Source organism: Pedobacter sp. Leaf176 (genome assembly GCF_001424305.1).
GTDB lineage: Bacteria > Bacteroidota > Bacteroidia > Sphingobacteriales > Sphingobacteriaceae > Pedobacter.
Genome location: NZ_LMPD01000001.1, coordinates 691,261 through 806,603 on the forward strand (window position 1 = coordinate 691,261; position 115,343 = coordinate 806,603).

Below are 115,343 nucleotides of genomic sequence, written 5' to 3' on the forward strand. Positions count from 1 at the left end.
CGACAACGCGGCCATGAAACCAGGTTTCATAGCCATATATTTTACCATAAAATACAGAATCGATGATGTTGCCCAATGCGCCTGCAAAGATTAAGGCAACATTTAAGATTAAACCACGATGGTATTTGTGTTTGATTAAATAATGCAAACCATAGCCGATACCTGCAACGGCGACAATACGGAATAATGATAAAGCTAATTTTCCAAACTCACCACCAAATTCCATCCCGAAGGCCATACCATTATTTTCAGTAAAATGAATGATAAACCATTGGCCAAGGATTTTGAATTCCTGGCCAAGGTACATATTGGTTTTAATCCAGGTTTTAAGTGCCTGATCAGCAAGTAAAACTAAAAAGATAACGATTAAAGGTTTTGTATAGCCTTTCATTAACTTTGTTTTAGTTTAGCTTCCATACTCAAAGTAGCGTGCGGAACCGCACGTAAACGTTCTTTCTGGATAAGTTTACCGGTTTCACGGCAAATGCCATAGGTTTTGTTTTCGATACGAACTAAAGCGTTTTCCAGGTTATCAATAAACTTCTTCTGACGGGCAGCTAACTGGTTAATCTGCTCTTTTTCCATGGTTGCGGAACCATCTTCTAATGTTTTGTACGCTCCTGAAGTATCTTCCGTACCATTAGCGTTAGGGTTACTTAATGATGATGTTAATGCATTAAGTTCCTCTTTCGCTATGCGTAATTTATCTTGAATTAATTCTTTAAATTCCTGAAGTTCACTGTCTGAGTAGCGTGTTTTGTTACTGTTTTCCATTTTTTTAATTTAGTTTTCTAAGATATGGATTTATATTTTAGTTACCGAAATGCTTAATTCAACATCGTCTATAGTGATTTTGTTTGAGCTAAACGCTTCATCTGTTAATTCTAATTCATCGGCTAAAATTTCTGCGCAAATGTAGGCCTTGTTTTTAGCAACTGCTGCGGTAACAAGGTTATCATTTTGTAAAGCTACTTTAATCCTATCAGTCACTTCAAAATTTAATTCTTTACGTAAATTTTGAATTCTGTTCACCAGTTCGCGGGAAATCCCCTCTTGTTTCAACTCTTCAGAAATGGTTACATCCAAAGCAACAGTCAAGCTGCCTAAATTGGTCACCTGCCATCCTGGGATATCTTCTGCAATGATTTCTACATCTAAGAGTTGTACATCGTATGAAATACTGTCGCCGAGTTTAGGATCAGTTGAGATAGTTATTTGTCCTTCTTTTTCTAAAGTAAAAATATCCTCCTGGCTGAAATTGTTAATTGCATCAGCAATGGCTTTCATGCTTTTACCGACCTTTGCACCTAAAACCTTAAAGTTTGGTTTAACTTTTTTCTTTACAATGCCATGCGTATCGGTAATGAATTCGATATTTTTAACATTTGTTTCTGAAAGGATGTAATCGGCTACTTTTGATATTTTTTGCTCGAATTCGCTACTTAAGGATGGGATTAAAATTTTTTCTAAAGGCTGACGGACATTGATGCTGGATTTTTTACGCAAGGATAAAACCATCGAAGAAATATCCTGGGCATATACCATGCGCTCATTCAAATCTGTGTCAATTAGGCTTTCGTCGGCAGCTGTCCATAATGTTAAGTGAACAGATTGTTCTGCATTTTTATCGTTAACGCTTAAATTTCTATACAACCAATCGGCAAAGAAAGGCGCAACAGGACTCATCAGCTGCGCTAAAGTTTCCAGACAGGTGTAAAGCGTTTCATATGCTGCACGTTTATCATCCGTCATTTCGCCTTTCCAGAAACGGCGGCGGCTTAACCTGATGTACCAGTTGCTTAAATGTTCATCAACAAAAGCCTGAATCGAACGCGTTGCTTTGGTTGGCTCGTATGCGTTGTAAGCTTCATCAACTTCGTTGATTAAATTTTGTAACAACGACAAAATCCAACGATCTAATTCTGTCCTGTCTTCAACTTTGCTTAAGTTATTTTTATCGATTTCGAACTTGTCGATATTTGCATATAAAGCAAAGAATGCATAGGTATTGTAAAGTGTTCCGAAGAATTTACGGCGAACTTCTGCAATGCCCTCGATGTCAAATTTCAGGTTATCCCATGGATTTGCATTTGAAATCATATACCAGCGCGTTGCATCGGCGCCATATTCATTAATGGTTTGGAACGGATCTGCTGCATTGCCTAAACGTTTCGACATTTTCTGCCCGTTTTTATCCAGCACTAATCCATTTGAAACTACATTTTTGTAGGCAACCTTATCGAAAACCAGTGTAGAAATGGCGTGAAGAGTATAAAACCAACCACGAGTTTGATCTACACCTTCAGCAATAAAATCTGCCGGGAAATCTTCGTTTCCATCAATACTTTCTTTGTTTTCAAAAGGATAATGCCACTGTGCATAAGGCATAGCGCCAGAATCGAACCAAACATCAATTAAATCACTTTCGCGAACCATTGGTTTACCAGATGGAGAAACTAAAGTAATTTTATCGACCACATTTTTATGTAAATCTATCAAACTATAGTTGTCTTCAGACATATTTCCGATTTCAAATCCTTTGAACGGATTTTCTTTCTGGAAACCCGCTGCTATAGATTTTTCAATAGCGTTATAAAGTTCTTCAACCGAACCGATTAAAACTTCCTCTTTTTTGTCTTCTGTTCTCCAGATTGGCAAAGGAATTCCCCAATATCTTGAACGAGATAGATTCCAGTCGTTGGCATTTTTTAACCAATTACCGAAACGGCCCTCGCCTGTAGACTTTGGTTTCCAGTTGATCGTTTCATTCAGGTCGAACATCCTGTCTTTAACATCCGTTACTTTGATAAACCACGAATCTAAAGGATAATATAAAAGTGGCTCATCAGTTCTCCAACTATGTGGGTAACTGTGAACATATTTTTCTACTTTAAAAGCTTTATTTTCTTCTTTTAATAAAATCGCGATTTCTACATCAACCGATTTTTCAGGTGCTTCGCCAGCAGTATAATATTCATTCTTGACATATTTGCCAGCAAAAGGACCAACATGTTTGGTAAATTTTCCTTGTAAATCTACCAGCGGAACTAGGATTTCGTTATCATCTAATACCAACATCGGCGGAATTTCCGGAACTGCTTCTTTAGCAACTTTAGCATCATCGGCACCGAAAGTAGGTGCCGTGTGTACAATTCCGGTCCCATCTTCTGTCGTTACGAAATCACCAGAAATTACCCGGAAGGCGTTTTCAGGATTGTTGTATGGTAAAGCGTAAGTTAAAAGTTGCTCATATTTAATTCCGACCAGGTCAGTTCCTTTGCATTCGGCAAGGATTTGATATGGTATTTTCTTGTCTCCAGTTTTGAAATTTGTAAAATCTTCAGCTTCGTTACTTTCAAAAAAACCTTTACTGAATTGTTTTCCAACTAGGCTTTTTGCCAAAATTACATTCGTTGGCAAGAAAGTATATTGGTTAAAAGTTTTAACTAAAACATAATCAATTTTTGGTCCAACAGTTAAAGCTGTGTTGGATGGTAAAGTCCAGGGGGTTGTTGTCCAGGCGAGGAAATAAAAATCCTCCCCTAATTCCTTCGAAGGGGGATAGGCAAGACGAAATGCTTTAGCCACACTATTAGCTCCCTCTCCTTCGGAGAGGGTTGGGGTGAGGCTTTTAAACTGTGCGACAATTGTGGTATCGGTAACATCGCGATAAGCACCGGGTTGGTTCACTTCGTGAGAACTTAAACCGGTTCCTGCTTTCGGCGAATAGGGCTGAATGGTGTAGCCTTTATAAATTAATCCTTTATCATAAATCTGTTTCAAAAGCCACCAAACCGACTCCATGTATTTCGATTTGTAGGTGATGTATGGGTCGTCCATATCTACCCAATAACCCATTTTTTCAGTCAAATCGTTCCACACATCGGTGTAACGCATTACTGTTTTCTTACAGGCTTCGTTATAGTCTTCAATAGAAATGGTTTTACCGATATCTTCCTTGGTTATACCCAATTCCTTTTCAGTGCCCAATTCAACGGGTAAGCCATGCGTATCCCAGCCAGCTTTTCTCTTAACCTGGTAGCCTTTAATTGTTTTGTAGCGGCAAAAAATATCTTTAATAGCACGAGCCATTACGTGGTGAATCCCTGGCATACCGTTGGCGGATGGTGGTCCCTCGTAAAAAGTAAACGGATTGGATTTTGAGCGGGAAGAAATGCTTTTTTCAAAGATGTTTTCTTCTTTCCAGAAATCCAGTATTTCTTGCCCTATTTTGGCAAGATCCAATTGTTTAAATTCGCTATACATCAATTAAGTACCTCAAAAAATTAAGGTTGCAAAGTTAAAGTTTTTCGCTCAAATTTTGGTAGTTTTGATGGAAATACTTTAATGTGAAATTATTTAATACCGGACTTTCTTTAATGGTTGTTGCTGTAATCGCACTGCCAATTGTCGCCGTTATTAATCAAGCAATCGCGATTTTTTGCGTTATGCATTTTATTCCTGTGGCCTGATTGAACTAATCGGGCTTATCTTTGTTTTAGTTCATATTATCAAATTAAAAAAAACGGTATGATTAAGCTCCTTAAATTACAAAAAGCCATTTTAATGCTTGTTCTTGGTGTACTCTCTTTTATCGCCTACCGTATTTTAGATGCTTACGAAATAAGTTGGGCCCGGTATATGCAAATACTGGCAGGCGTATTTGTAATAGTTGGCTCGCTTTGGATGTTATATCCGATTATTTTCGCGAAAAAAGATAATGATGGGAATGCAGAGATTATCACCGATCCAACGGTCGAGGTTCCTGTAGATGAAGAAGAAGAAAAGCCGGTTGCAGAGTAGGAGTTAAGCCTATAAGGTTTTGAAAACCTTATAAGTTTGGAAAGTCAAAATTTGAAAATTTTTCTTTTTTGTGAAATGCTATAAATTCTTCTATACCTCCAAACCAGTCGAAAACAGCATTTCTTTCTAATTTTGATTTTTTATTTATTGAGATAATTGAATTATAAGATGAGTAATCCCAATCCTCAGGCAACTTGCAAAACTGATGATGAACAGGGTTCTGATGAATGTAATTTATTAATTTCGAGAAATACGACTCATCTTTGATTTCAATTCTTCTGGTAAAATCTAAGAAAAGCGCTCCTTTCCTTTTATTTTGCTTATTAAAGGCCTTTGCATAACTATTTAGAAATTGCTGAACTTTGCAATACAAACTTGTGAAAGTCGAGACTTTCATCATTATTTTTTGCTAAAGTTCTTATTATATCTTCATCTCTAATTTGAACGAGTATATGAAAATGGTTGGGCATCAGGCAATAACAAAACGTTTTTGCTATTGGCGATACGTAATCATCAAATTTTGAAAGGAAGAAAATATAATTATCGTGGTAGTTGAATAGATTTTCTTTTCCAACTGCATGATTAAATATGTGGTAAAAATTGTCGGGATGAAATTTATCTAAATATTTCATGGCAATTTTTCCCTAAATATAGTGAAACCTTATAGGTTTTAAAAACCTATAAGGTTTGAGAGCTTCTAATGGTCAAACTCACCAGCATTTTTGGCCGATTCTTCATCAGAAATCATTTTCCTGACTTTCTTTTTATCCAGCCACAAAACCAGTGCTGGTAATAAGGTTAAGTTAAAAATCAAGGCTACAAACAAGGTTATGGAAAGTAGTAAGCCTAAAACTACTGTTCCGCCGAAAGTGGAGGCCGTAAATATTCCGAAACCGAAAAACAGAATTAAGGCAATGTGTGTCATGCTTACGCCCGTTTCCGTAATCGTGTCGGTCACGATTTTTGGCACGCCAAAATTTGTTAAATTCAATTCCTGCTGGTAGCGGGTTAAGAAATATATGGTTTGGTCAGATGCCAGTCCAAAAGCAATTGTAAAAATTAAAATAGTTGAGGGCTTTAGCGAAATTCCAAAATAACCCATAATTCCTGCTGTAATGATGAGCGGAACTATATTTGGCAATAAAGAAATAAGCATGATGCCAAGGCTTTTAAATTGTGCCAGGCGTAAGAGTGAAATTAGTACAATTGCCAAACCGATACTTTCAAATAGATGCTTCAGCATATAATCGGTTCCTTTTGAGAATATCACGCTCGATCCAGTCAATTCGACATCAAATTTATCGGGCGTTAAAATGCTGTCGATACGTGGCTTCAATTCTGCCATAATCGCATCCAAACGTTTGGAGCCGACATCCGCCATCTGAAAACTAATCCTGGTGCTCTGGTTATCTTTACTCACGAAATTAGTTAACAAGCTTGCGTTTCCTTTTCCGCCGCTGGCGATATAAGCCAGAATAAAGTTTTTCTCCATATTGTCCGGCAAACGGAAGAAAGTAGAATCATTGTTATAGAAAGCCTGGGTTGCATATTTTAAACCCATATTAACTGAAATGGAACGGGAAAATTCCGGATATTCGGAAATCATTTTTTCCATTTTTTCCATTCTTTTCAGATTGGTTAAGTTGAAAACACCGTTCTTTTTCCTGGTATTTACACTCACTTCCAGCGGCAAAATTCCCTCGAAATTTTTCTCGAAGAATTTCAAATCCGTTAAGATTTTAGAGTTTTTTGGTAAGTCATCAACCACATAACCATTTACATTAATCTTCATCACACCAATAAAAGCGACAATAGAAATTACCGCTGTGCCAATGTAAATCAAGCTGCTTTTTTGCTGGACAAGATTGTCGGTTTTAACCAATAGCTTATGTAAAAACCCTGCTTCGACATGGGTTTGTGCCTTTAATTTTGGCGCAGGTAAATAACTGAAAATTATCGGGATTAAGCATAAGCACATTAACCAGGTAATCATTACATTAATTGAAGCCACGCTACCAAATTGCATTAATAATTCACTGCCTGTAAAATATAAAACACCGAAGCCAATTGCAGCGGTGATGTTTGCGATTAAGGTAGTAACCGCAATTCTTTCTATTGTAACGCTTAGAGCCCGTTGTTTATCGCCATCTTTTCTTAATTCGTTCTGGTATTTATTCAGCAATAAAATGCTGTTTGGAATGCCGATAATTACAATAAGTGGTGGAATTAAACCCGTTAGAATTGTTAACTCGAATCCAAATAAAACCAAGGTTCCGACGCTCCAGACCACACCCATAACTACAACCAAAATCGGGAAGAAGACAGCGTAGAATTTCCTGAAGAAAATTAATAAAATAATGGCTGAAACCAGGATAGATAAACCCAGGAAGAGTACAAATTCATTACTCACCAATTTGCTTACAGCTGTCCGGATATAAGGCAAACCTGAAATATGGACCTGTATTTTCGTTTTGTCCTGAAAAGCTTTCGCTTTGTCTTCTATTTGTTTTAAGATTGGATTTCTTTCTGCGGTATTTAGGATCTTAGTATCGAAGGTTATTGCCATTAAAGTGGCATTTTGCTTATTGTAAACCAGCCCCTCGAAAAACGGAGTGTTATATAAAATGTTTTTAATAGAATCCATTTCGGCATCCGTTGTCACCGGGCTTCCTGGTATCGGCTTTAATACGAATTTTTGCCCAATGGTATCTTTCTCCAATTGAAAAATTTTGGCTGAAGATAAAACTGCTTTTATGCCCTTTAGCTTTTGAATTTCGTTGGAAAGCTGTGACCACCTGTTATAAATGTCTTTCTTAAAAATTTCTGGCGATTTTATGCCAATCACCATCACACTTCCGTCTTCACCAAATGTCTTTTTAAAATTGTTGTATTTAATGAAAGCACTGTCGGTGATGGGTAATATTTTACTTCCTGTATAAGATAATTTTACATTTTTGGCCTGAAAAGCCATGAAAACGGTACCAAGTAAAAAAAATACGATAATTGAAATGCGGTTCTGAAGAATAAACCTTGATAGCTTTACCCACATGTGTTAGTCTGGTTTTAATTATAATGATAAGGGCAAAACTAATCTTATTTATAAATCCGAATGATTTTTTGCGCAATTAAATTTGCACAAATAACATACTTTTGAAAAAAAGGTTTTAACTACATGTTGCACAAGGTCAGGGGGATTGTATTGAAAACAACTAATTACAGCGAAAGCAGTGTAATTGTGCAGGTGCTTACGGATAAATTCGGAATGCAATCTTATCTTATCAACGGTGTTAAAAAGCCGCGAGCTAAGGTTAAAATGAACATGCTTCAATCACTTCATTTACTGGATATGGTTGTTTATCATAAAATGAACACCAACATTCAGCGCGTTTCTGAAGTTCGTCAAACCCCTGTTTTTAAGCGCATCCCTTACGATATTGTAAAATCGAGTATCGTCATCTTTCTGAATGAAGTGTTGTATAAAAGCATCCGCCAACAATCTGCCGACGATGATTTGTTCGATTACATTTTTAATTCCATAGCCTGGTTTGATGAAAGTGAAGGCTTTAATCCAAATTTTCATCTAGCCTTTCTATTGAAGCTAACCCGTTTTTTAGGTTTTTCACCAAACGAACGAAGACGAACGGATCAAATATATTTCGATTTGCAGGAAGGTGAATTTGTTTCCAGGGTGCCTATTCATCTAAATTACCTTTCATTGGAGGATGCTTTTGATTTTATCTCCTTATTTAATACGCCTCTCGAGAAAATTTCGGAAATAAAAATAAGTAATTCGAAAAGGCGTTTTTTGCTTGATAAGATATTGGTTTTCTATACCTTACATACGGCTTCATTTGGTGAAGTGCAATCGCATCGAATATTAGAAACATTGTTAAGCTGAAAAAAAATAAAAAAGATTTGCGAAACAAGATTATAGCGCTATATTTGCATTCCCAAAAGGAAAGGGAAATTAGCTCAGCTGGTTCAGAGCACCTCGTTTACACCGAGGGGGTCGGGGGTTCGAACCCCTCATTTCCCACTAAGCCTTTTAGTTTAACTAAGAGGCTTTTTTAATAGAATAACCCATTAACCAAGGGGAAATTAGCTCAGCTGGTTCAGAGCACCTCGTTTACACCGAGGGGGTCGGGGGTTCGAACCCCTCATTTCCCACAATTAAAAGCCTTTCAATTTATTGAGAGGCTTTTTTGCTATTAGGGAATTAACTCAGCTGGTTTAGCGCACCTTGTTTACGCCGAGGGGGCGTCCCGATTTTCAATCGGGATCATTTCCCACGAAGCCTTTCAGGAAACTGAAAGGCTTTTTTTGTGTTAAATTATTTTGAAATTATTCAATTTTATATCCGAAATTGGGCAAATAGTCAGCCAATAACTAGTAGCCTGCAATGGGGAAAATAATCCGCTTTATTTTTTTTGGAAACTACTTTGTAGGTATTTTAGCTGTTGCGTTAACAATTGAGGCAACGCTTCAATTGCGATTACCCTTCAATTCGTTAAACTACTATCTATTGCTTTTTACAGCGCCGATAATTTATTATACCTATGCTTATAATAAGGTCTCTGCTAAGCCATTAGCCGCAAATCCAAGAAGCAAATGGTACTTTAAAAACAAAAATTTCATTAATTGGAGTCAGGGCATGCTCTTTGCTTTTTGCGTGGTACTGGCTATAAATCTTCTTTATCAGAATTTCAGCAATATATTCAATCTTCCTGTAATCTATTGGGTTGCAATTGTAATCATCGTAACAGCCGGAGGGTTGTATTATGGGTTATTGCCCAAATCATTTTTAAACTTTAATCTTCGTAATACCGGTTGGTTAAAGGCTTTTGTTATTGGTTTTGTGTGGGCCTGCTGTGCCAATGTGCTGCCGCTGATTATGCTTAAATTAGAAACTGGTATTGGTTACCATGATTCCGTATTGTGGACTTGGCTTTTTATTAAAAACTGGATGTTCTGCACCGTGAATGCCATCATTTTTGATATCAAAGATTATCCCACAGATGCCAACAAGCATTTGAGAACGTTCGTTGTGCGTTACGGTTTGCGAAAAACCATTTTCAGTATTCTAATTCCGTTACTGATAATTGGATTAATAGCTCTTGGGATATTCGCCGACTATAAAGGCTTTGGTTGGCCACAGGTGATTTGCAATGTGTTTCCATTTCTTTTAACCATCTATGTCGCATATTCTATGCATAGGCGGAAAAATATCTTATATTATTTAATGGTAATTGATGGACTTATTTTGTTTAAAGCCATATGTGGAATTATCGGAATGCAGTTTGTTAAATAGCACAAAGCGTAAAGTTAAGCGTGGTTAAGGCGCTCAAATCCTGAAAATCATTTAATCCTGAAAATGTTCAATAACTACGATAAAATAGCAAACCACTACGATGTTTTAAGTCGCCTGGTATTTGGGAAATCGCAGGTTAATGCTCAAATTAACCAGTTAAAATATATACCAGAAAATAGTTCAATACTGATTGTTGGTGGAGGTACAGGCTGGATTTTAGAGTATATATCCAAAATTTTCCCTATGGGTTTAAAAATAACTTATGTGGAGCTTTCGTCTAGAATGATTTCACTTTCAAAGGCTAGGAATCATCAGAACAATTCGATTAATTTTGTAAATATCGGTGTGGAAGACTTTTCAACAAACGACTCATTCGATGTTATATTGACCCCCTTTCTGTTCGATAATTTCAGTAAGCCAAAAGCAGAAAGTGTTTTTAAAAAGCTTGATAAATTACTTAACACACATGGACTTTGGTTTATGGTTGATTTTAGTTTGAATGTTAAAAATGGCAAGTGGTGGAAATGGTTGATGCTGAAATCGATGTACCTGTTTTTTAAACTCATCAGGATTGTGGAAGCCAGTAAGCTTATCGATATGAGTCCGTATTTTCTAAAGGATAACTATGGAGTTCTCAAAGAAAAATTTTATTATGGTTCTTTTATCAAGGCATCCATTTTCAAAAAGATGACATTTATTTAATGCAACATTGATGCATTTGTTAATTATTTTCGTTCTTTTGTTCAAAAGAACTAAATATGGATTTTGATGTAATTATAATTGGAGGCAGTTACGCTGGTTTATCGGCCGCATTGGCCCTCGGGCGGGGAAGAAGAAAAGTACTTATTATAGACAACGGTAAACCCTGCAACAGGCAAACGCCGAATTCTCATAATTTTTTAACGCACGATGGGGATAAGCCAGCTGATATTTCAGCAAAGGCGAAGGCCGAAGTCTTAAAATATTCCACGGTAAAATTTATTGAAGGAACTGTAGATTCAGCAGAACAATTAACTCCAGGTTTTGGTATCACCATAAACGGATTGACAAAATATTCATCAAGGAAATTACTTATTGCTACCGGCTTAAAAGATCTATTTCCTGATATTGAAGGCTTTGCCGAGTGTTGGGGAATTTCTGTAATTCACTGCCCATATTGCCATGGCTATGAAGTTAGGGATGAGAAAATTGCGTTATTAATGAACGGTGAGCATGCTTTTGAGATGGCCAAAACTTTAAACCACTGGAACAAAGATTTGACTATTTTAACCAATGGGAAATCACAATTAGCATCAGTGCAGACCGAAAAATTAAAATCTAAATCAATAGCAATAATAGAAGATGAAATTGTGGCTTTGGAGCATACAAACGGTCAGCTGGAAAATGTGGTATTTGCAAATGGAGAGCGATTAGCTTTGAAAGCCATGTATGCAAGAGCAGATGTGGCGCAGCATACAGATTTTGATGTTCAATTAGGCTTTGAGCTTACTGAGTTTAATACTATAAAAATAGATGAACAACAGAAAACCACCACAACAGGCATTTATGCTGCGGGAGATTGCACAACCTTAATGAGGTCTTTATCAATAATTACTGCACAGGGTACAGTTGCAGCTGTGATGATGAATAGGGAAATGATTTCAGAAGATTTTTGATAAATCATTTAAACTAAAATAAAATCGCACCCGCTATCGTAACAATGAACATAGCAGCCATTACAATTCTATCTGCGTTTATCCATTGGGTCCTGGTTAAAGGGCTAAAAATTTTTTCTTCGGTTTGTACTTTCTGTCTGGCAAGCTTGAAAACTGACGTGTCTAATTTAATAATCATGGCAAATGTTTTTATAGGTTATTTCCTATAAAACAAAAGCCAAGCCAAAAGAACAGAATTATGTTGAATTGTTAATAACTAATATTTTTTTGTTAACTAACTGATATTTATACGCTTGATAAAAAGAAGTCTTAATACATCACAGGAGCATTGTATTTAATAAGAAACACTTTAAAAAGCCTAGTTGTATATTAACCAATAGGTTAACCTAAATTTATTTATTCGCCGGATTTTAATTTACTGTTCTTTTTACCATACCAGAAATAGATGGCTAAACCGATAGCAAGCCAAACACCTAATCTCAACCAGGTTTCCCACGGTAAGAAAGCCATCATAATGAGGCACACCAAAATCCCCAATATGGGAATTACCGGAACGAATGGTACTTTAAACGGACGTTTCGCGTTGGGGTCTGTTTTTCTGAGGATTAAAATTCCTACACAAACCATTAGGAAAGCTAGCAAGGTTCCAATACTTGTCATTTCTCCAACAACATTCATAGGTACGAATGCGGCAAAAATGCCTATGAAAATGCAAAGCATGATATTTGATTTCCAGGGCGTTTTGAATTTTGGGTGGACGTCGGAGAATATTTTAGGCAACAAGCCATCCTTGCTAATTGAATAAAACATGCGAGATTGTGCCATCAGGTCGATTAAGATAACTGAAGTATATCCAATTAAGATAGCCAAAATAATCGCTTGACTTAACCAGCCATAAGGTGTTTTTTCTATCGCAATGGCAACTGGCGCGCCACTGTTAGCAAATTCTTTATAGTTCGCTAAACCCGTCATTACGTGACCAAATAAGCCAAACAGAACGGTGCAGACTAATAAGGATCCAATGATTCCGATTGGCAAATCTCTTGATGGATTTTTGGTTTCCTGAGCAGATGCTGCTACAGCATCGAACCCGATAAAAACGAAGAAAACCAAACCTGCACCGCGTAAAACGCCGCTCCAACCAAAGTGTCCGAATGTACCTGTATTTTCAGGAATGTACGGATGGTAATTTGCCGGGTCTATATATTGCCAGCCCAAGGCAATGAAAACCAAAACAACACCGACTTTTAAGAATACGATAATGCCATTAACGATGGCTGAACCTTTGGTGCCACGGATTAAAATGGCCGTCATTAAAACAACAACCAATGCTGCAGGTATGTTTACTATGCCATTAACAGTTGAACCATCGGCAAGTTTTGCGGTTTCGAAAGGGGATAGGGTAAGTTGCGGAGGTAAGTAAATGCCTAAACTTCCTAAAAAACGAGTCAAATACTGCGACCAGCTTATGGCAACGGTTGCGCAACCTACAGAATATTCCAACACCAAATCCCAACCGATTATCCAGGCAAAAAGCTCGCCCATTGTAGCATACGAATACGTGTAGGCGCTACCTGCAACGGGAATCATTGATGCAAATTCTGCATAACACAGTGCTGCAAAGCCACAACCTAAAGCTGCGATAACAAAGGATAATGTTACTGCCGGACCAGAATGGTTGGCTGCCGCTAGTCCTGTTATCGAAAATAATCCTGCGCCTAAAGTTAAGCCAACGCCAATCAGTATTAAATTTACAGGCCCTAAAGTTCTTTTCAGCGTTCCTTCTCCGCTTTGATTTGCCTCAGCAACAATGCTGGCGATCGATTTTTTCATGATTTTATTTTGTTTTCATAGGTATGAAAACTATCGAGCACTGAAAGGGCTTAATTGTATTCAGTAATGTGCTTGATGGTTTTCATGGACATGTTTTATGATGCCGTAAAATTATCAAAATATATTAAATCGACCTTGTTTGTATATTTTTTTGTTCCCCTGAGTTTTATTTAGAGTTTATGTCTTTTCCGAATCATGAGGCTGTCTCAAAAAGATTGACGCTGACTCAAAAGCAAATTATTTCAATACGTCGTCATTCCCAATTTAATTGGGAACCACGATTGCTTATGAATGCCTTTGAAGAAAGGAAAACCTATGAATAATCCTAATGCTATTGCTGGGCGCTTTAAGATTAGCTTCGCTGAGCAATCGTGGTTCCCGCCTGCGCGAGAATGACGGAGCAAACTAAATAAGATTCTTACCTATCGGTTGGTGTCTTACCGACCGAAAAAAATTCCTTTGTTTAACGTTGCTCGGTGAGACATCGACCAATAGAATAATAATGCTTTTTGTCAATTTAACATGGTGAATTCTTTGCGAAATCTTAACTAATCTAAGCCCGATAGAGCCAAATGGCGCCCGATTTCCATTCTTCAAATCGGGACTACAGGCGATATCGGAACTGCCAAAATAGAAAAGTTATTGCATCAGCTTTTCGAGAAATCTTAGAAAAAAGGTCAATACCTGGTTCGATAAAAAAATTAATAAAAAAATAAATCATTGATTATCAATATTTTATAATAAATATAAAATAAATTTTAGTACTATGTATTGCATAGTACATTATAAAACATATATCTTTGTATTATGATAGCAGAAAATACGCAAACACAAATGCGGAAAGGAATTCTGGAATACTGTGTTTTATCAATTATCGCAAGAGGAGAAATTTACGCCTCAGACATTATTGCCGAATTGAGGTCGGCAAAACTTTTGGTGGTTGAGGGCACATTATATCCATTATTAACCAGGCTTAAAAACAATGGTTTATTAAGTTACAACTGGGTAGAATCTACCTCAGGACCGCCCCGCAAATATTACACCTTGACCGAAGAAGGTAAAGGCATTTTATCTCAATTAGACCAAACCTGGCAGGAGCTGGCTTATGCTGTAGGTATTTCACAAAAAGGAGCCAATTCGTAAAAAATTTTTAACCGCAAAGAAATGGAAAAGACCATCATCATAAATATAGGCAACACCATAATCCACATTGAGGAAAGCGCCTACGAGCTACTGAAGGCTTACTTAAATGAAGTGAAGCACTATTTTGCCAATCATGCAGATGATTTGGAAATTGTTACAGATATAGAAAATCGTATCGCAGAATTGTTAACCGAACAATTGGAAGAGCAGAAAAAACAGGTTGTTGATGCCGGCAACGTCAATTCGGTTATTGGTCTGATGGGCCGCGTTCAGGATTTTGATAACGCTGAAGCGACTACAGAGGAAGAGCCAATGGTTCATGCGAGCTTTCAAGCGCAACCTACCGACAAGAAACTCTACCGGGATATGGACGAACGGGTTGTTGCAGGTGTTTGTGCCGGTATTGGGCATTACCTCGATTTTGATGTAAAATGGATTCGTCTGGCCGCGGTCCTGACTGTTTTTTTAGGAGGAACTGGTGTTCTTGTCTATGCGTTGCTTTGGATTATTATGCCAAAGGCGACATCGAGGATTGAAAAGATGGAGATGAAGGGCGAACCGGCAAATCTTCAGGGTTTTCAGAAGAATTTAGACGAAGAGCTACAGGCAGTCAGGGAACGCCTATCGGAAGCTAACAAGCATGCGCAGCCTGTTTTTGCCCGCTTAGGTAATTTTATAGGTGAGTTTTTTGAATGGCTGGGTCGTTTCATATCAGGAACCGGGAAGGTAATTTTTAAAATTATTGCAATCGTTATTGTCGTATTTGGAGTTCTATTTTTGTTAAGTTTAATTGTTGGCGTGGCTGCTTTTCAGGGATTTTGGGATGCCAGCATATATGAGTACTTCCCGTTTTCGATCGTTAATGAGGGCAACAGGGGTGTAATTTTGTTTAGCGCTTTTATTGTGTGTTTCATCCCTGTTTTAGCACTGGTTCTCTTTTCCATCCGGGTTGCTTTTAGCAAACAAGCAATAAACAAAACGCTTTCTTTTGCATTGCTGATCATCTGGCTGGCAGGTGCTGCAACCGTTGGTTATCAGGCAGCAAAAATTTCATCAGAATTTAAACAACATGCAGAACTGACACAGACTACAGAGTTAAAAACCTTGCCGACATACACCATTGATATTGATAAAAGCAAATATTTTAGTAAAGAGGATAGCATTGCTTATCATATTGATGCCAATCAAAGAAATCAGATTGTGGTAGATGATTTCGAAGACGGACCATTTGTTTCGCCAAACAACATTCGTATTAATATTAACAAAAGTGAAAATGGTGTAACACGCATCGTACAGAAATTCGAATCGCAGGGGAAAACCTTTCAAAGCGCCTTGCAAAATGCTCAGAATATAAGTTACAATTACAACTCAAAAGATGCATTGCTGATTTTTAATCCACGCTTTCAATTAAGAAAGGGTACCATATGGAGAAACCAGGAAGTATGGATAAACCTAGAGTTGCCTGTTGGAACGAAGCTGATTATTAAACACGATGCTTACCGTTACATTAACAATTACGGAACCTGGGATTGTGATGAAAAAGAGAACGATTCAGATAATTACAGTACCTGGATAATGACTGAAGATGGTTTGCGGTGTATCGCTCAATTAAAAGAAGAAGCTTTACATAAGAAAAAGTTGAAAAAGGAATTACTTGATTTAGAATCTTTGAGAAAAACGAAGCCGGTCGATTCTCTTTACCAGGATTCGATATCCAATAGAGTAAAAGAAGTTAAAGAGGAGCTGGGTATTAATGTTGAGGATAACACAGGCAATTAGTAAGAACGATTAATCGTCTTTCGACCAGGTTGGAGAAATCTTTTATAGCTAAACAAAGTTAGAAGACATCATAATTCTGCTAAGTATGGTTAACGCCAGGTTTGAATGACTTAAAAAAAACATCATGAAAACATTATTTATGCTAATTGCATGCCTTATGGTATGTGGGGTTTCCTTTGCCCAAAAAATCGTTAAACTTTCCGGAAAAGTTGTTGATGAAAAAGGCCAGGCTTTGCCCTTTGCAGTAGTTAAAGTTCTAAATTCTTCTGACACAACGGTAGTAAAAAGCGGTTCTACCAATGTCGATGGAGAATTTATTTTCGACCAGCTGAAGGTAGGAAAATACCAATTGTTGATTTCAATGGTGGGCTATAAAGCCAGGGGCACGGCGGCATTTGCGTTAAACGATGATTTAAAAATGGCGGATGTAAAAATGGAGAATGATGCAAAACAGCTTAAAGAAGTGAGTGTTCAGGGCCGCAAGCCTTACATTGAGCACCAGATGGACAAAACTGTCTTAAACGTTGAGAACAGCATCGTCGCTTCTGGAAGTACCGCACTGGAAGTTTTAGAAAAAGCGCCGGGAGTGCAAGTTGATCGCCAAAGTGAACAGATAAAACTGAACAATAAATCGGGTGTAACCATTATGATAGATGGAAAGACTAATTTTCTGTCGGGTGCTGATGTGACTACCTTATTGAGTAACATGAGCAGCGAACAGATTGCTACCATTGAGTTGATTACCAATCCGTCATCAAAATATGATGCTTCTGGAAATGCTGGTATCATCAACATAAAATTAAAAAGAAATAAAGCTTTCGGAACGAATGGAACGGTATCACTTAACGGCGGACAAGGTTTTATGCCAGATTCGCCGACGGATTTGGCTCGTGCGGGAGTAAACATCAGCTTAAATCACCGGGAGGGTAAATGGAATATTTTTGGCAATGGGACCGCGGCCAGAAAATCTAACTTCAATAACACTTTCCTAACCCGTACTACCTTTGCAAACGGTCTGTCGAGTGCTTTTACACAAGATTTTGATCGGAAAAATAAAGGCGTGGGTTTCCAGGGGAAGTTGGGAGCAGATTACTATGCATCGGAAAAAACCGTTTTTGGCATTATGGTTGACGCAAATACGGTAGATACTAAACTTGATAATTTCAGTAATACGTTTATCCGCGAGGTACAATCGAACGTGGCGAGCAATAATTCAGTGGTGCAAAATGCCTATTCAAAATCGCCTGCCAATAATTTAACGGCAAACTTTAACGTTAAGCATGATTTCGATAAAACAGGAAAGAACATCACTTTCGATGCTGATTATTCCAATTTCAATAATAAAAAAGACGAGCAATTCGATGCAAGATATTTAAATCAAAGCGGGCAGCAAACCAATTCAACCTTATTAAGGAATAATACAGATGCGAACATAGATATTGTTGCGGCCAAAACGGATTTAACGCTGCCAATTAATAAAACGATGAAGTTTGAAACGGGCCTGAAAAGCAGTTATGTGGTTACACACAACAATTTTCTTTCAGAACAGTTTCTGTCAGGCCTTTGGCAGAATGATTTAGGTAAGTCAAATAACTTTATCTACAAAGAAAACATCAACGCGGCTTATGTAAACTTTGGCAAAGAGTGGAAAGTTTGGAAAATTCAGTTAGGCCTAAGGGCAGAACATACGCATTCCAATGGAAATTCGGTTACCAGCAACAAAGAGGTAGATAGAAATTATCTTTCGTTATTCCCCACAGCTTTTGTGAATCAAAAACTAAACGAGAATAACAACATCAGGTATTCTTACAGTCGTCGTGTAGACAGGCCAAACTATCAACAACTAAATCCATTTGCTTTTTACATGGACCCTTACGCTGTTGATCAGGGAAATCCTTACCTGAAACCGCAATTCACTGATAATTTTGAAATCGGGTACAGTTATAAAGAAATTTCATTTTCAGTGAATTATTCGAATACCAAAGATTTAATAACACAAATCAGCCAGCAGGATGAGGTAACCCGAATTGTGAATGTAATAAGACAGAATTTAGGGCGGGCACAAAATTACTCAGCAAATTTATATTTCCCGATAAAAGTCGCGAAATGGTGGAATATGCAGAACAACGTAAGTTTATATTACAACAAATTCAGCGATGGAAACCTCCAAGGCGCAGCTTATAGCGCAGGTAAACTGGCTTATAATTTCAATACTTCCCAATCATTTATTTTACCAAATAATTTTACGGTTGAAGTAAGTTTCTGGTATAATTCGCCAAAAGTTTACGGAGTGGAGCAAACTACAATTCCACAGTACGCCTTAAATGCGGGTATCCAGAAAAGTATGCTGAATAAAAAGCTGAAATTGAGATTGAATATGGATGACATCCTCTTAACGAATTACTGGAAGGGCGCACTCGATTATCAAAATGTTAACCTGCGTGTAACCAACCATTATACCAGCAGACGGGCGAATTTCAGCATCAGCTACGGTTTTGGTAACCAGAATGTGAAATCGGCAAGGTCCAGAAATACCGCAACAGACGATATCAAGGGCAGGGCAGGGGGTTAATCAGAATAATAGCCAGTTTACAATACTTAGTTTGCATTAACAATTACCAGTTTGCAATGACCAATAACAATAACAATTAATATTCAATTAGCAATAAACAATTATCAATAACCAATTAACAATATTGGGTTACAGTTAACAATTACCAGTTTGCAATATCAATTGTCATTAAGTTATTCACCCAATGGACTAATCAACCAATCAACTACAAAAGAAATGAAAAAAATTACCTATGCCATCATGCTTTTAACGATTACGTTAGGCTTTGGCTGTAAAACAAATAACAGTAATCTAAGCATTCACGTTAAAGACACTGAAACTGCCTTTATCTATGATGCGGTTTATCCGGTAAGTAAAACAGGAAGGCTTAAAAATTACATCGTTAAGCAATTAAGGAATGATCTGCCTGTGGATCAAAAAGTAGATACAACTGTAAAATTGCCAGATGGTGAACGGGTAAAAATAAAAGCGACTGAAGGGGCACTAAGCATTTATTTTGACAAGCAACACAATTCGGCTGAAGGCTTTATAAAAATTAAGAAATTTACTGATGGGGTCAGTGAAGTTCTATCAGAGCGGTAGCTTAAGAAAGTGTACTGAATTGGATTGAGGTGTATTGAATTTGGTTTCAGCTTTGCATCTATTTAATAGACTTAATTACATTTTTTATGTCGATTAAATCATTCATCTCAAAACCCGGGGATTGATAATAAAATTTTTGATAGATAATCTTTTTGTCTTTACTGTCATAAATGCTGATGATTTTATCGTTAGATCGCTGTGTGTAAACCAGGTATTTAATATTTGCATCCTGAGTTAGTGTTAAGCTGTCTAATTCTTTAGAGGGTAAAAATTTCAGCTTGTAATTATATGGCTCCTGAACGCTATTTACTCTGGGTAATCTGGCAGATCGCGATGAAAATATTTCTCTCACATACTCTGGCACATACAACGTTTCTTTTGCCAATTCCGGAAGCCTTTTTTTATTATAGAACTGATAGTCTATTTGCCGGCTTTCTGCTAAAAGTAATCCATCATTTATTTGTTTAAGATAGCCTCCTAAAAATCCCGGCGACCAGTTAGCAAATCTAGAGTTGTTATAAAGCATATTTAACATATCTTTTTTAATACTTTTCCGGGAGCCAAGTTTATCAACGGTTTTTTTAACTGTTAATTCAGTATAAACATCTGGAAAAAGGGTTACGGTGGCGAATATGCTTTCATCTTTTTGCTTTGGTCTAACAGAGGGTGTAATCAGCTTAAGCAAGTAGACTACATTTGCCTTCGTTACTGTGTCTGTTTTTTCCGGATAAGCATCAAAATAGAAGAAAGAATAATTTGCCAGGGTATCGTATGCAGCAAGTTCCTCCGGCTTTATAATTTTAAATGGTGTAATTGTCCACGTTTTTCTGATGGCTTCCTCAAACTTTTCTAATTCAGCATAATCAGCATACTGAAATGTAAATAAAGTTGTCGTGTTTTTTAATACCTTCAATTTTTCAACGTTACTTGTCTCATTCCCAAAATAGGATACCTGTGCTCTAACAACCACACCTGCTAGGATGAATGCAATAAGTAGCAAGATTCTTTTCATTTGTAGCATGTTAATGTTTCATTTGTGTGATCTATTATAAGAATCTTTTGACAAATTTTTTGAATTTTCTGCTTGCATTAACAAAATACATTCGTTAGCTTTGCTATGCAAGCATAATAAATTAACCAAATGAAGCAACAACAAACATTAGATTACCACGTTAAGTTTGCCTGGCAAAATATGTTTAATAAGTATAATCAGATGGCATCTACATTTGGTATCACCCAGGCAATTGGTTATATGCTAATCAATATTAATGAGGAAGAAGGAACAGCTGTTTCTAATCTTGCGGCCTTACTTGGCGTTAAGGCAACAAGCTTATCCCGCATGTTAAATAACATGGAAGAGGCCAACCTGATTTATCGTGAAACGTCTGTTGGTGATAAACGTTCTGTAAAAGTTTTTTTAACTGATTTTGGGAAAGAAAAGAAACACTTGGCAAAGGGTGTTGTCCGCAAATTTAATGAATATCTTGATGAACATTTTACAAAAAAGGAAAAGGAAACATTCATTAATTTATTGATAAAACTAAATGATATTACAGTTGCATATACTGTTGATTAAATATTACGATAATGAAACGAAGCATTAATAAGGTTGCCGTTCTGGGTTCAGGTATTATGGGTTCGCGTATTGCTTGCCACTTTGCCAACATTGGCGTAGAGGTGTTGCTTTTAGATATCGCTCCAAAAGAACTTAGTCCGGAAGAGCAGGCAAAAGGATTAACCTTAGACAAGCCGATGGTAAAAAATCGAATTGTAAATGCAGCTTTGGAAACGGCTGTAAAAACAAATCCATCTCCGGTTTATTCTAAAAAAGTATTGAACAAGATTAAAACCGGAAACTTTGAGGATGATATGCCGAAAATTGCTGGTTTCGACTGGGTAATTGAAGTGGTTGTCGAAAATCTTGATATAAAGAAAAAAGTTTTCGAGCAGGTGGAGCAATTCCGCAAACCTGGAACTTTAATAACCTCAAACACTTCTGGCATTCCGATTCATTTAATGGCCGAGGGCAGAAGTGAAGATTTTAAAGCACATTTCTGCGGAACACACTTTTTCAATCCGCCGCGTTATTTAAAATTGTTGGAGGTGATTCCAACGCCGCATACCAAACCCGAAATCGTTGATTTCTTAATGCATTACGGGGATAAATTTTTAGGTAAAACCACGGTTTTGTGTAAAGATACGCCGGCTTTTATTGCCAATCGCGTGGGTGTTTATTCCATTATGGCTTTGCTGCATTTGGTTGAGAAACTGGATTTAACGGTAGAAGAAGTTGATAAATTTACCGGACCGGCTTTGGGTCGGCCGAAATCAGCTACTTTCCGTACTTCGGATGTGGTGGGTTTGGATACGATGATTAAAGTTGCCAAAGGCCTCTACGATAACTGCCCTGATGATAAAGCACACGGATTATTTGAACTTCCCGAGTATGTTAAGAAAATGGAAGAAAGTAAATGGCTGGGTGACAAAACCAAACAGGGTTTCTATAAAAAGACGAAGACCGCTGAAGGTAAAACCGAAATACTTGCGCTGGATTTAAAAACATTAGAATATAAACCGCAGCAGAAAGTGAAGTCAGCCACCTTGGAAATGACCAAGCCAGTGGAAAATCTTCGGGAGCGGATGAAGATCTTTGCAAAAGGAAAGGATAAAGCGGCAGAGTTATTCCGACACTCTTCTTTCGGCTTGTTTGAATATGTTTCAGACCGGATTCCTGAAATTTCTGAAGAGTTGTATCGAATAGACGATGCTATGCGCGCGGGTTTCGGCTGGGAATTGGGTCCTTTTGAACTTTGGGATGCTGTTGGCGTGAAAGAAGCGATCGAAGGAATGGAGCAATATGGAAACAAAGCTGCGGCCTGGGTTCAGGAGATGCTTGATGCCGGACATACTTCATTTTATAAAGTTGAGGGTGGTATTAAAAAGTACTATGATATTCCATCTAAAACTTACAAAGCTCTACCGGGTACAGATGAGTTTATCATTTTAGATAACATCCGTGAACATAAAACACTTTGGAAAAACTCAGGTGTCTCGATTATTGATTTGGGCGATGGCATTTTGAATGTTGAGTTCCATACCAAAATGAATACCATTGGCGGCGATGTAATCTCTGGAATAAACAAAGCCATTGATATGGCCGAGAAAGATTACCGTGGTTTGGTAATCGGTAATGATGGTGCGAATTTTTCTGCAGGTGCAAATGTGGGTATGATTTTCATGATGGCAGTTGAGCAGGAATGGGATGAGTTGAATATGGCCATCAGAATGTTCCAGAACACGTCGATGCGCATCCGTTATTCTTCTATTCCAGTTGTGGTTGCCCCGCATAATTTAACCCTGGGTGGAGGCTGCGAGTTTAGCTTACATGCCGACCATGTCCAGTTGTCCGCAGAAACGTATATGGGGCTGGTAGAATTTGGCGTTGGCGTTATTCCTGGTGGTGGTGGAACAAAAGAATTTGCTTTACGGGCATCTGACGAATATAAAGACGATCAGATTGTTCAAAATGCCTTGAAAGACCGTTTCTTAACGATCGGAATGGCCAAAGTTTCTACTTCCGGTTACGAAGCTTATGAGCTGGGTTATCTGCAAAAGGATAAATTCTCAATTTCGATGAACAGCAACCGTTTACTGGCTGATGCAAAAGCAAAGGCAATTGAGTTAGCAGATGCAGGTTACACCAAACCGGTTCAAAGAACTGATATAAAAGTTTTAGGTAAACAAGGTTTAGGAATTGTTTATGCCGGAGCAAACAGTATGTACGCAGGTCATTTCATCTCCGAACACGATAAAAAAATCTCCGAAAAATTAGGTTATGTCATGTGCGGCGGTGATTTATCGTCTCCAACAGAAGTAAGCGAACAATATTTGCTGGATTTGGAAAGAGAAGCCTTTTTGTCACTTGCAGGAGAAAGAAAATCATTGGAAAGAATTCAGTCGATAATAACAAAAGGGAAACCGTTGAGAAATTAAATGGGTATCAAGATAAAAGTATCAAGATATGAGTATCAAGTATCAAGATTCCAAAAAATTAAACAATAAAATTTGCGACTTCAATTGAGCCTTGTCTTGCTACTTGATACTCGCTACTAAATACTAATTAAAATATTGGCGATTTCCAGTTTCGAGCCCAGTCTTGATACTTGATACTCGCTACTAAATACTAATTAAAATATTGGCGATTTCCAGTTTCGAGCCCAGTCTTGATACTTGATACTCGCTACTCAATACTAAAAAAAATGGAAGCATACATAATAGCCGGATATCGTACAGCAGTGGGCAAAGCGCCCCGTGGCGTATTCCGTTTTACGAGAGCTGATGATTTGGCTGCAGAAGTGATTCGGGCTTTGGTGGCGTCAGTTCCGAATTTAGATAAAGAACAAATCGATGATGTGATTGTGGGCAATGCCACGCCAGAAGCCGAACAGGGCTTAAATATAGCCCGAATGATTTCGATGATGGGTCTGGATACCGAAAAAGTTCCGGGAGTTACCGTGAATCGGTATTGTGCATCAGGTTTAGATACCATTGCCACGGCAGTCGCAAAAATTAAAGCCGGAATGGCCGATTGCATTATAGCAGGTGGGGTAGAAGTGATGAGTGGAATGCCATTCGGTGGTTGGAAACTGGTGCCAAATGCGGAGGTTGCAAAAAACAATCCGGATTGGTATTGGGGAATGGGTTTAACTGCCGAAGCGGTTGCAAAGGAATACAATGTAAATCGCGAAGACCAGGATGCCTTTTCGTTAAAATCTCATGAGAAAGCGATTCATGCCATTAAAAATGGTCATTTGAAAGATGGTGTTCTGCCAATTACGGTAAATGAAAACTATCTCGATGAGAACCTAAAGAAGAAAACACGTTCTTACGTGGTCGATACAGATGAGGGTCCCCGAGCTGATACAACTTTAGAAAAGCTGGCGAAACTGAAGCCTGTTTTTGATGCCGTTGGAAGCGTAACTGCTGGTAACTCATCGCAGACTTCTGATGGAGCAGCATTTGTTTTAGTGGTTTCTGAGAAGAAAATGAAAGAACTAAATGTAGAGCCAATTGCCAGGCTCGTAAGTTATGGTATTGCTGGGGTTCCGCCAAGAATTATGGGAATCGGACCAATTGAGGCAATCCCAAAAGCATTAAAACAAGCGGGTTTAAAACAGGATGATATTGATTTAATCGAATTGAACGAGGCTTTTGCATCGCAATCGTTGGCGATTATCAGGACTTTGGATTTAAATCCTGATATCATCAATGTAAACGGCGGCGCAATTGCTTTAGGTCATCCGTTGGGTTGTACCGGAGCAAAACTATCCGTACAAATGATGAACGAGCTGAAAAGACAAAATAAAAAATATGGCATGGTGACAATGTGCGTAGGTACTGGACAGGGTGCAGCCGGTATTTTTGAGCTGTTGTAATTAGTCTCAAGATATGAGTATCAAGTATCAGGATTGAATAGCGAAAGGAAATAATCATCCCTTAAAAAAAATCATCCCAAATATTTACGCTAAATCTTAATGTTATTAAAACATGCACAATTTTAAAGATTTAAAGGTCTGGCAAAAATCGATTGAACTTGCTGTTGATGTCTACAAAGCGGCATCACTTTTACCAAAAGATGAAAAATATGGTTTGATTTCGCAAATGAAAAGGTGTTCCGTTTCGGTTTCTTCAAATATTGCAGAAGGTTCAGGAAGAGGAAGTAGTGCTCAATTCAAATATTTTTTGAACATAAGCCAAGGTTCAGCCTTTGAATTAGAAACGCAGCTAATTATTTCAAATCGACTAGAATTACTTGATGATAATTTATCAACAGGCTTGATTGAAAAAACAACTGAAATTCAGAAAATGATTTACGCTTTAGATAGGAGTATCAAGATTTGAATATTAAGTATCAAGATTTGAGTATCAAGTATCAAGATTCCAGTTTTGGAGTTCCGTCTTGATATTTGATACTCGCTACTAAATACTTAAACCTAGCGACATCCGGTTTTTAAGCCCAGTCTTGATACCTGATACCCGCTACTAAATACATAAACCCAGCGACATCCAGTTTTCAAACCCGGTCTTGATACTTGATACTCGCTACTAGATACTATTAAAATGGAAACAACTGAAAAAAAGACAATTAAAGGCGGCGAATTCTTAATTAAAGAAACAGCTTACCAGGATGTGTTTATTCCTGAAGAATTTGATGAAGAGCAACAAATGATTGCGCAAACCTGTCGTGATTTTCTAGAGGCGGAGGTTTATCCAAACTTAGACAAAATTGACAAACAGGAAGACCCTGAACTCATGCCAACGCTGTTAAGTAAGGCTGGCGAATTGGGCATTCTTGGTGTATCTGTTCCAGAAGAATTTGGCGGTTTCGGTAAAAACTTCAACACCTCGATGCTTGTTGCCGATGTAGTTGGTGCTGGTCACTCTTTTGCAGTGGCGCTTTCGGCACATACTGGCATTGGTACCTTGCCGATTCTTTACTATGGAAATGAAGAACAGAAAGCAAAATACATTCCGAAACTAGGTTCCGGAGAATGGAAAGCGGCTTATTGCTTAACTGAACCAAATTCTGGTTCGGATGCAAATTCTGGTAAAACAAAGGCGAAATTGACTGATGATGGAAAACATTACATCATCAATGGCCAGAAAATGTGGATTACCAATGGTGGTTTCGCCGACATTTTCATCGTTTTTGCCAAAATTGATGATGATAAAAACCTGACTGCATTCATTGTAGAAAAAGACTTTGGTGGTATTACCATGAACCCCGAAGAACACAAAATGGGCATCAAAGGTTCTTCAACCCGCCAGGTTTTCTTCAATGATTGCCCGGTTCCGGTAGAGAATATGTTGAGCGACAGAGAAAATGGTTTTAAAATCGCGGTGAATATCTTGAATATTGGCCGTATAAAATTATCTGCTGCAGCAATTGGCGCATCAAAGGCAACTTTAAGCACGGCAATTAATTATTCAAACGAGCGTAGCCAGTTCGGTCGCCCGATTTCAAAATATGGCGCCATCCGTTTTAAAATTGCAGAAATTGCATCGAAGCTTTATGCTGTTGATGCTGCAAATTACCGTGCCGGACAAAATATTGATGATACTTATGACCAGTTGGTTGCAGGTGGAATGGAGTCCGGTAAAGCGAGATTAAAATCTGTTGAACAATTTGCAGTTGAATGTGCAATATTAAAGGTTTGGGGTTCCGAAGCTTTGGATTATACGGTTGACGAAGGTGTTCAGATTTACGGTGGAATGGGCTTTAGTGCCGATGCGCCGATGGACAGAGCTTATCGCGATGCCCGTATCAACCGGATTTTCGAAGGAACTAACGAGATCAACCGTTTGCTTACGGTAGATATGATGTTGAAACGTGCCATGAAAGGAGAATTGGATTTAATGACTCCTGCGACTGCGGTTGCTGCTGAGTTAATGAGCATCCCAGATTTTGGCGAAGAAGACAGCACTTTATTTGCTGCGGAGAAGAAAGTTTTAGCAAATCTTAAAAAAGCGACGCTAATGGTTGCTGGTGCCGCTGTGCAAAAATTAATGATGACACTAAGCAAGGAACAGGAAATTTTGATGAATATCGCCGATATGGCCGGCTACGTATATGTCTTTGAGTCTGCTTTATTGAGAACTGAAAAACTGGTAGCAACAAAGGGCGAAGAGGCAACCAGCGGACAATTGGATTTATTAAGAATTTACATGGTAGAGGCTGTTGATGGTATTGCCAAAGCAGGTAAAGAGGCGCTATGGGCATTTGCCGAAGGCGATGAACAGCGTATGATGCTGGTTGGTTTACGCCGCTTTACCAAAGTGGAGCCATTTAATGTTAAAGATGCCCGCCAAAGAGTTGCACAACAATTAATTGAGGCTAACAAATATATATTTTAAGGCAAAAGGCAGAGGGTTTAAGGTTGAAGGTTTGGGCGCGCAGTTCAAACTTTCAACCTTTTTTGTTTCTGGTGAAACGGTTTTTTATTGCAATAAAAGCCTTCCGCCTTCAACCTTCCCGCCTTCAACCTTTCAAATGTGTTAAAATTGGTTAAAAATTGTAGCATCCATATTAAAAGCTTAATTTTGTGCACTATGCTTAAGATAAAACATATTTTATTGTTGGTGTGCATCGCCGGGTGCTTTGCTGCCTGTAAAAAGATGGATGTTGGAGATGTTTACGATCCTATTCCTCAATTTAAAGCGGACACAACCGCAATAAGGGCCTATGTTAAAGCGAATAACATACCGGTATTAAAGAATGAACAATATGGCGTTTTTTATCAAATAATATTGCCGGGTTCCGGAAATGTTCAATATACTTCAAATACAGCCATCTCAGTAGATTATGAAGGTAAGGTTATGAACGGTGGTGTTTTTGATTCTTCAAAAGGTGTTACCAAATCTTTTACACTTGGCAATTTAATACCAGGCTGGCAAATAGGTATCCCTTATATACAAAAAGGAGGTAAAATAAGGTTATTTGTACCTTCTTATTATGGTTATGGTGAAGTAGCGAGAAGCGCACCGGAATCTACAATTCCTGCAAACTCCGTTTTAGATTTTACCATTACATTAAATGATGTTATACAATAAATGAGCAATAACTTTTTAAAATTCACTGCTTTAAGTTTTTTACTGATTTCCGTTTTGTTTACATCTTGTAAGAAAGATGAAGATGCTGAAAAACAAATTGCCGAATTTATTCAGAAAAACAATATAACGGCAACCAAGCATCCATCGGGCTTATATTATCAAATCATTAAAGCTGGAACAGGTAATTCTACCTATCCACCAGGCACTAAAATTACCATAAAGTACGTTGGGAAATTGCTTAATGGAACAGTGATAGATGATGGGAATAATGTAGAAAATACTTTCCAGCTTGCTCAGTTAATCGAAGGCTGGAGAATTGGCATTCCTTTGATTCAAAAAGGTGGCGAAATAAGGTTAATCATCCCATCAGAACTGGCTTACGGAAGTCAGGCAACCGGCCCGGTACCGGCAAATTCCGTTTTAGACTTTACGATACAATTAATAAACGTACAATAAATTGATGAAGAACTTTACAAAAATTAGCCTGTTTTCGCTTTTGCTGGCTACCCTTTTAATTTCAGCCTGTAAAAAAGAATACGATTCGATAGAAGTTGTTGATGATGCAGCAATTCAGGCCTACCTGAAAAGCAATAATTTGAACATGACGAAGGCTTCGACGGGTTACTACTATAATGTAGTTACACCCGGTACAGGTGATGTTATCAAAAATTCTGATTCGGTTTACTACTCTTATACTTTTAAACTTTTAAATGGTACAGTAATCAATCAAACATCTGATTTAATAATTCCTGGCACATTTTTGGGTTATACAGACCGCTTTACTATTGGCGCTAGCAGCTATCTTTTTACACCGGTTAGAGAAGTGCTCAGTATGTTAAAAAGAGGTGGAACTGCAAAATTGATTATGCCTTCTAATCTTGCTTTTGGTAAAAATGGATTGAGCGCAATTAATGTAGGTTCTAATGAAAGTATTGTTGTCGATCTTGGTGTTTATAATTTTACTAAAAAACATGAGGTAGATGAATATGAGATTAATAAGTTTATAGCCACTAATGGCTTGACAATGACAAAAGATCCGTCTCGTGCCCGTTACAACATCATAACCCCGGGAACAGGAACAGATGCCATCACTACCAACTCTACAATTACTGTAAATTACACTGTTCGGTATTTAGATGGAACACAGTTAGAGACAAATACTGATGGAACTTATAGTCCCATTTTAAATACGCTTTACCAGGGTTGGCAGTTAATTTTACCTGGAAAAGTTACTGCTGGTGGCAAGCTTCGTTTAATTTTGCCTTCTGATTTGGCTAATGGAACGCCTTTAGATTTTGATATAGAAATAGTTAAGGTTACGAATTAAGCGCTTCCTTAAAAACTTTTAATATTCTTTCCCTCGCAAAGGTATGCTCAACAATAGGTTGGGCATATTTTTTTGTGCCAAACTCCGGCACCCAGTGCTTAATGTATTCGAATTTTGGGTCAAAGCGTTTGGTCTGTAACTCGGGATTAAAGACCCTGAAATAAGGAGCAGCATCATTCCCGGAACCCGCTGCCCACTGCCAGCCACCAACGTTACTGGCCATTTCATAATCCAATAGTTTCTCAGCAAAATAGGCCTCACCCCAGCGCCAGTCGATTAATAAATGTTTCGATAAAAAACTGGCTACAACCATTCGTACCCGGTTATGCATCCAGCCGGTCTCGTTCATTTGACGCATGCCCGCATCTACCAGAGGGTAACCTGTATTGCCTTCGCACCAGGTTTTAAATTCCGCTTCATCGTTACGCCATTTTATCTTATCATATTGTTTTTTAAAAGAATCGGTAGCGGCATACGGAAAATGCCAGATGATCATCATATAAAACTCGCGCCAGGCCAGTTCCGATAGCCAGACATTTGATTGAGCATCAATTGCATCCTGTACAGCTTTTCGAATGCTTAAAGTGCCAAAACGTAAGTGCAGACCGATATGTGTAGTACCGTCCAGCGCAGGATAATCCCTTTCTTTAGCATAATCGCCAAGTTTGCTTTTGTAATTCAATACTGGAAACTTGCAATCGCTTTTATCAAAGCCCATTTCTTTTAACAGCGGAATGTTAAGCTTTCTAGTTTGAAAAAGATTCCTGAAATATTTTTTTGTGGGGTAGGTTTTAGTATAGAAATCATTCAGTTTTGCCTGCCATTGCTTATAAAAGGGCGTAAAAACAGTATATGGACTTTTATCAGCTTTTAGTATTTCGCCTTTCTCAAAAATAACCTGATCCTTATACGTTTTAAAAGCAATTTTTTCGCTGGTTAAAAATTCAGCCATATTATCATCACGTTCGCGGGCATAGGGTTCATAATCGTGATTGGCGTAAACTGCTGCAACATCATATTCTTTTAAAATGTCCGGCCAAACGGCCTCAGGTTTGCCATACGTTATCAGTAAATCTGAACCTTTTTCCTGAAGTTCTTTTTTTATATGTTCCAGGGTTTTATAAATAAAAGTTACCCGGGCATCGTTTTTTGGTAATCTATCAAGAATGTTTTTATCGAAAATAAACAGCACCAAAACCGGGTATTCGCCTTTTAATGCATAGTAAAGTGCCGCATTATCTTCCAAACGCAAATCGCGGCGCAGCCAACAAATGCTTATAGCAGATTTTTGAGAAACTGTTCCTTCCTTTTTATCATTCATATTACTGCTAAATTAACTTTTATATTAATTTATTGAATGTTAACAGCAGAAAGATTAAACTGTTTAAAATTAGCCGTTCATAGAGTAAGGTTTATAAAATGAGGAACAATTTATGTAAGCTCAAAAAAATATTCAATAGCTAAGAATCCAGCCTGCGCGAGAATGACGATTTGAATGTGTTCTGGACAGCGGTTTATGCATCTTGCTAAATGGCATAGGACATGGTGGAAGGAGAAAACGTTAAAGCTTTTGTACAAACGTTCATGCTACCACTGCCCAAGGCAGCGCGTCCTCCCCGATTCTTCATTGGGGCTTGTGCTGCCGCAAATAAAGCCTTAACGAATTTATCCGACATCAGATCCAAGCCTTGGGTTTTTGTTACTTTTGGGCCAAGCCAACCTGCGGAGCAAGCTTGAAGACCTATAAAACCATATGCACAACTGAAAAAAGTAAAAGCCCCCTGCGGCTAGCCTAGGCACGACTATGTGCGGCGAGGATAATAAGATTTATCCAAAAACATTATGATTCCTGCCTGCGCGAGAATGACGGATAAGAAAGAAGGTACAGAAATACAGTTTTCTGTAATCCGCTACCCGGCCTGAGAAATGATGGAAGGAGCAAGCTTTCCGTCAAGGCTACTTATCATCAGGAAAGCTACCAGGCAAGGACTTTGCGGAAACGAATTTCTATTTTAATGAGCCTTAAGCTTCACCATCATGCGATTCGTATCTTCCACTAACGGATGTTAGTTCGATTTTATACACAATAATGTTAGTATGCTTTGCCTGGTTTATAGCATGTGAAGGTTCTTCCGACGGTCTATCCGTTAAGGGCATTATTTTATGGATAATACCTTGCATGGCCTGTTGCCTTTTTTCACCGGTAAGTTCGGTATAATTTCCCCAAAGAATAACACTTTTCCATCTGAATGTATCGATCATTTCATCTGCCTGAAAACATACTTTCGGGTTAGCCCGCATCATATTTATCTTTTTGCCAATGCCTGAATGCGCATAAATCGCGTTATCCTTGTACACATAGTTTATGGGAACAATATAGGTTTCTCCATCTGCATGGCAACCCAATCTTCCGATAACTTGTTGCTCCAGTAAATCGAGCATCTGTCTTTTACTTAATTCGCCTAACATCGTGCTGTATTTTAGTTTCTACTCTAAAGCTACCCAAACAACATGCGAAAAGAATGATAAGCATTACTAAATTAAATGATTCAAATCCGGGAGGAATTTAGCCATTTTATTTTCTCCATTCCCAGGGTGGAACCGGATGTGGGCTTTTCCATAAGCCAATTTTATTTGCCCTGGCACGGTTTTCAAGCTTTGCATAAACCTCATCTGAAGAATACTTTTTGAAATGCCAGGCCATACCTAGTTTAATCATTTCCTGGTTAACAATTTGCTTTTTACCATTCACTACAATCGCTATCAACCGTCGGTAACGGTCGTATTTCTCCCCTTCAATAGTAACCATTTGCCCGAAACATAAATCAGACAATGCTTGTTTAGCCTGACCCCCGAAAGGCTGCGATCTTCTTTTCTCCGGGCAATCGATATGCGCCAATCGTATTTTAACAGGCTGGTTTTGATACAGCACTTCCATGGTATCGCCGTCTAAAATGCGAATTACTTTAGCGGTAAAATTAAGATGCTCCTTGTATGCAGGCTTACTTTCAACCGGCGGAATGGTACAGGCTTGAAAAGTTAACCATAAAATCAGTAAACTTACTTTTCCCAACCGCATAGCGTTTTTTTATCTTTTGTGGCTTTTTCTAAAGTTGTTTTAACTATTTTGTAGCTACAGTTGCTTAAGCCACGACAAGCTTCTTTTAAATGGTATTTTGTGGTTTTACCATTGTTGCAGATGTAAACTTCTTTTTGAGCCAGCGAACAACTCAAGATTATTGTTAATGGTAAAATAAAAAGTGTTTTCATGAATTTAGAATGTGATTTATGAGATGTCTTTATATTTTAATGATAAAAAGGTGTCTCAACATTTGGGATAAGTGTTCTCAATATTAAACTAAGCAAAGGAGACAAACTAAAAATTAAACCTATTAACATTGCAGCCTTTATGATAAAGTATCCGTAATTATCGTCTTCCATTTCCTGATGTTCATCAACTTTTATTTTTATCGTATTGATTAGAAATTTTATTACAAGAAACCATAGAATAAACCAGATAAAACCTGCGCCTATAATTAATGATATTGATTGAACTAATTGCAGATTGAAATTGGGTGGATTAATTTTAAGTAGATTGTCAATGACCTCTGTTACCGTGTCAATTACAACTGAGATTACATCTGAACCAGATAAAAAAAGCGCGGCATACCATATTCCAAATGATACTTTGATCTTTCCGTCTTCGTTGAGTTTCGATTTAAACTTATTTGTCAAAAAGTAAATAATAAATATTAACAGCAAAAAGGATAGGATAACCGAAACTGAAATCGTGATTAGTTTTAAGGAGTTCATATTAATTTGATTTTAAAGAAATGCGCCAATAGTCTGTGTTTGAAATTTCATCCGAAAGGACGCCGGGTTTTACATTTTGCACGGTTGTTTCCCAGAAAACGTATTGCTGATTATTATAATTATAAGCAACTCCATCATAAGGTAGATTTATACCTAGAATGGAGTGGCTGTAATGCGAACTGCTTAATAAAGCAACATCATAGTTGTAGTGTGAAAATATAGTGTAAAGTAATAATGTTCGTGTATCGCAATCTCCATTAAGATTCGCTAAAAATTCAATAGGGGTATTAATTCCATATTTTTCAAATCCATCACATCTCGCATCTGGGCTTGAAAGGTATTTCGTTGTAAATTCATCTTGATAATACTGGGCATCACAGTCTTCTGGAAGTACTAGCGTGTAAGGGATTGTTTGCACAAATGACACAACTATTTCCGCAAATGACATTGAACTTAGTTTATGCTCAGTTCTAATAGAATCAAACATAGAATACAAGCTTGATAATTTATTTTTATCATTCTCTTTTAGTGAGAAAATTATTTTATCATAACTATTTTCACTGTTACCAGAGATGTCTAAATTTTGTTTATAAAAATGCGCCTGATTCAAATCGCTTTTTTTGACAGAAAAATTTCCTTCGTACGTTTTGCCACTATAATCTTCCCAAATCATATGATGATTAATTAATGTATCTACAATTTTATCTGCTGATTGTGGGTTGACAACAGGTGTGTATTTCGGTTTTTCAATAACAGGTTTTGGTTTCACAACTGTTTGCCCAGCTCTTTTATTTACCGATTTAAGTATTGTTGAAATTATTGCCATAGAAAATATAACCCCAAAAAGCACAAAGGCGATTCTAAAAATCCAAGTCCAAAATCGAAAAGGCATTAAATTTAGAAGATATGGAATTAAGATTAATGGTAGTAGGAAAGCAAGTTTTGGAATGAAAAATATAACGAAAAATATAATTGCACCAATTCCTAATATGTTTCCTACAGAACCCAAACAACCATTGTTTTGAGGTGCTACTCTAGGTTCGTATTTCCATTTGCTCCATTCAGTTTTTTTGCTGTCACTATTGGTTGTCGCATGTCTTACATAATTACCAGAAGTTTGCTTTTTTCCTGTAGCCCGATAAGCAGGCCTAGTTACTTCAGCAACCCAATTACCCCAAAATTTACTGCAATCTGTATTGTAATATGCTTTTCTGAAATAGTTTGTGCCATTTTCAATTTTTTGCTCTGTTTCACCCGTTTCGCCAAAACACTCTTCAACAATTACTTCCTCTTTATAACTTTTAATTTCTTTTACATGGCAGTAAAAATTTCCAGTTATAGTTCCAAAACTCTCATTTTCATGCTTGGTCACATTTGTAATTTCTGGATCAGGAATAGTTAAATCTATAAGATGTAATTTATAATCTCTTGGTATATGATGCTGATCTAAAATCTGACAACTTACAGGTTGTTTTATGTTTAAACCTAATGGTTTATGCTTCGCAAATACTTTTTTAAATTCCTCTGAAAGATGTTGCCTGAGCATTTGTTCAACTATAGCGTCAGTTTGTGTAATCTTTATTTTATAAAAGGTTTCTCTTAATATGTTTTCTGCATCTCGTTCATCATGTTTACCGCGATATTTGATAAAAATTTTCCCTTTTAAATAAGTTTTTTCTTCCCGGGTTTTTGTTGTGGTTTTAGTGTAAGTTCTTTTATGCTTATTTACCGGATTTTGAGAAGCAGATTGTTCTTGTTGATGCGCCTTTTTATTTAGTAGATACTGATCATAAGCATAACGCTCATCCTTATTACCTAAAACTTCATAAGCTTCATTAATTTCTTTAATTAAAGCCTCATATTCTGGATTATCCGGATTCAAATCCGGATGGTATATTTTAGCCTGCTTCCTGTAGGCAAGTTTCACTTCATCAATACTCGCTAAAGGATGAACCCCTAAAATTTTATAATAATCCTTTTTAAAGTCTTTCATTCTCAATCAGATTATTAAAAAATTGCTCTTGTGTTAAATATTCAGGAAGGGGTTTTCTTTTGGTATTAAAAGGAGGATCGTTAAACGGTTCGTGAAAATCCACGTCAGCCAACGTAAATTTTGTTTTAAAAATCGCTTTATATTTAGCTTTGAATTTAATGTATTCTATTTCTACTAAGTTTCTGTCATTAGCTTTCTTAAGCTCATAATACTTACTTTTTCCAGAGATAGAATAGATAAGTACAATGGGTGTAAAGAAAAGTGTTAATATAATAAGCACGACAAAAGAGGAGCCTGAGTATTTGTTCGCAAGCTCTATTCTTTTAATAAAGAAATTTGAATTCGAAATAGTATTATTTGCAGTAACATTTGCCAAATCTATCTGTGCATTTATTTTGACTATATCTGCATCAATTTTACTTATTTCTGCATCTAATGTTTCAGATTTAGCCATTAACAGATAAGCACTTTTTTGTGTAATTAATTTATCGACATCTGAAGAATATAAATCTGAATTTACTTTGGAAAATTTTTGGTACAATTCAGATTTATATCGCTCTAAATCGTTACCCAGCTGATGTCTATATACAAATATCTTCACTGGTTGTGCTATTAAAAATCCAATCATCAGAACAAAGCCTATTCTTGATAAATTAGAAAGATTGAAAAATTTCAGCTTATAAGCAGTTGGGAATACCTCTTTTGAAAATGTTTGTATGAGGAATATGTAAATGGTAAAAAACATTAATGAAAAGAAAGAGGAAAGCAAAATTTCTGCATGCCACATATCAAACATTAAATCAAAAGCGTAAAACACTGAGCAAAAGCTAATCAATAAAATAACCAAGACTAAAAAACCGGCAATTAAAAACTTAAAAAAATTATCAAGTTCAGATTTCTCCAATATTGGGTAATCAATTCCGATCAGGCTTACAATAGATCGCCTGCTCAAAAATCTAGCATATCTTTGTTTTGACATTATTCTTCGCTTAAGTATGCTTCGGGATTGTTATTAATGTCGTTTTGCTTCTTATCTTTCCAGGCGTCAATTGCCTCATTACTTAAGGTACTTTGTGCCTCCAATAGTTTAATCTTTTCTTTAAGTACCCTTATTACCTGATGGTTAATTACCAGGTCTCTTTCAATCCCCTCACCATCTGGATAGAAGTTATGTTGTATTTCTATACCTTTATCAGCTTTAATCAGCTCCTTAATATTTTCTTCCATATAATCATAAGTGCTTTTTATTAGCATTAATTTGAAGAAAATTGGGGTTAGCTCTATAGTCATAAATAGAAGAGTAACAAATAGTGAAATTACCCATCCCGCTTCTTCGTGGGCAAGCTTTATTCTTTCTAACAAGCCATCCAAACCGGCCGCTACCTTTCCACTTTCTTTTAGTTTATTCAGCTTATCTGTCTCTAGGCTTTCAAGTTCCTTTTTAACTTTTATAAATTCAGGGTCACTTTTTATAGCGGTAACCTCCGCTTGATTTGACGCCAATTGATTTTTGAATTCAGCACACTTTAAAGAACAACCGCCATGAGAATTTTCATAAGCTATATCAGCTTTTCGAACCGTGCTAATACTATCCAGTCTCGCAATCCTGTTAAGTTGTTCTCTTATTATACTCTGCTTTTTTTCGATTTCTCCATTTGCTACCTTTTCAATTTCAGATTTGTAGGCTTGTTCTTGTTTAATTTGCTTCGCATGTAAGGCAACGTCAATCTCAGTTTTAAACATTCTTATCTCAACCGGTTTTGAGATAGTGAGCGCTATAATTGCACCCATAATAATACGCGGTAAAGCACCAACTAATTCCTTCCTGGTAATTGCTTCTGTGCCATCACCTTTTCCTGTGCTCGTAACAATAAATCTGTCAATATTAAATATAATTGCACCCCAGATTAATCCGAAAACTATCGATATTAATGCTGTGGGGATATGTGTTGGATCATAGTTGCTTGCAATTCCCTCAACAGCTTTGAAAGAATCTATCGCATTCCCTTTTGGAGCAAATATGGTGTAAAATGCGTACCCACCAGCAATAGCGGCCATTACGCCCGTTGCAATAATAATTCCACCTAGGCAGACATATTTGATCTGGTCACCATAGGTACTTCTTTCTAGTATGAATCGATCCGCGCCAGCTGCTTTCCAGAAAAGTCGCATAAATTTGCTCGACTTCGGAGATTGATAAAATTCACTATTCATGAGAAATTAATTAGGGTATGAAATATTTATAATTTTTTTTAATTCTGTTTGTTGTAGAAAAGATATTTTAAAAGGACTAACCTTAAGTTTTGAATGTTTTTGTTTTACATCAGGAATTATAAGTTTAGCTTCAAAAGGATCTTTCAGTTTTGCCGGGAAATCAATAGTAGTATTGAGGCTGATGCGATTTAATTTTAGTATATGTTTTTTGCTGCGCCACGAGCCAGCAATAACAAGTTCCAATTGTTCAATATTACTATCAACTGCAATGTAAGCTGAGCCTGCTTTTAAAAAAGACTTATATTTTGAGGATTTAATTTTTAATCTATAAGCATTTTTCAAGCTCCAGTTAAAAATAAAATAACTTTTATCCACTATAATGTAGTCCGCGTATTCAAAATGATAAAAATTAGGACCGCCAACAATAAAAATATTTTTTAGCCAAAGGAAAAATAATGTAAGTTTTCTCATATAAATTTGTTTTGTCAAAGCCAGGTTTTAAGAAAAAAACGTTCATATAATAATTAAGCGAGAAATTGTTCACCAGCATTAAATAAGGAATATTATTCATGATTGATTTTCGTCGAAGAAGCTGCTTAAATCGATAAATATCATAGGATATTGATTTGAATACTTTAACCAAGAGATTGCCAGCTTCCTTCAAGAAACTTTGAGGCAATCCCTTTATTAGTGAGAGCGGAGCATCAGTGAAATCTTTTAATCAGTAATTTGCTATCGTTTGATGAAGCTGAGTTCTAAAACCATATATTTCATCAAGACTATTTAATAGTGTTTTTTCACCCGAATCCTTTCCCTTGTCAAATAGTTCTACCCATTTATTTGACGTGTTGAAATGAAAGCGGCAAATTGGTTTGCGATTATTATTATCCAGGAGTACGCCGAAGTAAGACTGTGTATCTCGTGGTGAAATTCTGTTGGCCGGAATTTTCTCTCTTAAAATGGCTTTCACAATCTGAAATGCATCCAGTTCCTCATCTGTGGTGACTATTTTATTGGCGTCGATATTTTCGTCAATCGGATTTACCTTACTTTCATCCGGTTTATCAAGTCGCTCATTGATGCTTAAGGCCGATTTTAACCGGTAACTGATCGATTCATTAATGGATGTGGTTAATGCTTTTTTGGTATACTCTTTAAATGTTGCCATGCGGCTTGCCGTTAAAGGCTTGTCGAAGAACCTGTTTACTAAAAGTTTAACCAGCTCATCAGAAGGGTTTTCAATCTCCTTTTCGAATTCCTTGCGGATGGCCTTTATGTATTTTAAGGCTTCTGCAGAATCTAAAATTTGCTCCAGGTTGTACTCATTTTTGGTAAAACTCTCTAAAATTTTAATGGAGCTGTCTTTCAAATCCTCGATATCAATGGTTAAGAAAGGCTTCTCATCCATAATATTTGGTTTCTCCAAATCAGAATAAAAATTATAGATGGTTCCGTTGGTTAACACACCAAACCTGGCTTTAGATACATGGTAATACCGGTGAAGTTGCGAATTGTGTGCGTCGGCATTTTCTTTCCAGTGCTTGCATTCGAAAATTAAAATAGGTTCGTTATTTTTTTTGATAACATAATCTATCTTTTCTCCTTTTTTGGTACCGATATCACAGATGTGTTCCGGGATAACTTCGGTTGGATTGAAGATGTCATAGCCTAAAATTTGGATGAAAGGCATTACAAATGCATTTTTGGTTGCCTCTTCGGTATTAATCTGATCTTTTAAGCCATTAACGCGCTGGTGGAGTTGTTCGAGCTTTAATTTTAGTTCCATAGTTTCGGGAATGATTATTCTGATGGTCTGCTCAAAAGTAGCCATGCTGAAAGCGCTTTTATTACGGGAAACCGTAAAGGGGAAAATATTTTGAAAAGAAAAAAGAAGATTAGATGTATGGCAAATATTATCATGTAAGCGGTTTCCTTACAAAGGCTTTCCTCGGCTGGCCACCGAAAGGACTTCTTCTTTGTCCTTGATGATAAAGAAGCAGGGTATCCCCCTTTGGAGGGGGGCAGGGGGAGGAAATTTTCTTACCCCTTTATATTCATAAGGGAATTAGTTTTACTTATCTTTTTATAAAAAAGTCTTTCAATAGCTTAACACTACTCAATTAAATTCTCCCGCCAACCGGTATATGATGCGTAAGTGTTCATGAGGCTAGCCAGCCAAGTTGCAAATGTCAACGCAATTTAAACCGTTAACTGATTACGATCAGATAATCTTGTTTGCGATACAATACGCAATAAGTTGCCCGTTATTGGTCATGTTTAATGAAGTTTTGATCAGGCTAAGGCGTTTTTCGATACTACTTAAACCGAAAGGTTCCATGTTTTTCGCTTTTAAAAGGTCGGGCATCTCCTTTTGAGTTTTTCCGCTGGAAAGCAATGATACAATCGTTTTATCATAATTCGTAAAATGATGTATATGCACTTCCTTGTGCCGGAGGTTTGGCGAAACGTATTTTTTATTTTTGTAGATAGCTTCAATTGCAAGCTTGAGGTCTTTCGCGTCATGACGTGCCTTCGGAACAAAAGCATCAATATTCAATTCATTAAAGAATGAACTGGCAATAAGTGCCCTGTTTTCACCTGAAAATACCAGGATTTTTATATCTGGCTGTACTTCCTTCACCGCCTGGATAAGTTCTTTGCCACCGGAGATTTTTTGTGTTGGGTAATCATCGTCAAAAGATAAATCCGTAATCAATAGTTCGTATGGATTGTCCTCCCGGATGGCTTTTCGTACCCTTGCAAATGCATCATCACATTGAAATACATAATCTTTCTCGACTACTGTGATACCAAGATCGCTCATCACGTTTCGGAGGGATAGATTTGCCATTTCATGGTCTTCGGCGATTAATACATTTTTGAACATAACAACTTTATTAAATGGGAAACGAGAATTTAACATTAAGCCCCTGATTGGCTTTAGAATCAAAAGTAATTACCCCAGAAATACTTTTAATACGGGTTTCCGTATTCTTTAATCCATTTCCAGGTGAAAAATGCTGTATACCTTTTCCATTATCCGAATATAGAACCGTAATTCGTCCATTGTCATGTTGAAAGGCTAATCTTACCACATCCGCCTCGCTATGCTTTCTCATATTCGTCATTAGTTCCTGAAGAATCGTAAAAACCTCTATTTTAACCGTTTCCCGCACAGCCTCCCAAATGTGCTCTTCATTTCCATTTACAGCAATATTTACCTCAGCCGATTGATAAGAAGAAAACATTTTTGAAAGCGCTTTCGCAAAGCCCGGTTTGTATCCTGTATCAGTGTTTTCGTAAGAAAGGTCTCTGGAAATGTGATAAATTACATCCAGTTTTTCGGCTACTTCATCCTTATCCATGTGCGGACGGTTATCTATCTCGTCCATAACCTGGTAAATTCTGTTGGCAACGTGGTCATGAACCTTTTTTGCGTACTTTATTTCTGTGTTTTTAACCTCAATTTCCTTTTCTTGTTTTAGTATTTTCTGGCGTCTTCGATACCAAAAATAACTGGCTATGGAGAAAGCTATTAAAATGCCAATTCCTATGTATCCGATAACTATGCTGTTTTGCTTTTTCATATTTTCTTCCTGAGCTTTTAGAAAGTCAGCTTTATTTTTTTCGGTTTCATAGCGGATGAGTGCAAACTGATTCTTTGCGATATTCCTTGCAGTTTGTACGCTGTCGTTCAAATTCTGATAAATTTCGAAATAATGCCTGGACTCTTCTAGGGGACTGAGTTTGACTAGCTTTTGAAGTGCTTCTAACTGGTCACCTGAACTTTTGACTTCACGAGCAATTACATACATTTTCTTTGCGTAATAGACTGCAGAATCTGATCCTTTCTTCATGTAATAGTCTGAAAGGTGTGAATAACTAGAGTTTAAACCCCACAAGTCCGCTTCTTTTTCACGTATTCGTAGTGATTTCAAAAAATCAGGTATAGGATTGATTTTTGCGTTTTGGAGCCATTTTGTTTTAGCAATATTTGTTAATGCCCTTGCATACTCTTTTTGATTCTTACTAATCCCTGATTGGACTTGTTTATATATTTTTAAAGCTTCAGGATAGTTTTTGATTTGTTGATAGACTTTGGCTTTATTGTTTTGATAAAGTCTTATATCCAGAGGACTTTCGGAAAATCTGATTGCCAAATCGTAAAATTTTAAAGCATTGTTGAAGTCAGATAATTGAAAAGTTGCAATGCCTAAATTATTGTAATTAGAATGAATATATGGGTAATGACCCTTATCATTCTTATTAAAATATTTAATAGCATTTAGTGAAATCTCCTGACCGCCAAAATAATCTCCTTTATCTGTCGATATAATGCCCATATTAACGAGGCACTTACCTGCTCCGAAAGTATCTTTCTGAGATAAGAATACATCTTTGGCTTGATTAAAATACCTAAAAGCACTATCGAATTTCTCAACTTCCCGATATTCGAATGCTTTGTCATATAATAAGTTTTCCTTTTTGTTTTGTTCTTTAGGTTGTTTATTGGAGCAAGAAAGTAAAAGGCCTATAGGTAATAATAAAATAGAGATGCGTTTCACAGTTTTAGTTTTTCTCTAAGGTAATAAAAACAATAAATAAAGGATTGTTCATAACTCGAAGAAAGCACTAGGTCCATGTAACTTTATTGGCTAAATAAAGTACAAATCAAAAATAAGGCGGATTTACCGCCTTATTTTTTTACTTAGTCTATTTTTGGAGGTGGATTTTGTCCTGTATCTCCACCCGTTCCGTCGCCAGGAGGCGGGTCACCTGGGTCACCGGGATTTCCAGGATCACCAGGCGCATCCTGAGTGGTTACTACTGTTCCGTTGCCATTAGGGCAAGAACTATTTGTATTAGATGGGTTAACCAGTCCTAATAGGATGGCAATAAACAAAGGAATAAACATGATTCAAAAATTTAAAAGTGAAATACTTGCAGTTCCCCTCGAGCCGTTCGAGGGGGTTGCTGCTGTGTAAATCAGAAGGCCTTCTGAATTTTTGGGAAGTGTTTTGAGTTTCAATCGCGGGAGCTAATAATTGCTTCCCATTTCAGCTAATAACTACCGCGATGTCTGCTCTTTTATCAATCCGTTTTTTTGTTTAGCTTCGATAGCGAATCGTTGCTTGTTCCGATTGACAGTACAAATATGGGTAGGCTAAAAAGCTAATGGACAGATAATTCCGGTTATTCTTTTAATTCTTTTTATATTCTTTCTGAATTCCGGAAAACCGTAAAATTCCGGAAATTCCGTTTTTATTTTTACGCTTAAATTTTTGAAAAATGCCCGAAGATTATCAAGATGCAGTACTGGCTGCTTATAAGCAAAAGCAGAAAAAAGAAGATGAAAAGCTTCCGCTATTTCTATTGAGGCCAACTGCAGTTAAATTGAAAAAAGCGTGTCTAAGAAAGTACGATGCCAGTGAAGAGGCTAGAGATATATTTTCTGAATTTTTTAATAAGGATAGGATAAATACTGATTTTTCTTCGATTATATCAAAGGCGGATGAGGGTTGTTTTAGGCCATTATTAAATCACTTAAATGGAGTAACTGCGAGGACTGATGAGAAAAACACCGAACTCTTAGCATGGTTAATCGATTTTCAGCCCAGGCCGAGCATAACTTATTATAAAAATCAATTTCCTGATAGAGGTGCTCCTCCTACACCACCTACTCCTCCAGTTCCGCCTCCTAAAAAAAATCAGCTGAAGGTCTATAGTATTATTTTAAAAACCAGTATAACATTTATCACGCTTTTCATTATAACTATAGCCTATGTATTTTGGAAGAAAAATAAAGATAAAAACATAAGGGAGGCCAGTTCTACGGAGCAGTGCATGTATTGGACAGGATTGCATTACGAGCCAATTGCTTGTGATGATAAAGATGTGACTAAGCTGAAACTCCCTTTAAATAAAGAGCAATTAGCAAGTCAACAAAAAATCACTGAGCCAGATACCCTTACAGCGCACTCTTTAGGTAAGGTTTGGTATGGAAAAATAAATAGCAAACCCGAATTTTATACAGATTCCGGAACGAATCCACAGGATACAACAAAAAGACTATTGCCTTTAACCCAGTATATGCTGCATAAGTATGTGTCTTATGATCGATATCGGTTAGAGGTATTAATCTGGTCTGTTTCTTTGCTCGCTTTGTTTGGTGTTTTAGCGGGTGCGGCATATAGGTACCGCCCAAAAAAATATTAGAGCGTCAGATTTAAAGATCTCTCCGTTTCGCTGTGCTGCAGTCGAGAAGACGACATGCTGGATTAATAAAAGCTTAGAGATAAGTCGTCATTTCGAGCACCGCCGAGAAATCTTTGTAACGAGAGCCGGGTTCAAAGATCGTTCCGCCCTGTTTCAGTCGAAGAAGACCAAAAGAAAGTCATCTTTCAAGCTTAAATTAATCCGCTATTGAACTGTTGGAGCATAAATAGCCTCCAAAGCCTCCTCCAAACGCGTGAATTTAAATTTAAAACCCGCATCTAAAAGCTTTTGAGCAGATGTATTGCTGCTCATCAGTACGGCTTCAACCCTTTCTCCTAAGATTAATTTAATAGCGGCTTTTGGTACTTTAACCGGCCAGAAAGGGCGGTGAAGTTTTTTCGCAATGGCTTTTGTTAAACCTTTGTTCGTAACCGGAAAAGGAGCGCAGGCATTATAACAGCCTTCCATTGCTGTATTTTCTATGGCATCGATGTACATGGCAACCATATCGTCAAGGTGCAGCCAGGGTGTCCACTGCTTTCCGGTTCCGATTGCGGCGCCAGCAAAAAGGCGCACTGGCAAATCCAGTTGGGGCAATGCACCGCCAGCTTTACTTAAAACGATTCCGGTGCGGAGTTTTACAATTCTAAGGCTTAACTTTTTGCCTTCATCTACCGCCCGCTCCCAGAGCTTACAACATTCTGCCAGGAAACCATAGCCATTAGGACTTTCTTCCGTTAAAATTTCATCTCCACAATCGCCATAATAGCCAACAGCCGATGCCGAGATGAAAGATTTTATGTTGTGGTTTTTTGATTCCTTGATGGCTTTAAAAAGCAATGCCGCCGATTTTACGCGACTGTCGATAATCTGTTTTTTGCGTTCGTCTGTCCATGCTTTATCAGCAACTGGTTCTCCGGCAAGGTGAACAACTGCATCCACACCGGTTAAGCAAGCAACATCTATCTGTTCCTCGTATACATCCCAGCGAAATGCATGTTCACCTTCAGGTTTCCGGGATAAGGTATTCACCTCGTAGCCCATTCCCAGCAGTTTTTTTTTCAGCGCTGAACCCACCAAACCTGTTGCCCCGGTAATCAGAATTTTTTTAGCCATAATTTACAAACACCCAAGATACAAAAGGGTTTTTGTTAATGGAAAGTGGAAAGTGGAAAGTGGAAAGTGGAAAGTGGAAAGTGGAAAGTGGAAAGTGGAAATGGAAATGGATAGGTTTGCCCGCATGCCTATTATCTATTTCCCACTACCCATTTCCCCCTTCTTAAATTAAAGCCCGGCTATAACTTTATTTTTTGGCGCCTTAACGGAATAACTTAACTTAATTGTTTTGGTTTCGTTAGGCTCTACTTTCAGATTCCAGGTAAGCATACCTGTTTCTTTAGTTACTTCAGCACCACTACTGTCGACTAATTCAATCTCAATATCACTATCTGTAGATAAAGGATACTGGTCTTTTAGGGATAGTTCGATTGCTTCTTTTTTAGAGTTTCTAATTTTTATGAGGTAGGTAAATAGCTGTTTTTTATTGTTGCCTATAAATTTCGTGCTGCTAAAATCTTCCTGTTTTTCTTTAGTAATAAGGATTTTTTTGTCTTTACCCATGCTTAAACTCAGCGTGTCTGAAATATTCGCAGGATTGATAAAAGACTTGCCCGTAAATGTACCGTCGAAAATAATGTTCGCGTTTCCTGCTTGTAAATTTAGTTTTTCCCAATCCAACACATCGGCTAATAAATAAGCATCAGTACTTATTCTTGGTGCGGCATAATATTTATATTTGGCAAGTACCTGATATTCTTTAAAAGAAACCGTGTGCGGTTTGTTATCGCTATTTACATCGTAAGGGATATTGATATCGAAAGTTACACCAAGTTGAGTTTCATTAACAGATGTGTAATCATTTATCGTGGAGACGGAGCCGATAACGTCTTTTCTTTTTGTACTGCCATAACCGACAGCAATGGTTTCATTTAACTGCACTGGCGATGCTAACCCTCTAATTCTAATTTGCGGCTGGATAACAGAAACAAACCAGGGATGTAAAGTTGGTGCGGTAATGTTATAATTTGGGTTTCCTGTAGATAAAGCAAGTTTAACCTTTTTCCAATCTAATCCTGTGTTTTGTGTAATCGCTCCTTTGTATACAATACCCAGCGGACTCAACGTATTTACTGCTTTGATGTCGTAACTCGCTGACCAGCTAGCATTCGGCGTAACATAAGAAACGTTATAACTTGCATCTGTATTTTCTTTTGCCATCAGTTGCAGAACCAATTGTCCTAATTGTTGATTCGGATTGTTACGGAGTTCAGCCAATTGTTGTTGTAAAGCGTCTAACTTCCGGGCCTGCTTCTCTTCTATTAAGCCAATGGCTATTATAGCGTTACGTACTTCGGTACTTTTTGCCCGGTAATATGCTGCAAGTTTTATCAATTCGGCAACATTTGTACCTGTATTTGTACCACCGGATTTTCTGTTTTCATCTAACAGAACCAATGTTTGTTCTTCAACGGTTTTAGCATTTTTAATTTTTGACAATTCTGTATTCACAATTTTAATGCTATCATTCAGAAGCTTGATTTCTGGGTTGGCAGCATCCGTATTTAAAAAATCACGATTAAACTGAACAGCTAAAATGGTTACACCCGCAGAAACACCAACCTGGATTGAGTTTTCGTTTATACGCCCTGAAATATTATTAACTACAATTTCTGATGTTCCGGAAGGAAGCTTAACGTTTCCATGGTGCGTTAATTGTGCGCCATTGTTATAAACGGTTACACTTTCCAGGATGGCTTTACTCTTTATTTGCTGCTGTGCGCAAACACTAAGCGGGAATAATAATGTGATTAAAATGCGTTTCATTTTTGTGGGTATGTTATTTAAATTTTGAGAAATGATGTCGCTTTCAATAACATTCCATAAGAGAATCGTATTTTGTTTAGGATTTGTAAAGAATTCGACATGTTTTTGATGCCCGGAAAAAATACAATAAATTTGTAATAGCGTTCTTAATACCATTTTTCAATAAAAGATGTCAAAAAAAATTCTTGTCTGGTTTAGAAACGATCTTCGTTTGCATGATAACGAAATGCTGGTCGAGGCAATTGCTAAATCGGACTCAATTTTACCGGTCTACATTATTGATCCCCGTCTTTTCGGTTCCACTAGATATGGTACGCTAAAAACAGGAAGCATCAGGGCGCAATTTATTTTAGAAAGTATTGCCGCGTTAAGGAATTCATTAAAGCAAATTGGCGGCAATCTTTTGGTAAAAGAAGGCAAGCCTGAAGAAATTATTCCTGTATTGGTTCAGGAATATGAAATCAATGAAGTTTATCACCATCGCGAAGTTGCAGAAGAAGAAACCCAGATTTCGACTTTAGTTGAAAATGGATTATGGAAATTACGCATCAATTTAAAGCATTTTATTGGCCATACCCTTTACAATAAAGAAGACTTGCCTTTTCCAATAAAGGATATTCCGGATGCATTCAACCAATTCAAAAAGAAAATTGAACGTGACGCGATTATTAAACCTTGCTTCCCAGCTCCGGATAGGATTAACGTGGCGGAGGTTATCGATTGGGGAAATATTCCACCTTTAGCAGATTTACAACTAACCACCCAGGAAAAAGATAGGCGGTCTGATTTTGAATTTATTGGTGGTGAAACAGAAGGAATAAGTACTTTGCAGAAAGTAATTGTAGCGATGCAGCAAGCCGCAACAACTAAAAATCTGATTTTAGCATCTAAACTTTCGGCCTGGTTGGCCATGGGTTGTTTGTCGCCACGCAAGGTGTATTGGGAAATTAAGAAAATGGAAGGCATGCCAAATACCAAGGCGATGTTTAACCACGTTCTGCTGGGATTACTTTGGCGAGATTATTTTCGTTTCATGTTCAAAAAATATGGAAACACATTTTTTAAACCCGACGGCTTTGGTAGCCAGGGGATAACAGACGAAGCCAATACCGAGGAGAATTTTAACAGCTGGAAAAACGGGCAAACGGGTTTTGCCATTGTTGATGCCGTTATGAATGAGCTTAATCAAACCGGTTACATTTCAAATATCGCCCGCCAAACTGCGGCATTATACCTGATTAATAATTTAGAAGTAAGCTGGGTTTTAGGTGCTGCATATTTCGAAGAAAAATTAATCGACTATAATCCGGCAAGTAATTGGGGTAACTGGGCCAATATGGCTGGTGTAGGTAACGATCAGAAAACAAAGAGTGTTTTTGATTTAGATAAGAACATTAAAAATTTAGATCCGAAAGGAAATTATGCCTTAACCTGGGCCTCGTAGGATTAAAGATTAAGGAACAAAGAGTAAAGATTAACGCTTCATAGAGAAATTGTTGAATTGTTCAATTGTTGGGCTCCAATTTAACGAGTAGGGCTAAGCCATCGATTTTTTTTAATCCTTTAATCCTGTAAATCCTGAGTAATATTTTAATCGAGTTTTTTGCCATTTATATAAGGTAAAATTCTAATTTTGTAATGCTTATAGTAAACATTTAATAATGGGTAGTTTATCTTATCTTAGTGGCGAAAACGCCGAATATATAGATTCTTTATATCAGTCGTATCAGCAAGATCCTGAATCAGTTGAGTTTGGTTGGCAAAAATTTTTTGAGGGTTTTGATTTTGGAAGAAGTTCCGAAAGCGCGACAACAACCACCGAAACTCCTGAACAATTTTTAAAAGAGGTTAGTGTTTTAAATTTGATTGATGGCTATAGAAGCCGCGGTCACTTATTTACACACACCAATCCGGTTCGTGAAAGGCGCAAGCATTTACCAACCTTAGATCTTGCAAACTTCGGTTTATCTGATGCCGATTTAGAAACCGTTTTCAACTCTGGTGTTGAAATTGGTATCGGCGCTGCAAAATTGAAAGACATTGTTGCTTTCTTGAAACAGACATATACCTCATCAATTGGTGCTGAATTTAAATTTTTACGTACACCAGAAGTTTTAAACTGGATTCAGGGTAAAATGGAAAGTGCACGTAATACGCCTAATTTCTCCATTGATGAGAAAAAACGCATCTTAAGAAAATTAAACGAAGCCGTAAGTTTTGAAAATTTCCTTGGAACAAAATTCTTAGGACAAAAACGATTTTCATTAGAGGGCGCAGAAGCTTTAATTCCTGCATTGGATTCAGTTATTGAAAAAGGTGCTGATTTAGGTATTGAGGAATTTGTGATTGGTATGGCGCACCGCGGTCGTTTGAACGTGTTGGCGAATATCATGCAAAAAACCTACAAAGATATTTTCGCGGAATTTGAAGGTAAAAGTTACAATCCTGAAACACCTTTTGGTGGTGACGTAAAATATCACTTAGGTTATTCAACTGATGTTACTACCGTTGCAGGCAAAAGCGTTCACTTGAGTCTATGCCCGAACCCATCGCACTTAGAAACTGTTGATGGCGTGGTTGAAGGTATGAGCCGTTCAAAAATCGATTTCAAATATGGTGGCGATAACTCACGCTTAGCACCAATTTTAATTCATGGTGATGCTTCAGTTGCTGGTCAGGGTATTGTTTATGAAGTAATTCAAATGGCAGGACTTGAAGGTTATAAAACCGGTGGAACCATTCACCTGGTCATTAATAACCAAATCGGTTTTACCACCAATTATAAAGATGCCCGTACGAGCACGTACTGTACAGATATTGCTAAAGTAACTTTGTCGCCGGTTTTCCACGTAAACGGTGATGATCCTGAAGCTTTGGTTTATGCGATTAATTTAGCAATGGAATATCGTCAGAAATATAAAAACGATGTTTTCATTGATATTTTATGCTACCGCCGTTTCGGTCACAATGAGTCTGATGAACCAAAATTCACACAGCCTTTATTGTACAAAACAATTGAAAAACACCCTAATCCCAGGGAAATTTATATAGACCAATTAACAAAGGAAGGTAAATTGGAAGCTGGCCTGGCCAAAGAAATGGAAAAAGATTTCCGCGGAATTTTACAGGAGCGCTTAAACGAGGCTAAGGAGTTTGTCGCAGGTAATGCTGAAGTTAAATTTGGTGGCGCCTGGGCGGATTTACGTATGGCTACGCCAAAGGACTTTGAAACATCTCCGGTTACAGCAGTTAAGAAAGCTACTTTGCTGGAAATTGGTAAACGCATCACTACTTTACCGTCAAACAAAAAGTTCTTCAAGAAAATCGAAAAGTTATTTGTTGAACGGACAAAAATGGTTAATGAGACCAATATTTTCGACTGGGCGATGGGTGAGCAACTGGCTTATGGTACTTTGTTATCAGAAGGCAAACGTGTTCGTTTAAGTGGTCAGGATGTCGAACGAGGTACTTTCTCACACCGTCATGCAGTGCTAACTCTAGAAGATAGTGAGGAAGAATACGTACCATTAGCGAATATTTCAGACCAACAGGCACCATTCGATATTTACAATTCTCACTTATCAGAATATGGCGTTTTAGGCTTCGAGTATGGTTATGCAATGGCCAACCCTAACGCTTTGACCATTTGGGAAGCGCAATTTGGTGATTTCTTCAATGGTGCTCAAATTGTTGTCGACCAATATATTGCAAGTGCAGAAACGAAATGGCAACGTGAGAATGGTTTGGTAATGTTATTGCCTCATGGCTACGAAGGCCAGGGACCAGAGCACTCTTCGGCACGTATTGAGCGTTTTATGGAGCTTTGTGCAGATTACAATATGCAGGTTGCAAATTGTACTACACCTGCAAACTTCTTCCACGTTTTACGCCGTCAGTTTAAACGCGATTTCCGCAAGCCATTGGTCGTATTTACACCAAAAAGTTTATTACGCCACCCGGCCTGTGTTTCTAAATTGGAAGAATTTACTGAAGGCGGTTTCAAAGAGGTAATTGATGATGTAAATGTTAAGGTTGCAGACGTTACACGTATCGTTTTCTGCAGTGGTAAAATTTACTATGAATTGCTGGAAAAACAACAGGCAGACAAAGTTAAACATGTTGCAATTGTACGTGTAGAGCAATTATATCCAACACCTGTTGACCAAATGGAAGCCATTAAAGCGAAATATAAAAATGCTGCTGAAATATTCTGGGTGCAGGAAGAGCCAGAAAACATGGGCGCATGGCCATACTTATTCCGTAAATTGTATAAAACAGGCCTGAAAGGTATTGATGTGATTTCCAGAAAAGAAAGCAGCAGTACAGCAACCGGTTTTGCAAAACAACATGCCAACCAACAGGCCTATATTTTAGCAAAAGCTTTGGAAGTTCCTGTTAAACAAGAGGAAGTAAAAGAGGCTACTAAAAAAGCAACAAAAAAATTGGCAGAGGCCGACTAGAAAAAGTATCAATAATCAAATCCAATTTTCAAAATTAAGAACGATGTGGGTATTTGATGATTGATTATTGAACATTGGTAATTATATAATTAGAAGCTAATAAAGACATATTAAACATTATGAGTTTAGAGATAAAAGTTCCACCAGTTGGTGAGTCGATAACGGAAGTTGTTTTATCACAATGGTTAAAAAAAGATGGCGATGTTGTTGAGATGGATGAGGTTATTGCCGAATTAGAATCAGACAAAGCTACTTTCGAATTAACTGCAGAACAGGCTGGAACTTTAATAACCATAGCTGCTGAAGGCGATACTTTAGCCATTGGCGCCGTCGTTTGTAAAATTGAAGATGGCGGTGCAGCCCCGGCAAAAGCTGAAGCGCCGAAAGCAGAAGAAAAAGAAGTTGTCGCTGAAGATAAAACCTCGGCGCCTGTTGCCGAAAAATCATCGGGCGAAAGCTATGCTACCGGAACTCCATCTCCTGCAGCGGGAAAAATTCTTGCTGAAAAAGGAATTGATGCAGGTGCCATAAAAGGTACAGGAGTTGATGGACGTATTACTAAAGATGACGCTGTAAAGGCAGAAAGCGGAAACGCTAAAGCAGAAAGCCCTAAAGCTGCTGCTACTCCTGTAACTGCTGCTGCTCCGGCTGGTCCACGTTCTGAACGCCGTGAGAAAATGTCTCCATTGCGTAAAACAGTCGCAAAACGTTTGGTTTCTGTTAAAAATGAAACGGCTATGTTAACCACTTTTAACGAGGTTAATATGAAACCGATTATGGATTTGCGTGCTAAATACAAAGATTCTTTCAAAGAGAAATTTGGAGTTGGTTTAGGTTTCATGAGCTTTTTTACAAAGGCGGTTACCGAAGCTTTAAAAGATTTTCCTGCTGTAAATGCTCGCATTGATGGTGAAGAAATCGTTTACAATAACTTTGCTGATGTTTCTATTGCAGTTTCCGCACCAAAAGGCTTAGTGGTTCCGGTTATTCGTAATGCAGAAAGCATGAGTTTAGCGGAGATTGAAAAATCTGTTATGGCTCTAGCTTTAAAAGCCCGCGATGGTAAATTAACTATTGAAGAAATGACTGGCGGAACTTTCACAATCACCAACGGTGGTGTGTTTGGTTCAATGATGTCTACACCAATTATCAATGCGCCTCAATCGGCTATTTTAGGTATGCACAATATTATTGAGCGCCCGATTGCTGAAAAAGGGGAGGTTGTAATTCGTCCGATGATGTACGTCGCTTTGTCTTATGACCACAGAATTATCGACGGACGTGAGTCAGTTGGGTTCCTGGTTCGTGTTAAACAACTATTAGAAGACCCTGCAAGATTGTTGTTAGGTGTTTAATCTCTGATCGTATCCAAAAATATAGAGCCTTAACATTTTGTTAGGGCTTTTTTTATGTTAGATTTATGGCTTGTTTTAAATGAAACAAAGCGCAATGGAGCCATATCTTATCATATATAAAAGATCTCCAGGCTTCGCTTAAAATGACGATATTTTTATTAGATAAATAACAAATGAAATTAACGTTCAATCTAAAATTCCTCCTCATTTTCCTTGCGATATTTGTGGTAGAAATTTTAATTGCAAAATACCTGCACGATGCCTATATCCGTCCATTTGGTGGCGATGTTCTGGTGGTCGTTTTGATTTATGCATTCTTAAGGATATTCCTGAAAACAAATTATAGAAAACTCGCTCTTGGCGTGCTGGTTTTTTCTTTTATCATTGAGTTCTTACAAGCTATTCATTATGTAGATTGGCTCGGCTTGCAGGATAATAAGTTTTGGAGCATTGTTTTAGGCACTTATTTTACAGTGTATGATTTGCTGGCATATTTTGTTGGTTATTTGATTTGTTTGTTATTTAAGGATTGATTATCGATATGCTTTCTGCCGCCTTTCATTTCCCAGTTTTAGATAGGATATGTCTTTGAAGTCTATCCCTCGATCTTAAGGTTTGCAACTTATTAATTTCAGTAAACATTTAGTTAGGTTAAATTAAATATTAACTTCTTGTTGAGCGAATTGATGAAAAAATTAATTACTTTAAATCCACCCACCTTCTATTTTACTTCTTCCATCTTCCATCCTTTTCATACCTTTGTTGCAAATATGCAGGGCTTAGTTATTAAATCTACAGGGAGTTGGTACAGCGTTTTATCCGATAACGGAGAACGTTACGATTGCCGTATTGTGGGGAAATTCAGAATTAAAGGCATCAAAACAACAAATCCGGTTGCAGTAGGCGATCGGGTGAAATTCGAATTGGAGAAAGACAGCAATCAAGGTTTGATTAATGAGTTACTGCCCCGAAAGAATTACATTATCCGCAAATCCATTAATTTAAGCAAACAGGCACAGATTCTTGCGGCAAACTTAGATATGGCTATTTTACTGGTTACTTTAGCATCTCCAAGGACGTCTTTAGGATTTATAGACCGATTTTTGGTTACGGCAGAAGCTTACGACGTGCCGGCCGTATTGGTTTTTAATAAACTGGACTTATTTAGCAAAGAAGGATTAGAAATTCTACAGGAGTTCAAAAATATTTATGAAAAAATCGGCTACCCCTGTTATGAAGTATCCGCGTTAAAAGGCATTAATGTTCCTATAATTCAGGAGCTAATAGCAAACAAAATTACACTGATTTCCGGGCATTCAGGTGTTGGAAAATCAAGTTTGATAAATGCTTTATTACCTGACAGAGATTTACGTACAGGCGAAGTCTCTGATTGGAGTGACAAAGGTCAGCATACCACTACCTTTGCAGAAATGTTCGAACTGCCGCAGGGCGGGTTTATAGTAGACACGCCGGGAATTCGGGAATTGGGTATTATTGATATTGAAAAGGAAGAACTAGGACATTTCTTTCCTGAGATTTTTAAGACCTCACACAATTGCCGTTTTAACAATTGTCGTCATGTTAATGAACCTGGTTGTGCGGTTTTAGATGCGGTAGATGAGGATAAAATTGCACTTTCAAGGTATGAAAGTTACCTCAGTATTTACCACAATAATGATACTAGGCATTAAGCTTAAAGACTGAAGCAAAGAGCTTTCATCTCTCACTGTTCAATATCAGTCACTGCAATTAGTCTCTCGGCTTTAAACTTTTTGACTTTCGGCTTTAGTCTTTATCTTGCATAAAATAATCTGAAATTAAATTAGGATAAAATGCGTGCAGTTTTACAGAGGGTTACACAGGCAAGTTGTGTTGTAGATACAAAAACAACCGGACAAATAGACAATGGATTTCTGGTATTATTGGGGATTGAAGACGCTGATACGTTCGATGATCTGGATTGGCTTGCTCAAAAAATCATAAACATGCGTGTTTTTTCCGATGAGGAGGGCTTAATGAATAAATCCCTTGCAGATGTAAATGGCGGCATTCTTTTGATTAGTCAGTTTACTTTATTCGCATCTACTAAAAAAGGTAATCGCCCGGGCTTCACCAGAGCGGCACGTCCGGATGTTGCTATTCCGATTTACGAGAAAATGATTGAAAAATTGTCTTTACTACTTGGGAAAAAAGTTGAAACCGGCATTTTTGGTGCCGATATGAAAATCAGTTTATTAAATGACGGGCCGGTTACCATCGTAGTTGATACAAGAAACAAGGAATAATGAAGAGCAGGAAGTATGAGTTGCCAGAAGAGGCGGCACTTTTCGGCTTTGTGCTGTTTAAGTTTGTTTTAAGCTATATCTTAGTCAATAATGTTTACGAGCTTCATCGCGATGAGTTTTTGCATTTGGATCAGGCTAATCATCTTGCTGCTGGTTTCACTTCAGTTCCGCCCTTAACTTCTTTGTTTTCTTTAGTTATTAAATTTCTCGGAAATGGTGTTTTTTGGGTGAAATTTTTTCCTGCTTTATTTGGTGCATTGACTATGGTTTTCGCATGGTTAATTGTAGATAAGTTAAATGGGCGATTGTATGCGAAATGTTTGATAGCGGTTGCTTATATCTGCTCGGCTTACATTCGGTTGAATATTTTATATCAACCTAATTCTTTTGATGTTTTGGCCTGGACGGCGATGTTTTACTATCTGATTAGCTATTTTGAAAATAATAAACCGGATCATCTTTATTACTTAGCCATTTGGACAGCCCTTGGCTTTCTAAATAAATATAATGTTCTATTTCTTATATTGGGATTATTACCAGCGATTTTACTTACATCCAAAAGAGATATTTTTAAAAATAAACACTTATACTTTGCAATAGCGATTGCTTTGTTAATCATTTCGCCAAATATTATCTGGCAAATTAAGCATCATTTTCCTGTAATAAGCCACATGAAAGAACTTGCCGCAACGCAACTGGTAAACGTAAAGCGGAGTGATTTTTTTAAAGAACAACTCCTATTCTTTATCAACGATGTTTTTATTCTCCTGGCAGCATTTATAGGTTTTACGATTTACAAACCCTTTAGAAAACATCTTTGGGTGGTACAAACTTTTATTTTTACACTGGTTATTTTCAGCTATTTTAAAGCCAAATCTTATTATGCTTTAGGTTTATACCCGGTTGTATTGGCTTTTGGAAGTGTTTACCTTACCGAGATTATGGGTAAAAGATATGTATTTCGGTCAATGCTAATGCTATTTATTATAGGCTCATTTATATACATCGTTCCGATTATGATGCCTGTTTACACACCTGAAGGAATTATTGCTAATCGTAAAAGGTATGAACGTGTTGATGCTTTGCGTTGGGAAGATGGGAAAAACCATGATTTGCCGCAGGATTATGCCGATATGCAAGGCTGGAAAGAACTCGCGCAAATTGTAGATTCTGCTTATTCAAGAATTAATGATAAGTCGGCTGTCGTTATTCGAACAGATAATTACGGCCAGGCAGGTGCGATTAATTATTATTCGAAATACAAAAATATAAATGCCGTTTCTTACAATGCAGATTATCTTTATTGGTTTAAAATGGATAGACCGATTAAAGACTTAATTTTGATTAGAGAAGCTGATGAGGAAGACCCGGAAAGGAAAAAAGAGCAGCCGTTTTTTAACAAAATAACCAGAATTGGCGAAATAAGAACACCTTATGCAAGAGAAAAAGGCGCAGCAGTTTTTCTTTTGGAAGGCGCAAAAATAGATGTCAATAGCAGGTTAAAATCAGAAATTGAAAAGGAAAAACATGACCATTAACGAAGCACAGGAAATCATAGATAAATGGATTAATACTACTGGCATAAGGTATTTTAATGAGCTTACCAATACAGCTATTTTGATGGAAGAAGTTGGCGAAGTCGCAAGGATTATGGCCAGAAAGTACGGTGAACAGTCTTTCAAAAAAAGTGATGAAGAAGTAAACCTTGCCGATGAAATGGCTGATGTGTTGTTTGTATTGATTTGCCTCGCAAACCAGACAGGAATTAACTTAACTGATGCCTTGGATAAAAATCTTAAAAAGAAAAGCATCCGCGATGCAGACAGGCACAAAAACAATGAGAAACTGAACCCCTAAATACTATGAAGAGGAATTAAAGCGGATTGTGGTGATTTAAGCACTTTTCAAAGCCAGTTTTAGAGGGTTGGGCTTACAAACTCCATCAGAGTACGATAGGCTACAAAACGATTTTTAAACTTGTCGTTCAAATCTTGTTGTAATGCCGGTGCATAAATTTCCTGGTATTGATTGTAATTGTCAAGGTTTTCAGCAACATATTGGGTGCAATAGGTAACCCCTTCATTTGGAGAATCCAATACTTTAAGCAACCTGTGGGAAACGAACATCCCTGTTGCCATCACTTGAGGAATGTGGATTTCTGTCATCCATTGCAACCATTCTTCAGCAGCCGCTTCATCTAAAATCAAAGTAACATTGTATAATAACATATTGCAAAGATAGTAATAAGCGCTGCTTGTAAAAATTGCATTATGCCTTTATGTAATTTGATCAACCAGCTATGAATGCTTAAGAAGCCTCCGATTTGATGAAATCTATGGAAACCGGAATTAATACCGACCGGAACGAAGGAATGTAATAAGGGATTGGAAAAATAATTGGCGTTAATTAATATTTATTTTCCTGAATTCATAAATTTTTCGAACTTAGGGCTTCAAGAACAAATTAATCTTTCACTCTAAATGAAGAACTTTCGTTTTTATAGATTTTTCAAAGCCTTTATGATTATCGGCTTTCTAACAATGGTTTGTTTTTTCGCATTTGCTTCAGAAGACAGGCATGTATTTACATCTAATTTGTTTTTAAGAACACTTGCCGATTTATATGTTGTTTTCCAATTTCCAACGCATACTTTTTTATTCAGTTTTTTAGGTGCACATCTGTGGCTATACTTTTTTGGCCTGGTGTTTAATTGTATTTTTTATGCTTTTATTATAGAGTTGGGCATCTCACTTGAATCTACAAACAGAGAAAAAAAAAGAAATCAGGAAATACAAAGTTAAATTCCGTCACCACGTAAATTTCTGAATCTTTTTCTGGCTTCGGCGCTGAACATACTTCCCGGATAGTCTGTTATAAGTTTTTGAAAGTAAATCTTTGCCTGAGGGATATCGTTTAGCTTTTTTTCATAAATATCTCCAAGTGTAAATAAGGCATCGTCAGTCCAGATACCATCTTTAAACGCCTCAATAACTTTTTTATAGATATCTGCAGCTTTTTGGTATTCATCAGATTTGATAAGTATTTTTGCCTTACTCATCATTACGGCATCCGCTAAAGAATTTTGTGGAAAAGCAATGGAAATACTGTCCAGCTTTTGTATGGCTTGCCTGGGTAGGTTTCTGAATAACAATAGCTCTGCATCTGCATACATTTTTAAAGCGCTACTGTCATTTGGTGTTTGAATGTTGTCAGAAATTAATAAGCTTAAATTTAAAGCATCATTTGCAATAAGCTGCGAGGTAGCGGCTTTTAAAATCAAGCATTGGCCATTACTATATTCAAAATTTCCCTGATAAAATGATAGCTTGGCACTTTTATAACGGGCTTCATTACCAATTGGCTGGCCTTCAAATTGTTTACTTACCTGCTCAAATACCAAAAATGCTTCCCATGGTTGATTTGTTAAAATGTAGATATCGCCCAAATCCAATTTTAGCTGGCCAATTTCAGGCGCATTCAAGCCGGGAATTTTTATAGCGTTTTCTAATGCAGTCTCGGCTTTTGAAGGGTGATTCAGGTAATAAGCCTGAAGATTTACCCACTTCTTAATTGCAAATAGTGTGTTCCTGTTTTTCCCATTTTCATCTATTAAAGTCTGATAATCTTTAGCGAGTAAATCTAAATCAGCTATGTTGTATTTACCCTTGGTTTGTATGCTGTATTTGGTGTTTAGCATTTCAATTTTGGAAGGTAAATAATATTGATTTTCCTTGCCTTTTGTTAATAAATACTCATAAGCTTTAATTGCGGTTTCATAGGCGCCGTTATCAACAAACGTATAAATCGCGTTAAATAAAGTTTCCCCGTCTGCTTTTGTTCTTTTATCGAAAGCAATTAACTGGCGTAAAGCCATTTCATATTCTTGTTGCTGGATATAATTCCAGGTTAACAGTTGAATGTAAATTTCCACATCGGGCTCTTTCTGAATTTTTTTTAAAATACCAGTTTGAAAAGTCAGATAGTCATTTTTATCCTCGAATATCATCGATAAGACAGCTTCAGCCTGCGGTAGTAATTGAGGACTCGAAGGCAAAATGTCGAGGTATTCCTGCATCAACATGGCTTTATCTTTTTTAAACCTGTAGATGTTTAACAATTCAAAAGCGAATGCCTTGTCGTCACCTAATAGTTTTCTGCCTTGTTTAAATGTTTGAATGGCATAGTCATAATTTTCAAAACGGTAAAAGTTATTGGCCAGCATTCTGATTCTGAATTCATCTTTTGGTAATTTACCAATCGTTTCGCTAAAAATTTTATTGGCAGCGGAAACATCTCCTTTTTCCTGGAAAAGCTTTCCCAGAGCGATTTCATAAATCTCTGTCTGGGGCGATTGTTTAATTTGTTTCTTGACAATTTTTTCAGCTATATCGTATTTTTTCAGCTTTAGTAGCGTATTGAAATAGATGTCGAAATACCCCTCGTTATTCGGACTTGCAAAAAGTTTCTCAAAAATTACCGCCGCTTTTTCATAGTCGCCTTCCTGGTAATATTGGATGGCCAAATCGCCATCTTCAGGTGCTAATTGCCCATTTCTTCTAAAGTTCTGCGCATTCACCTGGAAACATAGCAATAATAACACAATTGTAATAAGGCGAGTCATAAACAAAATTATAAGATTTAAATGTAAGTTTTAATAATTTTTCTTTAAAGCATAACTGCGTATAAAACGTATTTTAAATGTTACCTGTATTTTGTTTGGGTCTTTATTTTAAATATTAAATTGGAATCGCAATAGTCAGAATAACAACCTCGGTAACATTGTTAATGTATTTAACCTTTAAGCCAGCAGGTTATTATATTTTTGTCTTCCTATTAGAAATTTATGTCGAAAAGGTTCATTCTTCTTATTTTAGTTGCTGTTATCTGGTCTTGTAAAAATGCAAATGAGAAGAAAGTTATACCTGTAGATAATTTTTTCAGAACCCAGGATAAAGCTTATTACCATGTTTCACCGGATGGAAAATCGCTGTCTTATCTTAAATTGCAAGATAAAAAACTCGATCTTTTTGTTGAGGATATTGAAAAAGGCACCGTAAAGCAGCTTACTCATCTTAAAGAAAAAAGTATAAGTTTTTACTTCTGGACCAGCAATAACGAATTGATTTATTATACCGAAGATGAATCAAAAGAGCGTAGATCGGATTTATTCGTTGTCAGTAAAGATGGTACGAGCCATAAACAATTAAGTTCCAACGAGAAAAATAAGGTACGTGTTATCGAAGACCAGCTTATCGATGATAAATACATAATTGTGGCTTCAAATAAACGGGATTCTACAGTATTTGATGTCTACAGACTAAATGTACGTACAGGAAACATGGATATTGCGGCTAAAAACCCTGGCAATATTACTGAATGGGTTACGGATAATAAAGGAATTCTTAAAATAGCGGTAGCCAGTGATGGTGTAAATGAAACCTTACTTTACCGGGAAAATGAAAGTCTGCCTTTTAAACCCGTAACCACCAATAACTTTGAAACTACCTTACAGCCTGTTGCATTTGCGGAAAACGAAGCTGATGTTTTGTTTGCAATCTCAAATGTTAACCGGGATAAAAATGCACTTGTTGCACTCGATTTAAAAACAGGTAAAGAAAAGCAGGTCTTATTTGGCAACGACACATTGAATGTTGTTGATGCAAAATATTCAAAAGCCAAAAAGAAAATGATTTTTGTGACTTGCGAAAGCTGGAAAAAGGAAAAATTTTACCTGGACGATAGTACAAAAGTTAGGTATTCTAAAATTGATAAACTCCTGCCTAATACAGAGTGGCGCATTATGGATAAGGATAAAGGAGATAACGTTTTTGTTGTCAGAACTTATACCGATAAAAATCCAGGTTCCTATTATTTATATGTATCGGGACAAAGTAAATTAAAAAAACTAGCTGACATTAACCCTTCTATTAACGAGAAGGATATGAGTGACATGAAGCCAATAACTTTTAAAAGTAGGGATGGGCTAAACATTAATGGCTATTTAACATTGCCTAAGGGTACGAAAACGACAAATTTGCCTGTTGTTGTTTTACCACATAATGGTCCTGGGGGTAGAAATACCTGGGGCTACAATGCAGATGTACAGTTCCTGGCCAATAGAGGCTACGCGGTGCTGCAGGTAAATTATCGTGGTTCTGGGGGGTATGGCAAGTCTTTTTACACAGCAGGCTTCCGGGAATGGAGCGATAAAATCCAGGAAGATGTAAATGATGGTGTGAAATGGCTTATCAGCAAAAAAATTGCAAACCCTAAAAAAATTGCAATTTATGGTAACGGACTTGGCGGTTTTATCGCCCTGAACTGTTTGTACAAAAATCCTGATATTTACAGCTGTGGAGGTTCAAATTCTGGTGTAATTAGCTTATTCAGCTATCTTACAACCATACCGCCGTTCTTAAAATCTAATTTGCAGATGTATTATGAAATTTTTGGGAATCCGGAAACGGATACCGATTACATCCGGTTTGCTTCACCTGTTTTTCATGCCGATAGATTTAAAGCACCTGTTTTCATTGCACAAAATCCTAAAGATCCAAGAGTAAATGTTGCACAAGGTGTTCAATTTGTGAAAGAACTTAAGAAAAGAAATGTTCCGGTGACTTATATCGAAAAAGAAGAAGGTCCTAATCCGGTTTTACGTCAACAGGGAAGAACAGCACTGTATAAGGCTTTGGAGGCTTTTCTCCAGGAAAATTTGAATAAAAAGTAGATTATGACTCTGGAGAAAAAGAGTGGTTATCGCAAAAATTTTTCTTTGAGCGTTACTTTTATAGTGCTCATCTCAATTCTGTTTATTCTGTCGCTGTTTTTAGCCTTTAATTACAGTAAAAAATCTATTGAGAATGATTTTGTTTCCGAAAAGGTAAATGTTTTAGAAGAAAGCATTAAGCCATACAACGAGTTTTTCCAAAACAAAATGCCGGAAATTTCCTATTACGACGGTTTTTTAGATTCTGCAACAGCATCAAAATTTGTAGACACCATTACTGCAAAATTTCCTTTTGTATCGAAAGTAACATTTTATGATTCAGAAGTGAAAAATACGCCTGTACGGGATGGTATGAATGCAGGATACTTCTCGATCGGACCGAAATCTATATTTCAGTTTGGCAGAACAGTCAATTCTGATTCAATAAAGTTATTTTCAGAAACAGATACCAGATCTTTTAAAGTGGATGATGATTTTAATGGAATGGCACTTAAGCTCGTACGATTTATCGATCAACTTGATACCACATCTGTACCAACACAGGAGCAGTTATTTACTAACTTTTCCGTCGTGCTTTCTAATAAAATTACCTACCTCAATATTCCACGGCCTGAAAATTTAAAGGTTTATAAAGACATGCTGCAAAGGCGGTTAAATCCGGCTCCGGTTTATCAGCAGGATATGTTGGTTTTCCAGCTCAATCCGAATAAGATTAAGATCATCAACACCAGGCCCCTATTATATGAAACCATACGTGTTGAGCCATTAACTTATGATCCGATTGACACCTCAGATGAGAATATAGTAACTGAAATCGCATTGCCGGGTGCGTTTTCAGATTTCAAATTGTATTTTACTTCTTCAAAATCTTACATCAAGAAAGAGATATTTATTTATTTCATGCCAATCGCATTGGTTCTTTTACTTGTTTATGGTGTATTGTTGTCGGTTGCCTTCCTGATATACCGTAATTTGAATATAAATAGTAAAATGTTTAAACTTCAGTATGATTTCGTGAATAACTTAACACACGAGTTTAAAACTCCGGTTAGTGTTATAAAAATCGCCGGAAATAACATAAAAAGTGCAGCAATTCTCAGTGCGAAGGAACAGCAGCTTTATGGGAAAATATTGGACGAAGAAGCGGATAAGTTGAATGGTTTAATGAACAAGCTGCTGGCTTTTACTCAAATTGAAAATAAAGCCATTAAGCTCAATCAGGAGGAAGTAAATGTTAAAGACTTTATCGAAAGTACTATAGAATCACATACACTAAAACATCCGGATTTCGTGATTACGTATGAGGTGGTCGGCTTCAAAACTTTTACAACAGATCCAGTTTTGCTAGGCAGTTTGTTCGACAATCTCGCAGAAAATGCTTACAAATATTCAAATCCTGGAAACAAAGTGTTAAATATCAGTGCAAAGCTGATAAAAGGTGTGCTGGTATTTCGTTTCGCAGATAGAGGTATTGGAATTCCATCGTCGGAACTAAACAATATATTTAAAAAATTTTTCAGGATTCAGAACGAATATAATCAAATGGGAAGCGTTGGTTTAGGTTTGGCATTCTGCAAAGAACTGGTTAACTTTATGCAGGGCGAGATAACCGTTAAAAGTAAAATAGGCATCGGTACGGAATTTAAAATCGTACTGCCATATAATAATTAATTTAAATATAGTAAGTTATGTTAACGGCAATTCTAGTCATTCAGCATTACTTCACTATTTAATAAAATAAAAATGTCAAAAGAAGTAAAAATTTTAATTGTAGAGGACGATGAGAATCTTCGCTTTTTAGTCGCGCACAGATTAAAAACCGAGGGTTATACGGTACTTGAAGCCAATGATGGTGATGCTGGAGAAAGAATGATTATTGCCGATCAACCTGATATTGTTTTATTAGACTGGATGATGCCAGGTAAACAAGGCGCTGAAGTTTGCGAACATGTTCGTAAACAGGGCTTTGAAAATCTAATTATTATGATGACTGCAAAGGCACAGGATGTAGATAAAATTGATGCCTATAACTTCGGTGCTTCAGATTACGTTACCAAGCCCTTTAACATGGATGTATTGGTAGCGATGCTCGAAAGTAAGGTTAAATTCATAGTTAATAAAGATACCGCGGAGATTCATCGGTTTGGGAACATGGAGCACCATCCCAATATTCATACTTTATTCAGGGATGGAAAGAAAATTGAGCTTACAATATTAGAAAACCGTATTCTACTTTATTTTCTTCGTAATCCTGGTAAGGTAATTAATCGCGATGAGTTGATGTTGGTGGTATGGGGTTACAACTCTGATGTGAACACGCGGACATTGGACATGCATATTGTTCGTCTGCGAAAAAAAATTGAATTAAATCCTGATAATCCGCAATTGTTGCAAACGGTTAGGGGCGTAGGTTATCGCTTTAACGCGGGATAATTAATAATTGAATGATTGAATTAGAGAATTTTAGGTGTGATGCTAATATTCAGTAATTCAATCATTTAAAATCCACTCATTTCTAGGCCCTCTTAAGCGTAAAAATCGTTATCTCGGGTAAAACACCAACTCTTCCAGGATACCCTAAGAAACCGTAGCCAACGTTAACGTAAAGCTGTTGTTTTTGTTCCTGATACAACCCTGCCCATTCCTTATAAATATATTGCACGGGGCTCCATTGATATTCTTTCAAGCGTACACCAAACTGCATTCCATGAGTGTGACCACTGAACATGGCATCGATTTGAGGGTATTTTTTTAAAACTTCGCCTCTCCAGTGAGACGGATCATGGCTCAATAAAAGTTTAACAGGTAAATCATCTGCGTTTTGCACCGCCAGTTCCATTTTTCCATATTTCGGGAAGCGACCCATTCCCCAGTTTTCAATACCTAAAATTCCGATTTCTTCTCCATTAACTTTCAGTCTTCTGTTCTCGTTCATCAATAAGTCGAAACCCATTATTTTGTGCACGTCAACCATATCTTTCAGGTTCTTTACTTTGGCCGGTGATGATTCCTTACCAAAATAATAGTCACCATAATCGTGGTTTCCTAATGATGAATAAACACCCAGCGGCGCTTTTACTTTTGAAAAAATATCCTGATAATCCCTTACTTCATTGGTAAGATTGTTTACTAAATCGCCGGTAAAAAAAATAAAATCAGGCTTTTCTCCCAATAACATTTCCACGCCGCCTTTTACCGCGGTTTTATTGTAGAAACTGCCCGAGTGAATATCCGAAATTTGCCCCATAGTGATGCCATCAAATGCTTTTGGCAGATTAGGAAGGATTAAGTTAACCCTTCTCACCTGATAATCATAAGCGCCAGAAATAATGCCCCAGCTTAAAGAAGTTAAGGGAACGGCAGCAGCAACTAAGCCTGCTTTTACTAAAAATTCTGAGCGGGAAATCGGCTCCGCTTCGCTAACTGGCTGGTCTTTTATAATTTCTTTTTTTCTGAAAAGTCTAATGAACAATCTTCGTAAATCATCCAGAATTAAAAACGGCAACATGGCCAGTTTACAGGCTACTGTTAAAAAGAAAGCGACTAGGATAATGGCTCTGAGCGTAAGGAAAAGATTAAGGTAAATCCCAGCGAAAACGCCAATAATTAACAGAGAGCTATAACTCCAGTATAGAATTCCAAATATTTTTTTGGTTGTTGGTTTCCATTTAAAAACCGAAACAATAGCTTTAAAAAAGTAAATATCAAAGGCTGTAATCAGTATGCAGGCTGCAATGATGAAAGGTAATCTTCCCATATAAAGGGTTATTCGATTTAAATTTAAAAAATAAGGCAAGTCAAAATGACCGGCCTAAATTAAGTATTTGAAATAGATAAATTATCTAAAGTCCGTTTCGGATGGTCTAAAAAGGATTTATAAACCCTGTATATTTCAGATTCCTCATATTTTACTTTAATTATTTTACCGTAGGCCATCTCGTAAATTGTTGCATTTGGGTAAGCCAGTAAAATAGGGGAGTGCGTTGCAATAATGAACTGGACATTTTTATCAACCAAGTCATCAATTTTTGATAACATTGCAATTTGTTTCGTAGCTGATAAGGCAGATTCGGGCTCATCCAGAATATAAATCCCACTTCCGCTAAAGCGATTCATAAACAGCGACCAGAATGATTGCCCATGAGATTGTTCGTGCAAGGAGATACCGCCGTATGATTCTATAATTTTTGGTCCAGAAGATGGTTGTTCATCAAGTTTATCAAGCTCACTGGCAACGTTATAAAAACTTTCACCTCTTAAGAAAAAACCGTCTTTGGGTTTTTTAAAGCTTTTGCTAATAGTTAAGTAATGATGCAACTCTGAATGCGTTGCTCTACTTGCAAAATTGAAGTTTTTAGTTCCGCCCTCGGCATTGAAACCTAAACTCACTGCAATTGCTTCAATAAGTGTGGATTTTCCAACACCATTTTCACCAGTGAAAAATGTAACATTCGGATGGAAGTTTAATTTTTCAAACGATTTAAACGTGGAATATTAAACGGATATCCATTAGGAAGGTTCTCTTGTTTTAACCTCAGCGATAAAAGGTATCCGTTAAACTCCATTAATTATTATTTGTAGCGAAAGCTTTGACAAATTTCTTTTGCATTGGTAATAAATTTGTCAAAGCTAAAAATATCTACCTGAAATCGTCTTGATCTTCTTCCTCATCAAATTCGGCATTAAACAAGCTGCCAAACATATCCGAGAATCCAAAACCGCCATTTAAAAAGTTTTTGCTCAACTGTGAGTATTCCGCTAACCCATGCAAAACAAATTCCATTAAAAGTAATGTTTGGTTTTCGCTTAATTTTGGATGGAATTTTTTAACCAAATCATACAAACTCGGCACTGACATCAATGCTTTTTTATATTGCGAATTGGTTAAAGTATCCGTAACATCTAAATTATTTCCTTCAGTAAACCATTCAGTAATTTCGGTATATGGATTGGCCGTTTTTGTTTTCTTGGCTTTTTCGGGATCTGGGAAATAACGGGCAAATAACGTTTTAACCGCTTTGCCGATTAAAGTTGTGGCTACATGAGCCGGGCCCTCGAGTTCGCCTTCATAAACCAATTCAATTTTCCCTGTAATTGCCGGAATAATTCCTGCCAAATCTGCCAAACGAACCACTGTATTTTTCTCGCCTGAAATTAACATTCTGCGTTCAGCGGTGCTGATTAAATTCTCGTATGCTGAAATGGTTAACCTAGCCGAAACACCAGATTTCTGGTCGATGTATTCACTTTTGCGGGCTTCGAAAGCAATTTGTTCAATTAAATCTTTCACTAAACCATCCGCCTCAATATTTTCTTTTTGTTCAGTGGTGAGTTTAGCTTCCTGAAAAGTAATTTTACGGGAAATCTCAATGCTTTTTGGATAATGCGTTAAAATCTGACTTTCAATTCTGTCTTTTAATGGTGTTACGATACTTCCGCGGTTAGTATAATCTTCTGGATTTGCAGTAAACACAAACTGAATATCCAAAGGCAAACGCAGTTTGAAACCACGAATTTGAATGTCCTTCTCCTGTAGCATATTAAACAAAGCAACCTGGATACGAGCCTGCAAATCTGGCAATTCATTAATAACGAAAATACTGCGGTGCGCTCTTGGAATTAACCCAAAGTGAATAACACGCTCATCGTTATAGGTCAGTTTTAAGGTAGCGGCTTTAATCGGGTCAACATCACCGATTAAATCCGCAACAGTAACATCAGGCGTAGCCAACTTTTCGGTATAGCGCTCGCTGCGGTGTAACCAGGCAATCTCCGTTTCATCACCTTTGGTAGAAATTTCATTTTTTGCATACCATGAAATCGGGTTCAATGGGTCATCGAAAATTTCGCTACCTGCAACGTACGGAACATATTCATCTAATAAGTTTACCATTAAACGGGCAATACGTGTTTTCGCCTGGCCGCGTAAACCTAAAAGTAAAATGTTGTGACGAGAAAGAATTGCAGTTTGCAACTCCGGAATTACCGTTTCATCGTAACCAATAATTCCTTCGAACTCCGTTTTCTTATCTCGAAGTACCTTGATTAAGTTCTCTCTAAGTTCTTCTTTTACACTCCGAGATTTATAATTTGTTGCCTTTAACTGGCCTAATGTTGTGATTTGCATATATCTTTTTTATGGCTATAGGTTGCAAGTCTCTAGGTTTAAACTTAGACCTAAGACTTTTAACTTTCAACTTACTTGCTTTTCAGCTTTTTCATGAATTCGCCGATAGCAGGCTGGAATTCTTTGAAAATTTCGTTTTCTCTATTTTTGAGCATCACCTCGGTTAACATTTTCAAACCAATGGCAAACTCTACAGATTGATTTTCATCGTCGAAAATACCTTTGCTTTTTACTGCGCTGATAATGTTAAAAATATTATCGTGGTTATCAAACTCTAGTACTAATGGAGAATTTATACCATCACTTTCTTTTGCTAAAGATATTTCTTCTAATGTCAACTTATAGGTATTTGCGCGTTTAGCCATGTTTAATTATTTTAATCCCTTATCTCAGTTCTAGAAATGTCGGACTCCCGACTATTTGACAGTCTTTCTTCTATTCTTAATGTAATCTTCAAAAATGTATTCGCCCAATCCGTTTAGCGAACTGTAAAAAGCTCTTCCGCCATTAATTTCGGTAAACTGGCGAACAAATTGTTGCAGATATGGATCTTTTGCAATCATAAAGGTCGTAATTGGAATTTTCAATCGCTTACACTGTGCAGCCATATTTAGGGTTTTGTTAATTACCTTTCTGTCCAGACCCATACTATTTTTATAGTATTTGCCATTTTCTTTTAAACAGGTTGGTTTCCCGTCCGTGATCATGAAGATCTGTTTATTATGCGTTTTACGACGGCGAAGTAAATCTGTCGCCAGTTCCAAACCAGCGAAAGTATTGGTATGGTATGGGCCGACCTGTAAATAAGGCAAATCCTTCACTGTAATCGGCCAGGCATCATTCCCAAAAACTACAATATCCAGGGTATCTTTAGGGTATTTGGTTTTGATGAGTTCGGCCAAAGCCATCGCTACCTTTTTTGCAGGTGTAATTCTGTCCTCACCATACAAAATCATGGAATGTGAAATGTCGATCATTAACACCGTGGAAGTAAGTGTTTTGAAATCTTTTTCCTCCACTTCCAAATCCCTGTCCGTTAATGTGAAATCGCCTATTCCATGGTTAATCTGGGCATTCTGGATAGAGGCCGTCATATCAATTTGGTCTAAACTATCGCCAAAACTATACTCACGTCTGTCGGCATTTTTCTCTTCGCCAATTCCAGATTGATTGCTGTTGTGATTTCCCCTGCCGGATTTCTTCAGCTTCCCGAAAATCTCGTCCAGCGCCGATTTACGAATGGTTTGTTCGGTTTTGGCCGTAATTTTCAGCTCCCCCGATTGATTATCTTCGGTCAGGTAGCCTTTATCTTTTAAATCATCTATAAAGTTTCCAATGCCGTAGTCATTATTGGTTAAGTTATATTGTTTATCAAGTTCATTGAGCCAGCTTAAGGCCTCCGCAGCATCACCAGCTGTATAATTCAGCAATTCGCTAAATAATTTCAGCAACTCATCGAACCCACCTTTTGGCGCATCGCCAAGCTTGTAATCAGAAAAACGAAAACCTCTCATGTAATTGTATTAACGGATTATTAAAGGTAAAAGTTTCGATTTGGATTAATTTAAGTGGGATGTCATATTTGGATGATTTAGCTAAAAGATTAGAGTTGAAAGCTCAAAGCGAAACGGCATGTCCAAAATTTGAAATTGAAAATTGCCGGGTAAAAACTGATTTGGGCGGTACCAAAGCTACGCAAGGGTCGGGCTTTTTCAGGGCTCCGCTACCGATGAAGACCTGTGGGACAAGCAAGCATACCGTAATTAAATAAGAACACATGCTTAATCGGTACTGAACCCTTACAATCCCTAACGCAAAACCGGCACATTAAGGATAACAAAACTTTTAAGCCGTTGACTGAAGTCAACGCCAATGAATTGGATGAAACTAATTTCCGTGTAAATCTGTGTTTCCATGGCAAAAAAATAATCTGCGAATCTGTGGCTAACCCAGCGCCATATGGTAGATCTTCTTATTATATTCCGGATTTGCACCCGCCTGTGAAGCCACAAATGCTCCAACTTTGCATGCATTATCTAACGTCGTTTCCATTGGATAACCTTGCAAATAACAAGCAATAAAAGTGGCTAAGAAAGCGTCGCCCGCACCAACTGTATCTGCAACCTGGACTTTGTAACCTGCATGTTTAAATAATTTTCCGTCCTTTAGAACACAGGCACCTTTATCACCAAGTGTTAAGCAAATGACTTCAATGTTAAATTGAGAGCAAAGTTGTTTCAAAATCTGCTCATCGTTATTTCCGCTTAAATCAAAAGTATCGCGAACCCAAACAATTTCATCTTCGTTAATTTTTAAGATGTCTGCATGCGCTAAAAGCTCAGTAATTAGTTCCTTTTGGTAGAACGGCGCACGCAGGTTAATATCGAAAACCTTCGTTTTAGCATACGCTAAAAGTGATAGAATTGTTTCTCTCGACTTCTCTTCTCGGCAAGTTAAGCTACAGTAAACTAATGCATCAGCCTGTTTAACGGCTTCGATAATGTTATCCGTAAGTTGAATATCATCCCAGGCTACTGGTTGCTTTATGGTATAAGTGGCCTGATGCTTTTCATCAAGCTGAACAACGACGGTGCTGGTAGGTAATTCTGCATTCACCTGTATTAAATCCGTCGGGAAATCATTCGAAGCCAAGTAATCCAACAGTTCTTTTCCATTATCATCATCGCCAACGGCGCTTATAAAACTGCTGTCTACACTTTGTTTATGAAGATTTAATGCGACATTCATACTGGAACCGCCAGCCTTTTTTCCTTCGGGAAAAACATCCCAGAGTATTTCGCCGATTGTGATAACTTTATTTTGCATAAGGATTTAAGAAAATGTAAAGAAACAATTTTAATACGCGGAACAAAATAATTTGTTTTATATCTTTACAATAAGACCTAAAAATCATGAAAAGAATTATACTTGTTGCCTTAATACTGATCTCATCTGGAAGCTTTGCACAAAGTCCGAAAGATAAACAAGCCATTTTAAATGTGCTGGAACATCAGCGTCTTAATTGGAATAAGGGCGATTTAGAATCCTTCATGCAAGGTTATGTAAAAAGCGATAGTTTACTTTTCGTTGGCAGCAGCGGACCAACTTATGGCTGGCAGAAAACGTTGGATAACTACAAGAAAACTTATCATGGTAAAGCAGGAATGGGCCAGCTTACGTTCGGCATTAAGAAAGTAGATTTTTTAAATAAAGATGTTGCTTTCGTATTGGGTAGCTGGCATTTAAAGCGTGAGCAGGATGAGCCTAAAGGATATTTTACCCTGATTTTTAAAAAACTGGATGGAGCGTGGAAAATCATTGTAGATCATTCAAGCTAGGTTAAGCGCAAGATGGAAAAAGGGAAACCTTCGAAAAATGCAAACTAAAAGATTTCCACACTACGGTCGATTAACGACTTATTTATTCAATATTTATTCCCCCAACTTAAAATCCTTATAGTAATAATCTTTATCTGCGTCTGTCAACTGCCGAATGACTCTGCATGGATTTCCGGCTGCGAACACGTTATCTGGAATGGGCCTAGTAACAACACTGCCTGATCCGATAACTACATTTGATCCGATTTTAACGCCTGGGTTAATCACAACGTTCCCTCCAATCCATACGCTATTACCAATGGTTACTTCCTGAGCCCACTCATATTCCTGATCTCTTAAGTGGGAGTGGATTGGGTGTCCGGCGGTATAAATAGCGACATTTGGTGCAATGAAAACACTGTTCCCAATGGTTACCTTGGCGCAATCCAAAATAACTAGATTAAAATTAGCGTAGAAATTATCTCCAATTTCGATGTTATAACCATAGTCGCATCTGAATGGTGGTTCAACATAGAACATTCGTTCTGTTTTTCCGAATAATCGTTTTAATAATGCTTTGCGTTGTTTCATGAATTTTGGAGCCAGGTTATTAAATTCATAAACAATTTCGCGGGCTTTTAATCTTTCTTTGGAGAGTTCTTCACATCCGGCCTGGTAAGCTTTGCCCGCCAGCATTTTTTCTTTTTGCGTGAGTATGTTGTGTTCCATTAGTACCTGATTCCTTTGTTTAAAAACAATAATAACAAAAAACGGGACTGTCGTAACCGATGCCCCGTTGTATTTTAATTTTCAATATTTTTCTATGGTTTGCCTTTGGCTAATGCACGTTCCGCAATCTTAACTGCTTTCTTTTCTCTCCAGTTTGCATATTTTTCCTTGAAAGTCATTTTGATTAAGCTATCGATAGCGCCGTGAGTGAATAAACTCCAGACACTGGCTACTTTGCGTGTAATCGATTGATCCCAGGCACGTAAGCTCAATGAAAACGAACCATCAAGGTATTTCATCCAATGCCACATTCCTGTAGGCATAAATAAGGTATCGCCATGTTCTAAGAAAACTTCGTATCCTTCGACACCGTTTAATGCAGGAAATTTTTTGAAGTCAGGTTTGGCAACATCGTAATCTTCCAGGGCATAAGTGGCATTCGGTAAGCAATACAACCTGTCTTTCCATTTATTATCGAAAAGAATGATGTGTTTTCTGCCTCCGAAATGAGTATGGAAAATGTGTGGTAGATCGATGTCGTAATGCAAGAAAGTTACCGAGTTTGAACCGCCAAAAAACATAGCAGGCATACTTTCTATGAATCCCCCCATTAGGTCTTTAGGGATTTTTACATCATTAATTAAACTCGGAACTTTTTTAAACAGGTTAAAGAAAAATATTCTTAATTCAGTTGGTTCACGTTTGATTAAATCCAGGTATTCTCCAAATTTCATGTGTGCAGTGGCCGCATTAATTGGCTTAGATGGGTCTGCTTTAGAATTATCGTATAAAGGAACCTCTAAATCTCCTCCAATTTCTTTTAAATATTCAGTTGTCCATTTTTCTCGGGCTGGCCAATCCTTGGTTAGGCCTCTGATTACTAATGGTTTTTTTGTTTTTAAATAATTTTTTTTGAAATCTTCGGGCGTGATATTCTCGACGATATCTACAGGTTTTAATATGAAACTCATGCGTTTTAAATTGGTTATTTGTTGCCGAATAGCAAAAATGTAAATTTTATTTTACAAATTAGATATCGGGGAAGAAATGTGACGCAAATTACTTAATTCAAAATTTGCATTCGATTAACATTTTATTAATCTAAGCTAAAATTTTATTACCTACGATTTCCGCATAGGCAGCATCCCATAAATCGATGCGTTTTTGCAAAGCTTGTCTAGCCGTTTCCTCCGCTTCAGCCCAAAAATTATCATCCTTTTCGCAAAGCTTTTCCGTCATTGATAAAGCTAAATGACTATGTTGATCACCATCCACTTCAATGTGGCGTTCCAGATAGTACTTGAAAATCGAAACTTTATCAGGTTGCTTACAATTTAAATCATTAACCATGCTAAAAAACATGTTGGGGATTAAATCTTCACGGCCGAAAGTGAAGCTCGCAGCCTGTAAATGTGCTTTTCCACTATTTATGGTTTCAAAAGTAGAATTAACGAAAGCTCTTGCGGGCTTTGGTACACAAGCCAACTCAAAAGCCATATCAAAATCACGGCCTTTTTGCAATGAAGTCAAGAAGTTGTTAATAGGCTCTACATTTGCGCCAGATTGCACCATCGCATCTAAATATAATTCGAAATGGCTTTTTACATTGCCATCCTGGTCTGCGTCACTTTCTTCTCCAGCTACAATTTCGTTGATTAATTGCCTGGTAACCGCATCACCAACCGGAAACCAGGGCAGGGTGGTGCAGGTTAAGTTGATTTGTAAGGCTTTTAGCAACGACATAAAATCCCAGACAGCATAAATATGGTGTTCCATAAAAACCTGTAAGTCTTCCACTTCGCTGATGGCGGAATAAACTCTGTGATTGATAATTTGTTGCCTCAAAGGCTCAATATTTTGCTGAATTTTTGTAATGTTAGGGTGCATCTATCCTGATTATAATTTTATCTCGAGGTGAAGTGGGATTTTTTATCAAAAGTTTATTGGGGCAAAATTAATACTTATTAGTGCGAATTACTGCTAATTCCAAAACCTGAAGAACGGCTGACAATTAAGTAGGTAACTGATTAATTTTAAAATAAAAAAACGCTTCTGCAAAGCAGAAACGTTTTGTGAAAAATAGGGATGTGAAAATATTATTTCGGCATTAAAACTGTATCGATAACGTGGATAACACCATTTTTTTGGTTAACATCAGCAATTGTTACCGTACTCATTCCGCCTTTGGCATCTGTCAGCATTAATTTTTTACCCATCATATGAGCAGTAAGTTTTTCGCCCTGAACCGTTGTTAACGTTGCCTTGCCACCGCCAGCTTTAATTGCTTTTGCAATTGCTTTGCTGTCCATTTTTCCGGCTACAACATGGTAGGTTAAAATTTTTGTCAACATTGCTTTGTTTTCAGGTTTTACCAGAGTAGCCACTGTTCCTGCAGGTAATTTATCAAAAGCAGCGTTGGTTGGAGCAAAAACGGTGAATGGACCAGCGCTCTTAAGCGTTTCTACTAAACCCGCTGCTTTAACAGCTGCAACCAGTGTTGTATGGTCTTTCGAATTTACAGCATTGTCCACAATATCTTTTGTTGCGTACATAGCTGCGCCACCCACCATCGGATTTTTTTGAGCATAAACTTGTGTTGTGATCGCCATAGTGAAAACGGCAAATGCAGATAGGATTAATTTTTTCATTATTTCTAATATTTAAGTTTCTGTTATTTGCCTTCATTTACGATGGTTAATAGATACTTGGTTTTTTAGAAATAAAAACATAATCGTAACGCACTGTCATTGAGTGGTTTAAATTTTTTATAAAGATTTGGAAGATGTATTCCGGGCGGGTTACCTCACTGTTCTTCGATGGATATCATTAACTAACTCCGATAGAATGGTAGTGAAATGCAGGATCTTAAACTAAGTTATTGGGTAAATTTATGGGATTTATCCACTATATTCGAAATGGCGATACTTCGACACGTCCTCTACTCTATCAATCTGTCATTTATATTGATTTTGTACAATGAATTATCCTTCATAATGACGCTAAAAGGATATCGCTTCAACCAGATGTAGATATTTGGCTTGGCCGTGGTTTACGCTTTATATGCGCAATAACGTTTCTTTAGTTCGCCTTGGCTGTTCTCACTTTTTTAGAAAAAATCTTCGGAAAAAATCGCTTCAACCATACTGCCTTAATTTCTTTTCCACCTATATAGGCTTCTTCTTTTTTATTTTTAACAGCTTGAACAATTTGCTTTGCGCATTCGGCAGGTGTCATCGCATTTTCATGTGCATCGCCCATTATGTTAAGGGGGTTGCCATCTCCCTTAAGTGCATTGTATGTTACGTTTGTTTTGACAAAGCCTGGACAGATTATGGTAATATCGATGTTTTTATCATAAACTTCCGAACGTAAAGAATCGAAATAGCCGTGCAGAGCATGCTTAGATGCCGCGTAAGCGGAGCGCAATTTGGTCCCGAATTTTCCGACCAGACTGCTTACCACAACAATTTGTCCGCCACCATTATTAATCATCGAAGGTAAAACGGCCTTGCTTAAAATTACAGTTCCCCAAAAATTGGTATCCATAATTTGTTGCTCCGTTTTCAATTCGGTTTCCAGTGCTAATCCCCGCTGACTGACACCACCGCTGTTAATTAACAAATCGATTTTTCCAAAAATTTTCAATGCAGCTTCTGCTTTCTGTGCAAGTATTCCTGTCTCGCTTAAATCGAATGCCAACACATGAACGTTAAAAGAATTTTTACAATTTCCCTTTACACGAAACAATTCATCGCGGTTACGTGCCGAAATAATTAACTTATCTCCGGCATTAAAATATCTGTAAACCAAGGCTTCTCCTATACCTGAAGATGCACCTGTAATCCATACGATTTTAGACATATAAAATTAATTATTGAATGATTGAATTTTGAATGATTGTCAATATCTACTGCGCTTTATAATTCATTCATTAGAAATTCAATCGCTAATGATAAACAATTCGGAAGCGATATGGTCTGCAAATAATTTTCCATTCTGACTAAGTTTGATGTTGTTTTCAGTAATTACCAACCAATCTTTATCATCAAAACTGCGGAGGTTGTATTGAGTTTCTTCTAAGAAACTTTGCCCAAAATCTGTTTTAATTTTTTGTAAATCTATGCCCCACATCGTTCTGAGTGAGGTCATCAAGTATTCATTGAAGCGATCGTTTAAACTTAATTCTTCTACGATTTCTGGTAGCTTATTACTTTCCAGTTTCTCGATGTATATTGAATTATTAGAAGGGTTCATATATCTATTCTGTCCGTCAAATCCGTGTGCAGAAGGACCTATGCCGATATAATTCACACCTTTCCAATAGTTTGTATTATGTACCGCATAACAACCTGGTTTAGCGAAATTTGAAATTTCGTAATGCTCAAAACCCGCTTCCAGTAATTTATCCATCAAAATAAGAAATTGTGCAGCACTCTGATTGTCGTTTACCGGCGTCTGTTTTTTGTTTTTTATGGCATGTGCCAAGGCGGTTCTCGGCTCAACAGTTAACGCATAAGCAGAAATGTGAGGTACTTGTAACTCGATTGCTTTGTTGATGTTGCTAAGCCACTTTGCATCCGTAAGCAAAGGATAGCCATAAATCAGATCTAGGGTTAAGTTCTCAAATCCTGCATCCTGACTTCTCTTAATGCAATATTCGGCCTCTTCTGCGTTGTGCGCCCTGTTCATCCAAATCAAATCTTCGTTAAAAAAAGATTGAATGCCAACACTAAAGCGATTAACGGGTAACTCTTTTAGTTCTTTTAATTTTTGTGCAGTTAAATCATCCGGATTTGTCTCAATGGTGATTTCAGCATTTGCATCAACAGAAAATGTATGATTTATCGCATCGAAAATCTTCTGTAAAGCTGGTTGAGATAGGATTGAAGGTGTTCCACCGCCAAAATATATAGAACCAACCTGGCCCGATATTCTATCTTTTTTCATTTTAATTTCCCTACAAATGGCTTCCACCATTTCATCAGCATATTTTAATGAGGTGCTGAAATGAAAATCACAATAGTGACAAGCTTTTTTACAGAAGGGAATATGAATATAGATACCGGACATTCGAAATATATTAACCTAAAATTATTTTCTTAAATTCATCCATCGAACAATATTAAGTTTTGGAAAATCAAGTAATTTTAAAGGATTAAAATGTATGTCATTTGTAACTAGGTAATCTGCATTTCCAGCGATTGTCAAATCCACAAATTTATTATCGTCTGGGTCTAGTTCGACAAGTTGCCACTTGAAAAATGGTTCGGTAAAATCTACATTAGGGGCAACGCTGAGTATTGAATAAACAACTATTGCCGTATTTTCAGAATAGACATCATTAAGCTTTTCAATATATTCTGTTAGAATTTCATTACTGATAAGCCATTCAAATTGCTCCTCTTTAAATGCCTGATAAAGCCAGTAATAGCTGCTTTTTGGAGGGATAGATGCTAATAAGCAATTCGTATCAATTACAACTCGCATTAACTATCTGCATTCAGAATATTATCAAAATCTTCCTGCGTATAGCCTTTATTTTTAACAACTTCTGTAACTTCCTTATCTAAAAATCCTGAAAAATGATTAACCAATAGTCTTTTCAGTTCTAAAACTTCAGTTTCAGACATAGGTCTGTCAAAAAGCCTAAGTAAACTGATTTGCAAAGGGTTTAATTCGGTATGTTGATTCAAAGTAAGTGCCATAGCTAAGTATTATACTAAACAAAAATACGCAAAAATATTTTTTATTTTCTCATATCCTTTTTGTCTGCATCTCTACAGTAGCTTTGCATCTTCGTTTCCGTGCCAAATTTCCGTAGTTGAAGAAATTTTGATTGGTGCTTTACCATGGTTAAATAAGTTTTTTAGAAGCCGTACTCCATCTTCTTTAATCTAGCTCTTTAGAATTGCGGATGCGTTCAAAAAATCGGTTTTTTCTTAATGAGCTAGACATGCTTAAATGTGCTCATTTGCTACTTTAAACTTTAAAGCTATTGCATTTTAGTTTGATCTTCTATTAAGGACACATCGCAAAGATACATCATAATATAAAACCGATTATTTTCTTTAGGTAAACAATGATTATTCAACTACTTTTGCATGCCCATTTTGATTAAAGCATGCCGAAAATTTTTATTTTATTTGCGTTTTTATTGTCTGCAAATTTTGTTGCAGCGCAACAGATCCCGCTTAAAGTCGATTCAAATTCGGTTGTCAAATATCAATATCGACGGCCTAGGGTCGATTCCGCTACATTGGCAAGGCAAAAATTCGTTACAGATTCTATCATCAGGCACACCTGGGTTCTGGCAGATAGTTTGATAAATAAAACGGCTATGCTGGATAGTGTCGAAAAGGAATATATGTTCCCAAACCTCGATTTGTCCGCATGGCAAAAAAAATATCAGAATTTCAAAAAAAAGGTAAATCCATACCAATTAGGCAGGTCAATTCCTAAAGGAAACGCAGGTTTATTGGGTTTTATATTTATTATGTTAGTTGTATTTGCCATTCTAAAGAATGCCTTTTCGAAACAACTTTTTGCAATTATTCAATCTTTTTTTAGTAACCGGGTTTTAAATAACATCAACAAAGAAGATAACCTTTTTAGTTCATGGCCATTTTTGCTCTTATTTATACAGTTTGGATTTATACTGGGTATGTTTTTTTTCCTGGTAGCCCAATATTACGATATGTACCAGGCGAAGGACGGGTTTAAGTTCTTTTTTACTATTTCTGTTATCATCATTATATTTTATGCATTAAAATTGGTTATTTTAAGGTTTTTGGGTGTTCTTTTTAATGTGCAAAAGCCTGTTAATGAGTATATATCCATACTTTATTTAAGCTATTTCAATGCCTCCTTGCTCTTTATTCCTTTGGTAGTCGCATTTGCACTATCGCCACTTAAATACGGAGGGGTTTACATCGGCCTGGCAATTCTTGTGCTGGCCATAATTTTCACGTTCCAATTAATAAGGGCTGGAGTAACCATACTTTCCAATAATAAATTTTCTAAAATGCATTTAATTTTGTACTTTTGCGCCCTCGAAATATGTCCTGTCTTAATACTAATTAAAACGATAGGATTGTAGCAGAAAAAGGAAAATGCAAGAAAAGAACGACTCTAGAATCCGTAAAGTAAAAAGTATTTTGGTTACTTTGCCGAAACCTGAAACAGAAAAGTCTCCCTATTACGATTTAGCTAAAAAGCATAACCTTAAAGTAGATTTCAGATCATTTATCCATGTAGAAGGTGTGCCTGCAAGGGATTTTAGAAAGGATAAAATCAATTTAGCTGACTTTACTGCTGTTATTTTTACCAGCAGAAATGCAGCTGATCATTTTTTTAGAATTTGTGAAGAAATGCGCTATGATGTACCTGCTGATCTAAAGTATTTCTGTCTTTCTGAAACTATAGCATTGTATTTGCAAAAATATATTCAATATCGTAAACGTAAAATATTCTTTGGAAAGCAGACAGCGGCCGACCTGGCCGAAGTTCTAAAGAAACATGCTAACGAGAAATTTTTATATCCGTGTTCTGATATGGCCACGGAAGACACAATGAAATTTCTTGAAAAAAGCGGTTACAATTTCACACCCGCCGTGTTGTTCAGAACTGTAGTAAGTGATTTATCGGATCTTGCTGATGTTTTTTATGACATGATAGCATTTTTTAGTCCGTCGAGCATTCAATCTTTATTTAAAAATTTCCCTGACTTCAAACAAAATAATACAAGAATTGCAGCGTTTGGAGTTAATACAAGTAAAGCAGTGACAGATGTGGGTTTAATCGTCGACATCGCTGCGCCTACTCCAGGTGTACCATCAATGACTATGGCCATAGAGAATTACATTAAAGTATCTAACAAGTAGACAATCCTCTAAATTTATTTATGAATAAGCAATAAATTGCAGCTTTTTGAGTTAGTGCAAGATATTGCCATTACTGTAACGAAATTATTAGGTGAATAAGATAAAAAAAGCAGTCTTAATACCCTAATACTAAGGTTTCGTGTAAATTTTTTGATTTTGTTGATTATTTAAATCATTTTTGATAGAATTGCTAACTGTGTTTTGTACACTATAAAGATTATATGAAGAAAATCTACATTCTAGCTATAACGGCTGTATCTGTATTGCTTGCTAGTTGTGGTCATGGGGGCCAGGGCGAGTTAGTAGGCGCTTACAACCGGAAATTTAAAAATCAGCAAGTACCATTAGGTATGATTTATGTTCCACCCGGGCATACACCGTTGGGCGGATCCGATGAGGACATTACATTTTCTCAGTCTGGTCCTAGCCGCATGACAACTATTCCTGCATTTTTCATGGATCAAACTGAAATAACTAATGCAGAATATAGACAATTTACCAAATGGGTACGTGATTCTTTAGCAATTGTTATGATGGGTTACCCCCAGCAGTATATGGTGACCAAAAAAGGTGCCGCTGCAGGTGCTCTAGGTGATGAAAAGTACATCGACTGGAAGAAAGTTGGAAATGGTTCCACCATCTGGGGAGGAAAAGGCAAGGGTGCGACAGCTGCTAACAGGAGTCAGTTAGATAACATGTATTATTCCGGTCTGGACGCTTTGCCAGGAAAGAAAGAAATTGATGTGCGTAAACTGGAGTATGTTTATGGCAACCTGAACTTTGATAAAGCTGCTTTGGGGCATAAAGATCCAAATAGTAAAAGACAGGACTATATCGATCGGTATACAGTTGCTGTTTACCCGGACACAATGGTTTGGAAGACAGATTATTCCTATTCTCAAAATGATCCGATGGTTAGAGGCTATTTTAATCATCCATCATATGACGATTATCCAGTAGTAGGTGTGAGCTGGGAACAGAGCCAGGCTTTTGCTCATTGGCGCACTCAGCTTTATCAGGGGGTTGCATCATCCCGTAAGCTACCTGCAAATGCGCGAGCAGATTATCGGTTACCATCTGAATCTGAATTTGAATATGCTTCAAGAGGGGGCAATACCAAAACAAAATACCCATGGGGAGGTCCTTACATAAGAAACACAAAAGGGTGTTTGCAAGCAAACTTTAAACCTGGTCGCGGTGATTATTCCAGCGATGGTGGTATCTATACTGTGAATGTAAATTCTTACTTCCCTAATGATTATGGTTTATATAATATGGCTGGTAACGTTGCTGAATGGACTCAAACCGCTTATAATAAATCTGCATCACCACTTTTACATGATTTAAGTCCCAATTTTACCTATGTAGCTGGTAAAGATGATAGTAAATATTTAAAACGCAAAGTTGTTAAAGGAGGTTCATGGAAAGATACAGGCTATTTTCTTCAGAATGCTGTCTCCACATATGAATATCAAGATCAGCAGCGATCTTATATCGGTTTCAGGTGTGTATCATCTTTATACGGAACCGATTTAAGAAACAGAAACTAAATCAACCGAACAAACTAAAACTAAAAACGAAAAACATCAAAATTTTATGGCAGCAAAAAAACAACCAGGCTGGTTACACGTAGCGATTTCATGGGGAGCAAGTATTGTAATTGTTGGGGCATTATTTAAAATTTTGCACATCGGCGGGATATTAGGTAACTACATGATAGGTATCGGTCTTGGCGTAGAGGCAATTTTATTCTTTTTGACTGGTTTCTTTCCACCAGAACCGGAACCAGCATGGGAAAGGGTTTATCCTGAATTAAGAGAAGACTTTAAAGGTGAATTGCCTGTGGCATCAGCAAGACCAGCTGCCGCAGTTTCAGCACCAACATCAGCTGCTTTAGATAAAATGTTATCTGATGCAAAAGTAGGCCCTGAATTAATCGAAAGTCTGGGTAATGGCTTGCGTACATTTGGCGATAAAGTAGCGTCAATTTCCAACGTTGCAGATGCATCATTAGCAACTAATGAGTTTACAGGGAAAGTAAAAACAGCTTCTGCAGGTTTCGACAATTTAAGCGCATCTTTTGAAAAAGCGACTGCTAATTTGAAAGCAATGGGTGAGAGCAACGTAGATTCACAGGCTTACCACGATCAGGTTAATAATTTAGCGAAAAACTTATCCGCATTAAATGCGGTATACGAATTAGAATTACAAGATTCGAGTGCCCATTTAAAATCGATGAATAAATTTTATTCAAACTTATCACTTACTATGCAAAACTTTAACGAATCGATGGAAGATTCTAAACAGTTCAAAGAAGAAGTGAATAAGCTTGCTAAAAACTTATCGTCACTTAATGCGATTTACGGAAATATGCTGTCGGCCATGAACAGCCCACGCGTATAGTTTATTTAGTTTTTAATTTTAAATAGAAAGCTACATAAAAATGGCAGGCGGAAAAGAAACAACAAGGCAGCGGATGATCAATATCATGTATTTGGTATTGTTAGCCATGCTGGCCTTAAACGTATCAGACACAATACTAGATGCATTCAAAAATATCAATGATAGTTTGGATACATCAAAAACAAACGTTAATACCGGCATAGATCAGCTTTTTTCTTCTTTTGAGAACTCAAAGCTTAAAGAAGAGCCAGCCCGTGCTCAACCGATTTACGATAAAGCTAAGCAGGCAAAAGCTGCAGCTGATGATTTGAATAATTACATCGAAGGTATTAAAAAGCAGTTTACTGTAGCTGGCGATGGGATTAATCCTGAAACTGGTGATTTGACTAATCGTGATAACCAGGACATTGCTCCTAATTTGATGATTAACCAGAAAGAAGGAGAAAAACTGAAAGCAAAAATTAATGCAACCCGTGAAAAGCTGATTTCTTTATTGGATCCAAAAGACAGAGAAAGTGTTACATTTTCTCTTGAAGCTAAAGATCCGGTAAGAAAAAGAAAAGGAAACTGGCAGGAGACATTGTTTGGTGAAGGAACACCTTTAACTGCCGCAATGACAATTTTAACCAAACTTCAGACTGATACAAAAAATGCAGAGGCTGAAGTGGTTAAAAAGCTATTCGGAAATATGGATAAGGCTGTTGTTAACATTGATAAATTTGCTGCCGTTGCTGTAGCACCCACATCATATGTGATCCAAGGGCAGCCGTATACAGCTGAAGTATTTTTAACTGCAAGCGATTCGAGATCAAACCCTGATATCGCTGTAGGTGGAAGTAAATTGTCGGTTAGGGATGGTAAAGGAACTTATACCGGCGGAACCGGCAGTGTCGGCGTTTTTAAATGGGTCGGAACTATTCGTGTTCGACAAACTGACGGGCAGGTAAAGGAATATAAAACACCTGAACAAACTTATCAGGTGGCAAAACCTTCGGCTAATGTATCGTCAGATAAAATGAATGTTATTTATGCTGGCATTCCGAATCCATTTTCGGTATCTGCAGCAGGTTTTCCTTTGGAAAGTGTAAATGCAAGCGCATCAGGTGCTTCTATGAGTAAAACAGGCGCAGGTAAATATAATGTTCTTGCCAGCGGTTCGCAGGTAGGTTCAGAGGTTTCAATTAATGTATCAGCGTCTAATGCCGGTAAAAGTGTTAGCCTTGGTTCACAGAAATTCAGGGTAAAAGCCATTCCAAAACCAACAGCCAAGGTTGGCGGAAGAGCTGGGGGCGATATCGCATCAGTGCAGTTGAAAAGTGAGTCTGAAATTGAGGCGGATTTAGACGACTTCCCATTTGATGTAAAGTTCAAAATTCAACGTTACAAATTAACAATTATAAAACCACGTTCTGATGCTATCACAATTTCGGGTAGCGGTGGTGGATTTGCAGGTGCGGTAAGAACAGCTATAAATTCAATTACGCCAGGAACTAGGGTCTTCTTCGAAGATATTGTTTCTGTAGGTCCAGATGGCCGTCAGAATGTTTTGCCTTCGATAGCATTTTCAGTTAAATAGAAATAAGATGAAAAGGATTTTAAGCATCGCAGTATTAGTTTTATCAACAGGATTTGCATTCGCACAAACACCTCTTAAAAAGAAGGGTGCAGCTGTAAATACGGGTGCGCAAGTTGACAGCACTAAAAAGATAACGGCTAAGAAAAAGTTGAAAGTACCGCCGAGGGATGGTTTTTATGCCCGTAAGGATATCGATAGCACGGAAATGGTGCCTTTAGCTGATGTACGTGAAGAGGATGTGTTTTATGCAAAGCGTATTTGGAGAGAAATTGATCTTCGTGATACGGTGAATTCACCACTTAAATCTCCTAAATCAAGATTAATCGATGTTTTAATTTCATCAGTCAAATCAGAAGAACTAACGGCTTATTCACCATTTGATACGCTAAACAATGAAGATGATGCATTTACAAACCCCTTAACTGCTGATACTGCATTGATGCAGGCTGCGGGAACTGTTGAAGTTACAGATTCCAAGGCCGGAACAGTGAAAACGGTGGCTAATGATCTAAATCCGGAATCATTCTTGAAATACAGGATTAAAGAAGACTGGATTTTTGATGTTAAACGTTCTATTTTCGAACCTCGAATTGTCGGCATAGCGCCAATGAAATTCATTGAAGCCTCCAAGCAATGGCAGCCTGTTTTTTGGATTAGTTATGACGAATTAAGACCAATTATTGCACATAAAAGATTGGTCAATACAAATAACGATGCTTCCACTTTAAGTTTTGATGACTTCTTCATCCGCCGCTTATTCAGCAGTTATATTGTTAAGGAATCTAATCCGGGGGATAATAAACTAAGGGATATCATTACCGATCCAAGAGAAAGATTGATGGAATCCGAAAGAATTAAAAAGTCTGTTCTCGATTACGAACAAGGACTTTGGGAATATTAAAACAAAAAGCTTCGATTTATCGAAGCTTTTTGTTTTTAAAATGGTCATACTGGAAGAAATGAATAAAATTTCATAAACTATAATTTAGGTCTGATTAAAATACGCCAAAAGCGTAGCAACCTGCTTTTTATTAAGTACTTCGCCCAATTCCTTTTCTGTCGCTTCTTTTATTTTTTTAACCGATTTAAAATGAGTTAATAACCTGTCGGCCGTTGTTTTTCCTATCGCAGGAATCTGTTCCAATTCAGTCTTTAATGTTCCCTGGTCTCTTTTCTTCCTATGGAAAGTAATTCCGAAACGGTGGGCTTCATCGCGCAATTGCTGGATAATCTTTAGCGTTTCAGATTTTTTATCCAGGTAAAGCGGATAATTGTCTCCGGGATAAAATAATTCTTCCAGTCTTTTTGCAATGCCAATTATGGTCACTTTATGTTCAATTCCGAGTAACCTTAAACTTTTTACGGCTGACGAAAGTTGCCCTTTACCACCATCTATAATAATTAGCTGGGGTAGTGGTTGGTTTTCTTCCAGCATGCGCTTATAGCGACGGAAAACCGCCTCTTCCATGGTTGCAAAATCATTTGGACCTTCGACAGTTTTCACATTGAAATGTCGATAATCTTTTTTAGAAGGTTTTGCGTCTTTAAAAACCACGATTGCTGACACAGGAAATTTACCCTGAAAGTTAGAGTTGTCAAAACATTCTATATGCTTAGGGAGTTGCGTTAAACGTAAATCCTTTTGCATGGTGGCTAAAATCCTGTCGGTGCGTAAATCAGGATTTAATTTTTCATACTGATTTAGTTTTTCTTTCTTAAAGAATAAGACATTCTTTTGCGAGAGTTCTAAGAGCTTCTTTTTTTCTCCGAGTTTTGGTACAGTGAAACGCAAGCTTTCATCTTCAAGCGTTGGTTCAAAGGGAACTATAATTTCTCTGGATGTGCTATTGAATTTTGTTCTGAAATCAAGCAATGCAAGGGTTAAAATTTCATCATCACTTTCATCTAACTGCTTTTTTACCTCAATGGTTTGTGTTTGTATGATTGTTCCGTTCATCACCTTGAGGTAATTCACAAAGGCGTAACGTTCATCCGATGCGATACTAACCACGTCGACATTGGTAATTGCACTATTAACAACCGTTGATTTACTTTGGTATTTTTCTAATACCTGTAATCTTCTGGAATATTGGTGTGCCAATTCAAAATTTAAATCTTCTGAAGCCGTTTTGATAACGTTTTTAACATCCCGGATAACATTACCAATCTTGCCATTTAGTATTTCCTTTATCTCGGCGATATTTTTATCATAATTACTTTCTGTTTGATAAGCCTGGCAAGGTCCTTTGCAATTGCCGATCTGATATTCAAGGCAAACTTTAAATTTCCCTTCGGAAATATTTTTCTCGTTTAGTGGTAAGGAGCATGTTCTTAACGGATAGGATTCCTTTATCAAATCTAATATGGTATGCATCATACCTATTGAACCATATGGGCCGAAATAGGTAGAGCCATCTTTAATCACCTTCCTTGTCCAGTAAATTCGGGGGAAATTTTCATTTTTGACGATAATCCAGGGATAGGTTTTATCGTCCTTTAAATTAATGTTAAACTTAGGCTGGTGCTTTTTTATAAGGCTGTTTTCCAGCAACCAGGCGTCGATTTCAGTATCAACAATAGTAAAAGTTATTTTTCTGATTTTGGAAACCAGCACCCTGGTTTTACCATTAAATTGATTTTTATCACCGTTAAAATAGGAACCAACCCGGTTACGTAAATCTTTTGCCTTTCCGATGTACATTAACTTTCCGTCAGCATCCCAATATTGATACACCCCAGGTTTATGGGGAATCGCCATCAATGCGGTCTTATGGTCGAAACTGCTCATATTCGCAGTAAAGATAGAAAACCAATTTCAATATGGGCTAATCTGTTAATAGAATGATTGTTTAGTACTTGGTTAGCCATTCATTGTGTTAGGTCGCAAGGTATTATCTGCAGCTAATTATTTTCTTGAGTTTCTCCTTTATGGTGATATTTAAAATAAGATACCTATGGCGTTTTATTTACCTCCAATTCGGCCTTGCGAGGATTGGCTTTTGGATAATTGTGCAGTTGTTTGTAGCTCTTAATAATCATTTTTTTAAAAAAAAGTTGAAATATAAATGATTTAAACACATCACCTATAATTTAAACATATAGCGTTTAGGAATATTTAATTTTAACATATACGTTTGGATATTACTTCGCGAGTAATAAAATAACTGATTTTTAACTCTAATTTAAACAGAAGAAAATGAAAAGACTGATTTTACTATTCGGAATAATGTTTATTGCTTTTGGCGCATTTGCATCTAGCAGTATCACAAAAAAAGCTATAAAAGGCAGCAGGTTGACTGAGTTCAGTTCGATTACATCTCATCAGGCAGTAAAGAATGTTTCTATGGCAAAAACCGGAACCAATCAAATGGATATTGGAGGGTGTACAGTGAAAATCCATTGTGAATTTGTTGTAAAAGTAAATGCTCCCGGTGTTATGAACTTTAATTTGTTAGTGAAAAACGATTTATCTTTTACTGCAGATAATTGTATAGAAGCCGGAAAGGCGGCAGGTGCTTTTGCAGCTCAGTTAATTAAAGAACTTGCATAATAATAAAGCGGATATATTAAAACACAAAAGCTGAATTACGCTTTTGTGTTTTACTAAACGATGATCAAATGAAAAATTTTTTTCTTATATCAATTTTCTGCCTGTTTTTTAAAGTTAGCCATGCTCAAGAAAAATTGAATAAAATAGAATATAATTATTCAATAAACGGCGATACCAGCAGCGTAGCAAATCTTTATTTTAATAGCTCCGTATCCTTTTTTGAAATAATTAATAAAAAATTAAGGGATAGCATTGCCAGAGACAATTTAAATGACCAGTATATAATTACGGCCGTCAGGAATATTAAAATGCCATATGGGACTATTTTACGAAATGATCTGGATACTTTGTTAACAAGAACAAAATCATTTGATGATAAAACATATTTAATAAAAGAAAGTGCTGTAAAAATAGATTGGAATTTAATAAATGACCATAAAAAAATTAACGATTTAAATTGTTTAAAGGCTGAAGGCTATTTCAGGGGACGTAATTATGTTGCCTGGTATACCCCAGACATACCAACAACCTTTGGCCCCTTAAAATTCTGGGGCTTGCCTGGGTTAATTTTAGAAATTAAAGATGATAATAATTTTGTGTTGATTAACGCCAGAAAGATTGAAATTCCAAGTAAAGAAACTGTAGATTTTAATAAATTAATGTCGAATTACGATGTGAAAATTTCTTTGCAGCAATTCGTGAAAAATCTCAAAAATGCAAACGCCTTTGGGAAACAATACATGGAAAGGATCTTATCTAAGATTCCAAAAAAAACAGGGGTTAAAGTAACGGTAAGTAATTATTCTATTTCAACAGAAATTGGCGAAGCTATAGAGCGTGTCTATGAATGGGAGCTAGATAAAAAATAATTTTATCTTGAAAAAATTATTCATTTATACTTCGATAATTTTTTTCTTTTGTAGTGAAAATTTACCTGCACAAATAAAAATATTTGGGAAAATAAGTGATCAAAATTCAGAGCCATTAACGGCAGTTAATGTCACTATAAGGTTTGCTAAAACGCAAACCATTTTAGCTTTCACCTTTACAGATAAAAATGGCCACTATTCCGTTAATATAAATACTCCAGGTGATTTCCAGGTAGATTTTAGTTCAATTTCTTACAAAAAGAAAACTGGTTTAATAGAAATTAAGACTGGTGAGGCATATGAGTTAAACCAAATTTTAATTGCCGAAGACTTCAAACTCAATGAAGTTATTATCCAGGCAAAAAGGCCAATAACCACAAAAGGAGATACAATTATTTTTGATGCCAATTTTTTTGCCAAAGGAAATGAAAACGTCGTTGAGGATTTGTTGAAAAGAATACCGGGATTAAGTGTTTCCAAAGATGGAACTATTTGGATCGGAAATCAGGAAGTCGAAAAAATAATGGTAGAAGGGGATGATTTTTTTGAAAAAGGCTATAGAGTTTTAACAAAGAACATGAAAGCCAATACTATCGGTAGTGTGGAAGTCTATAAAAAATACTCAAATAATCGGTTGCTCAAAGGAATTGAAAATAGCGATAGAGTTGCAATTAATTTGAAATTAAAGGACAGTTTAAAAAGGCAATTTTTTGGAGATCTGAATTTAGGATATGGAATAAATAACAATTTTGATAATCACCTTAACGTGATGTCATTTGGTGAAAAAATGAAGATTTACATGTTAGGAAACGCAAATAATGTTGGAAACGACGTTACCGGTGAGTTAAACTCCTTAATTTATCCGTCTAATTCAGAGGCAATTGGGAATATCGGCGATGACATAAATAACAAAAAACTTTTTTCATTTTCTATCCCGGTTAATAACCTGAATAATGATCGGGCTGATTTTACAACCACCAAATTGGCTTCAGTTAATTTGATATTTAATTTAAATAAAAACCTAAAGTTGAAATTAACTAATTTATTTAATCGGGGTAGTAATAGATTTATTAATGATGGTTACGACCAATTTAGGTTAGGTTCTGATGTATATGTAAACAAGATAGACAATATGATTTCTGGCAGGCAATTTACCAACTTTAACAAACTCGATCTAATTTTTGATATTTCGAAAACCCAAATGTTAACTGTAAACAGTAAGTTGAAATTAGGTAAGGAAAATTTGGATAATAATTTAAACCTGAATGATGTACTTAATATTAATAATTTGCAAAATGACGATTCGTTAATTGATTATGATTTTAAATATACAGATAAATACAATGACAGTAGCGCCCTTATTTTAACCGGCAGGTATATTAAACAGAATAGTTTACAAAATTTTCAATCTAATAACTTTTTATTTGCAAACTTACTTAATTTATCAAATATCTCGTCAACAAATCAAGACATAAACAATAAGACACAATATATTGGAATTGAAATTAATTTAATTGGAAAGAGTGCTGTTAATTTTAAATCGGGATTTCAGCTCAGTCAGGATCTTTTAACCTCCAGATTATCATTTGAAGAAGATAAGGAAAATGCGCACATTAGTGATCTTTACAGCAACTACCTGAACTACAATGTTGGTGATATATACGCAGGCATCAAATATAGTTATAAGTTCGGTAAGGCGGTAATTTTTACTGATTCAGAAATTCATCAATTATTGAATTTTAAGAAGACTGTCGAATATTCAAATCATCAATACCCTATTTATATAAATCCAAAAGTTGGATTTAATTGGATAATTAACGAGAATAATAAAGTTACTTCGCATTATTCCTACAATAAAAAGAACTCGGGTATTGACGATATTTACGATAATTATTTGTTGACTGATTATAATACCTTTTCAAAAGGTGCGAAATCCTTTAATCAACTTGAGAGCAGTACTTTTTTAACTAATTTTACAACTGGTAATTTTTCCAGTTTAGTATTTGCAAACATCAATTTTTTATATTTAAAATACTTCAATTTTTTTGCGTCGAACTATATTCTTCAAAAGAATTATACCCAAATAGAAAAAATTAAGGTAAAAAATAAAATGCTATTTAGTTTTAGTTCAGACCTTAGTTTTGCTTTAAAAAAAATAAAAAATAATTTGAAGGTTGATGTTGGTTTTTCTGCCTCAACATATAAAAACCAGGTTAACAGTGGCCCTATTATAAATTTTAAGGCAGATTCCTATAACTGGGGAATGGAGTTGCATTCTGTTTTTGATGGCTTCTTTAACTATGAAATTGGGGCAAACTGGGCAATTAGCAAAATTAAATCAACGGAAACTAAATTAACATCTGATAACGCCAGCTTTGCAAAGGTTACTACAAAAATAAGCGATAAAATTAATCTGGCTATCCGAAGTGAGCTGTATAGATTCAGTTTTGAGGACAAAAAAATGCAATATAGTTTTGTTGATTTTAATGCTAATTATATAATTAAGAAAAACAAAATTAACATCGGTATAAGTGGTAAAAATTTAACTAATACATTAAAATATGTTTCGCAAAGTATTTCAGATATTGCTACTTACTCAAGATCATACCATTTAAGGCCAAGAATGCTCATATTTAACACTGAATTTAGTTTCTGATTAGATTAAAATCCTAATTTTTCGTCAAGTTCGGTTGTTCCTTCCTCTTCTTTTTGATACTGATTACAGTCGAATACAATAGAAATACCTGATTTAGGTGCATCAAAATCCGCATGACTAATTTTCAATTTAGGATTTGAATAAACTCTTTTAATGAACCCTGCAAAAATGGGTAATGCGGTGTTAGCACCTTCACCCTGATTGGTACTTAAGAAGTGAAACGCCCTGTCTTCGCAACCAGTCCAGATACCAGTTACCAATTGAGGTGTTATCGCCATAAACCAACCGTCGGAGTTGTTCTGCGTTGTTCCGGTTTTGCCGCCAATTGGTGCGTTAACTTTATACTTATTAATAAGGCGGTAGCCGGTGCCGCCGGTTACAACACCTTTTAGCATTCTCGTCATAACATAGGCTACCTCTTCGCTCATAACAGGTTTTGGTATCGGTTTTTGAGAGAAAAGTACTACTCCATTTTTATCTTCGATCCTTAATAAATAAACAGGTTGTGTATAAATACCTTTATTTGCGAAGGCCCCATATGCACCTACCATGTTGTATACTGATGCATCAAACGAACCTAAACAGATTGATGGGTATGCAGGTACATTAGGTATACCCATTTTAGTGGCCAGGTTTGCAACAGCTACTGGCCCGACCTGTTTCATCAGGTAGGCCGTTACATAGTTCTGGGAATAAGCAAGTGCTTTTTGTAGAGTTATGGCACCCTCAAGTGGTTTTCCTGAAGATCTTGGTGTGTAAGGCGCTCCATAACCATCAATTGTAACCGGAACGTTTGGAACGGTTAAGCAGGGCGAAAAGCCATTTTCTACGGCTACAGCATAGGTAAAAGGTTTCGCTGTTGAACCCACCTGACGCGTACCCATTTTTACCTGATCATATTTAAAATGCTCATAATTAATGCCACCAACCCAGGCTTTTACATAACCCGTGGTCGGATCCATACTCATCATGGCATTGCGTAAAAGCATTTTGTAATAACGAACAGAATCTATCGGTTTCATTGTAGTATCTACATTTCCTTTCCAGGTAAATATCGTCAGGTTTGTGGGAGTGTTAAATTCGTTTTTGATTTCGTCATCGGTTTTGCCCTCCAGTTTTGCGGCTTTATATCTGTCAGAACGTTTAATTCCCTGTTCAATTTGTAAAGCTTTATCTTTAAAAGGATTTCTTCCCCTCCAGCTATTCAAAAACTGCGCCTGAAGTGTTTTCATGTATTCTTTCTGGGCAGCTTCTGCATATTCCTGCATGTCGTAATTCAAGGTTGTATAAATCTTTAAACCATCACGGTCCAGGTCGTAAGAACTTCCGTCGGGTTTTGTAATGCCCTGTTCTTCAAAGATGCCTTTAATATCATTTTTAAGAACCGAACGGAAATAAGGAGCGATACCATCGTTTACAGTAGCCGCATTAAAATGTAAATTTAAGGGTGTTTCTTTTTCCTCTTCAAACTGCTGTTGCGTTAGAAAATCAGATTTAACCATCATAGCCATAACTGTATTTCTTCTTGCTTTCGAACGTTCGGGATTTCGTGTAGGAGAATACATGGTGATGCCTTTTTGCATACCAACTAATGTTGCCGCCTGGGGAACCGTTAGTTTATCTGGCGTTGTATTAAAGTAAACCCTTGCAGCCGATTTAATTCCATAGGCTTGATTACCGAAATCTACTGTATTTAGATACATGGTAATAATTTCTTCTTTGGTATAATTCCTTTCCAGTTTAACTGCAACAACCCATTCTTTAAATTTCTGCATCACACGTTTAAAAAAATTCCGCTGCCTGCCTTCTTCAGAAAATAAATTCAATGCCAGCTGCTGCGTAATCGTGCTGCCACCCTGTTTTTTTCCGATCAAATTATAGCCTATGATAGTGAATGTACGTTGAAAATCAATTCCGGAGTGCTCTTTAAAACGGGTGTCTTCTGTAGCAATTAAGCCATTGATTACATTTGGCGAAATCTCCTTATAAGTAACATTCGAACGGTTTTGAACAAAATAGGTTCCAAGCGTTCTGCCATCCTCCGCAATAATTTCGGATGCCTGGTTACTTTTGGGGTGTTCAATATCTCTGAATGAAGGTAAGCTACCAAAAAGACCAAATCCTATCATGGAGATGAAAATGGCAAATAAAGCGATACCACCGATTACAACTTTCCAGATTCGAAGGTTATATCTTTTAATGTCGGCTGCAGAAAGGGGTTTATTCATTTTAATAATTGTTTTTGTAAAACTCCAGATATTCGTTAACACGTGTTCTATCCGTTAGTTTTTCGAAATTTTCTTTACTGATGATGAAGCTTTTGTATTTGCTGGCGGGCACTTTCATTATATTTTTCAATTGCCCTTTAATGCTTTCTTCATAAATTTGTGCATCTTCTAAATCCACAAAACTGGTTACATAAATCAATTGGTCATCGTCTAACTCTACCAATTTATGGGCCAAATCATTATCCGGGTAGTTCCCACGATTAAACTGGCCAATTCCAAATCTTGAAGAGCTCAAAGTTAAGGAAGCATCTGCAACATCTATTACATAATAATATGTATTTGACGTTGCCGTACTAAATATGCTTAGGGGCTTATCCACATCTGTTTTATTATCAGCTGTTTTTGCCGGCGCTTTCTCAATAGGCTTTGTGTCGGTTTCAGTCGTGATAGCAGCGTTAATGCTTTCTATTGGTTTTGGTTTCGCATTAACTGGTCCCGCCTGATTTACAAACCTCGGTTCATTCGAATCGAAATCTATAAGCGCAACTGGTCTCTGTTTAAATTCTTCAATATTGGCGTCAATATATTTTAAATGGTCTCTCACTAATGGTGTAATGATTAAATCATTTGGATAAAGTGCTGTAATTAAATTGAATTCTGTCAAAAGCGCATCAACTTTCGAAGTTCTACCAATTGAAATGGCTTTTAAATAGGCATATTGGGGTGCTAAACTACTGGTTGGGAAAGCCGTTATATTTTCATTTGCCTGCTTAATTACATCTGTATATTCTTTTTTAGCGTATGCGTCAAATGCAATATTATATTTTTGGTTGATTGCATTTTCGAGCACATCTTGTTTCACGGAATATGATGGGTCTATAATTATTTTCGCAAAATCAGATTGCGGGAATCTAGTTAAAACCAATTGACGATATTCATTTGCCTCTTTTGTACCTTTATAATTCAAATATAGGCTGTAATATATCGCCGCAAGATGATAGTTCTCCGGAAATCGTCTCAAAAGCTCGAGATATACTTTATTCGACTCGTTCCTATCATTTAATTCCTGCTGATAAAAGCTTGCTATTTCAAAGTAAGCGTCGATTATTTTTTGATTAGACGCTGCAACTGAGGCAGGTGTAAAAGGAAGTGCATCTGCAAACTGTTTTTCTAAAGATGTTTGATCTGCAGATGTGCCAGTGTTACCATTATTGATTGGTGTGATGCCGTTTGCTACATTTCCACCCGATAATATCTGATTGGTTTCCTGTGCCGAAGTACGTACACTCTGTCGCCAGTTATCTTCCAGATTCCGGTTTCCCCATCGCTTTTTAAAATCGGCAAAACCAGAACTAATTGCGGCATTATTATTAAAATAAAATGTACTTCCGCTTCCGCTGCTAGCAGAAACGCTAACACTTTGAGTAATAAAATCAGGATTATTTAAGGACCCAACATTTGTGTTGGAGATTGTTGAAACCTCAACTTTAGGCCTTAAGTAATCTTTAATTTTAACAGTCCTTTCGCTTTCAGGTAACTTTGCTATTGCCTGCAATGTGTCTTCTTTTGAGATCAGCGTATATCTGTCAGACAGATATTGAAGATTTTGCGCTTTTTTAATAATGTTTTCATAATCAGGGAAATTTTTTGGCATAACGACCGCCGTACTGTCGTAATAAGCCTTTGCTTTAATATAATTCTTGAATTCATTAAAATTTAAATCGGCTATTCTCAAATATGAAAGTGCTTTTTGATTTAAATTTACGACGCTTTTATTTGCTGATTTTTGATAATTTTCCTCTGCTTTAATGAAATTTGCTTCTTTTGAAAAGAGTTCGCCAATCTGATAGTATATCTGGTCGGTGTAGTCAGCATTTTTGTCGTCCTTCAGCAGTGCTAGTAATGCCTTCTCTTTATTTATTTTGACACCGCTGATGAATGCTCTTAGCTTAATTCGCTGCAAATTTGCATGGAAATACATTTCAAATGGGGCATTGCTGCTTTCAACTTTTGTGTAATTAATCAATGCGCTTTGAAGATCATTTTCTTTTTCCTGTAATTGAGCAAGAATAAATAGCCATCGGATTTTTAATTTTTTATCATCCGCATTTTTTATCGCGGCCTCTAATAATAACATAGCCTCTTTATGCCTTTTTTGATAAATGCGCATTTGTGCCGTGGTGGCTAAAGGTTCGGACAGATCTTTTTTCAGTTCATCCTGGGCACGAAGCATCGTATCCAGAATTTTATCAGCAAAAACCATGTTATTCAGCTCCATCTGGCTACGGGCTTTCCAGTTTAATGCCATAATAAAGGTTTTTAAATTATCTTTATAGGTTTTTGCAGTATAATCAAAGTACTCTGAAGAGATGAAGTAATTCCCTTTTAAATAATTAGCCTTACCTAGAAGCATGTAGGCATCATCGATATAATTGCTGAAGCTTTTTTCATTAATGATGGTCTGGCTTTTGAAAATAATATCGTCCAGGGATTTGTTAGCATTACCTGGTGTTAAATTCAAAACAACTTGTGGCTCGGGATCTAAGTAGACAGGTAAAATTTTCTCATAATTATCAGCAAAGGTTTGCAACAAACCCTCATTGTATTCTGTTAATAATACATTTGAGTTATATACATAGTTATACCTCGCCGTTAAGTTTTGCATCTTGCGGTCTACGGCAGTATCTTTATTGGCCACACAACCATAAATAAAGAAAGTACTGAAAAATAAAATGAAGGGGAATAAAGTTTTATCGGTGTATTTTTTCAATTATAAAAAATCGCGTTAGTTACATACAATAAACAAAATATCGGTAAAAATATTTTACCTGCCAAAATTAAATTATTCAAAGTTAACTTAATTATTTTATTATAAAATGGAAAAGCCAAACCTCGAGGACAGCAAAAAAAAGGTTAATGCCGCTGTGAAATATTCTGCGATAGGCTTCCAAATGATAGCGACTATCGGGCTGTTTACTTTTATCGGTTATAAAATAGACGAACACAGACATAGCGAAAACAACATTATTACCGCAGTTTTTGCCCTGGTTGGTGTTGGAATCGCCCTTTATCAGGCAATTCGTCAGGCAACGAGGTAGATTGTGAAGGTTGTTGAATTGCTATGTTGTTGAAATTGGATTTGGAAGTAGATTAACTATGGCTCAACAATCTATCAAACAAACAATTTAACATTTTCACGGCGCTTATCACCTAAAATCTTATCTTTGTTAAAGTTTTCATTTACAAGGAATTTATTCAATTGACTCTAGCCAAATTTACCAGTTCATATTTAATTTTCCTCGGGCTTTTAATTGGCATTATCGCTGGTTTGCCTATGTTATTTCCTGATACGCAGCTTTTCGTTAAAAACTTTTGGCTTCTGTTTGGCTTCTTAGCAGGCATCACTTTTATAGCTTATTTGCTTGTTGACATTGGGATAAAAAAAGACCCGGAAGTAGGAATTATGGCCATTATGGGATCGATTGCCCTGAAGATGATTTTTTGTATGGCTTTTGTGTTGATTTACAGTATAAAAGAGAAGGGAATAGGCGTTGTATTTCTTCTAAATTTTTTTTCTTTATATTTATTGTTTTCAGTCTTTGAAATATACTGTCTGTTGCGTAACTTGCGCCACCAAAATTTAAAGTAAAAATCTGCCAATAAATGGATTGTAACCAAGTTTTAGTATCAAAAGTTAAGAAGGTAATTGTTGTTTTTACGCTTTTAATCGCATTTTTATCTATCAAAATTGATACTTTCGCTCAAGCTGATAGCGCTGTTGTTCCTGTTGATAGTGTAGTTGCTGAATCTGCTGAAGCAGTTTCTGGTCAGCATGGTGCCGTTGAGCATGGTAAAGAGAAATTTGAGCCTACCAAAGTGATTATGGAGCATATTGCAGATTCGCACATGTGGCATCTTTGGGGCCATACTTCATTACCTCTTCCGGTAATTTTATATACTAATGGTGGCTTAGAAGTTTTTTCTTCTGCTAACTTTCATCATGGTGAACATGATTACGTTGGTAAATACAATACTTACCGTTTAGAAGAAGATCATGTAAAAGTGGTTGGTGCCGATGGTAAAATTGATGAAGATGCATCTGTTTTAGATTTTTCTATAACCAAGAATGTTGCAGCAATGTTCGTTGCTATAGTTGTTATACTAATCGTTTTTATTTCTGTTGCGGGCGCTTACAAGAAGCGTGTTGGTAAATCTCCAAAAGGCTTGCAATCTTTCATTGAACCAATTATCATTTTCGTCAGAGATGATATTGCTAAACCAAATATCGGTCATAAATATGCGAAGTTTATGCCATATTTATTAACCACGTTTTTCTTTATTCTTTTTAACAATATATTTGGTTTAATCCCAATTTTCCCTGGTGGTGCAAACGTTACTGGTAACATCGCTTTAACTTTTGTAATGGCTTTAGGAACAATGATAATTGTTAACATTAACGGTAACAAGTATTATTGGAAGCACATTTTTAAACCAGATGTCCCATTTTGGTTGTATCCAATCATGATTCCGGTTGAGTTAATTGGTATCATTTCAAAACCCTTTGCTTTAATGATTCGTTTGTTTGCTAACATTACAGCCGGTCACATCATTGTATTAAGTTTAATATCGTTAATTTTTATTTTCGAAACATTGGCTATCGCTCCGGTTTCAGTTGCATTCGTTTTATTTATGGATGTATTGGAATTGTTAGTGGCATTTTTACAGGCCTTTATTTTTACATTACTTACTGCTTTATTTATAGGTATGGCGGTAGAAGAACATCATTAATAGAAACTATTTTTTACAAATCAATATAAATAAATTAGTTATGGTAGGTTCAATCGCGGCAATTGGTGCCGGTTTAGCAGTAATCGGTGCAGGTATCGGTATCGGTCAGGTAGGTGGTAAAGCAATGGAAGGTATTGCTCGTCAACCGGAAGCTGCATCAAAAATTCAGACTGCAATGATTATCGCTGCTGCCCTTATTGAGGGTGCTGCTTTATTCGGTGTGGTAGTTGCATTATTAGGTAATAATCCTCAATAATTCAAACTGAAAAAATTAGATAGGGTATTTAACGATTGGTTATTTACTCTATCTTAATTAATAAAATCAAGATTAAAAAAAATAGATAAAATGGATTTAGTAACCCCAAGCATAGGATTGGTTTTTTGGACATCATTAGCGTTTATCTGCTTATTGATTTTACTTAGAAAGTTCGCCTGGAAACCTATTTTAGGTGCAATTCACGAACGTGAGCAAAGTATTGATGAGGCTTTGAACAAAGCTGAATTGGCAAAACAGGAAATGGCTCGTTTAACCAGCCAGAACCAGGATTTGATGCAACAGGCACGAGCTGAACGCGACGAAATTTTAAAGGAAGCTAAAACCTTGAAAGATGGTATCTTAAATGAAGCTAAAAAACAAGCTCAGGTTGAAGGTGCTAAATTGATTGAGAAAGCTAAAATCGAAATCGAAAACCAAAAGAAAGCGGCGCTAGCTGAGGTTAAAGATCAGGTTTCTACTTTATCATTAGAAATTGCAGAACGTGTTTTGCGCACTCAATTAGATGATAAAACTAAACAAGAAGCTTTAGTTGCTAACTTGTTAAAAGACGTTGAATTAAATTAAGCGTATTGCGTAAAGCGATAGGCGCAAACGCTTAACGCCAGGCGCTAACCCCAAAATATATGTCAGAAATTAAAGTTGCAAGCAGGTACGCCAAATCATTGATAGATTTAGCCGTTGAAGGTAATACTTTAGAGGCCGCCTACAATGATATGGTATTATTTAAAAAAGTGGTTGATGCAACCCCGGAACTTGAGGCTATACTGAAAAATCCGATTATGCCACTTGATAAAAAAGCTGGTATATTGAATGGCATCTTTGCTGATAAAGTAGGAAAGCTAACCTTAACATTTTTTAAAACTGTCGTGAATAAGGGCCGTTCGGTTGTATTATTTGCCACAGCTAAACAATTTTTACATCAGTATAATTTACTTAAAGGTATTGTTACTGCTGATGTAACAACAGCCACTCCTTTGAGCGCTACAGCTAAAGAAGAAATTGTTTCAATTGTAAAAAAAGAATTAGGTGCGAATCAGGTAGTGTTAAACGAAAAAGTTAACGAAAATTTGATTGGCGGATTTATACTTAAGGTTGGGGATAAGCAATTTGATGCAAGTATCGCCAGCAGTTTGAGCAAACTAAAAAAAGAATTTGCGGCTTAGAAGTATAAAGTATCAAGACAGGTTTTTGACTTTGAGGGATCTGAAATAGCAAAAGAGCTGCAGCACAATAATATATAAACCCGATTGACAGCGGTATTTTTGTCATCCTGAGTATAGCGAAGGACAAAAATTAAGCAGAAGGCGGGACCAGAATAATAAAAGGACTATAAGATTTACATTTACAAAAAGATATAATTAAAATTATGGTAGAGGTAAGACCAGACGAAGTATCGGCAATTATCAGACAGCAATTGGCGGGCTTCAAATCAGAAACCGAACTGGAAGAAGTTGGTACCGTATTGCAAGTGGGCGACGGTATTGCCCGCGTTTACGGTTTAACTAAAGTTCAATCGGGAGAGTTGGTTGAATTTGCAAATGGCTTGCAAGGCATTGTATTAAACCTTGAAGAAGATAACGTTGGTGTGGTACTTTTGGGTGCTTTTGACGAAATCAAAGAAGGGGATACAATTAAACGTACCAAAAAAATTGCCTCTATTAAAGTTGGTGAAGGTATGCTTGGGCGCGTGGTGAACACTTTAGGAGAGCCTTTGGATGGTAAAGGTCCAATTCTTGGTGAAACTTACGAAATGCCTTTAGAGCGTAAAGCACCAGGTGTAATTTATCGTCAGCCGGTAAACGAGCCTTTACAAACTGGTATTAAAGCAATCGATGCAATGATTCCAATCGGTCGTGGTCAGCGTGAGTTGGTTATTGGCGACCGTCAGATTGGTAAAACTGCTGTTTGTATCGATACCATTATCAATCAGAAAGAATTTTATGAAGCAGGCCAGCCTGTGTTCTGTATTTATGTAGCCATCGGTCAGAAAAACTCTACTGTTGCAAACATTGTACGTACACTTGAGGAAAACGGCGCTTTACCATATACAGTTGTTGTTGCTGCTTCGGCTGCTGACCCTGCTCCAATGCAGTTCTACGCTCCGTTTGCTGGTGCTGCAATTGGTGAGTTTTTCCGTGATACAGGTAGACCAGCTTTAATTGTTTATGATGATTTATCGAAACAAGCTGTTGCTTACCGTGAAGTATCATTATTACTTCGTCGTCCACCGGGCCGTGAGGCATATCCAGGCGACGTTTTCTACTTACACAGTCGTTTGTTAGAAAGAGCTGCGAAAATTAACGCGAATGATGACATCGCAAAAGCAATGAATGATTTACCTGAGTCGATTAAACACATCGTTAAAGGTGGTGGTTCATTAACAGCTTTACCGATTATCGAAACTCAAGCGGGTGACGTATCTGCCTATATTCCTACTAACGTAATCTCGATTACCGATGGTCAGATTTTCTTAGAGTCGAACTTGTTTAACTCAGGTATTCGTCCGGCCATTAACGTTGGTATCTCGGTATCGCGTGTAGGTGGTAACGCCCAGATTAAATCGATGAAAAAAGTATCAGGTACTTTAAAGTTAGATCAAGCTCAATACCGCGAATTAGAGGCTTTCTCTAAATTCGGTTCTGACTTAGATGCTGCAACGAAATCGGTTTTAGATAAAGGTGCACGTAACGTAGAAATGTTGAAACAAGCGCAATTCTCTCCGTTTACTGTAGAGAAACAAGTTGCAATTGTTTACGCTGGTACTAAAAACTTAATGCGTAGCGTTCCGGTTAGTAAAGTTAAAGAGTTCGAAACAGAATATTTGACTCAATTGGAAATGCGTCATCCGGAGACTTTAGCAGCATTAAAAGCTGGTAAGTTTGATGATACCATTACTGGTGTTTTAGACACAGTAGCAAAAGAGATTTCAAGTAAATACTAATTAGATACAAGTAGCGAGTATCAAGTATCAAGATAGATAAATGAATCAATCTTGATACTTGATACTTAATACTCGATACTTAAAGAATGGCTAATTTAAAAGAAGTAAGAAACCGGATTGCATCGGTACAATCAACACAGCAAATTACCAAAGCTATGAAAATGGTTTCGGCTGCCAAGTTGAAACGTGCTACTAATGCAATTATCGCTTTACGTCCTTATGCAACTAAACTGAAAGAGATTTTAGGAAACCTTTCGGCGAGTTTAGAAGGTTCTTCATCGCCTTTTATTCAAGAGCGTGAACCTAATAAGGTTTTAATTGTAACCGTATCATCAAACCGTGGTTTGGCTGGTGCTTTTAACATGAACGTAATTAAAGCGGCCAACAATTTAATAGCTGAGAAATATAGCGAGCAGTTGAAGAACGGTAATGTTAGCATTATTTCTATCGGTAAGAAAACTCAGGACTTTTACGAGAAACGTAAATACAATGTTATTGGCAACAATAATGAAGTATATTCTGCACTGACTTTCGAAAACGTAACTAAAATTACCGATGCAATTATGGCTGGCTTTATTAAAGGTGAGTTCGATAAAGTTGAAGTGGTTTATAACCGTTTTAGAAACGCAGCTGTGCAGTTCATTACAACCGAACAATTGCTGCCTTTGCCAAAAGCAGAAGAAGCTGAAATTAAAACTGAGAAGAAATCTACTAATATAGATTATATTTTAGAACCATCTCAGGAAGAGATTGTGGAACAGTTGATTCCTAAATCAATTAAAATTCAATTATATAAGGCAGTACTTGATTCACATGCATCCGAGCATGGCGCACGTATGACATCAATGGACAAAGCAACTGAAAATGCTGGCGAATTGTTGAAAGCATTGAAACTTTCTTACAATCAAGCTCGTCAGGCAGCAATTACAACTGAGTTAACGGAGATTGTAAGTGGTGCAGCAGCATTGAATGGATAAACCGCTAAATCTCCTGGAGAGGACTTAAATAAAAAGCCCGTTTCTTAACTGAAATGGGCTTTCTGCCTATTAGTAATAAAGGTTCTCTGGATTAATGATTAACCGTAAATATCCATTCTCAATTTTTTTAATATGGGTACCATCACCCCGATAGACTGACGCATTGAATTTCGCTTCTAACAAATATTTTCCTGATTTTAGTTTTTGCAAATTTGTGATTTCAAATTTAGATTGACTTTGCAACTCAGGCTTTAAAAGCGCATGATATACAAGACTAGAATATCCATTTGTTTGCAGCCCATAATTATCGCCAGATAATTCAAAAAGAACACCGTTTTGTGAATTGTTTCTATTAAAATCCATAGCGAATTTACGTTCGCCTACTGAAAATAAATCTAATTTGTTTTTGGGTACAAAAAAGTTGGTTTGGTTGGTTTGTGGCTGAGCTTGATTTTTGTTGTATTTTTTTAATAGAGATATTTCAATTCCGTTTCTTTCCTTATCTTCAAAGAGGAACCCGACTCCAAACATCACTGAATCTTTATCACCCGATGTGTACTCTTTCTGCTTTACTAGCGAATCAAGTTTAACATTAGCTATAGCATTTCTTAAAGAATTACTCCTGCCTTCTGATTTTTTTTGTATCATTTGCTTTCCATCAATAATGTAAAAAACGGAATCTTTTAACAGTTCTAAGGGATCAGTTTTTTCAATGACAGGCGGCTCTATTATCGGGTTTTCTTTCTTGCAGGCAGCAAGACAAAATAGGGCTATTGCGAACCCTAGTAATTTGTTGGTCTTCATATGATTGATTTTATTTGTGTGTGCTTAAAATTAGTAAAATCTATTAACTAAGCGTTTAATAAGTTAACTCGTGGTGTAAGTTGTTTGTGCTAAAAGACTAAGCGCTTGATATTGAGTTAAATTAAATTAGCTTAAATTTTGTGCAAGTGATGGAGTTGGTATCTTTGCTTCGGTAATAAGCAATTATGAAAAAATACATCTTTCTCATTTTAACACTCGTTCCTTTTTTTGTTGAAGCTCAATCTCCAGCGAGAGATTACACCAATGCAGTGCTGTGGCAACAGACATCCGGCGAGTACAAGGCCTTATGTTTTCAGGCTTATAATTTTGCTCGTTTATCATTAAAGGAAGCGCTTTGGGCTGATACAAGTAAAAAGCCAAATTGCGTTGTGGTGGATATTGACGAAACGGTTCTGGACAATTCGGCGTTTCAGGGGCACGAGATAAAGAAAGGATTAAGCTATAGTCCTATAGATTGGACCGCATGGACCAATTTATCAAAAGCGGATACCGTTCCGGGTGCCTTAGCTTTTCTGAAATTTGCCGCCTCGAAAAATATAGAAACCTTTTACCTAAGCAATCGCGATGAGAAAGATTACGCAGCAACATTGAAAAACCTGCGGGCTTTTGGTTTTCCCTATGCCGATGATGTACATTTGTTGGTTTCAAAAGGTTCCTCAAATAAAGAGCCCCGTCGCCAAAAAATTGCTGAAACACACAATATTTTAATGCTTTGCGGTGATAATTTAAGCGATTTTAATAATGTTTTTTATCGCGAGCAGAAGAATACTTTGGAACAAGTGAGTCAAAATCAAAATTTTTTTGGTGTTAAATATATTGTATTGCCGAACCCAATGTATGGAGATTGGGAAAAGCCATTATACAAGGGAGAAAATTTAAGCGATAAGGATAAAGCCAAACAGCGCCTAAAGCGATTAAAAAGTTACTAAACATTTATATTTATTCAGCAATAAGTATTACTTTTGCTGCATCATAAAAAGAAACATTATGGAGAACAGCGAATTAAAGCACAATACAGAAAGTATGAAAACGGCTAACCAGCCAGGGATTTATAAAATGATGATTTTTGGTGTACTCGTTTGTATGGTTGGTACTTATGCTCGTTTTGCATTCGATTCCTGGGTGTTATCATTAGTTTCATGGATTATCCTTTTTATCGGTGCTATCATCAGTATTAAAGGGGTATTCAAAATATTAGACGCATAAAATATTTCTCTCTAAATATAAAGCCAATTATGTATTAAACATGATTGGCTTTTTTTGTTTTCTCTGCATTTAACTTATGGAAAACAGCGCTCCTGCGCATCTAAATTCAAACGCTTTAGCTCATTGGGTTACCTAAATCAATTTTTTGTATAAAGAGAAAATAAGACAATTAAACTAACCAGAAAGCGTCTGACTTCTAATGGCCATTTGAAGCAATATTTGAAATGATTAAATTTTTAGAACCACAAAATCATGAAAAGGAATATTATTGCTATAGCCATAGTTTTAGGATTATTTGGCTGCCAGAATGCCAAAACGAATAATGAAAGTGCTGATGTAGCTGAAGCTAAAGAAATGGTCATGCCATCATTATCAGATACAGCCACAGCAAAAATCATAAAAACTGCGGACATGCGTTTTCGCGTAAAGAACGTTCAAAATACTAAGGAACAGTTAAGTAAAACCATAAAATCGCAAGGTGGAAGTGTTGCCGAGTTTTCTATTCAAAGTTCCATTCTCCAAACAGATAAAATTAAACAATCTGCCGATTCACTTAAAGAAATTACATCTTACCGGACTGATGGATATTTAGTGGCGAAAGTTCCTTCAGAAAAACTTGATGAGTTTACAAACACCATTGCGAATATGGCCGTGTTTGTAGATAGTCAGTCGATGAAAATGGACGATCAAAGCCTTGCTTACCTGTCCAACAGAATGAAGGCACGGAATCGGGTAGAAGCATCAAATCAAATTGGTAGCATCCCAAGTAAGAGAACGGCTAATATCGAAACATCGCTAGCCTTGAAAGACGATTATGTAGACCGCGAACTTGATAATAGGAGCATTGATGCGAGGGTTAAATACAGCACCATAACTTTAAATTTTTATCAGGATAATACCGTAAAAACAATGATTGTCGGCAATGATGATTTGTATGATTACCGACCTGCCTTCGCAGATAGATTCTGGCTTAGTATTGCAAACGGTTGGACAATCTTTGTGGAGATAATTCTTGCTCTTGCGAACCTTTGGATGCTGGTTCTTGTTGGAATTGTCATGTTCATTACCATTAGATATTTCGTGAGAAAAAATAAAGTAGCGATGGAATTAGCGACCAAAAATTTTATGGATTCAACTCATAAATAATTAATATTTATCAGCCGCTAATTTTGGCCACAGATTCTCAGACTTCATTTTAAGCTGAGAATCTGTGGCTTATTGACCATTACTCTGGCGCTTAGCCAAGCGAAAAAAATTACTTCTTAACTTTCACCGCCAATCCCTTAACCTTCGTTTTATTATCACTCACAAAAGATTCCCAGCCCGAATAGGTTTTTGATTTTCCACCGGTAGTTATTTTCTGAAAAGAATGGCAAACGGCTACGGCCAACCCATCTGTTGCATCTAAAAATTCAGGCGTTTCTTTAAAGTTTAGCAAGCGCTGCAACATGGCAGCCACCTGCTCTTTAGTTGCGTTTCCATTGCCTGTGATGGATTGTTTTATCTTGCGTGGCGAATACTCCGTTACTGAAATGTTTCTCGAAAGTGCAGCAGCAATTGCAATTCCCTGTGCCCTGCCTAATTTTAAAAGCACCTGAATGTTTTTGCCATAAAATGGCGCCTCGATAGCTAAAACGTCGGGTTTATATTGATCGATAAGAACAACTGTCTTCTCAAATATGCGCTGAAGCTTCAAAAAAGGATCATCAAGATGCGTCATTTTCACAACCCCTAAACTGATTAACTCAGTTTTATTCCCTTTCTCTAGAATTACGCCATAACCCATCACCGCAGTACCCGGGTCGATACCCATAATTACCCGTTCCTTTTTTTCGTTCAACATTACAGCAATATTAAGCATATTTGCAAAAAGAAAGACAACTTGACGGCGGGCAACAAAAAAATATTTTCGTTAATTATTAAAGCGGTAATCGTTGTATTTGCTTTTTGGTTTATCTATCATAAAATTGTTGCCAATAAAAACCTACAAAATTTCGAATCGCTTTTAACAGATTTGCCTACAACAGAAATTGTAAGCGTAATAGGTTTGGTGTTTCTGTTGATGTTTGTAAACTGGTTTTTAGAGGCTGCCAAGTGGAAACATTTAATGAGGCGCATTGAAAGTATAAGCTTTTACCGTGCAATTGAATCTGTTTTCTGCGGCTTAACACTTGCCATTTTTACGCCAAACCGCTTAGGCGAATATGGCGGGCGGGTGTTCTTTTTGTCGCCAAAAAGGAGAGTTATCGGCGTGGTTGCAATGGCTGTTGGAAATATTGGTCAGCTTGTTTTAACAAATATTTTTGGCGCTATTGCATTGAGTGCCTTCATTTATCGATTCATCGATTTGGATTACCGCCTGTTTTTTGCTATTCAGATTCTGGTTGTTGTGTTCTGTATATTTTTTATTGTCTTTTATTTCAATATTCAATGGCTTAACGGAATTTTGCTGTCTTTTAAATTCACAAGAAAATATAAAAAGTTTTACAGCATTTTAGGCCGTTACAGAAAGGCAGAATTGTTTAAAATTCTCCTGTTTTGCCTGGCTCGGTATTTTGTTTTTAGTTCTCAATATTTTATTCTTTTTATCTGGCTGATACCGGGCTTGCAATATGCGGATATTATTATGATGATAAGCATTTTGTTCTTTGTTCAGTCAACTCTGCCATCTTTAGATTTGTTCGATGTTGGCATCAGAAGTGTAACAGCATCCTATTTTTTCGGATACATTACAGGACATGATGTTGCAGTTATCGCATGTACAGCAAGTATTTGGCTTATAAATATTATTATTCCTGCTATATTAGGCACATATTTCGTTTTTAAACTCAACTTTTTTGGAACTCCTAAAATTTATTAGCTTTATATCTGCTGCTTTAACTGTCGTTTATGGTTTTTTAGTCCTCAGCTTTATCAGAGGATGGCATAAACTAATTTATTTTATTCCTCAAAAATCACTACCCAATACTAAAGTTTCCATTATCGTTGCTGCCCGGGATGAGGAATTAAATATCGGTAAAACACTTAATGACTTAATTGCTCAAAAATACCCCAAGGATTTAACAGAAATCATAATTATCGACGACCACTCAACAGATGGAACAGCTGAAATCGTTTTAAATTATGCTGATGATAATGTAAAACTTATTAAGCTAAAAGAGGACCGTGCGCTGAATTCCTATAAGAAAAAGGCCATACAAACTGCTATCGGAACCTGTTCAGGAGATTTAATAATTACCACCGATGCCGACTGTCGCATGGGTGAAAACTGGTTAGCTACCGTTGTAGAGTTGTATGAAGCGAAAGACTATAAAATGATCTCTTCGCCAGTAGCCTATTTTCAGGAGAAAAATTTATTCGAACGGTTACAATCTTTAGAATTTTTATACCTGATAGGTTTGGGTGCATCGACTATTGGCAATAATTCGCCATCCACCTGCAATGGTGCAAACCTTGCCTACGAAAAGAAGACTTTTTACGAAGTTGGCGGTTTTCAAGGCATTGATGATCTTGCTTCGGGTGATGATGAGTTACTACTACACAAAATTGCTGCGAAATATCCTGACAAAATTGGATTTCTAAAAAACAGAGAGGCGATTGTTTATACCCATGCAAAAGAAAATCTGGCTTCTTTTATCCAACAAAGGAAACGTTGGGCATCAAAAAGTACTCGTTATAAAAATAAGGCGATTATTGTGCTTGGTGTATTTGTTTGGGTGTTTAATCTAAGCATCCTCGCGAATTTTATTGCGGGATTATTTTTGCCTGGTTTCCTGATAATTACATTTTACCAATTATCATTTAAAATGATTTTAGAAAGCTTATTTTTATGGAACATTACAGGTTTTGCAAAAAGAAGAAGCCTCATGATTTTAATCCCAGTTTTAAATGTTTTGCATATTCTTTATATTATCTATATCGGCATCGCCGGAAATAGCGGAAAATACGATTGGAAAGGCAGGATGGTTAGGTAATGGATAATAGCCCATCGAAAAAAGTTTGGTTAAAATTCAGGCGTAACAAACTTGCGCTTAGCGGCCTGGTTTTTATTCTTTTGTTAATGTTGATGGGCATTTTGGGCTATTTGATCATGCCCGACGATTCTCCAAATGCGAATAATCAGAAAGTACAGATCGCTAAAGAAAAGCCCGGAACAAAATTTACTTTTATGATCATTGAACATTATGACCGTATAGAAAAAGAGGGATTTTTCGAGAGAATGATTAACGGTCAGAAACCTAATTTCAAAAGTGTTCCGATAACATCGTACAGAATTGTGAAAGATACCGTTTTCGCAACCGAGTTTATTGGAGAAGAAAAGGCCTCAGAAGCTAAATTTAACTTAAGAGATTTATGTCCGAGTTGTGTATTGCCTTCAAAAATAGGAACACCAGAAGCGCTTTTCAAAAAGAATAACATTTATACAAAAACCTTTCTGCTTGGGACAGACATTTACGGACGCGATTTATTAAGCCGGTTAATTTTGGGTATCCGCGTTTCGCTTTCTGTTGGTTTAATGGCTGTTCTCATATCACTTATTATCGGTGTAAGTTTAGGCGCCATTGCGGGTTATTTTGGAGGTAAAACAGATGCGGCAATCAGCTGGTTTATGAATGTAGTTTGGTCGCTACCCTCTTTATTATTGGTTATTGCAATCTCCTTTGCGCTGGGAAAAGGTTTCTGGCAAATCTTTATTGCGGTCGGATTGTCAACCTGGGTAGATGTAGCCAGGTTGGTTCGCGGACAGGTTATGGCACTTAAAGAAGTGGAATTTGTTGAGGCAGCGAGCGCGTTAGGCTACAGCACTTCAAGAACAATAATCAAGCATATTTTACCTAACATTGCCGGGCCGATTTTAGTCGTGGCATCTGCAAATTTTGCTTCGGCAATTTTATTAGAAACGGGTTTAAGCTTTTTGGGTTTTGGTGCACAACCACCCATGCCAAGTTGGGGAAGTATGATAAAAGAACATTTTGGCTATATTATTATGGATGCTGCTTATCTTGCTGTTTTACCTGGATTGGCAATTATGCTTACAGTTTATGCGTTTAACGTTTTGGCTATCGGGTTGCGCGATGCATTTGATGTGAAAGGACAAAACATTACTGTTTAATTAATTATTTTTTAGCTTTCTTTTTTGAAGCTTTAGCCAAAGGGTTAAACTCGAAAGATAAATTTAGCCAGTAATCTAGCTTTTTATCCTGATTAATCACATCGTCAGAACCTAAAATATAGCCGTTCATTTGTTTGCCACCCATCGTCATGTGTTCCAACCGTCTTTATCCAATAAAGAATTCAGGCTTTCAGGATTAACTCTTAGCATGATTTTATCTTTCATAACGCCGATGCACATTTTGCGGTTAACCATAAAAACTAATCCACTGAACATCACTTTCTCTTCAACATCAGGTAAGTCCATTAATTTTTTTGTAATTCAGTTGGCAAGAGCTTTATCATAAGGCATAAGTTAATTGTTTAAAACTAATTTGCTCAATTCATATCCGTTTGACAAAATTTAGCCGTTAATATTTAAATTTGTAGCGATGTTATTGAGTTGTTATCAGGAAGAATTTTTAGAGGCCGGTTGTGATGAAGCTGGAAGGGGTTGTCTTGCGGGGCCAGTTTTTGCAGCTGCCGTGATATTGCCTAAAGGTTTTTGCCTTGAAGGTTTAAATGATTCCAAGCAATTGTCTCACGAGCAGAGAGATTTACTGCGTCCGGTAATTGAGAAGGAGGCTTTGGCCTGGGCTGTTGCATCCTGCGACCATGACGAAATCGATAAAATAAATATTCTTAATGCATCATTTCTGGCGATGCATAGGGCTATTGAAAAACTCCACACACCACCGCAATATTTAGTTATTGATGGTAACCGGTTTAAAGCTTATCCGCAAATTCCACATAGTTGCATTGTAAAAGGCGATGGAAAGTATTTAAACATTGCAGCGGCTTCCATACTTGCGAAAACGCACCGAGATGAATATATGACGAACCTTCACATCGATTACCCGCATTATAACTGGCAGCAGAATAAAGGCTATCCAACCATTGCGCATCGTAAAGCAGTAATCGAAATCGGCTTATCGCCCTTTCACCGGAAAACGTTTAATGTGAGCGATCCACAACTGGATTTGTTTTCAAAAGCTATGTAAATTTCGTATTTTCACAACATTGTGAAAATTCTGTTAATTACCAAGCGGATTCCCTTTCCGCCAAATAGTGGTTATCCAATTGTGGTTTACAATACCATGAAAGGCCTGCTGCAACTTGGTGCAGACATCACTTTGTTTAGCCTGAACCCCGCAAATGCCCGCCTCGATTTAGAGGAAATTTCAGATCCCGTTTTTGAACAAGTCAAAACCCATACGCATGATATTGATACTGAGGTCAATATGTGGTCGGCATTTTTCAATATTTTCACAAACGAGTCTTACAACGTCTCAAGGTATTTTACGGAAGAAGCCGCAAGGCAACTCGAAAATCTTTTACGTGAAAATACCTTCGATGTCATCCAGTTTGAAGGACTTTTCGTAGTGCCTTATCTCGATGTTGTTAAAGCAAATAGCAATGCCAAGCTAATTTACAGGGCACACAATATCGAGTTTACGATGTGGGAACGCCGCTCATATTCAGAAAGTTTCCTCATCAGGAGAAAATATTTAGCCTTTCTGGCCCAGAGGCTAAAGGCTTATGAAACTGAACAAATCAATCGTTTTCATCACATTTTTGCCATTAGCGAACCCGACAGGCAAAGCATAATCAAATTCGGTTGCGAAATTCCGATGAGCGTTTTTCCGGTTGCCATAGACTTAACGAAATATCAGGTTGATAAAAGTAAAACCAGTTTCCCAACCTTATTTCATTTAGGTGCGATGGACTGGCGGCCAAATCAGGAGGGTTTGGAGTGGTTTCTTGATGACATATGGCCCGATATTGAAAAGTTGAATAAAGACCTTCGTTTTTACATCGCCGGCAAAAACATGCAGAAGCATTTCTTCGAATATGATTCTGATAATCTTATCGTTGAAGGTGAGGTTTTTGATGCTGTAGAGTTTATGAATTCTAAAGCGATTATGATTGTTCCATTAATTTCCGGCACGGGTATGCGTGTGAAAATTATTGAGGGAATGGCCATGAAAAAATGCATCATCGCAACAACTACCGCAGCTGAAGGTATTAATTGCAGGCATGGTTATGATATTTTGATAGCCGATTCAGCCGATGAATTTTACCGTTCTATTCTTCAATGTATAATTAACCCTAAACGCTGGATGGAAATAGGGGAGAATGCCCGCAAAACCGTGGAAAACGACCATGGCGTTAATCTGATTTCTTCGAAGATGCTTGCTATTTACAACGAACTGGTTATTGCTTAAATATACATTGCGAATAATGGGGTAGAATCTTTCAGATTAATTCCTTTTTCTTTATAAATTCTTACAAAACGCTTTAAAATTTAACCCCAAAACATTCCCTTTTTCTTAGTAGTTTTGCCCCCAAGAATATTAAAGAATGAAAAATACCGCTTTAACAGAAAAACACGTCGCTTTAGGCGCTAAAATGGTTCCATTTGCAGGTTACAATATGCCTGTAACTTACGAAGGTATAAATGCAGAACATGCAACTGTTCGTAATGGAGTTGGTGTTTTTGATGTGAGCCATATGGGCGAATTCATCTTAAAGGGCGAAAATGCTTTAGATTTAATTCAACGCGTTACCAGCAATGATGCCTCAAAACTTTATGATGGAAAAGTTCAGTATTCATGTCTGCCAAATAAAGATGGCGGAATTGTAGATGACCTTTTGGTTTATCGTATTGATGAAAAAAGCTATATGCTGGTTGTAAATGCATCGAATATCGAGAAAGACTGGAACTGGATTCAGCAATTCAACAACAAAGATGTCGAAATGCATAACATTTCAGATAAAACTTCCTTGTTAGCCATTCAGGGCCCTAAAGCCGCTGATGCTTTACAGAGTTTAACTGAAGTAGATCTGGCGTCAATGGAATATTATACTTTCGTTAAAGGAACTTTTGCCGGGATTGATAATGTTGTAATTTCTGCAACGGGTTATACTGGTGCAGGTGGTTTTGAAATTTATTTCGATAATGAGCATGCTGATAAAATCTGGGACGCCATTTTTGAAGCAGGCAAAGCTTATCACATTAAACCGATTGGTTTAGGGGCCCGTGATACTTTGCGTTTAGAAATGGGCTTCTGTTTGTATGGAAATGATATCGACGACTCGACTTCACCAATAGAGGCCGGTTTAGGCTGGATTACTAAATTCTCAAAAGCTTTTACAAATTCGGAAAATTTACTAGCTCAAAAAGAGGCTGGTATACAAAAAAGATTAGTCGGTTTCGAAATGATTGACAGAGGCATTCCTCGCCATGATTATGAAATTGCCGATGCCGATGGGAATATTATTGGTAAAGTAACATCAGGAACTCAGGCACCGTCATTACAAAAAGCAATCGGCATGGGCTATGTAGCTAAAGATTTTGCCAAAGAAGGCTCTGAGATTTTTATCAATATCCGCAATACGCCAATTAAAGCCAAAGTAGTTAAGTTTCCTTTTTATAAATAGATTAAAGTAGCGAGTATCAAGCATCAAGACGCATTTGTAAATAAATTTTTCTTGATACCTGATACTTAATACCCGATACTTAGAACATGCCAAAAAAAATTGAAGTCTGCTTAACACCAGCACTGATTGACCTATACGATATTGAACAAAGTATTGTCGTTGTCATTGATATATTAAGGGCAACTTCTTCCATAACTTATGGAATTGAAAATGGTGCGGAAGCTATTATTCCCGTAGCTAATGTAGAAGATTGCTTAACTTTTGGCGATAAAGGTTATTTATTGGCAGCAGAGCGTAACGGTGAAGTTGTTGAAGGTTATGATTTTGGCAATTCGCCCTTCTCGTACACAAAAGAAAAAGTTAAAGGTAAAACCATTGTATTAACAACCACCAATGGAACTAAAGCATTGCATTTAGCAAATAAAAGAGCACATCAGGTTATTATTGGTGCTTTTTTAAATCTTGATTCGCTGTGCCATTACCTGGCATCTCAGAATAAGAATGTTTTGCTGCTGTGCGCAGGCTGGAAAGATCAGTTTAATTTAGAAGATACTTTATTTGCAGGTGCAGTTGTAAATAAGCTTCGCAAAAATTTCGAGCATTTTGACGATTCGAGCGTGGCTGCGGAAGATTTATACTTGTTGGCTAAAGATGACTTAAGAAAATACCTGTATAAATCATCGCATAGTCATCGTTTAGCGCAGCTTAATATAGAAGAAGATGTTGTTTTCTGTTTGCAGTTAAATGTGTGTAAAGCGATTCCGGTTTTAGAAGGAGAACGATTAGTGGCACTCGCAAACAGCCTGCTATAAGCGGTTTTTTTCATTAATAGGAAACGACCCGTTAAAAAAGACCTTCAATAGATTAACTCTTTGCAGGCAAGCCGTTGTTCGGGGGACTGGTATTTATCAGTTCTGAAATGGTTGGGTTGTTTTTTATCGTGATTAGCGCCTCTTCGTGCGCCAGCCAATATATATCTTCTGCACGTTTCATATCGAAGGTACTGATGGCCCCTAAACCTTTTGGTTCAATTACTACATTGCAAAATTTTGCTTTGCGTTCCATATCGTGATTTATAGACATTAGTCCGGCACGACCGAGCAAATTTGTAATTCCTGTTATTTTATCGACCGGTTTTAAATGATTACAAGAGGAACCAATAATAAAATCGCATGTTTCCATTAAGGGTTCTACCGGGAAGTTATTTAAAATGCCACCGTCAACATACATTTGCCCGTCAATCATAATCGGTTTAAAAATTCCAGGAATACAACTCGACGCATGAATGGCTCTGATTAAGGGGCCTTTTGTGAAATATACTAATTTGCCCTCACTAAAATTTACTGCAGCTATGCTTAGTGGGATTTTAAGTTTCTCAATGGAGTTCTCCGGGAAGTATTCTCTAAGTATTTGGGAAGTATTTTCAATATTAATCAAGCCTAAGGAGCCAACTGCCGGGCGAATAAAACGCCAGAGTTTAGTTCTAAGGAAAATGTTCAACCCTTCTTCAGGGTCGATGCCTGCGGCAAAAAAAGCTCCGGCAATAGCACCTGCACTGGTCCCACTGATATGACTAAAAGTAATGCCCAAATTGCTAAATGCCTTAAGTATACCCAGATGTGCGATGCCCCTTATTCCTCCCCCTGATAAAACGATGCCAACTTTCATGTATAAAGATTAACTGGTTTATTGCTGAATTGTTTAAGTACTTTTTTCTACTCATACCTGTAGCTGGCAATTGAAGGCTACTTTGGTTTAGGTTTATATTTCGATTTATTCAGAATCTTTTGCGCATCATTATCAACCATCAATTGCTGTAGCGTGACATTGGGGTTTTCTTTCATATACTTTCTAACAATTTGCCAGCCTGTCCATACCCCCAATTTTGGTGCCGATTCTCTGTTTTCTCCCAAACCTGGTGTAAAAGGCCCATCTGATAAATAGACCTGAATTTTCTGATAATCCGTTTGATAAAGTGTGTTGTTTTCCAAAAAGTATGCCCAGATATCCGCTTCGAAATTTTGTACCCAGCCAAGCTGATCTGAAGTATATCCAATTTTAGTAGAGTCACCAACTGTTTCAGGCAAGACCTGGTCAAGGAAATAAAGAATTTTACCCTGAAAAATCATTTTTGATAATAAAGTCCGGTTTACATCGGGCTCAGGAAAAAGTTCCTCATGAGCAAAAGTTTCGGCAACCCTTGGTACAATGTTTTCAGGCGTGAACCTGCGAGACATATACAGCGGAACACTCTCAATAATGCCACGGTAAAACTTACTGTCTTTACCTAAAAAGGTATCTAAACCAATGCCTAAATAACCTTCCCCAATTGGTGTTGGATAAGAAAATCCGGAAACAAAAGTTATAAAGCGGGGAACTATCACCTTTGGGTAATAGTATTTAATGTATTTGAATGTTTCCGTTAAGCCTTCTTCCTGCGGTTTTAGATTTGGGTAAATGCTATCTACCTCTTTCATTAAATCGTTATAAGCCGGATCTTTATAAAGCGTGTTGATGATTTCAACATTGCTATATGCAGGCGTTCCAACCATTTTATGAACGTAATCATCGTAAAAGAAACCGTATTTTTCAGAAAGTAAATCATTGGTTAGCTCAATACTTTTTCTCTTACCTGCCAGAAGGTCATTATCAAACCTTTCAATCTTTATATCAACCTTTACATCACTTACATCAGGCCTCTTGTTTTGCCTGCAAGAAATAAATGTAAATGCAAATAGAAAAAATAGATAAATTTGCTTGTGTTTTACGTTATACATCATGTATAACAAAGATATAAAGACATCACTATGAAAAGAATACCAATAATCTTAATTTTTTCCT

Annotated in this window: 106 protein-coding genes, 2 tRNA genes and 1 pseudogene (2 of these 109 only partly in view); 61 read left to right on the forward strand and 48 right to left on the reverse strand. The window is 36.9% G+C overall.

The window, feature by feature from the left end:
- The 3 genes in view from ASF92_RS03125 to ileS are tightly spaced (at most 30 nt apart) and all read right to left on the reverse strand, a layout consistent with a single transcriptional unit that may run on beyond the window.
- Positions 1–391, reverse strand: the 5' portion of a protein-coding gene (locus ASF92_RS03125) for a lipoprotein signal peptidase (protein WP_056087630.1). It extends 212 nt beyond the left edge of the window; 391 of the gene's 603 nt are visible here — the first part of the coding sequence; its start codon is at positions 389–391; its stop codon lies off the left edge, out of view.
- Positions 391–774 carry a TraR/DksA C4-type zinc finger protein gene (locus ASF92_RS03130; RefSeq protein WP_056087634.1) on the reverse strand — a complete coding sequence of 128 codons (384 nt, stop codon included), beginning with the start codon at positions 772–774 and terminating at the stop codon, positions 391–393. Before ASF92_RS03130 ends, ASF92_RS03125 begins: the two co-directional genes overlap by 1 nt.
- Positions 775–804: 30 nt before the next feature.
- The gene (gene ileS / locus ASF92_RS03135; protein ID WP_056087635.1) at positions 805–4,266 is read right to left on the reverse strand and encodes an isoleucine--tRNA ligase; all 3,462 of its coding nucleotides are present in this window, start codon (positions 4,264–4,266) and stop codon (positions 805–807) included.
- 264 nt (positions 4,267–4,530) lie between these two features.
- Between ileS and ASF92_RS03140 the strand changes: the two genes are divergently transcribed.
- Positions 4,531–4,803 carry a hypothetical protein gene (locus tag ASF92_RS03140; protein WP_056087638.1) on the forward strand — a complete coding sequence of 91 codons (273 nt, stop codon included), beginning with the start codon at positions 4,531–4,533 and terminating at the stop codon, positions 4,801–4,803.
- Between the two features lie 28 nt (positions 4,804–4,831).
- Here the strand turns inward: ASF92_RS03140 and ASF92_RS21145 are convergent, their stop codons facing one another.
- Together ASF92_RS21145 and ASF92_RS03150 are read right to left on the reverse strand one after the other, a co-directional pair.
- A complete protein-coding gene (locus tag ASF92_RS21145) occupies positions 4,832–5,203 on the reverse strand; it encodes a hypothetical protein (protein ID WP_197413218.1) in 372 nt (123 codons plus the stop codon).
- 297 nt (positions 5,204–5,500) lie between these two features.
- Positions 5,501–7,852 (reverse strand): RND family transporter, encoded by a 2,352-nt coding sequence (locus ASF92_RS03150; protein WP_056087643.1) that lies wholly within the window; start codon positions 7,850–7,852, stop codon positions 5,501–5,503.
- Between the two features lie 123 nt (positions 7,853–7,975).
- On the opposite strand from ASF92_RS03150, the gene recO reads away from it, so the two are divergent.
- From recO to ASF92_RS03180, 6 genes are all read left to right on the forward strand, one after another.
- On the forward strand, positions 7,976–8,701 hold the full coding sequence (gene recO, locus ASF92_RS03155; protein ID WP_056087645.1) for a DNA repair protein RecO: 726 nt from the start codon (positions 7,976–7,978) through the stop codon (positions 8,699–8,701).
- Between the two features lie 63 nt (positions 8,702–8,764).
- Positions 8,765–8,839, forward strand: a tRNA-Val gene (locus ASF92_RS03160).
- Positions 8,840–8,895: 56 nt separating this feature from the next.
- Positions 8,896–8,970, forward strand: a tRNA-Val gene (locus ASF92_RS03165).
- A 232-nt stretch (positions 8,971–9,202) separates the two neighbouring features.
- Positions 9,203–10,111, forward strand: coding sequence for a hypothetical protein (locus ASF92_RS03170; RefSeq protein ID WP_056087649.1), 909 nt, complete (start codon positions 9,203–9,205; stop codon positions 10,109–10,111).
- A 63-nt stretch (positions 10,112–10,174) separates the two neighbouring features.
- Positions 10,175–10,813: a class I SAM-dependent methyltransferase gene (locus ASF92_RS03175; RefSeq protein ID WP_056087652.1), complete on the forward strand. Its 639-nt coding sequence runs from the start codon at positions 10,175–10,177 to the stop codon at positions 10,811–10,813.
- A gap of 56 nt (positions 10,814–10,869) precedes the next feature.
- Positions 10,870–11,766 carry an NAD(P)/FAD-dependent oxidoreductase gene (locus ASF92_RS03180; protein ID WP_056087656.1) on the forward strand — a complete coding sequence of 299 codons (897 nt, stop codon included), beginning with the start codon at positions 10,870–10,872 and terminating at the stop codon, positions 11,764–11,766.
- A 13-nt stretch (positions 11,767–11,779) separates the two neighbouring features.
- Here ASF92_RS03180 and ASF92_RS21150 read toward each other — a convergent pair whose 3' ends face one another.
- Positions 11,780–11,944: a hypothetical protein gene (locus ASF92_RS21150; protein ID WP_197413219.1), complete on the reverse strand. Its 165-nt coding sequence runs from the start codon at positions 11,942–11,944 to the stop codon at positions 11,780–11,782.
- Positions 11,945–12,162: 218 nt separating this feature from the next.
- Positions 12,163–13,599, reverse strand: a complete 1,437-nt coding sequence (locus ASF92_RS03185) for an amino acid permease (protein ID WP_056087658.1) — start codon at positions 13,597–13,599, stop codon at positions 12,163–12,165.
- Positions 13,600–14,406: 807 nt separating this feature from the next.
- On the opposite strand from ASF92_RS03185, the gene ASF92_RS03190 reads away from it, so the two are divergent.
- The 4 genes from ASF92_RS03190 (at position 14,407) to ASF92_RS03205 (ending at position 19,675) form a co-directional block, all read left to right on the forward strand.
- Positions 14,407–14,742, forward strand: coding sequence for a PadR family transcriptional regulator (locus tag ASF92_RS03190; RefSeq protein ID WP_056087661.1), 336 nt, complete (start codon positions 14,407–14,409; stop codon positions 14,740–14,742).
- A 21-nt stretch (positions 14,743–14,763) separates the two neighbouring features.
- Positions 14,764–16,521 carry a PspC domain-containing protein gene (locus tag ASF92_RS03195; RefSeq protein WP_056087664.1) on the forward strand — a complete coding sequence of 586 codons (1,758 nt, stop codon included), beginning with the start codon at positions 14,764–14,766 and terminating at the stop codon, positions 16,519–16,521.
- Between the two features lie 124 nt (positions 16,522–16,645).
- The gene (locus ASF92_RS03200; RefSeq protein ID WP_056087667.1) at positions 16,646–19,093 is read left to right on the forward strand and encodes an outer membrane beta-barrel family protein; all 2,448 of its coding nucleotides are present in this window, start codon (positions 16,646–16,648) and stop codon (positions 19,091–19,093) included.
- 216 nt (positions 19,094–19,309) lie between these two features.
- Positions 19,310–19,675, forward strand: a complete 366-nt coding sequence (locus ASF92_RS03205) for a hypothetical protein (RefSeq protein ID WP_157263694.1) — start codon at positions 19,310–19,312, stop codon at positions 19,673–19,675.
- Between the two features lie 58 nt (positions 19,676–19,733).
- Here ASF92_RS03205 and ASF92_RS03210 read toward each other — a convergent pair whose 3' ends face one another.
- Positions 19,734–20,687 (reverse strand): hypothetical protein, encoded by a 954-nt coding sequence (locus ASF92_RS03210; RefSeq protein ID WP_056087675.1) that lies wholly within the window; start codon positions 20,685–20,687, stop codon positions 19,734–19,736.
- Between the two features lie 129 nt (positions 20,688–20,816).
- On the opposite strand from ASF92_RS03210, the gene ASF92_RS03215 reads away from it, so the two are divergent.
- From ASF92_RS03215 to ASF92_RS03250, 8 genes are all read left to right on the forward strand, one after another.
- Positions 20,817–21,251, forward strand: a complete 435-nt coding sequence (locus tag ASF92_RS03215; RefSeq protein WP_056087678.1) for a MarR family winged helix-turn-helix transcriptional regulator — start codon at positions 20,817–20,819, stop codon at positions 21,249–21,251.
- Positions 21,252–21,262: 11 nt separating this feature from the next.
- A complete protein-coding gene (locus ASF92_RS03220) occupies positions 21,263–23,668 on the forward strand; it encodes a 3-hydroxyacyl-CoA dehydrogenase/enoyl-CoA hydratase family protein (protein ID WP_056087682.1) in 2,406 nt (801 codons plus the stop codon).
- A gap of 266 nt (positions 23,669–23,934) precedes the next feature.
- Positions 23,935–25,110 carry an acetyl-CoA C-acyltransferase gene (locus ASF92_RS03225; RefSeq protein ID WP_056087685.1) on the forward strand — a complete coding sequence of 392 codons (1,176 nt, stop codon included), beginning with the start codon at positions 23,935–23,937 and terminating at the stop codon, positions 25,108–25,110.
- Between the two features lie 112 nt (positions 25,111–25,222).
- Positions 25,223–25,576 (forward strand): four helix bundle protein, encoded by a 354-nt coding sequence (locus ASF92_RS03230; protein WP_056087688.1) that lies wholly within the window; start codon positions 25,223–25,225, stop codon positions 25,574–25,576.
- Positions 25,577–25,795: 219 nt separating this feature from the next.
- Positions 25,796–27,589, forward strand: a complete 1,794-nt coding sequence (locus ASF92_RS03235; RefSeq protein WP_056087692.1) for an acyl-CoA dehydrogenase family protein — start codon at positions 25,796–25,798, stop codon at positions 27,587–27,589.
- A 195-nt stretch (positions 27,590–27,784) separates the two neighbouring features.
- Positions 27,785–28,285, forward strand: coding sequence for an FKBP-type peptidyl-prolyl cis-trans isomerase (locus tag ASF92_RS03240; protein ID WP_056087695.1), 501 nt, complete (start codon positions 27,785–27,787; stop codon positions 28,283–28,285).
- Positions 28,286–28,741 carry an FKBP-type peptidyl-prolyl cis-trans isomerase gene (locus tag ASF92_RS03245; RefSeq protein WP_056087698.1) on the forward strand — a complete coding sequence of 152 codons (456 nt, stop codon included), beginning with the start codon at positions 28,286–28,288 and terminating at the stop codon, positions 28,739–28,741.
- A gap of 4 nt (positions 28,742–28,745) precedes the next feature.
- Entirely contained in the window at positions 28,746–29,612 is an 867-nt protein-coding gene (locus ASF92_RS03250) for an FKBP-type peptidyl-prolyl cis-trans isomerase (protein ID WP_056087701.1), read from the forward strand.
- On the opposite strand, the gene ASF92_RS03255 is transcribed toward ASF92_RS03250, so the two are convergent.
- From ASF92_RS03255 to ASF92_RS03320, 13 genes are all read right to left on the reverse strand, one after another.
- Positions 29,602–30,933 (reverse strand): deoxyribodipyrimidine photo-lyase, encoded by a 1,332-nt coding sequence (locus ASF92_RS03255; protein WP_056087704.1) that lies wholly within the window; start codon positions 30,931–30,933, stop codon positions 29,602–29,604. The two genes, ASF92_RS03250 and ASF92_RS03255, sit on opposite strands and share 11 nt — an antisense overlap.
- A gap of 701 nt (positions 30,934–31,634) precedes the next feature.
- Positions 31,635–32,081 carry a pyridoxamine 5'-phosphate oxidase family protein gene (locus ASF92_RS03265; RefSeq protein WP_056087711.1) on the reverse strand — a complete coding sequence of 149 codons (447 nt, stop codon included), beginning with the start codon at positions 32,079–32,081 and terminating at the stop codon, positions 31,635–31,637.
- A 106-nt stretch (positions 32,082–32,187) separates the two neighbouring features.
- On the reverse strand, positions 32,188–32,691 hold the full coding sequence (locus ASF92_RS03270; protein WP_056087714.1) for a thermonuclease family protein: 504 nt from the start codon (positions 32,689–32,691) through the stop codon (positions 32,188–32,190).
- Positions 32,673–32,882, reverse strand: a complete 210-nt coding sequence (locus tag ASF92_RS03275; protein ID WP_056087717.1) for a hypothetical protein — start codon at positions 32,880–32,882, stop codon at positions 32,673–32,675. Before ASF92_RS03275 ends, ASF92_RS03270 begins: the two co-directional genes overlap by 19 nt.
- A gap of 36 nt (positions 32,883–32,918) precedes the next feature.
- A complete protein-coding gene (locus ASF92_RS03280; RefSeq protein ID WP_157263698.1) occupies positions 32,919–33,425 on the reverse strand; it encodes a hypothetical protein in 507 nt (168 codons plus the stop codon).
- Position 33,426: 1 nt separating this feature from the next.
- Positions 33,427–35,418 carry a J domain-containing protein gene (locus tag ASF92_RS03285; protein ID WP_056087724.1) on the reverse strand — a complete coding sequence of 664 codons (1,992 nt, stop codon included), beginning with the start codon at positions 35,416–35,418 and terminating at the stop codon, positions 33,427–33,429.
- Positions 35,405–36,397, reverse strand: a complete 993-nt coding sequence (locus ASF92_RS03290; protein WP_056087726.1) for a DUF4407 domain-containing protein — start codon at positions 36,395–36,397, stop codon at positions 35,405–35,407. The genes ASF92_RS03285 and ASF92_RS03290 overlap by 14 nt, the downstream gene beginning before the upstream one ends.
- The gene (locus tag ASF92_RS03295) at positions 36,397–37,632 is read right to left on the reverse strand and encodes a DUF4407 domain-containing protein (protein WP_056087729.1); all 1,236 of its coding nucleotides are present in this window, start codon (positions 37,630–37,632) and stop codon (positions 36,397–36,399) included. Before ASF92_RS03295 ends, ASF92_RS03290 begins: the two co-directional genes overlap by 1 nt.
- Positions 37,633–37,638: 6 nt before the next feature.
- Entirely contained in the window at positions 37,639–38,103 is a 465-nt protein-coding gene (locus ASF92_RS03300) for a hypothetical protein (RefSeq protein ID WP_056087732.1), read from the reverse strand.
- Between the two features lie 250 nt (positions 38,104–38,353).
- Entirely contained in the window at positions 38,354–39,463 is a 1,110-nt protein-coding gene (locus ASF92_RS03305) for a type I restriction endonuclease (RefSeq protein ID WP_231729729.1), read from the reverse strand.
- Between the two features lie 390 nt (positions 39,464–39,853).
- The gene (locus ASF92_RS03310; protein WP_056089125.1) at positions 39,854–40,519 is read right to left on the reverse strand and encodes a response regulator transcription factor; all 666 of its coding nucleotides are present in this window, start codon (positions 40,517–40,519) and stop codon (positions 39,854–39,856) included.
- Between the two features lie 10 nt (positions 40,520–40,529).
- Positions 40,530–42,197 (reverse strand): ATP-binding protein, encoded by a 1,668-nt coding sequence (locus ASF92_RS03315; RefSeq protein WP_231729730.1) that lies wholly within the window; start codon positions 42,195–42,197, stop codon positions 40,530–40,532.
- A gap of 143 nt (positions 42,198–42,340) precedes the next feature.
- A complete protein-coding gene (locus ASF92_RS03320) occupies positions 42,341–42,547 on the reverse strand; it encodes a hypothetical protein (protein ID WP_056087734.1) in 207 nt (68 codons plus the stop codon).
- A gap of 374 nt (positions 42,548–42,921) precedes the next feature.
- Between ASF92_RS03320 and ASF92_RS03325 the strand changes: the two genes are divergently transcribed.
- Positions 42,922–43,848: a hypothetical protein gene (locus ASF92_RS03325; protein ID WP_056087737.1), complete on the forward strand. Its 927-nt coding sequence runs from the start codon at positions 42,922–42,924 to the stop codon at positions 43,846–43,848.
- Positions 43,849–44,052: 204 nt separating this feature from the next.
- Here the strand turns inward: ASF92_RS03325 and ASF92_RS03330 are convergent, their stop codons facing one another.
- Positions 44,053–44,964 carry a TIGR01777 family oxidoreductase gene (locus ASF92_RS03330; protein WP_056087739.1) on the reverse strand — a complete coding sequence of 304 codons (912 nt, stop codon included), beginning with the start codon at positions 44,962–44,964 and terminating at the stop codon, positions 44,053–44,055.
- Between the two features lie 168 nt (positions 44,965–45,132).
- Complete coding sequence (locus tag ASF92_RS03335; protein ID WP_197413220.1) at positions 45,133–46,731, reverse strand: DUF4139 domain-containing protein; 1,599 nt, start codon at positions 46,729–46,731, stop codon at positions 45,133–45,135.
- Between the two features lie 169 nt (positions 46,732–46,900).
- Between ASF92_RS03335 and ASF92_RS03340 the strand changes: the two genes are divergently transcribed.
- The 8 genes from ASF92_RS03340 (at position 46,901) to ASF92_RS03375 (ending at position 56,688) form a co-directional block, all read left to right on the forward strand.
- The gene (locus tag ASF92_RS03340) at positions 46,901–48,175 is read left to right on the forward strand and encodes a DASH family cryptochrome (protein WP_056087749.1); all 1,275 of its coding nucleotides are present in this window, start codon (positions 46,901–46,903) and stop codon (positions 48,173–48,175) included.
- A gap of 217 nt (positions 48,176–48,392) precedes the next feature.
- Complete coding sequence (locus tag ASF92_RS03345; protein WP_056087753.1) at positions 48,393–51,191, forward strand: 2-oxoglutarate dehydrogenase E1 component; 2,799 nt, start codon at positions 48,393–48,395, stop codon at positions 51,189–51,191.
- A 119-nt stretch (positions 51,192–51,310) separates the two neighbouring features.
- Positions 51,311–52,546, forward strand: a complete 1,236-nt coding sequence (odhB, locus tag ASF92_RS03350; protein WP_056087756.1) for a 2-oxoglutarate dehydrogenase complex dihydrolipoyllysine-residue succinyltransferase — start codon at positions 51,311–51,313, stop codon at positions 52,544–52,546.
- Positions 52,547–52,719: 173 nt separating this feature from the next.
- Positions 52,720–53,079, forward strand: coding sequence for a DUF2809 domain-containing protein (locus tag ASF92_RS03355; protein ID WP_056087759.1), 360 nt, complete (start codon positions 52,720–52,722; stop codon positions 53,077–53,079).
- 237 nt (positions 53,080–53,316) lie between these two features.
- Complete coding sequence (rsgA, locus tag ASF92_RS03360) at positions 53,317–54,237, forward strand: ribosome small subunit-dependent GTPase A (protein WP_056089132.1); 921 nt, start codon at positions 53,317–53,319, stop codon at positions 54,235–54,237.
- A gap of 141 nt (positions 54,238–54,378) precedes the next feature.
- Complete coding sequence (dtd, locus tag ASF92_RS03365) at positions 54,379–54,831, forward strand: D-aminoacyl-tRNA deacylase (RefSeq protein ID WP_056087762.1); 453 nt, start codon at positions 54,379–54,381, stop codon at positions 54,829–54,831.
- Positions 54,831–56,369: a glycosyltransferase family 39 protein gene (locus tag ASF92_RS03370; protein ID WP_056087765.1), complete on the forward strand. Its 1,539-nt coding sequence runs from the start codon at positions 54,831–54,833 to the stop codon at positions 56,367–56,369. The genes dtd and ASF92_RS03370 overlap by 1 nt, the downstream gene beginning before the upstream one ends.
- Positions 56,359–56,688 (forward strand): nucleotide pyrophosphohydrolase, encoded by a 330-nt coding sequence (locus ASF92_RS03375; protein WP_056087768.1) that lies wholly within the window; start codon positions 56,359–56,361, stop codon positions 56,686–56,688. The genes ASF92_RS03370 and ASF92_RS03375 overlap by 11 nt, the downstream gene beginning before the upstream one ends.
- A 59-nt stretch (positions 56,689–56,747) precedes the next feature.
- On the opposite strand, the gene ASF92_RS03380 is transcribed toward ASF92_RS03375, so the two are convergent.
- Positions 56,748–57,059 carry a DUF4286 family protein gene (locus ASF92_RS03380; RefSeq protein WP_056087771.1) on the reverse strand — a complete coding sequence of 104 codons (312 nt, stop codon included), beginning with the start codon at positions 57,057–57,059 and terminating at the stop codon, positions 56,748–56,750.
- Between the two features lie 569 nt (positions 57,060–57,628).
- Positions 57,629–59,452 (reverse strand): tetratricopeptide repeat protein, encoded by a 1,824-nt coding sequence (locus tag ASF92_RS03390; protein ID WP_056087777.1) that lies wholly within the window; start codon positions 59,450–59,452, stop codon positions 57,629–57,631.
- A gap of 222 nt (positions 59,453–59,674) precedes the next feature.
- On the opposite strand from ASF92_RS03390, the gene ASF92_RS03395 reads away from it, so the two are divergent.
- The 3 genes from ASF92_RS03395 (at position 59,675) to ASF92_RS03405 (ending at position 63,994) form a co-directional block, all read left to right on the forward strand.
- On the forward strand, positions 59,675–61,561 hold the full coding sequence (locus ASF92_RS03395) for a prolyl oligopeptidase family serine peptidase (protein WP_056087780.1): 1,887 nt from the start codon (positions 59,675–59,677) through the stop codon (positions 61,559–61,561).
- 3 nt (positions 61,562–61,564) lie between these two features.
- Positions 61,565–63,232: a sensor histidine kinase KdpD gene (locus tag ASF92_RS03400; RefSeq protein ID WP_056087782.1), complete on the forward strand. Its 1,668-nt coding sequence runs from the start codon at positions 61,565–61,567 to the stop codon at positions 63,230–63,232.
- 72 nt (positions 63,233–63,304) lie between these two features.
- Positions 63,305–63,994, forward strand: coding sequence for a response regulator transcription factor (locus tag ASF92_RS03405; protein ID WP_056087785.1), 690 nt, complete (start codon positions 63,305–63,307; stop codon positions 63,992–63,994).
- Positions 63,995–64,076: 82 nt separating this feature from the next.
- Here ASF92_RS03405 and ASF92_RS03410 read toward each other — a convergent pair whose 3' ends face one another.
- The 5 genes and pseudogenes from ASF92_RS03410 to ASF92_RS03430 form a co-directional block, all read right to left on the reverse strand.
- A complete protein-coding gene (locus ASF92_RS03410) occupies positions 64,077–65,318 on the reverse strand; it encodes a metallophosphoesterase (RefSeq protein WP_056087786.1) in 1,242 nt (413 codons plus the stop codon).
- A gap of 59 nt (positions 65,319–65,377) precedes the next feature.
- Positions 65,378–65,989, reverse strand: a pseudogene (locus tag ASF92_RS03415) (AAA family ATPase); the annotation flags it as partial.
- A 211-nt stretch (positions 65,990–66,200) separates the two neighbouring features.
- Positions 66,201–67,688: a sigma 54-interacting transcriptional regulator gene (locus ASF92_RS03420; protein ID WP_056087789.1), complete on the reverse strand. Its 1,488-nt coding sequence runs from the start codon at positions 67,686–67,688 to the stop codon at positions 66,201–66,203.
- A 71-nt stretch (positions 67,689–67,759) separates the two neighbouring features.
- Positions 67,760–68,053, reverse strand: a complete 294-nt coding sequence (locus ASF92_RS03425) for a DUF3861 domain-containing protein (RefSeq protein ID WP_056087792.1) — start codon at positions 68,051–68,053, stop codon at positions 67,760–67,762.
- Between the two features lie 51 nt (positions 68,054–68,104).
- Positions 68,105–69,202 carry a VWA domain-containing protein gene (locus ASF92_RS03430; protein ID WP_056087795.1) on the reverse strand — a complete coding sequence of 366 codons (1,098 nt, stop codon included), beginning with the start codon at positions 69,200–69,202 and terminating at the stop codon, positions 68,105–68,107.
- A gap of 59 nt (positions 69,203–69,261) precedes the next feature.
- Here ASF92_RS03430 and ASF92_RS03435 point away from each other — a divergent pair, with 59 nt between their 5' ends.
- Positions 69,262–69,459 carry a hypothetical protein gene (locus ASF92_RS03435; RefSeq protein ID WP_056087797.1) on the forward strand — a complete coding sequence of 66 codons (198 nt, stop codon included), beginning with the start codon at positions 69,262–69,264 and terminating at the stop codon, positions 69,457–69,459.
- A gap of 173 nt (positions 69,460–69,632) precedes the next feature.
- Here the strand turns inward: ASF92_RS03435 and ASF92_RS03440 are convergent, their stop codons facing one another.
- Positions 69,633–70,514 carry a carbohydrate kinase gene (locus ASF92_RS03440; protein ID WP_056087799.1) on the reverse strand — a complete coding sequence of 294 codons (882 nt, stop codon included), beginning with the start codon at positions 70,512–70,514 and terminating at the stop codon, positions 69,633–69,635.
- Between the two features lie 86 nt (positions 70,515–70,600).
- On the opposite strand from ASF92_RS03440, the gene ASF92_RS03445 reads away from it, so the two are divergent.
- Positions 70,601–71,026: a DUF4440 domain-containing protein gene (locus ASF92_RS03445; RefSeq protein ID WP_056087801.1), complete on the forward strand. Its 426-nt coding sequence runs from the start codon at positions 70,601–70,603 to the stop codon at positions 71,024–71,026.
- A gap of 93 nt (positions 71,027–71,119) precedes the next feature.
- On the opposite strand, the gene ASF92_RS03450 is transcribed toward ASF92_RS03445, so the two are convergent.
- The 8 genes from ASF92_RS03450 to ASF92_RS03485 form a co-directional block, all read right to left on the reverse strand.
- Positions 71,120–71,734 carry a sugar O-acetyltransferase gene (locus ASF92_RS03450; protein WP_231729731.1) on the reverse strand — a complete coding sequence of 205 codons (615 nt, stop codon included), beginning with the start codon at positions 71,732–71,734 and terminating at the stop codon, positions 71,120–71,122.
- A 92-nt stretch (positions 71,735–71,826) separates the two neighbouring features.
- The gene (locus ASF92_RS03455; RefSeq protein ID WP_056087804.1) at positions 71,827–72,705 is read right to left on the reverse strand and encodes a cupin-like domain-containing protein; all 879 of its coding nucleotides are present in this window, start codon (positions 72,703–72,705) and stop codon (positions 71,827–71,829) included.
- Positions 72,706–72,835: 130 nt separating this feature from the next.
- Entirely contained in the window at positions 72,836–73,621 is a 786-nt protein-coding gene (locus ASF92_RS03460) for a DUF3050 domain-containing protein (RefSeq protein ID WP_056087805.1), read from the reverse strand.
- Between the two features lie 209 nt (positions 73,622–73,830).
- Positions 73,831–74,382, reverse strand: a complete 552-nt coding sequence (locus ASF92_RS03465) for a fasciclin domain-containing protein (protein WP_082489436.1) — start codon at positions 74,380–74,382, stop codon at positions 73,831–73,833.
- A gap of 430 nt (positions 74,383–74,812) precedes the next feature.
- On the reverse strand, positions 74,813–75,595 hold the full coding sequence (locus ASF92_RS03470) for an SDR family oxidoreductase (RefSeq protein WP_056087813.1): 783 nt from the start codon (positions 75,593–75,595) through the stop codon (positions 74,813–74,815).
- A 78-nt stretch (positions 75,596–75,673) separates the two neighbouring features.
- Entirely contained in the window at positions 75,674–76,804 is a 1,131-nt protein-coding gene (gene hemW / locus ASF92_RS03475) for a radical SAM family heme chaperone HemW (protein WP_056087816.1), read from the reverse strand.
- Positions 76,805–76,825: 21 nt separating this feature from the next.
- Positions 76,826–77,221, reverse strand: a complete 396-nt coding sequence (locus ASF92_RS03480; RefSeq protein WP_056087819.1) for a putative toxin-antitoxin system toxin component, PIN family — start codon at positions 77,219–77,221, stop codon at positions 76,826–76,828.
- Positions 77,221–77,439, reverse strand: coding sequence for a hypothetical protein (locus ASF92_RS03485; protein ID WP_056087822.1), 219 nt, complete (start codon positions 77,437–77,439; stop codon positions 77,221–77,223). The genes ASF92_RS03480 and ASF92_RS03485 overlap by 1 nt, the downstream gene beginning before the upstream one ends.
- Before the next feature lie 416 nt (positions 77,440–77,855).
- Between ASF92_RS03485 and ASF92_RS03490 the strand changes: the two genes are divergently transcribed.
- The 6 genes from ASF92_RS03490 to gldN all read left to right on the forward strand — a co-directional run bounded on the left by ASF92_RS03490 (position 77,856) and on the right by gldN (position 84,494).
- Complete coding sequence (locus ASF92_RS03490) at positions 77,856–78,830, forward strand: DUF4271 domain-containing protein (RefSeq protein ID WP_056087825.1); 975 nt, start codon at positions 77,856–77,858, stop codon at positions 78,828–78,830.
- 13 nt (positions 78,831–78,843) lie between these two features.
- Entirely contained in the window at positions 78,844–79,614 is a 771-nt protein-coding gene (locus ASF92_RS03495; RefSeq protein ID WP_056087827.1) for a uroporphyrinogen-III synthase, read from the forward strand.
- A 221-nt stretch (positions 79,615–79,835) separates the two neighbouring features.
- Positions 79,836–81,164 carry an SUMF1/EgtB/PvdO family nonheme iron enzyme gene (locus ASF92_RS03500; protein WP_056087830.1) on the forward strand — a complete coding sequence of 443 codons (1,329 nt, stop codon included), beginning with the start codon at positions 79,836–79,838 and terminating at the stop codon, positions 81,162–81,164.
- Between the two features lie 46 nt (positions 81,165–81,210).
- The gene (gldL, locus tag ASF92_RS03505; protein WP_056087833.1) at positions 81,211–82,017 is read left to right on the forward strand and encodes a gliding motility protein GldL; all 807 of its coding nucleotides are present in this window, start codon (positions 81,211–81,213) and stop codon (positions 82,015–82,017) included.
- Positions 82,018–82,057: 40 nt separating this feature from the next.
- Positions 82,058–83,593: a gliding motility protein GldM gene (gldM, locus tag ASF92_RS03510; protein ID WP_056087835.1), complete on the forward strand. Its 1,536-nt coding sequence runs from the start codon at positions 82,058–82,060 to the stop codon at positions 83,591–83,593.
- A gap of 7 nt (positions 83,594–83,600) precedes the next feature.
- Positions 83,601–84,494 carry a gliding motility protein GldN gene (gene gldN, locus ASF92_RS03515; RefSeq protein WP_056087837.1) on the forward strand — a complete coding sequence of 298 codons (894 nt, stop codon included), beginning with the start codon at positions 83,601–83,603 and terminating at the stop codon, positions 84,492–84,494.
- Between the two features lie 84 nt (positions 84,495–84,578).
- On the opposite strand, the gene uvrC is transcribed toward gldN, so the two are convergent.
- Positions 84,579–86,381: an excinuclease ABC subunit UvrC gene (gene uvrC, locus ASF92_RS03520; RefSeq protein ID WP_056087840.1), complete on the reverse strand. Its 1,803-nt coding sequence runs from the start codon at positions 86,379–86,381 to the stop codon at positions 84,579–84,581.
- A 408-nt stretch (positions 86,382–86,789) separates the two neighbouring features.
- Between uvrC and ASF92_RS03525 the strand changes: the two genes are divergently transcribed.
- From ASF92_RS03525 to ASF92_RS03535, 3 genes are all read left to right on the forward strand, one after another.
- Positions 86,790–87,143, forward strand: a complete 354-nt coding sequence (locus tag ASF92_RS03525) for a hypothetical protein (RefSeq protein ID WP_056087843.1) — start codon at positions 86,790–86,792, stop codon at positions 87,141–87,143.
- 68 nt (positions 87,144–87,211) lie between these two features.
- Positions 87,212–88,012, forward strand: coding sequence for a GLPGLI family protein (locus ASF92_RS03530; RefSeq protein ID WP_056087844.1), 801 nt, complete (start codon positions 87,212–87,214; stop codon positions 88,010–88,012).
- Positions 88,013–88,019: 7 nt separating this feature from the next.
- On the forward strand, positions 88,020–90,668 hold the full coding sequence (locus tag ASF92_RS03535; RefSeq protein WP_056087847.1) for a carboxypeptidase-like regulatory domain-containing protein: 2,649 nt from the start codon (positions 88,020–88,022) through the stop codon (positions 90,666–90,668).
- Positions 90,669–90,673: 5 nt separating this feature from the next.
- Here the strand turns inward: ASF92_RS03535 and ASF92_RS03540 are convergent, their stop codons facing one another.
- Together ASF92_RS03540 and ASF92_RS03545 are read right to left on the reverse strand one after the other, a co-directional pair.
- The gene (locus ASF92_RS03540) at positions 90,674–92,896 is read right to left on the reverse strand and encodes a transglycosylase domain-containing protein (RefSeq protein ID WP_056087850.1); all 2,223 of its coding nucleotides are present in this window, start codon (positions 92,894–92,896) and stop codon (positions 90,674–90,676) included.
- A gap of 1 nt (position 92,897) precedes the next feature.
- Positions 92,898–95,666 (reverse strand): lipopolysaccharide assembly protein LapB, encoded by a 2,769-nt coding sequence (locus ASF92_RS03545; RefSeq protein ID WP_056087853.1) that lies wholly within the window; start codon positions 95,664–95,666, stop codon positions 92,898–92,900.
- Positions 95,667–95,772: 106 nt separating this feature from the next.
- On the opposite strand from ASF92_RS03545, the gene ASF92_RS03550 reads away from it, so the two are divergent.
- The 8 genes from ASF92_RS03550 (at position 95,773) to atpG (ending at position 101,879) form a co-directional block, all read left to right on the forward strand.
- A complete protein-coding gene (locus ASF92_RS03550; RefSeq protein ID WP_056087856.1) occupies positions 95,773–95,994 on the forward strand; it encodes an AtpZ/AtpI family protein in 222 nt (73 codons plus the stop codon).
- A 161-nt stretch (positions 95,995–96,155) separates the two neighbouring features.
- Complete coding sequence (locus ASF92_RS03555; protein ID WP_231729732.1) at positions 96,156–96,545, forward strand: hypothetical protein; 390 nt, start codon at positions 96,156–96,158, stop codon at positions 96,543–96,545.
- Positions 96,546–96,559: 14 nt separating this feature from the next.
- A complete protein-coding gene (gene atpB / locus ASF92_RS03560; RefSeq protein ID WP_056087858.1) occupies positions 96,560–97,684 on the forward strand; it encodes a F0F1 ATP synthase subunit A in 1,125 nt (374 codons plus the stop codon).
- Between the two features lie 40 nt (positions 97,685–97,724).
- On the forward strand, positions 97,725–97,940 hold the full coding sequence (atpE, locus tag ASF92_RS03565) for an ATP synthase F0 subunit C (RefSeq protein ID WP_056087863.1): 216 nt from the start codon (positions 97,725–97,727) through the stop codon (positions 97,938–97,940).
- A gap of 90 nt (positions 97,941–98,030) precedes the next feature.
- Positions 98,031–98,525, forward strand: coding sequence for a F0F1 ATP synthase subunit B (locus ASF92_RS03570; RefSeq protein ID WP_056087866.1), 495 nt, complete (start codon positions 98,031–98,033; stop codon positions 98,523–98,525).
- A gap of 59 nt (positions 98,526–98,584) precedes the next feature.
- Positions 98,585–99,124 carry an ATP synthase F1 subunit delta gene (gene atpH / locus ASF92_RS03575; RefSeq protein WP_056087868.1) on the forward strand — a complete coding sequence of 180 codons (540 nt, stop codon included), beginning with the start codon at positions 98,585–98,587 and terminating at the stop codon, positions 99,122–99,124.
- Positions 99,125–99,327: 203 nt separating this feature from the next.
- Positions 99,328–100,902 carry a F0F1 ATP synthase subunit alpha gene (gene atpA, locus ASF92_RS03580; protein ID WP_056087870.1) on the forward strand — a complete coding sequence of 525 codons (1,575 nt, stop codon included), beginning with the start codon at positions 99,328–99,330 and terminating at the stop codon, positions 100,900–100,902.
- Between the two features lie 86 nt (positions 100,903–100,988).
- A complete protein-coding gene (atpG, locus tag ASF92_RS03585) occupies positions 100,989–101,879 on the forward strand; it encodes an ATP synthase F1 subunit gamma (protein ID WP_056087874.1) in 891 nt (296 codons plus the stop codon).
- Positions 101,880–101,948: 69 nt separating this feature from the next.
- On the opposite strand, the gene ASF92_RS03590 is transcribed toward atpG, so the two are convergent.
- Entirely contained in the window at positions 101,949–102,683 is a 735-nt protein-coding gene (locus tag ASF92_RS03590) for a hypothetical protein (RefSeq protein WP_056087877.1), read from the reverse strand.
- Positions 102,684–102,868: 185 nt separating this feature from the next.
- Here ASF92_RS03590 and ASF92_RS03595 point away from each other — a divergent pair, with 185 nt between their 5' ends.
- From ASF92_RS03595 to ASF92_RS03605, 3 genes are all read left to right on the forward strand, one after another.
- Positions 102,869–103,633 (forward strand): 5'-nucleotidase, lipoprotein e(P4) family, encoded by a 765-nt coding sequence (locus ASF92_RS03595; RefSeq protein ID WP_056087878.1) that lies wholly within the window; start codon positions 102,869–102,871, stop codon positions 103,631–103,633.
- 58 nt (positions 103,634–103,691) lie between these two features.
- Positions 103,692–103,910, forward strand: coding sequence for a hypothetical protein (locus ASF92_RS03600; protein ID WP_056087881.1), 219 nt, complete (start codon positions 103,692–103,694; stop codon positions 103,908–103,910).
- Between the two features lie 252 nt (positions 103,911–104,162).
- The gene (locus ASF92_RS03605) at positions 104,163–105,056 is read left to right on the forward strand and encodes a DUF4349 domain-containing protein (protein WP_056087884.1); all 894 of its coding nucleotides are present in this window, start codon (positions 104,163–104,165) and stop codon (positions 105,054–105,056) included.
- Positions 105,057–105,165: 109 nt separating this feature from the next.
- Here the strand turns inward: ASF92_RS03605 and ruvC are convergent, their stop codons facing one another.
- A complete protein-coding gene (gene ruvC / locus ASF92_RS03610; protein ID WP_056089142.1) occupies positions 105,166–105,753 on the reverse strand; it encodes a crossover junction endodeoxyribonuclease RuvC in 588 nt (195 codons plus the stop codon).
- Between the two features lie 39 nt (positions 105,754–105,792).
- On the opposite strand from ruvC, the gene ASF92_RS03615 reads away from it, so the two are divergent.
- The 3 genes from ASF92_RS03615 to ASF92_RS03625 are packed head-to-tail and all read left to right on the forward strand — an operon-like array spanning position 105,793 to position 109,023.
- Positions 105,793–106,770 carry a lysylphosphatidylglycerol synthase domain-containing protein gene (locus ASF92_RS03615; protein WP_056087887.1) on the forward strand — a complete coding sequence of 326 codons (978 nt, stop codon included), beginning with the start codon at positions 105,793–105,795 and terminating at the stop codon, positions 106,768–106,770.
- Complete coding sequence (locus ASF92_RS03620; RefSeq protein WP_056087891.1) at positions 106,748–107,884, forward strand: glycosyltransferase; 1,137 nt, start codon at positions 106,748–106,750, stop codon at positions 107,882–107,884. Before ASF92_RS03615 ends, ASF92_RS03620 begins: the two co-directional genes overlap by 23 nt.
- The gene (locus tag ASF92_RS03625) at positions 107,884–109,023 is read left to right on the forward strand and encodes an ABC transporter permease (protein ID WP_056087894.1); all 1,140 of its coding nucleotides are present in this window, start codon (positions 107,884–107,886) and stop codon (positions 109,021–109,023) included. Before ASF92_RS03620 ends, ASF92_RS03625 begins: the two co-directional genes overlap by 1 nt.
- A gap of 4 nt (positions 109,024–109,027) precedes the next feature.
- Here the strand turns inward: ASF92_RS03625 and ASF92_RS21490 are convergent, their stop codons facing one another.
- Positions 109,028–109,153 carry a hypothetical protein gene (locus ASF92_RS21490; protein WP_255353098.1) on the reverse strand — a complete coding sequence of 42 codons (126 nt, stop codon included), beginning with the start codon at positions 109,151–109,153 and terminating at the stop codon, positions 109,028–109,030.
- Positions 109,154–109,170: 17 nt separating this feature from the next.
- The gene (locus tag ASF92_RS20750; RefSeq protein WP_082489438.1) at positions 109,171–109,329 is read right to left on the reverse strand and encodes a TfoX/Sxy family protein; all 159 of its coding nucleotides are present in this window, start codon (positions 109,327–109,329) and stop codon (positions 109,171–109,173) included.
- Between the two features lie 124 nt (positions 109,330–109,453).
- On the opposite strand from ASF92_RS20750, the gene ASF92_RS03630 reads away from it, so the two are divergent.
- The 4 genes from ASF92_RS03630 (at position 109,454) to ASF92_RS03645 (ending at position 113,314) form a co-directional block, all read left to right on the forward strand.
- Positions 109,454–110,062, forward strand: coding sequence for a ribonuclease HII (locus tag ASF92_RS03630; RefSeq protein ID WP_056087896.1), 609 nt, complete (start codon positions 109,454–109,456; stop codon positions 110,060–110,062).
- 21 nt (positions 110,063–110,083) lie between these two features.
- Positions 110,084–111,286, forward strand: a complete 1,203-nt coding sequence (locus ASF92_RS03635) for a glycosyltransferase family 4 protein (protein ID WP_056087899.1) — start codon at positions 110,084–110,086, stop codon at positions 111,284–111,286.
- 136 nt (positions 111,287–111,422) lie between these two features.
- Positions 111,423–112,502 (forward strand): glycine cleavage system aminomethyltransferase GcvT, encoded by a 1,080-nt coding sequence (gene gcvT, locus ASF92_RS03640; RefSeq protein ID WP_056087902.1) that lies wholly within the window; start codon positions 111,423–111,425, stop codon positions 112,500–112,502.
- Positions 112,503–112,588: 86 nt separating this feature from the next.
- Positions 112,589–113,314 carry a 2-phosphosulfolactate phosphatase gene (locus ASF92_RS03645; RefSeq protein ID WP_056087905.1) on the forward strand — a complete coding sequence of 242 codons (726 nt, stop codon included), beginning with the start codon at positions 112,589–112,591 and terminating at the stop codon, positions 113,312–113,314.
- Between the two features lie 52 nt (positions 113,315–113,366).
- Here ASF92_RS03645 and ASF92_RS03650 read toward each other — a convergent pair whose 3' ends face one another.
- Positions 113,367–114,170: a patatin-like phospholipase family protein gene (locus ASF92_RS03650; protein ID WP_056087907.1), complete on the reverse strand. Its 804-nt coding sequence runs from the start codon at positions 114,168–114,170 to the stop codon at positions 113,367–113,369.
- A gap of 77 nt (positions 114,171–114,247) precedes the next feature.
- Positions 114,248–115,282, reverse strand: a complete 1,035-nt coding sequence (gene gldB / locus ASF92_RS03655) for a gliding motility lipoprotein GldB (RefSeq protein ID WP_056087910.1) — start codon at positions 115,280–115,282, stop codon at positions 114,248–114,250.
- 27 nt (positions 115,283–115,309) lie between these two features.
- Here gldB and ASF92_RS03660 point away from each other — a divergent pair, with 27 nt between their 5' ends.
- Positions 115,310–115,343: the start of a porin family protein gene (locus tag ASF92_RS03660; RefSeq protein WP_056087914.1), read on the forward strand. The gene runs 641 nt beyond the window's last position; 34 of the gene's 675 nt are visible here — the first part of the coding sequence; it begins with the start codon at positions 115,310–115,312; the stop codon falls past the right edge of the window.

Excerpts from the sequence above, each read along its gene's own strand:
- ASF92_RS03130 (WP_056087634.1), bottom strand. The coding sequence starts at position 774 with ATGGAAAACAGTAACAAAACACGCTACTCAGACAGTGAACTTCAGGAA.
- ileS (WP_056087635.1), bottom strand. The coding sequence starts at position 4,266 with ATGTATAGCGAATTTAAACAATTGGATCTTGCCAAAATAGGGCAAGAA.
- ASF92_RS03140 (WP_056087638.1), top strand. The coding sequence starts at position 4,531 with ATGATTAAGCTCCTTAAATTACAAAAAGCCATTTTAATGCTTGTTCTT.
- ASF92_RS21145 (WP_197413218.1), bottom strand. The coding sequence starts at position 5,203 with ATGATGAAAGTCTCGACTTTCACAAGTTTGTATTGCAAAGTTCAGCAA.
- ASF92_RS03150 (WP_056087643.1), bottom strand. The coding sequence starts at position 7,852 with ATGTGGGTAAAGCTATCAAGGTTTATTCTTCAGAACCGCATTTCAATT.
- recO (WP_056087645.1), top strand. The coding sequence starts at position 7,976 with ATGTTGCACAAGGTCAGGGGGATTGTATTGAAAACAACTAATTACAGC.
- ASF92_RS03170 (WP_056087649.1), top strand. The coding sequence starts at position 9,203 with ATGGGGAAAATAATCCGCTTTATTTTTTTTGGAAACTACTTTGTAGGT.
- ASF92_RS03175 (WP_056087652.1), top strand. The coding sequence starts at position 10,175 with ATGTTCAATAACTACGATAAAATAGCAAACCACTACGATGTTTTAAGT.
- ASF92_RS03180 (WP_056087656.1), top strand. The coding sequence starts at position 10,870 with ATGGATTTTGATGTAATTATAATTGGAGGCAGTTACGCTGGTTTATCG.
- ASF92_RS21150 (WP_197413219.1), bottom strand. The coding sequence starts at position 11,944 with ATGATTATTAAATTAGACACGTCAGTTTTCAAGCTTGCCAGACAGAAA.
- ASF92_RS03185 (WP_056087658.1), bottom strand. The coding sequence starts at position 13,599 with ATGAAAAAATCGATCGCCAGCATTGTTGCTGAGGCAAATCAAAGCGGA.
- ASF92_RS03190 (WP_056087661.1), top strand. The coding sequence starts at position 14,407 with ATGATAGCAGAAAATACGCAAACACAAATGCGGAAAGGAATTCTGGAA.
- ASF92_RS03195 (WP_056087664.1), top strand. The coding sequence starts at position 14,764 with ATGGAAAAGACCATCATCATAAATATAGGCAACACCATAATCCACATT.
- ASF92_RS03200 (WP_056087667.1), top strand. The coding sequence starts at position 16,646 with ATGAAAACATTATTTATGCTAATTGCATGCCTTATGGTATGTGGGGTT.
- ASF92_RS03205 (WP_157263694.1), top strand. The coding sequence starts at position 19,310 with ATGAAAAAAATTACCTATGCCATCATGCTTTTAACGATTACGTTAGGC.
- ASF92_RS03210 (WP_056087675.1), bottom strand. The coding sequence starts at position 20,687 with ATGAAAAGAATCTTGCTACTTATTGCATTCATCCTAGCAGGTGTGGTT.
- ASF92_RS03215 (WP_056087678.1), top strand. The coding sequence starts at position 20,817 with ATGAAGCAACAACAAACATTAGATTACCACGTTAAGTTTGCCTGGCAA.
- ASF92_RS03220 (WP_056087682.1), top strand. The coding sequence starts at position 21,263 with ATGAAACGAAGCATTAATAAGGTTGCCGTTCTGGGTTCAGGTATTATG.
- ASF92_RS03225 (WP_056087685.1), top strand. The coding sequence starts at position 23,935 with ATGGAAGCATACATAATAGCCGGATATCGTACAGCAGTGGGCAAAGCG.
- ASF92_RS03230 (WP_056087688.1), top strand. The coding sequence starts at position 25,223 with ATGCACAATTTTAAAGATTTAAAGGTCTGGCAAAAATCGATTGAACTT.
- ASF92_RS03235 (WP_056087692.1), top strand. The coding sequence starts at position 25,796 with ATGGAAACAACTGAAAAAAAGACAATTAAAGGCGGCGAATTCTTAATT.
- ASF92_RS03240 (WP_056087695.1), top strand. The coding sequence starts at position 27,785 with ATGCTTAAGATAAAACATATTTTATTGTTGGTGTGCATCGCCGGGTGC.
- ASF92_RS03245 (WP_056087698.1), top strand. The coding sequence starts at position 28,286 with ATGAGCAATAACTTTTTAAAATTCACTGCTTTAAGTTTTTTACTGATT.
- ASF92_RS03250 (WP_056087701.1), top strand. The coding sequence starts at position 28,746 with ATGAAGAACTTTACAAAAATTAGCCTGTTTTCGCTTTTGCTGGCTACC.
- ASF92_RS03255 (WP_056087704.1), bottom strand. The coding sequence starts at position 30,933 with ATGAATGATAAAAAGGAAGGAACAGTTTCTCAAAAATCTGCTATAAGC.
- ASF92_RS03265 (WP_056087711.1), bottom strand. The coding sequence starts at position 32,081 with ATGTTAGGCGAATTAAGTAAAAGACAGATGCTCGATTTACTGGAGCAA.
- ASF92_RS03270 (WP_056087714.1), bottom strand. The coding sequence starts at position 32,691 with ATGCGGTTGGGAAAAGTAAGTTTACTGATTTTATGGTTAACTTTTCAA.
- ASF92_RS03275 (WP_056087717.1), bottom strand. The coding sequence starts at position 32,882 with ATGAAAACACTTTTTATTTTACCATTAACAATAATCTTGAGTTGTTCG.
- ASF92_RS03280 (WP_157263698.1), bottom strand. The coding sequence starts at position 33,425 with ATGAACTCCTTAAAACTAATCACGATTTCAGTTTCGGTTATCCTATCC.
- ASF92_RS03285 (WP_056087724.1), bottom strand. The coding sequence starts at position 35,418 with ATGAAAGACTTTAAAAAGGATTATTATAAAATTTTAGGGGTTCATCCT.
- ASF92_RS03290 (WP_056087726.1), bottom strand. The coding sequence starts at position 36,397 with ATGTCAAAACAAAGATATGCTAGATTTTTGAGCAGGCGATCTATTGTA.
- ASF92_RS03295 (WP_056087729.1), bottom strand. The coding sequence starts at position 37,632 with ATGAATAGTGAATTTTATCAATCTCCGAAGTCGAGCAAATTTATGCGA.
- ASF92_RS03300 (WP_056087732.1), bottom strand. The coding sequence starts at position 38,103 with ATGAGAAAACTTACATTATTTTTCCTTTGGCTAAAAAATATTTTTATT.
- ASF92_RS03305 (WP_231729729.1), bottom strand. The coding sequence starts at position 39,463 with ATGGCTACTTTTGAGCAGACCATCAGAATAATCATTCCCGAAACTATG.
- ASF92_RS03310 (WP_056089125.1), bottom strand. The coding sequence starts at position 40,519 with ATGTTCAAAAATGTATTAATCGCCGAAGACCATGAAATGGCAAATCTA.
- ASF92_RS03320 (WP_056087734.1), bottom strand. The coding sequence starts at position 42,547 with ATGTTTATTCCTTTGTTTATTGCCATCCTATTAGGACTGGTTAACCCA.
- ASF92_RS03325 (WP_056087737.1), top strand. The coding sequence starts at position 42,922 with ATGCCCGAAGATTATCAAGATGCAGTACTGGCTGCTTATAAGCAAAAG.
- ASF92_RS03330 (WP_056087739.1), bottom strand. The coding sequence starts at position 44,964 with ATGGCTAAAAAAATTCTGATTACCGGGGCAACAGGTTTGGTGGGTTCA.
- ASF92_RS03335 (WP_197413220.1), bottom strand. The coding sequence starts at position 46,731 with ATGAAACGCATTTTAATCACATTATTATTCCCGCTTAGTGTTTGCGCA.
- ASF92_RS03340 (WP_056087749.1), top strand. The coding sequence starts at position 46,901 with ATGTCAAAAAAAATTCTTGTCTGGTTTAGAAACGATCTTCGTTTGCAT.
- ASF92_RS03345 (WP_056087753.1), top strand. The coding sequence starts at position 48,393 with ATGGGTAGTTTATCTTATCTTAGTGGCGAAAACGCCGAATATATAGAT.
- odhB (WP_056087756.1), top strand. The coding sequence starts at position 51,311 with ATGAGTTTAGAGATAAAAGTTCCACCAGTTGGTGAGTCGATAACGGAA.
- ASF92_RS03355 (WP_056087759.1), top strand. The coding sequence starts at position 52,720 with ATGAAATTAACGTTCAATCTAAAATTCCTCCTCATTTTCCTTGCGATA.
- rsgA (WP_056089132.1), top strand. The coding sequence starts at position 53,317 with ATGCAGGGCTTAGTTATTAAATCTACAGGGAGTTGGTACAGCGTTTTA.
- dtd (WP_056087762.1), top strand. The coding sequence starts at position 54,379 with ATGCGTGCAGTTTTACAGAGGGTTACACAGGCAAGTTGTGTTGTAGAT.
- ASF92_RS03370 (WP_056087765.1), top strand. The coding sequence starts at position 54,831 with ATGAAGAGCAGGAAGTATGAGTTGCCAGAAGAGGCGGCACTTTTCGGC.
- ASF92_RS03375 (WP_056087768.1), top strand. The coding sequence starts at position 56,359 with ATGACCATTAACGAAGCACAGGAAATCATAGATAAATGGATTAATACT.
- ASF92_RS03380 (WP_056087771.1), bottom strand. The coding sequence starts at position 57,059 with ATGTTATTATACAATGTTACTTTGATTTTAGATGAAGCGGCTGCTGAA.
- ASF92_RS03390 (WP_056087777.1), bottom strand. The coding sequence starts at position 59,452 with ATGACTCGCCTTATTACAATTGTGTTATTATTGCTATGTTTCCAGGTG.
- ASF92_RS03395 (WP_056087780.1), top strand. The coding sequence starts at position 59,675 with ATGTCGAAAAGGTTCATTCTTCTTATTTTAGTTGCTGTTATCTGGTCT.
- ASF92_RS03400 (WP_056087782.1), top strand. The coding sequence starts at position 61,565 with ATGACTCTGGAGAAAAAGAGTGGTTATCGCAAAAATTTTTCTTTGAGC.
- ASF92_RS03405 (WP_056087785.1), top strand. The coding sequence starts at position 63,305 with ATGTCAAAAGAAGTAAAAATTTTAATTGTAGAGGACGATGAGAATCTT.
- ASF92_RS03410 (WP_056087786.1), bottom strand. The coding sequence starts at position 65,318 with ATGGGAAGATTACCTTTCATCATTGCAGCCTGCATACTGATTACAGCC.
- ASF92_RS03420 (WP_056087789.1), bottom strand. The coding sequence starts at position 67,688 with ATGCAAATCACAACATTAGGCCAGTTAAAGGCAACAAATTATAAATCT.
- ASF92_RS03425 (WP_056087792.1), bottom strand. The coding sequence starts at position 68,053 with ATGGCTAAACGCGCAAATACCTATAAGTTGACATTAGAAGAAATATCT.
- ASF92_RS03430 (WP_056087795.1), bottom strand. The coding sequence starts at position 69,202 with ATGAGAGGTTTTCGTTTTTCTGATTACAAGCTTGGCGATGCGCCAAAA.
- ASF92_RS03435 (WP_056087797.1), top strand. The coding sequence starts at position 69,262 with ATGTCATATTTGGATGATTTAGCTAAAAGATTAGAGTTGAAAGCTCAA.
- ASF92_RS03440 (WP_056087799.1), bottom strand. The coding sequence starts at position 70,514 with ATGCAAAATAAAGTTATCACAATCGGCGAAATACTCTGGGATGTTTTT.
- ASF92_RS03445 (WP_056087801.1), top strand. The coding sequence starts at position 70,601 with ATGAAAAGAATTATACTTGTTGCCTTAATACTGATCTCATCTGGAAGC.
- ASF92_RS03450 (WP_231729731.1), bottom strand. The coding sequence starts at position 71,734 with ATGGAACACAACATACTCACGCAAAAAGAAAAAATGCTGGCGGGCAAA.
- ASF92_RS03455 (WP_056087804.1), bottom strand. The coding sequence starts at position 72,705 with ATGAGTTTCATATTAAAACCTGTAGATATCGTCGAGAATATCACGCCC.
- ASF92_RS03460 (WP_056087805.1), bottom strand. The coding sequence starts at position 73,621 with ATGCACCCTAACATTACAAAAATTCAGCAAAATATTGAGCCTTTGAGG.
- ASF92_RS03465 (WP_082489436.1), bottom strand. The coding sequence starts at position 74,382 with ATGAAAAAATTAATCCTATCTGCATTTGCCGTTTTCACTATGGCGATC.
- ASF92_RS03470 (WP_056087813.1), bottom strand. The coding sequence starts at position 75,595 with ATGTCTAAAATCGTATGGATTACAGGTGCATCTTCAGGTATAGGAGAA.
- hemW (WP_056087816.1), bottom strand. The coding sequence starts at position 76,804 with ATGTCCGGTATCTATATTCATATTCCCTTCTGTAAAAAAGCTTGTCAC.
- ASF92_RS03480 (WP_056087819.1), bottom strand. The coding sequence starts at position 77,221 with ATGCGAGTTGTAATTGATACGAATTGCTTATTAGCATCTATCCCTCCA.
- ASF92_RS03485 (WP_056087822.1), bottom strand. The coding sequence starts at position 77,439 with ATGGCACTTACTTTGAATCAACATACCGAATTAAACCCTTTGCAAATC.
- ASF92_RS03490 (WP_056087825.1), top strand. The coding sequence starts at position 77,856 with ATGCCGAAAATTTTTATTTTATTTGCGTTTTTATTGTCTGCAAATTTT.
- ASF92_RS03495 (WP_056087827.1), top strand. The coding sequence starts at position 78,844 with ATGCAAGAAAAGAACGACTCTAGAATCCGTAAAGTAAAAAGTATTTTG.
- ASF92_RS03500 (WP_056087830.1), top strand. The coding sequence starts at position 79,836 with ATGAAGAAAATCTACATTCTAGCTATAACGGCTGTATCTGTATTGCTT.
- gldL (WP_056087833.1), top strand. The coding sequence starts at position 81,211 with ATGGCAGCAAAAAAACAACCAGGCTGGTTACACGTAGCGATTTCATGG.
- gldM (WP_056087835.1), top strand. The coding sequence starts at position 82,058 with ATGGCAGGCGGAAAAGAAACAACAAGGCAGCGGATGATCAATATCATG.
- gldN (WP_056087837.1), top strand. The coding sequence starts at position 83,601 with ATGAAAAGGATTTTAAGCATCGCAGTATTAGTTTTATCAACAGGATTT.
- uvrC (WP_056087840.1), bottom strand. The coding sequence starts at position 86,381 with ATGAGCAGTTTCGACCATAAGACCGCATTGATGGCGATTCCCCATAAA.
- ASF92_RS03525 (WP_056087843.1), top strand. The coding sequence starts at position 86,790 with ATGAAAAGACTGATTTTACTATTCGGAATAATGTTTATTGCTTTTGGC.
- ASF92_RS03530 (WP_056087844.1), top strand. The coding sequence starts at position 87,212 with ATGAAAAATTTTTTTCTTATATCAATTTTCTGCCTGTTTTTTAAAGTT.
- ASF92_RS03540 (WP_056087850.1), bottom strand. The coding sequence starts at position 92,896 with ATGAATAAACCCCTTTCTGCAGCCGACATTAAAAGATATAACCTTCGA.
- ASF92_RS03550 (WP_056087856.1), top strand. The coding sequence starts at position 95,773 with ATGGAAAAGCCAAACCTCGAGGACAGCAAAAAAAAGGTTAATGCCGCT.
- atpB (WP_056087858.1), top strand. The coding sequence starts at position 96,560 with ATGGATTGTAACCAAGTTTTAGTATCAAAAGTTAAGAAGGTAATTGTT.
- atpE (WP_056087863.1), top strand. The coding sequence starts at position 97,725 with ATGGTAGGTTCAATCGCGGCAATTGGTGCCGGTTTAGCAGTAATCGGT.
- ASF92_RS03570 (WP_056087866.1), top strand. The coding sequence starts at position 98,031 with ATGGATTTAGTAACCCCAAGCATAGGATTGGTTTTTTGGACATCATTA.
- atpH (WP_056087868.1), top strand. The coding sequence starts at position 98,585 with ATGTCAGAAATTAAAGTTGCAAGCAGGTACGCCAAATCATTGATAGAT.
- atpA (WP_056087870.1), top strand. The coding sequence starts at position 99,328 with ATGGTAGAGGTAAGACCAGACGAAGTATCGGCAATTATCAGACAGCAA.
- atpG (WP_056087874.1), top strand. The coding sequence starts at position 100,989 with ATGGCTAATTTAAAAGAAGTAAGAAACCGGATTGCATCGGTACAATCA.
- ASF92_RS03590 (WP_056087877.1), bottom strand. The coding sequence starts at position 102,683 with ATGAAGACCAACAAATTACTAGGGTTCGCAATAGCCCTATTTTGTCTT.
- ASF92_RS03595 (WP_056087878.1), top strand. The coding sequence starts at position 102,869 with ATGAAAAAATACATCTTTCTCATTTTAACACTCGTTCCTTTTTTTGTT.
- ASF92_RS03600 (WP_056087881.1), top strand. The coding sequence starts at position 103,692 with ATGGAGAACAGCGAATTAAAGCACAATACAGAAAGTATGAAAACGGCT.
- ASF92_RS03605 (WP_056087884.1), top strand. The coding sequence starts at position 104,163 with ATGAAAAGGAATATTATTGCTATAGCCATAGTTTTAGGATTATTTGGC.
- ruvC (WP_056089142.1), bottom strand. The coding sequence starts at position 105,753 with ATGTTGAACGAAAAAAAGGAACGGGTAATTATGGGTATCGACCCGGGT.
- ASF92_RS03625 (WP_056087894.1), top strand. The coding sequence starts at position 107,884 with ATGGATAATAGCCCATCGAAAAAAGTTTGGTTAAAATTCAGGCGTAAC.
- ASF92_RS21490 (WP_255353098.1), bottom strand. The coding sequence starts at position 109,153 with ATGAACGGCTATATTTTAGGTTCTGACGATGTGATTAATCAGGATAAA.
- ASF92_RS20750 (WP_082489438.1), bottom strand. The coding sequence starts at position 109,329 with ATGGACTTACCTGATGTTGAAGAGAAAGTGATGTTCAGTGGATTAGTT.
- ASF92_RS03630 (WP_056087896.1), top strand. The coding sequence starts at position 109,454 with ATGTTATTGAGTTGTTATCAGGAAGAATTTTTAGAGGCCGGTTGTGAT.
- gcvT (WP_056087902.1), top strand. The coding sequence starts at position 111,423 with ATGAAAAATACCGCTTTAACAGAAAAACACGTCGCTTTAGGCGCTAAA.
- ASF92_RS03645 (WP_056087905.1), top strand. The coding sequence starts at position 112,589 with ATGCCAAAAAAAATTGAAGTCTGCTTAACACCAGCACTGATTGACCTA.
- ASF92_RS03650 (WP_056087907.1), bottom strand. The coding sequence starts at position 114,170 with ATGAAAGTTGGCATCGTTTTATCAGGGGGAGGAATAAGGGGCATCGCA.
- gldB (WP_056087910.1), bottom strand. The coding sequence starts at position 115,282 with ATGATGTATAACGTAAAACACAAGCAAATTTATCTATTTTTTCTATTT.